The organism is Streptomyces wuyuanensis (assembly GCF_900103455.1).
GTDB lineage: Bacteria > Actinomycetota > Actinomycetes > Streptomycetales > Streptomycetaceae > Streptomyces > Streptomyces wuyuanensis.
On the sequence record NZ_FNHI01000031.1, the window covers coordinates 1 to 101,450 of the forward strand.

Consider the following 101,450-nt stretch of genomic DNA (forward strand, 5'->3'; position numbering starts at 1 on the left):
CCCACAAGCTCCTCAGCCAACAACAAATCGATCTCCTGGAACGGGACCGGATTCTCACTACGGGTGAACACCACCACGCCCAGCAGGGCACGCCGGGTGCGGATGGGGACGACCATCAGCGAGTGCATCCCGCTCTCGTGGATCATTCTCGCCCGCAGCGGTTCCTCGTCGAGCCAGGTGCCTGCAGCGGTGTCCATGATCGGCTCGAGATGGGACCTGCCGGTGCTCAGGACTTCCGTCACGGGTGACCCGGGCGGCAGGGGGACCGCGTCACCGCGCGCCCACGGGGAGTCCTGGACCCCTTCGCGCACCGAGGCCAGACCCGCTCGCCGGAGCACGGGGAGGCGCTCCCCCACCGGGCCGATGCGGACCGGTGCTCCCTCGCTGAACGGGATCGACTTCTCCAGGTCCACGGCGGCGAAGTCGGCGAACAGGGGCACCGCGAAGTCGGCCAGTGCCTGGCCGATCTCCCAGACGTCCAGGGTCCTGCCGAGGCGGGTGCCGGCGTGACCGAGGACGGTGAGACGCTCGCGCGCCAGCCGGCACTCGGTGACGTCGGCGCTGATGACGCACATCCCCAGCGCCTGGCCGTCGGCGCCCTGGAGACAGGAGAACGACACCGCGAACGGGCGCTCCGGGCCGAGAACCGTCGGAAGCCAGGTCCGGTACTCGTGGACCTTGGTCGTGCCGCTCTGCAGCACCTGCCGCATCACCGCCTCGAGCGCCTCGGCCTTGGCACCAGGCATCGCGTCGGTGAACCGGCGCCCGAGCCGCCGTTCGCGGGGAATCCCGTCGTGCATCTCGATCGTCTCGTTCACGCCGAAGCAGCGCAGCTGCAGGTCGCGCACGGAGATTCCCACCGGCGCGCTGGTGAGGAGCGCACCCCGCACCGCACCGTTCACCGCTTCACCGGACAGCACCCCCACGTCGCTGACGGACGTGAGCCACTGCACCGTTCCACCCCGCCCGCGAAGCATCGAGATCCGCAGGGTGACGTCGACCGTGTGGCCGTCCCGGTGCCGCACCGCCGTCACACCCGACCAGCCGTTCCGTGCCCGGCACTGCTCGACGAACGCCGACATCGCCCCGGCCTCGGCGAACGGAGGCAGCACGAGAGCCGCGGACCGTCCCACCACCTCCCCGGCGGAATACCCCACGAGCCGCTCGGCAGCCTGCGTCCACGCCACCGTCGCCCCCCGCTCGTCGAACAGAGCGAACGCCGTCTCGGAAACCCCGGACGCGTTCATCCGGTCACCGATCGTCATGAAACCAGTGCTGATTGTGGTCATCGAAGTGCTGTCCTTGTGCGGCCGGGGGTGTTCACGAGCGAGGCAGGGCTCGAAATGCACCATTTGGGGTGGTTGACCGGATGGGCCTTCGCTCTGTGACAACGCCGCGGCCCGGCGGGATCCGGTTCGAGCGCCACCGCATCGCGCCGGGGAGCCGCGTTGCGCCCGGGGCGGGTCTGCGTTGGGCCCCGGCGCTGGGACCGGATTTGGGTCCAGGGGCCCAGGTGGTACTCGCCCCGGCGGCCTACTCTCGGCCGTCCGGGGGGTGGGCGAGCATGTCCTTCTACATCGATGTCACCGGAGCGGGCAGAGTCCCGCGACGCGCCATGCCGCAGCAGTTGACGGCCGCGCGCCGGCTTGTGTACGTCCTGTTCGCAGCGACGATCACGGGCGGGATCGGTCTGCTGCTCACCGCAGCGCAAGCGGACGCGCTGGACGGGCCGGTGCTCGGCGCCCTGCTGTACGCGGCGGCGCCCGGCGTCGCCGGATGGCTGCTCGCACGCCGGGCGTGGACGGGCGGCAACGGAGTCCGCCGGGGGCTGATCGCCGTACAGGCGTGGCTGGTGTGCGGCGGCCTGGCCAACGTACGGGACGGTTCGCTCCAGGGCCTGGCCCAGCTCCTGCTGCCGGTCGTGGTCCTGGTCTTCCTGTTCGGGAAGGAGTCCCGGGAGTGGTTCCGTTCGGCTCCGTCCGAACGGCAGGAGCGGCCCCGGTTCTCGCTGCCGCACCTGATGACCTGGCGCCGGGACCGCGGTCAGACGGCGGTCGAGTACACCGGTCTGATCCTGTTGGTCGCCGCGATAGTGGCGGCACTGGTGATGAGCAGCGTCGGCGAGAGGATCGCCGGCCGGCTGCAGGAGGCCGTGTGTTCCCTGGTGGGTCGGTCCTGCCCGGCCGAGGCCGGGGACGGCGGCACGCCCCAGGCGGCCGACGGCACGGACGGCACCACCGGCGAGGGTACGGACGGCGGAAACACCGAAGGCGACGGTGACGGTGCCGGTGGGGACGCGACCGGCGGGAGCTCCGGCGACGAGGACGGCGACGAGGGCGGCGACCCCACCGATCCGTACGAGCCGATCGGCGACGCCGGGACGACGGCGGACGGCAGCCGCGGGGACGGCGAAGGCGGGCAGGAGGACTGCTCCGGCTTCTGGGGCTGCACCCTCGACTACGGCGGCCAGGTCCTGGAAGGCCTGTTCGTAGACGGCGTCTGGGGCGATGTGACCGACACCTGGAACACGATCATCCACCCGATCGACAGCATCGCGGGGCTCGGCGACTACTTCGGCAGCCTCGGCGACGTCTGGACCGAGGGCACGGCCGGCGCCGGTGACAAGTGGGACCGGGGCGAGTACTGGGACGCGCTCACCGACTGGGGCGGGACGGGCGTCGACGTGGTCCTGAAGCCCCTGGACGACATGTTCGTCGGCGACGAGGTGCGCGACACCTGGAACCGGGGCGAGGAGACCCAGGCCGTCACCAACGTGATCTGGAACGTCGGCTCGCTCTTCATCCCCGGCTACGGCGAGGTCAAGGCGGCCGCCAAGCTGGGCAAGCTCGGCCGCCTGGGCAGGATCGCCGGGGCCGTCACCGAGATCGTCGACAAGGCCAAGGACGCGGCCGGGCGTGCCCGCAAGGCCGCGGACGCGGGCGACGCCAAGGGTGCCCGGGACGCGGCCGAGGAGGCCCAGGAGGTCGCCGACGAGGCGAAGGAGAAGGTGGAGGAAGCGGGCGGGTGCAAGCTCGTCGCCCTCGGCGGCGCGTTCGTCGTCCCGTACGGCGCAGGCGCCCCGCGCCCCCTCGGCGGGCCCGGCAGCGGCACCGTCGTACTCGCGGCCGCGCCCGCCTCGGTGCCGGTCGGCTTCGTCGGGCAGGAGACCCCCAGGCGGTGCGAGGGCGCGGAGGCGGACGACGCCCGTGAGGCGCAGGAGCAGGCCGACGAGGCGGACGGGGCGGCGGACGCGGCCGAGCTCGGCGATGTGGCCGCACGGGTCAAGCGGACGATCGCCGACGGACGCGACAAGCAGAAGACGCCCAAGGAGGACCGCTTCAACCTCACCGAGGGCGGCATCGACGGTCTGGTGGCGAAGGCGAAGGACGATCCCGATCCCAGGAAGGGCGAGTACGGCAAGGAGGAACTGGCCGCGGCGCTGAACGACCTCGACGAGATGCTCAAGAACAGGGGCATCGACAACCAGACCCGCGGATCGCTCGCCGCCACGGTCCTGAAGGCCGGAGACCGGCACCAGCTGGCCGAGGCGATGGCCGAGGTCCGCGCTGCCCGGCGGGCGGCCTCCGAGGCGGCCGGGGGCACCAAGGTCTACGGAGCGGTCGGCGGCAAGAAGGGCCGCCAGTCCGTCGACATGGGAGACGGCACCACCGTCGACGTCTCGGACGTCGACGACGTCGACGTCCTGTACAGGGGGAAGGACGGCAACGTCCACGCCGTCGAGGTGAAGAACACCGCCAACGCCGCCACCAAGTACACCGTCCCGGCGCAGGCGAAGCGGCTGGCCGACTGGGCCGGGCAGGACGGTGCCGTTCCGCCGCGGGTCGCCCGCTACGAGATCGAGCAGAGGAAGGACTGGCACAAGATCTTCGACGGCTACCAGACCGACCGGAGGAGCAACGTCACCCCCGAGGGCACTCCGGCCCGCACCTTCGCCGAGAACGGCCTCGGTGTACGCATCGCCGGGCAGGACTTCACCCCGACGCAGATCAGGGCGATGGACGACGCGTGGAACGCCAAGAGCGACGCCGAGAAGCGGGCGGCGCTGGACTCCGGCAAGATGAACGACCCCAAGAGCGCCATGGAATACCTGGGAGTGACGTGACCGCCGCCGACGAGACCCCGCTGCTGCCGGAGGCGCTGCGGAACTACCCGTATCCGTGGGACAACGCCTTCATCTGGACGACGGAGAAGGAGGACGGGGAGACCCTCGCCTACGCGCGGGCCGTGCTGGAAGCCTGCCTCCCACCCGAGCCGCTCGCGGCGCCCGAGCCGCCGGAGGAGGTGGTGGTCCACGACTCCTCCGACGAGGGCTACCCCGAGTGGACCGCGATCCGTGCCGTGCTGCGCGAGCGCATGCCCTACGCCCGGTACGTGACGGCCGAGCGGATGGCCGCGGCCGAGGCCGAGTGCGACCGCATGGGCTTCGCCACGAGCGGCTTCCGGGAGGTCTGGACCCGCCGCATCACCGCCTGGATCGCCGAGCAGACGCTGTACTGGTGCGGCTTGATGGTCGACGACGAGGCCGCCCTCACGCCCTGGCTGATGGACCTCGCCGAGCTCTACGCCCAGCGCGGCATGGCCGCCGCGAAGGCCGTGGGCGCGCTCGGCTGCACCCGGTCCGTAGCCGAGAGCCGGGCCGCCCTCGCGCGGCTCGCCGCGTACGACGGCCTCCCGGACGAGGTCCGGGAGGCCGTCGAGTACGAGCTCCGGCGACCGTGATGATCACGAGCAGGAGCATGCCGTGACGGGACCGCCGGCCGCCTCCGCGGACGCCCTCGTCGACCCGGTGCGCAGTGTGCCGCGGTCGCGCGTCGACGTCACGGCCGCCCGCCCTGTCCCGTCGGTGCCGCGCGGCTGACCCGGATCTTCGACTGGCCGTGGGGGCGCTCCTCCCAGTCCTCCATGAAGCGTGCATGCAGGCCGTGCTTGCGCGCCAGGGCCAGGAGGGTCTCGGTGCGGTAGTAGAAGTCCTCGCGGAGCACCTGGTGTTCGGCGCCCTCGGTGCGGTCGAAGGTGAAGTCGAAGAACCCGGTGTCCGTCAGCACGCGGCCGACGTTGGCGAGGCATTCCTCGATGACGTCGAGCGGCGAGTGGGAGAAGACGCTGTGCGCGTGGATGACGTCGAAGTGGTCGGCGGGCAGGAAGTCCAGGGTGAGGTCGCCGACGATCGTCAGATGCGGCAGCTTGTCCTGGAGCCCGCGTTCGGTGAGGGTCTGCTTGGCGGCGATCAGGATGTCGGGAGAGATGTCGATGCCGTAGTAGTTCCCGGCGTCGAGGTGGTCGATGAAGCGCCAGCCGCCGCGGAGGTTGCCGCAGCCGATGTCGAGCATCCGGTGCTCCGGGCTCAGTCCGTGCTCGATCAGGTAGTCGAACTGCATCTGCCCGAGGGCCAGCCAGCGTTGGTGGGTCTGGCTGCCGACCGCGGCCTCGGGGTTGCGGCGGGTGTCCGAGGCCATCACGGCCCGGTAGTAGCCGACGTGGTCGGGGTGCTTGAGGCGCAGCCAGGCGTCCCGGCCGGCCCGGCGGAGGTACGGGGTGACGCGGCCGGGGTGGCGCAGGGCGTAGCCGACCTTGTGGGTGAGGGCGGCCCGGTTGTTGCGCAGTTTCTTCGGTGACTTGGCGTCGGCGGGCATGGTGAAGCGACCTCCGTGCGAAGGGCCCCGGGTCGGGGGGTACGGGGATGGCGGGTGCGGGATGCGGGGTGGGGCGGTCAGATGCGGCGGCGCAGGAGCAGCATGGTGACGGCCGTGAGCAGGAGTGCGAGGCCACCGAGGACGGCGGTGTCGGTCCACTGGAAGGCCCAGTAGTCGCCGGCCGGGTTGGCCTCGTAGAAGCGGGCGACGTAGCCGTGCCGGTCCATGCAGTCGCTGAGCCGGGAGCCCGAGGGAAAGGGGCAGTTCATGACGTCCTCGCGGTGACCGGAGGCGGTGGTCAGGCCGTAGTGTCCGGTCGACCACTTGTCGCCCATGGGCGCCTTGGGCGTGCTGCCGGGGCTGGTGTACGTGAGCGGCGGGACGAGCAGGCGCACGTGGTGCGCCCACTCCAGCAGGAGCGCCGTCGCCCCGGTCGCCAGGAGGGCCAGGCCCATCGCGGACAGGACCCTGCGGACGAGCAGCCCGAGCAGCGTTCCGGCCGCGAGGCCGAACAGCGCGGCGGCCACGACGCGCGGGCCCGAGCCGTTCAGGACCGTGCTCTCGTACCAGAACAGACCGTAGCTACGGTCGGCGGCGGGTCGCCACCACCACGCGAACACTCCCGCGAGCAGGCCGGAGATGACGGTCGTGCTCGCCGCGGCGAGGCCGAACCGGGAGGCGAACCACTGGCCACGGCTGACCCCCTGGGCGAGGATCATGCGGTGCGTGCCCAGTTCCCGGTCGCGGCCCAGCAGCGGGGCGCCCCAGAAGACGCCGATCAGGACGGGCAGGGCGATGTTCAGCGCCCCCAGGACCTTCAGCGGTGCGGTGTCCAGCAGCAGGGGCAGGCCGGTGCCGGTCTGTGCGCAGTGGAGCGGCCCGGTGCCGCAGTGGTCGAACAGCCCGCTGCGCAGGGCGTCGAGCATGCCCGAGCGGGAGTACGCGGCGATCACCGCGGCTGTTGCCAGTACGGCGAGGCCGACGCCGACCAGCATCCGCTGCTGACGCCAGGCGAGCCAGAGGGAGCCTTTCACGCCGCCGCCTCCGTCCGCCCGGCGCCGGCCGTCCGCTGCGTTTCGCCGGCCTGCAGGTAGCCGACCAGGACGTCTTCCAGCCGGGGCCGCTCGACGTGCCAGTCGCCCCGCAGCGGTCCGTGCTGCCTTATCAGGGCGGTCGTCTGTCTGCCGCTGTCCCGGCGCCGTACGACGGTGTGCGGTTCCGCCAGGTTGCCGGCCTGGTCGCGATGTCCGGTCAGCAGGGCGTGGCTGTCGCGCAACTCGCCTGCCTCCTCGCTCAGTTCGATACGGCCGTCCCGCAGCAGGAGCACCCAGTCGCAGGTCTGCTCCAGTTCGGGCAGGACGTGCGAGGACAGCACGATGGTCGTGCCCCGCTCGGCCGCCTCGGCCATGAGCGTCGCCATGATCTCGCCTCGGGCCACGGGGTCGAGGTCGGCCATCGGCTCGTCCAGGAGCAGCAGTTCGGGCCGTTTGCCGAGCGCCAGGGCGAGCGCGACGCGGGTGCGCTGGCCGGGCGACAGCTCGCCGACGCGTGCGGACGGAGCGATGCCGCCCTCGCGGACGGTCCGCTCGGCGCCCGTCCGGTCCCATGTGGTGTTCAGCTTCTCGCCCATCGTCAAGGTGTCCGCCACGGTGAAGCGGGGGTAGAGCGGCTTGTCCTGGGTGAGCAGCGCGACCCGGGCGCGGGCCTCCGGTGTGCCCGGTACGGCATCGAGTACGCGCAGTTCCCCGGCGCCGGCGCGCAGCAGTCCGCCGGCCAGCTGCAGCAGGGTGCTCTTGCCAGCGCCGTTGCGCCCGACGAGGGCGGTGATGCAGCCGGTGGGCACGGCGAACTCGCAGTCGCGCAGGATCCAGCCGCCCTTCGCGCGGTACCGGAACCCGAGTCCCGTGGCGCGCAGCGCGTCAGGCACGGTCATGCGTCCTCCTCTTCGTGCTTCCGGTCGCCCGGGTCGTGCTGCTGCACCCGGTCGCCGGGGTTGTGGCCGCGCCGATCGTCGTCATGGGCGTCCAGAGCGGCTGAGACCAGGGCCAGGATGTCGGCCCGTTCCAGGCCCGCCGCTCGCGCGCGTGCCGTCCAGTCGGCGAGTTCCGCGCGCAGGGGCGAGTCGTCCTCCGCGCCGGGCCGGGCGAGCGACCGGGTAATGAAGGTGCCGAGCCCGCGGCGCAGTTCGACCAGGCCGGCCTGCTCCAGGTCGCGGTAGGCGCGGAGCACGGTGTTGGGGTTGATGGCGGTCGCCGCCACCACTTCCTTGGCCGTGGGCAATTTGTCCCCGACCTTCAGCATGCCCATCCGCAGCGCCCGTTCGGTCTGCTCGACGATCTGGACGTAGGCCGGTACGCCGCTGCCACGGTCGATCCGGTACTCAACCACGTCACCTTCCACGATTCTCAGTGTGCTTCCATTAATGAATTAGCACAAGCATGATGGAGGCACGGCAGGCATGTCAAACACGGCCGGGATGTCACGCAGGAGATCCACCCGAACGGCCCTCGCCGTCGCCGTCGCGCTGACCTTCGCCGCGGTGGCCCAGCAGTTGATGCTGGTCGCCGGTCTGGGCGGCGTGCTGCCGGGCCGGCAGCCCTGGCCCTTTCTGCTGGGCGCGGCACCCGCCTGGTGGCTCGCACGTCCCCGGTGGCGCAAGGCCGACCTGCCCGGGCCCCTCCGCCGGGTGATACGCGAGCTGCGCCGGATACCTGCCCCGGCGTACCTCGCGACCGTGCTGGCGGCTGCGGCCGGAGCATGGGCCGTACTCCAGGACCACGAGCCCCGGCTGGGGCACGAGGAGGCCGTCTACGCCAACAAGGCCCGCTCCTGGGCCGACGGCAGCCCCGACGCGGGCTGGGGCAGCTACCGGCCTCCCGGCGCTGGGACGCCTGGCGCTCGCCGTCCACGACGACGTGGGCAGCCTGCGGACGGTGGCTCTCCTGCTCACGCTCTTCACCATCGTCACGACCTACCTCGTCGCGGCGCGGTGGACGACACCGCACCGAGCCGTCGTGGTCGTCGCACTGCTGCTCTCCGGTCTCGGATTCCTGCGCCGCGTACCGGAGTTCCTCAACGACATCGGCACCACCGGCCTGCTGCTGATCGTCGTCTTCCTCCTCACCCGCGCCCAGGAAGTGCGGCACTCCCGCGCCCTGCCCGTCGCGGCGGCCGTGGCCGTGGGCGCGATCCACATGCGCTACGGCAGCGTCGGCAACCTCCTGGCGATAGCCCTGGCCGCGCTGTTCGCCTACGGTCCGCGCGCCTGGCTGGATCAGGGCCGCCGGCTGGCCGTCGCGCTGGCCGTCCTCCTCGTGGGCCTGCTGCCGCACTTCGTCCACGCCACGCGGCACACCGGATCGCCGCTGGGCCTGATCCTCTGGGCCGGCTCACAGGCCAACCGCGTGTACGTGGGCGACGGCCTCGTCTACTACCTCGCGATCTTCCCCTACCGCCTGGCCGGAGACCTGGGCGCCCTGGTGATGGCCGGCGGGCTGCTCCTGACGGCACGTGCCCTGCGCGCCCGGCACGACGGAGCGCCCGTCACCCGCCGCCCGGTGTTCCTCGGTTCCTCGTCCGTCCTCGTGTTCGTCGTCCTCGGGCTGGTGACGGACGGCGAACCGCGGTTCGTCTACCTCCCGGTCGTCCTGCTCACCGTGCTGGGGGTCGAGGCGGTGGCCGAGCGGACCGGCCGCTGGGGAAGGGGCCTGCTCGCCGCCCTCGCCGGACTGGCCGGTCTCACCACCGCCGGTACGGCCCAGGTCGTGGCCCACGGGGCGATGCCCGGGCCCGACCGTCTCAGCCGCTCCGTCGCACCGGTCGCCGAGCGCCTCGCGACCGAGGGCCCCTGCCTCCTGGTCACCGGCTACGAACCCGAGATGGGCTGGTACTCGGGCTGCGACGCGGTCACCTACGCGCAGTACCGCCGCATGGCGCCGCCCCCGGGAACCCGCGTGACCCTCGTTCTGTTCGAGCACGGCCGTCTGCAACCGGACCAGGCGGCGCTTGCCCGCCTCGTCGCCGGCCGCGACACCACCGTGCGCACGATCCCCACCGACGGCACGCTCGGCACGGCGACCGCGATCACACTGGATCCCGTCTGACCGCGTCCGCCCGCGGGGCGGGGGAGCGCGGCACCTGGCCCGGTGCCGCGCTCCCCCCGCCGAGGCCGTCAGGGCAACGGGCCGTCCGCGGCCGCGGGTTCGCCGCAGTCGGCACGGATCAGGGCGGTCACGGTGTCGGCGGTGCGGTCGAGATGGCTGCGGCCGTCGGGCACCCGGGCGGACGGGCTGATGTAGCTCCGGGGCCCGACGTGCGTGGCCGGGTCGAGCCGGTGCACGGTGATCTTCCCGGCGCGGCGGGCCCGGTTCCATCCGCTGCCGTGGAACACCCGCCAGCGCTGGGGGAAGATCCAGGTGCCGAGGCGTTCGATCCGGTCGCTCGCGCTGGTCAGCCGATGCAGGTGCTCGGCGCGGGTGAGATCGTTGGCACCGTTGTGGAATCCGCCCAGGGTGATCAGCAGGAGCGGGGCGCCCAGTTGGGTGCGGAGTCCGTCGACCGCGCCGGTGGCGACCTGCGCGCCGCCGCTGTAGCTGAGCAGCACCACGGGGACACCGCTGCCGGGACGGTAGCCGGCGAGCCGGAGCTGAACGGCGATCTGTGAGCCGATGGCCCGGTTGTACAGGGGCCGGTAGCGGTGGTCGGCGGCGACGAAGATCTGCATGACGTTGTGCAGGAAAAGGAGGACGCCGATACGGCGGCGAAGCCAGGCCCACACCGGCCGCTCGGCCAGTGGGTCGGCCAGCGGCGAGTAGGGCTGCACCTGGCCCAGCACCCGCAACCCCGGGGCCCTGGCTATCAGGGCCTTGACCAGCTGGCCGCCGTCCCGGCTGTCCCGGACGCGGCGTTTGCCGATGCCGTCCAGGTAGACCAGGTAGGCGTCGGGGGGGCTGTCGGGGTCCGCGCCGCGGGCGTACGGCACGCCCCGGGGAAGCTCGGTGACGGGGGCCCGCCAGCGCGCGCCGTAGGCCATCACCTCGTAGCGCGCAAGCAGGGCTTCGGCGAGCAGGACGGGTCCGATCGCGAAGACCCAGAGCAGGAAGGCGTTCATGCGATCGACTCCCGCGCCTCGGTCGCGCTGATCCTCACGACCAGACGTCGGACCGCCTCCACCGCGACACCGAGCCCGGTCCCGGCGGCGGCCACGCAACCGGCTGCGCTCCACCAGCCCAGCCCGGTCCCCATGGCGAGCTGGCTCGCCAGTTGGGCCCCGACCCCTACGAAGAGCAGCAGATGGAGGAACGGGCCGAGCAGGGGGAACGCGAGGACGGCGGCGAGCACGAGCGGGGCGACCAGGTCGGGTGTCCACACCAGTCGCGCGCCCGGCGGCGGAGCGGACAGCAACAGCTCGGCCAGGGTCCACGCGGCCGACGGCCACAACGCGAGCACGGCACCCTCGACAAGGCCACCGGCCACCAGCGACCCGGCGACCAGGGTCCGCGACATGCCGGGCCGGCGCACCGCCAGGGGCAGGATGCGCCCGGCGGCCTCCGACACCCCGGCGAACAGCAGCAGGACGACGACGAGTGACATTGCTCAGCCTCGCGGTGACGGATCGACGGAAGTGACGACGGGCCCGGCCGGGCGGCCGATGGGGCCGGCCGCGCGCAGGTACCGCTCGAGTTCGTCGGCGGCTCGCCGGTATCCGCCCGCCTCACGCTGGGCGACCCGCAGGCCGGCCGCGGCCGCCCGGAACCGGGGGCGGTGCAGCAGTCGCCCGGCGAGTGCACGCACGGACTCCACGGAGACGTCCTGGGTACGGACCGACAGGCCGGCGCCGAGTTCCTCGACGCGGCGGGCCACCATCGGCTGGTCGGCGCCCTGCGGGACCACCAGCATCGGAACCCCTGCGTACATGGCCTCGTTGACGCTGTTCATTCCGCCGTGGGTGACGAACAGCGCCGCGCGGGCCAGTACCTCCGGTTGCGGTACGAAGCGGCGGGCGATGACGTTGGCGGGCAGCGGCCCCAGTGCCGCGGGATCGGTCTGCCCGGTGGACACGATCACGGTGCCGCCCAGCGGGGCCAGCGCCGTGGCGAAAGTGCGCAGCAACCGCGGGTCGGCGTTGAACACCGTGCCCAGCGAGGCGTACAGCACCGGGCCGCGCAGCCCGTCTGCCGGGAAGGAGGGGTCGGCCGGGCGGGCGCCGATGCTCGGGCCGACGAACTGGTAGGACCGGTCGAAGCCCTCGACGCCGGGCTGGAACAGCCGTGAGGTGTACACCAGATTGAGCGGCTGGCGGATGCTTCCCATGTCGAACGCGGGCAGCCCCCCGGTGTCGTAGCGGCGGCGCAGCGCGCAGCGCGAGCGCGTGTAGCCCCGGAGGCTGCCCGGCCGGGCGGCCGCGGCGGCGAACAGGTCCCATGAACCGCGGGTGGGGCTCGGCACGTGCCGGTTGAAGGCGAAGGTGGTGAACGACGCCGCCGCCGGGACCCCGAGTTCGCGTGCGGCGACCGCGCCCCACGGACAGGCGCTGTCGTGCACGATCAGCTGGGGCCGGATGCGGCGCAGGTCGTCGAGCACCGTGGGCAGCAGGCGGACGGCGGTGCCGGCCAGCCCCTCGATCAGCGTGAGCGGCGTCGGCGGATCGGGCAGCGGCTGGTCGCCCCCGGGGTAGAGGCACACGGTGGCACCGGCGGCCTCGATCTCCTCGTGGAACGCGGGCGAGGTGTGGTACGTGACCGAGTGGCCGCGCCGGACGAGTTCGGCCACCACCGGCAGCGTCGGGTTGACGCGGCCGTGCATGGCGATGTTGAGGAACGCGACGGTACTCACAGTCCGGCCCCCGATACGGTGCAGGTGGTCGTCCCGCCCGGGCCGGCCGTCGCCGGTGTCGAGACGGCGGCCGTCGACGTCACGGTCGCCGCCGGGGAACCGTCGACCCGGTACAGGCCCGGACCGCTGACCCTGAGCTCGTCCAGGAAGCGACCCGCCGAACGGGACGCGGTGCTGATCAGACGCTGGGAATGGCCGAAGTCCCACGGGGCGGGCCAGCTCTCGATGCCGGTCGGCAGCACGACGGTCGGCACGTGCCGGGACACCTCGTGCAGATCACGCTCGATCTGATGGCGCATCAGCAGCAGTCCGGCCCTCGCGGCGATCGCCCCGGCCCGCCGGCGCGGGACGGCCGGACGCAACGGCATGCTCTCCGGACCGGTGGACAGCACCACCACACTGGCCGCACCGGCCTGCAGGGCCGCCAGGACCGGAACGTAGGCGATCAGACCGCCGTCGACGAGGGTCCTGCCCTCGCGATCCACCGGTGGCAGGATCCCGGGAACGGCCGCGCTGGCGAGCAGCGCGGACTCGAGGTCCCCGTGGTCGAGCAGCACCGGGGCACCGGTGTCGAGGTCCACCGCCACCGCGGTGAACGGGACGGGCAGTTCCTCGATCCGGCGCGGGAGTCCGGACCGCGCGATCAGCCGGCGCAGGCCGCGATCGGTGAAGATGCTGGCCCGTGAGGACGGGCAGCCCAGCGGATAGACCTGGCGGCGGCGCAGCTGGGTCCACACGGTGTCCAGCCACGGTGCGGAGCCGTCGGGGTGGGCCGCCGCGATGGCCCCGACGAGGGCGCCCACCGAGGTTCCGATGATCATGTCCGGTACGAAGCCGCGCTCCTCCAGCGCGTACCCGAGGCCGACATGCGCCGCTCCGAGCACGCCGCCGGCGCCCACCACCACCGCCACGGGGCGGGGAAGCGCACTCAGGCCGGCCGAGGCGGGGCCATCGGGCGGCCTGCTCGCCGGCAGGAGGCCCGCGCCGTCGCCACGGGTGGTCGTTCGGCGCTCGTCGCGCCACGACCACTCGTCGAGCCGCGCTCCCCTGAAGCGCAGGCGTCCCCATGAGGCCGGAACCCGGCCACAAGCAATCCTCATGATTCACCTTTCTCACCACGGCACCGAAGCGGATCGGTCCCGCAGCCGGGTCCCGACCGCCTGCCGGCCGGGGCGCCACCGGTCGGTCGTGTCCGGTGAGGCCGTCACGGAGTCGTGTGACAACGCGTTGCGTCCGTGGGTCGCGAGGCGCATGGCGCCCCGCCGGATCTGTGGTGTTGGGTCCGGGCCCGAGAGGCTTCGGGCCCGAGCAGGTAGCTGCCGTCCTGTCCGGGGAGCGGGCCGTACGGCGCATTCTGTCGCCACCGGCGCGAAGACCCCGCAAGGCCGGAAGAAGTAGGAGGGAGAAGGGCAGTTGGCGCGCGGGCCGACGGTTCCGCCGTCTCCGCGGGCGGTCGGCGGCGTCGATCGGCTCCGTCCGGCCCGGCTCCGCGGGACGCACGGACCGTGCGTGGACCGGGAGCCGCACTGCCCGGCGGGCTGCCCGCCGCCGGTGTCACCCGGTGGCAGCGGTCGCACCAGGGCATCTGTGACCTCGTGCGTACGGGCGTACCGTCGCGGTCACGTACCGCACAACGCCGCGCCGAGTACGGCATCGACGCGGGAAGGCGCATCCGTTGTGCCGGGCCTGTACGGCCGTTGCCCTCGACCGGCCCTGGACGCGCGTTGCGCCGTCGACGCGGTTGCGCGGAGACGCGGCTGACCACGTGCGCACGGCCCGGGACACGTGCACAAGCGGCGCCCCGGGTATCGCGTCCGCCGGACGGACGTGAGGCATCCGGGGGTGAGCAGGGCCTCCAGTGAGGCCACGTCCCCTGTTCGAGCCGCTGCGACGAACGTGTCGACGAGGCGTCGGTGCTCCGTCGTGTCCACGGTTCTGCGCTGCCCGGCCGACAGACGCCTGCGGGCGCGGCTCACGATCTTCCGCACGTTGGCGAGACTGACCTGAAGGATCTCGGCTATCTCGGAGTAGGCGTATTCGAACGCCTCGCGCAGGACGTACGCGGCGCGTTCCATGGGGGTCAGCCTCTCCAGCACCAGCCGCAGGGCCAGTTCCACTGCCTCCGCGCGCTGCGCGCCCGCCTCCGGCTCCACGCTCGTGTCGATGGGTTCGGGCGACCGGGGCCCGAGGCAGACTTCCCGGCGCGTATGCGCGGACTTCGCGACGTTGATGGCCAGGCGGGTCGTCGTGACCGAGAGGAAGGCCGCCGGGCTCACCACCGCGGAGCGGTCGGTCTTCTGCCATCGCAGCCACACTTCCTGGACCACGTCTTCGGCATCGGCCGTACTGCCGAGCACGCGATAGGCGATTCCGAAAAGGCGCGGCCGGTGTTGCACGAAGACGGAGAGGGCCTCGTGGAGGGTACTTGTCGTGGGGGGTGTTTGAAGATGCATGGTTCCGTGGTTCCGTTCTTCCGATTGCGGCCGTCCGCGCAGGGATCACCCTGCTGCGGGGCTGCGGCAGGCAGCCCCGGCAAGCGGTCCGCGGCCGGCTCCCCGACGAACGTGACCGTCTCGTCGAGCGGCGCCCGGCCCGTACGGGTGTGACGCACCGTGACGTCCTCGAACCCGATCGACATGCCGCAGAAGAGGATGAGCCCGCCCGGGGGCGAGAGGACCTCCGCGACGGTCCGGTGGTACTTCGCCCACGCCATCTGCGCGCAGCTGTGCAGCCCTTCGGCGCGGAGCAGCAGCATGACGGTCTGCAGATACATCCCGACGTCGGACCACTGGGGCGGGCCCAGGTCGCGGTCGATGTAGCAGAACAGGGCGGCGGGCGCACCGAAGCAGTCCCAGTTCGCGGCGGCGGCCCGCTGGCGCGCATCCAGGTCCTCGCGCGCGATGCCGAGGTCCCCGTAGCGCTGCTCGCCGAAGGCCGAACGGCGTTCACGGTAGGGCGACTTCAGCGCCGGCGGGTACATCTCGTACTCCGGCTCGTCCCACGGTTCACATCCGGCCACGCGTTCACCCGCGCGCTTCTTCAGCTCGGCCAGCGGCGCGCCGGTCAGCACGTAGACGCGCCACGGCTGGAGGTTCGATGCGGACGGCGACCAGGCGGCCGCGCGCAGTACACGTTCCAGCAGCTCTCTTGGGACCTGCCGGCCGATGTATCCGCGCACGGCCCGTCGGCTCGTGACCGCCTCGTAGATGTCCAAGATCGCCGACCTCCTTCATCCGTTCGCCGTCCCAGTTTTCGTTACACCCGAGATGGTATCACTCAATACCATCTCGTGCTTAACTATATTTGGGCAGAAAACCCGCAAGCCCGTGGTTGCACGCCGCGGGCATCACCTTTTGGAGAGAGATCCATGGCCACGCTGCTGCACATCGACTCGTCCGTGTTCCCCGGCGAGACGTCCTCGTCACGCTCGGTGACGGACGCCTTCCGGAAGGCCTGGGGGGAGCAGCACCCGGAGGGCAGGGTGATCTACCGCGACCTCGCCGCCGACCCCGTCCCGCACATCACCGCCACAGCCCACTTGGCGGGGCTCGCCCCGGCGTCTGAGCGCACCCCGGAGCAGTCCGCCGCGCTCGCCGCGCGCGTGGAGCTGATAGAGGAGCTCGAGCAGGCGGACGCGGTCCTGATCGGCGCCCCGATGTACAACTACTCGATCCCGTCGACCCTCAAGACATGGCTGGACAACGTGATCCTGGCGGGCCGCACCTCGGGCGAGACCCCGTCCGCCCAGGGCACACCGGTCGTCGTCGTCGCCAGTCGCGGCGGCTCCTACGCGCCGGGCACACCGCGCGAGGGCTTCGAGTTCGTACAGAACTACCTGGAGGCCGTCCTCAAGGGCAGCCTCGGCCTGGAACCCGAATTCATCGTCCCGGAACTGACCATGGCCCCCCGCGTCCCGGCCATGTCCGAGCTGGTCCCCCTCTACCACGCCTCTCGCGAGCGCGCCTTCGTCGAAGCGGCCACCAAGGCCAAGGATCTCGCCGAGCGCCTCGCCGTGTGAACTCACGCGCAAGGGAAGCCGTGTGGCGCCTCACCGCAGGACGCCACACGGCACCCCGTCGTCCGCACCTCTCCGGACACGGCGACTGAGGGCCCGCATCTGCGGCCGGACGCCTCGCCCGCCCGAACGTCCGGCCGCAGGCGGGATGCGCGAAGGGGCCGCCATGGCCGCCAGAACGGGAAGACACCGCCGTTCGGATGTGCCGCTCGTGGTACCGGACCGTCAGCTCGGGCCCGCCTCGAGCACTCGGGCGCGGCCCCCGCGGAGCAGCCGGCTCCGGCGGGTGGCAACGATGCGGCTCCGGGCCGGGGCCGCCGCGGAGGTCCGTGCGGGAACGGCCGCCCCGAACGCCTTGTGACCGGCGGCGGCAACCGGTGGCGAGGCGCGCCTACGCCTCGGCGCCGGCGGGATAGGCGAACCGGGTCAGCAGATCCATCAACATCTCGGGCTCGCCCGGCCCCAGTTCGGCAACCAGACTCTCGGCAAGCGGCACCGCCGCCACATGAGCCGCGTCGAAGAGCTCGACGCCCTGCGGCGTGATCTCCACCGCCCGCGCCCTCCGGTCGCCCGGAACAGCCTTGCGTACGGCCAGACCTCGACGCTCCAGGTCGTCGACGACCCGCATGATCCCCGCCTTGTCCGACCCCGTCGCCGCCGCCAAGTCCCGCTGCACCGTGGCGCCGCGGTCGACCAGCACGATCAGCACGGCGAAGTGCCGTAGCTCGATGCCGAGCGGGCGAAGTGCCTCCGCCATCACCGCCGCCGCCCGCCAGTGGGCCTGGCGCAGCAGCAGACCGAGGGCGAATGGCGAGGCCTCCCCGCGGCGGTCGGTCGCACGCGAGGCGGTGGGCGAGAGAGGAACGTCGGCCGTCATAGGCGCACACTACCAGCTATTCATTCATTCAATACGGTATCGAATGAAATTAAGTACGGGGCCGTCCGCACCCGGACCTCCGACCGCGGCCGGCCGGCGCCGGGGCTCCGCCGCCCCCAAGTCAGGCCGACCGCCCGCCTTCCAGGTCGACCGTGGTCGTGAGCCGCACGACGGCCGGCGCCCGGGGGACGGAGCCGAACCCGAAGCGCACGGGCGGCTCGACGGGGGCGAGCGGCCCCAGATCCACCCCCTCGAAGACGGCATCGGCGGTCACGACGGGCAGAAGGTCCTGCACCCCGTACCACTCACGACGGCCGAACCCGCTTGCGCCGCGGGTCCGCACACCCGGCATCAGCCGCGCCGGGAGGTCGACCAGCGCGCTCCACGCCGGCCGGGCGGCGAGCGAGCGGGGCACGGCCCGCAGCAGCCATCCCAGCCCTCCGCGCCGCCCGGTGCCGAAGCGCAGCCGCAGCGACGGCGCCGCAACAGCCCAGTCCTTCTCCCCGGCGTTCACGTCCACCGGCACGATCCGTACCTCGTCGAACGCATAGGTCGCGGCGACGAAGTCGCCGATTTCACGGGACGGGGCCAGCAGCAGACGCTCCCCACTCGCCCGCTCGATCATGACGTCACTGAACGCCCCGAACGGCGATCGCACCCAGCGCCCCAGCACCAGACGAACACCCGACCGGGTGCCGATCCCCGCGATCCACCCCTCGAACCGAAGCCGCACGCCCCTCCTCGCCTCCCTTCCGAACAGGACTTCCGCCGAGCACCGCACGCCACCCAACCCCGCCCGAAAGGACAGGGATTTCCTTATTTGCCCATTTGTAAACGTTTGCGCTGCATGTTAGCTTTCTGTCGCGGAGCCAACGCCGCTCCCTTGTGCCGCGCGGCATCACCGATGCTCTCGCGGTTCTGCTCGTGCCGGGGGCCGTCGCCGAGGGGCGCGGCCGATACGGCATCTACCGCGCCAACGACAGCGCGATGTCCCGGAGTTCAGCCACGGGACCAATTCCATTCTCGCCCCACGCGCGGCGCGCGGGTGGCGCACGCGCGGGCCACTCCACCAGGGAGAGGCACATGTCCGATACATCCGACCCTACGGCGGTCCGGCCGTTCACGTTCGACATCCCCGATTCGGAGCTCGACGGACTGCGAGATCGGATCCTGGCCACACGCTGGCCCGAGGAGGAGACCGTCAAGGACCAGTCGCAGGGCACGCCGTTCGCGACGCTCCGGGCACTCGCGCAGTACTGGGCCTCGGAGTACGACTGGCGCAAGGTCGAGGCAAAGCTCAAGGCGCTGCCGCACTTCGTCACCGAGATCGACGGGCTGGACATCCACTTCATCCATGTGCGTTCGAAGCACGAGGACGCCCTGCCGCTGCTCGTGACGCACGGATGGCCCGGCTCGGTCATCGAGCAGTTGAAGATCATCGAGCCGCTCGCCGATCCCACCGCCCACGGCGGCGACGCGTCCGACGCCTTCCACTTGGTGGTGCCGTCGATGCCCGGTTACGGCTTCTCCGGCAAGCCGTCGGAGCCCGGCTGGAACCCCGAGCGGATGGCCAGGGCCTGGGGCGAGCTCATGAAGCGCCTGGGATACACCAGGTATGCGGCACAAGGGGGCGACTGGGGCGCGATCGTCACCGACATCATGGGGGTCCAGGAGCCCGAAGGGCTGATCGGGATCCACACCAACATGGCCAACGCGGTGCCGCCCGCCGTCATGGCCGCCATCGAGGGCGGCGACCCGGTGCCCGACGACGTTTCCCTCAGCCCGGAGGAGAACGAGGCCGTCGAGCAACTCAGGTCCGCCTACGCGGATGTGCCCTACGCCTACCAGATGGGCACGGCCCCCCAGACGCTCGCCGGACTGGTCGACTCGCCGGTCGGCCTCGCCGCGTTCATGCTCGACCACGACTGGCAGAGCCTGGAGATGATCTCCCGGTCCTTCGCCGGCGAACCCGAGGGGCTGACGCGCGACGACGTCCTGGACAACATCACGCTGTTCTGGCTGACGAAGTCGGCGGTCTCCGCGGCACGTCTGTACTGGGAGACGGCCCAGGCCGGGATCTCCTTCTTCGGCGCCAAGGGCGTCAGGCTCCCCGTCGCCGCCAGCGTCTTCCCCACGGAGATGTACCGGCCCCCGAAGAGCTGGGCGGAGAAGGCGTATCCGAACCTCATCCACTACAACAGGGTCCCCGAGGGAGGGCACTTCGCCGCCTGGGAGCAACCCGGGTACTTCGTCGACGAGGTTCGCACAGGGCTGCGGCCGCTCCGCGGGTGACGGCGCGGCTCCGGTGAGGGACCGATCACGGTGCCCGGCAGCGGAGTTCGCCGGGCACCGTGACCAGTCGGGCGCGCCGTGGAGCGTGCGGCCCCGCCCACCCCCGGTCCTTCACGGCGGAAGGGACAGCCGGCGGGGCCCTTCATGGGGAAGGGCACCGCCGGCAGGCCGTTCGTCAGCAGCCGCCGCCGCAGCCGCCTCCCCCGCCCCCGCAGCTGCTGCTGCTGCTCGACGACGAGGCGTCGCAGCTCCCACCGGCCGCCCACGAGCCCGACGTGACCAGCCAGGTCGACGCCCCCGCGTCCCCCGCACGGACGCCGCCGCCGGCCCGGCCCTTCCGCGCGCCTGCGGTACGCGTGCCGGCGAAAGCGCGACTCACCCATACGATCGCGCCGATCAGCACGATGGCGGCGGCCACCACGGCAACAGTGACTCCCATGACCTCACCTTTCCGTCCCCCGAAGCGAGGATGTTCCCCGTGCGAGCGGGATGCCCGAACACCGGCTGGTTCAAAGCAGAGTTGAGGTAATCCAGAGGTTCGGCGCCAGAGGACCGCCGGTCGGTGCGCGGAGCGTGAGCGCGTGGAGGCGTCCGGGCGCAGTGTGGTCGCACCGCCGACTCGGCGAACGGGCCGGCTGCCCCGCCGAGCGACCCGTGGACCCGCCGAGGGATCACGATGCGGACAGCGGCCATCCCACTGCGGAGGCAGGCGCGAGGGCGCCGGGCCCCGGCCGGTACGGCATGCGCGGCGCGTACGCCTCTCGGCCCGTCCGACGGCACTTGCGCCCCCGCCGCGCGACGGCGGGCAGCAGGGGCTCTGCAGGCGACCCGGGTCGCGGCGAGGCCGGTCTCGGAGAGCCGGTGACCTGCCTCGCTTCGGCGGCGGGCCGTCGCCGGGCGCCTCCCACCGCCCCGGCACGTCCGGCGCCTCCGCCAGGACCCCTTGGACGCCCGCAGGCAACCCGTCTTACCGGGAGGAGCAGAAGGCGCGCCGCACACCTTTTTTAAGCACTTTGCCCATTTTGTGTGTTCTTATCTTGTCGCCCCTCCAGCGCAGCCGGGGCATCGGACGTGGCGATGAGGAGACAACACGTGTCTGAACTGCAGAGCTCGACCAGGCGCGCGCCCGAAAGGGTCACAGCACTCGGCCGAACGTGGAGGCTGGCGGCGGTCGCGGCCGCGGGACTCACGGTCTTCGCCCCGCATGTGGCAGCGGCTCAGACCGTGGACGCACCCGCCCGGCCGAAGACGGAGCGCGCGGTCCCGCTCCCGGCCGCCGGGCAGGACCGGCGGACGACCGCTCACTGCCGCGACGGCGAATGCCGCGATGACGAGCCGGGCCGCGGGGACCGCCCCGGTGACGGTCGCGGGGATCGCCGCACCGTCAGGGTGCCCTGCGACACCGACGCACTGATCGCCGCGATCACGGAAGCCAACACCAGGACCGACCGGAAGCTCAGCCTCGCCGGCAGGTGCACGTACACGCTGACAGTGAATCTGGGGGGCAGCGGCAACGGGCTGCCGCGCATCGTCCAGCCGATCACCATCGACGGCAACGGTGCGACCATCACCCGCGACGCGGGTGCTCCCGACTTCCGCATCCTGCAGATCGCCGACGGCGGCGACCTCGACCTCAGCGACGTCACGATCTCCGGCGGCAGGAACCCCAACTCCGAGGACGGTGGGGGCATCCTCGTCGAGGAGGCGGGGCGACTCCTCCTCGAGAAGGTCACCCTCTCCGGGAACACCGCGACGGACGCGGACGGCGCCGGACTCTACAACCAGGGAATCACCGCCATCCGCGACAGCAGCGTCACCGCGAACTCGACGAACCGGGACGGCGGCGGCATCTACAACTACTACGCCAAGCTGACCGTCACCAAGACCAGGATCGCGGAGAACACCGCCGAGGACGGTGGCGGCCTCTACACGGATTCGGGTGCCGTGACGGTCACCGGGACCCGGTTCGAGCGCAACTCCGCCACCGTCGACGGCGGAGCCATCCACCAGTCCGACGGTTCCGTCGACATCAACGACTCCGTCATCTCCTGGAACACCGCCGGAGGACGGGGTGGGGCCATCCTGCACAACAACGAGGGCCTGCACGTACGTACCAGCCGCATCACCGACAACACGGCGGGAGGGAACGGCGGCGCACTCAGCCTGAACGCACCCGCGGTGATCGAGGACACCCTGATCCAGAGGAACACCGCCACCCAGGGCAACGGCGGTGGTATCCACGTCGCCACCTCCGGCACGGAGGAGGTGTCCATCCGCCGAAGCAAGATCACTCTCAACCAGACCCCGGGCGTCGGCTTCAGCGGCGGCGGGATCTACATCTCCGCCAACAGCCTCGTCACCCTGACCGACGCCGTGATCACCCGCAACACGTCCCACACGGCTCCCGGAGGTATCAACAACCAGGGCGTGGTCACCGCCTACGGCACCAACGAGATCACCGACAACTCGCCGACCAACTGCGCCGGCAGCGCCAACCCCGTGCCCGGCTGCGCAGGCTGACCGCCCTCCACGGCAATCCCGCGCGGCCCGCCGGAGCTCCCGCTCCGGCGGGCCGCCGAGCCACCCCACGCCGGCCGGGGACCGCGCCGTACATCCGACCTCCCTCGTGGAGGAACGGCACGGTCCTCGGGCCGCATTCGCCAGGTTCCGATGCGGAAGTACGAACCGTCACCGCCCGCATCCGCGGGGACGGCACCGCCGGAACCCGGCCGAATGACGTGTCCCGGGCCTGCTCCCCGCACCCGCGCGGACGGTCCGGGCACACGACCCGGACGGCGCCGTCATTCCCTCTCCGGATCGCGGTCCGATGCCGAGGCCCCGCGGGACCGGTTCAGCAACGGCAGGGCCATCGGAGGGAACAGGATCACCGACAGCAGACCCGCCGCCACCAGCGCGGCGGCATTGGCCGGCCGGATCGCGTCCAGCATCACACCGATCGTCGTGGCGGCCACGATGAACGGGAGGGAGGTCGCCTGCAGGAGACCGCTCGCCAGGACCTCGGCGCGCGAGAGGCCGGCCCTGCGGTAGACCAGGGCGGGCAGCCCCCGTACGAGCAGGAGCGCGGCCAGGAACATCGGCACCCTCAGTGCCGTCCCCACGTCCGCGAACAGGGCTCCGAGGTCGAACTCGATTCCGCTGGTCACGAAGAACACGGGGACGAGGAACCCGTATCCGAGACCTTCCAGCTTGACGTGGAACTGCGGATGCGTGCGTTCGGCGTCGGGATCGACGAACCGCAGTACGACCCCTGCGACAAAGGCGCCGAGGATGGCCTCGAACCCGAGGTGCAGGGCGATCGCGGACAGGCCGACGATCAGCACCATCGTCAGGCGGATCCGGACCTGGGCACTCGTGTCCGCCATCGTCATCACCGTCCGGGACACCGCCATGGAGCGTCCCGCACCCACGGCGACCACCACGACGAGCACCGCCAGGCACGCGAGCCCCAGCAGGAGGAGCAGTCGGGCGGCCGGCGTCGAGGAGTGCTCCGAGAAGAACAGCGACAGCAGCAGTACCGCGCATATGTCGCCTGCCGAGGCACCGCCGATGGTCAGCCGTCCGACCGGCCGGTCGACCGCGTCGGCGTCCTTGAGGATCGGGACCAGGAGTCCCAGGGACGTGGCCACCAGCGCGGTGCCGATCAGCAGCGGGCTCTCGACCAGTCCGGCGGTGTGGAGCAGCCAGCCGACAGCCGAGGCCAGCACGAGCGAGGCCAGCAGACCGAGGCCGACGAGCTTCGCCGGCGGCCCCTGCAGGTGCCTGGTGTCGATCTCGAGCCCGGCGAGGAACAGCAGGAAGCTCAGCCCGATGATGGACAGGGCCTTGACGGTGGAGTCCGCGTGCACCACGTTCAGCACCGCCGGGCCGAGCACGATCCCGGCCACGATCTCCAGGACGGGGCCCGGGAGCGGAACGCGGGGCACCAGGGCCAGGAGGAACGGGACGCCCGCGGCCACCGCGAGAACGATGACCAGGTTGTCGTACGCCATGGCGACTCCGGTGTCCTCGCACCGGGCGAGGAGGGGTCCGCCGCCGTCAGACGGCAGTCCCGCGGCGTGGTTCAGTGCACGAGCTCCGCCACGGCCGCGGCCTCGAGGCGGGCTTCCTCGCAGCTGGTGCAGTCGTCGAGGGCCGCCAGGTAGCGCTCGGCGTCCAGAGCCGCCGCGCAGCCCGTCCCGGCGGCGGTGACTGCCTGCCTGTACTCGTGGTCGACGACGTCACCGCAGGCGAACACGCCGTCCAGGTTGGTACGGGTGGTCTGGCCCTCGACGGCGATGTAGCCGGCGTGGTCGAGGGAGACCTGGCCTTTGATCAGCTCGACCCGGGGATCGAGCCCGATGGCGACGAAGACGCCGGTCACCGGAAGGTCGGTCTCCTCACCACTCTCCACGTCCCGCACGCGGACACCCTTGACGCTCTCCTCCCCCAGGACGTCGACCACCTCCCGCTGCCACAGGAAGCGGATCTTGTCGTTGCGGTGCGCCCGCTCCTGCATGATCTTCGAGGCCCGCAGGCTGTCCCGACGGTGCACCACGGTGACCGAGCGCGCGAACTTCGTCAGGAACGTGGCCTCTTCGATGGCGGAGTCCCCACCGCCCACGACCACCACGTCCTGGTCCCGGAAGAAGAAGCCGTCGCAGGTGGCGCACCAGCTGACGCCGCGACCGGACAGCCGCTTCTCGTTGGCCAGCCCCAACTCGCGGTAGTGGGAACCGGTGGCGAGGATGACGGACCTGGCCCGGTGGGTCGTGCCGGCACCGTCGGCGACCTCCTTCACCCGGCCCCCGAGACGGGCCTCCACCACGTCGTCGGGGATCAACTCCGCCCCGAAACGCTCGGCCTGGGCTCTCATCCTGCCCATCAGATCCGGGCCCAGCACCGGATCGGGGAACCCCGGATAGTTCTCCACGTCGGTGGTGTTCATCAAGGCACCGCCGGCGGCGACCGACCCCTCGAACACGACCGGGCGCAGCAGCGCACGAGCCGCGTAGAGCGCGGCCGTGTAGCCGGCCGGGCCGGAGCCGATGATGATCACTTCCCGTACCGCGTCGTCAGTCACGTCGATCACCTGCTGAGTTCGGGAAACGGACGCGCCCGGCCCGGCAGGCACCTTCCACGCCGCCTGTTGCACGGCGCCACGGCAGCCAACGGCAGTCGGAGTCCGTTGTGACGGAGCCTTCGCCGCCACCGGACGAACGCCGGCCGCGGCGCGCCACAGGCACGGTTCCCGCGTCGGACGCCTCCACCATGCACACGCGAGGAGCCGCGGCGCATCCCGATCGCCTCGCGGACTGCGCGCACGCGGGATCCGACGCCGCTGTCCCCGCACCGGGGACGGTACGGAGCTGTGCGGCTCCGTTGCGTGGCGGAACGGCCTCAGGGCAGGCAGCGGCCACATCGGCATCGGCATCGGCATCGGCATCGGCATCGGCAACACCCGACCGCTCCCGCGACGTCGCCGCGCACCTCGTACCGGCGCGGGCGTCTGCCGGGCCGGTCCGTCGCGAGAGGCCTCACGTCGTGGGCCGAAGGGCGCGCGGGCCGGCTTGCGCACGGGGGCGGGGCCGGGCGGATTCCGGCTCCCCGCCCGGCCCCGCGCCGGGCATGCGCTCCGGTGTCGCTTCGATGACCATCACGGCAAGGTCGTCGTCGATCGGACTGGTGTCGAAGTCGTGCGCGGCCTGCCGTACCCGCTCCGCCACGGCCTTCGCGCCCATCCCCACGCATCCCCGCAGCACCTCGGCCAGCCCGTCCGCATCGTCCAACTGGCGGTTCCCGCGGCGGCGTTCGGTCACGCCGTCGGTCACGCACAGCAGCGTCTCGCCCGGGGCGAGGCGGAAGGAGTTGGCACGGAACTCCGCGCTGTCGGAGATGCCCAGCAGCAACTGCGGGTCGGCGGCCGGCACCACCTCCCCGTCGGCCGACAGCAGCAGCGGCAGGGGGTGTCCGGCGCTGGCGATCGTGCAGCGCGCGCCGCCGTGCACCGGGTCCGGTTCCAGCTCCCCGTAGAGGAGGCTCAGGAAGCGCGGGCCCGCCTGCTCGCCGCCGACCGCGACCGCCTCCGCGCCCTCCTCCGCCAGTGCGAGGTTCAGCCTGGCGAGGAGTGATTCGACACCGTGCCCCTCGCGGGCGAGCAGCCGCACCAGATGGCGGGCGAGGCCGGTGACGGACATCGCCTCGACGTCGTGGCCCATGACATCGCCGAGCAGGAAGCACCAGCGGCGGTCCTCGACGTCCCCCATCGGGAACAGGTCGTAGAAGTCGCCGCCGACCGTCTGGCCCTCGCCTCTCGGCTCGTAGACGATCGCCGTGTCGAAGCCCGGGATCTCGGCGAGGGATTCGGGCAGTTGCCGGCGCTGGAGGGCCCGGCTGATGGTGGCCTGCTTGGTGTAGTGCCGGGCCGTGGCGAGGGCGTGGGCCACGCGCCGCGCCACGTCCTCCGCGAGCCGTACGAGCCCGTCGGTCAGCTGCGAGACCCCCTTGCGCCCGATCAGCACCGCACCGTGGCAACTGCCGCTCGCGACAAGGGGGAAGAGCAGCGCGGCGCCGCCCTCGCCCGCGGCGTCGGCGTTATGCGGCCAGGGCCAGGGAATGCCGGTGGTGGGGAGCCGGGCGGGGGGCGGGTCGTTCTCGAGGGCAAGGCGCAGTTCCCCGATGCACCGCTCGTCCGTGTGCCAGACGCGGGAGAGCCGCATGGCACCGGATTCGGTGGTCAGCCACACTCCGCACCAGTCGGCCAGCCTGGGCACCAGCAGCTGTCCGGCGATCGCGGCGACCATGTCCTCGTCCAGTTGCCCGGCGAGGAGTTCGCCGGCCTCGGCGAGGAACGTGGGCCCGCTGCGGTCGACCCACTCCGCGGTGCGGCCCCGGCGGGGGCGCGGCCGGGAGGGCGGGAGGATCCCGGGGGTCCGCGGCCCGCGCTGTCGCGCGTCCTCGGCGGTGTCGCCGGCGGCGGCCGTGTCGGTGGAGCCGCCGGGCCCCGGTGCGGCGGGAGCGGTCTCGAGCCGGAACCACACGGACTTCTCGCTGTGGCGGTAGATCACCCCCCACGATTCGGCGAGTGCGCGTACGAGCTGGAGGCCGCGACCGCGGCCCTCGCGCCATGCGTCCTTGCCTCCGCGTACCGCGCGGGAGGGATTGCGGTCCACGACCTCGACCACGACGCCCGAGGGCCCGGGCGCGTACGCCACGGAGGGGGCGAGGGGGCCGGGGCCGGAGTCGAGGTGGCAACCGACCTCGACGTCGGTGCCGGCGTACATGATCGCGTTGGTGACGAGTTCGCTGACGAGGAGCACGGCGTCGTCGGCGAGCTGGTCGGTGATCACCGCCTGCGGGGACTCGGAGGCCGGCCCGGAGGGCCGCGCCGAGCCGCATTCGGCCAGTGCGGTGCGCACGAATCTTCGCGCAGCGGAAGGCGCGAGCTCGTTCGCGGGGAGCCTCATCCGCGCAACGGACTCTCGTGGATGGAGGGTGGACGGACCCACGTGCTGCACCTGGATCACTTCGACATTCCGAGCACCCAATGTAACCTAATAACGCGGTCAAGATGACCATATGTACTGATTTCTGAGAATGGTGTGCCCATGGCGCTCGACCCGGCCACACCTGATTCCTCCTCCCCCGCATCCCCTTCCGGGGGACTCGACGAATCATCTGAACGCACAGGTCAACCGACCTCTGCCCCGGATGGGCAGTGGGTGCGCGCGGCCGAGTTGCGTCCCTTGCTCGCCGCGATGGACTCCCTGAGTGACGGTGACTTCACCGTACGTGTGGACGGTTCGCACGAGGGCCTGCTCGCCGAGATGGCGGGAGCCTTCAACCAGATCGTCGCGCGGAACGCGCATCTGGCCTCCGAGCTCCAGCGGGTGCGCCGCGAGGTGGTGCGGCAGGGGCGGCTCGACGAGCGGATCGCGGCCAGTCCCGGACGCGGCGCCTGGACCACGTGCGTGGACGCCACCAATTCACTGCTCGAAGCTCTGGTCACCCCGGTCGCGAACGCCACACGGGTGCTGGACGCGGTCGCGGACGGCGATCTGACCCAGCGGGTCGAACTCCACCACGAGACCCGGGAGCTCCGCGGCGACCTGCGGCGCCTGGGGCGGGGTGTGAACCGGATGGTGGACCAGCTGTCGTTGTTCACCGGCGAGCTGACCCGGGTGTCCCGCGAGGTCGGCACCGAGGGCCGGCTCGGCGGGCGCGCCAAGGTGCAGGGCCTGTCCGGCGACTGGCGATATGTGACGGAGGCCGTCAACACGATGGCATCGCGGCTGACCGCGCAGGTCCGCGACATCGCGGTCGTGACCACAGCGGTGGCACGCGGCGATCTGACCCAGCAGGTGACGGTCGAGGCGACCGGCGAACTGCTGGAACTGAAGCTCACCGTGAACACGATGGTCGACCAGCTGCGGGCGTTCGCCGACGAGGTGACCCGGGTGTCCCGCGAGGTCGGCACCGAAGGACAGCTGGGCGGCCGCGCCCAGGTACCGGGCGTCTCCGGCGTCTGGAAGGACCTCACCGACAACGTCAACTTCATGGCCTCGAACCTGACCTCCCAGGTGCGCAACATCGCCCAGGTGACCACCGCGGTCGCCAACGGCGATCTGAGCCAGAAGATCACGGTCGACGCGCGCGGCGAGATCCTTCAGCTCAAGAGCACCGTGAACACGATGGTCGACCAGCTGTCCGCGTTCGCCGACGAGGTCACCCGCGTCGCCCGCGAGGTCGGCACCGAGGGCCGGCTCGGCGGCCGCGCCCAGGTGCGCGGAGTCTCCGGCGTCTGGAAGGACCTCACCGACAACGTCAACTTCATGGCCGACAACCTCACCTCACAGGTCCGCAACATCGCCCAGGTCGCCACCGCCGTGGCCGAGGGCGACCTGGGCAAGACGATCACCGTGGAGGCCAAGGGCGAGATCCTGGAGCTGAAGTCGACGATCAACACGATGGTCGACCAGCTGTCCGCGTTCGCCGACGAGGTCACCCGCGTCGCCCGCGAGGTCGGCACCGAGGGGAACCTGGGCGGTCAGGCGCAGGTACGCGGAGTCTCGGGCGTCTGGAAGGAGTTGACGGACAACGTCAACTTCATGGCGCTGAATCTGACCTCCCAGGTGCGCAACATCGCGCAGGTGACCACGGCGGTCGCCGACGGCGACCTGTCGAAGAAGATCACCGTCGACGCGCGCGGCGAGATCCTGGAACTCAAGGACACCATCAACACGATGGTCGACCAGCTGCGGGCGTTCGCCGACGAGGTCACCCGCGTCGCCCGCGAGGTCGGCACCGAGGGCCGGCTCGGCGGCCGCGCCCAGGTGCGCGGAGTCTCCGGCGTCTGGAAGGACCTCACCGACAACGTCAACTTCATGGCCGACAACCTCACCTCACAGGTCCGCAACATCGCCCAGGTCGCCACCGCGGTCGCCCAGGGCGACCTGTCGAAGAAGATCGACGTCGACGCGCGCGGCGAGATCCTGGAGCTGAAGACGACCATCAACACGATGGTGGACACGCTCTCCTCGTTCGCCTCCGAGGTCACCCGCGTCGCCCGCGAGGTCGGCAGCGAGGGCCAGCTCGGCGGCCAGGCCCGCGTCGAGGGCGTCTACGGGACGTGGAAGCGGCTGACCACCAACGTCAACGAGCTGGCCCTGAACCTGACCACCCAGGTGCGGGCCATCGCCGAGGTGGCCAGTGCGGTCACCCAGGGCGACATGTCGCGCTCCATCGCGGTCGAGGCGCAGGGCGAGGTCGCCGAGCTGAAGAACAACGTCAACCTCATGGTGGCCAACCTCCGTGAGACCACCCGCGCCAAGGACTGGCTGGAGTCCAACCTGACCCGGATGGCCGCCCTGATGCAGGGTCACCGCGACCTGGTGGAGGTCGCCGACCTCATCCTGCGCGAGCTGACACCGCTGGTGAACGCCCAGTTCGGCGCGTTCTTCCTGTCCGAGGCCGGCGCGCCGCCCGGCGCGGCTCTGGAATTCATCGCCGGGTACGGGACCGACCAGGCCGGCGGCAGCGGACCGCTGCCGGGGACGGGCACTCCGGGCCGCGGCCTGATCGCCCAGGCGGCCCAGGAGAAGCAGCGCATCATCATCGCGGACGTCCCACCGGACTACATCACCATCAACTCCGGCCTCGGCTCGGCGATCCCGCACAGCGTGGTCATCCTGCCGATCCTCTTCGAGGACCAGGTGCTCGGAGTGATCGAGCTGGCCTCGCTCAGCAGGTTCAGCGACGTGCACCTGGCCTTCATCGACCAGTTCGCCAACACCATCGGCGTCTCCATCAACACCATCATCGCCAACTCCCGTACGGAGTCGCTGCTCTCGGAGTCGCAACGCCTCACCGCCGAGCTGCGGATGCGCTCCGACGAGCTGCAGCGCTCCAACGCCGAGCTGGAGGAGAAGGCGGCGCTGCTCGCGACGGCCTCGCAGTACAAGTCGGAGTTCCTCGCGAACATGTCGCACGAGCTGCGTACTCCGCTCAACTCGCTGCTCATCCTCGCGCGGCTCCTCGCCGACAATCCCGATGCCCATCTGTCCGAGCAGGAGGTGCAGTTCGCCGCCACGATCCACCGCGCCGGCTCCGACCTGCTCCAGCTCATCAGCGACATCCTCGACCTCTCGAAGATCGAGGCCGGCCGGATGGACGTGCACCCGAAGCAGCTCCCGCTGGACAAGCTGCTCGACTACGTGCACGCCACGTTCCACCCGCTGACCGTGGACCGCGGGCTGAGCTTCGAGATCGAGGTCGCCGACGACGTGCCCCGGGAACTGTTCTCCGACGAGCAGCGGCTCCAGCAGATCCTGCGCAACCTGCTGTCCAACGCGGTGAAGTTCACGACCTCCGGCGGCGTGCAGCTGCGCGTCGAGCGGGTGACCGGGGAGCGCTTCGACGAGGAGACGCTGAAGAGGGCGGAGGCCGTCGTCGCCTTCTCTGTCAAGGACACCGGCATCGGCATTCCCCCCGAGAAGCTTCCCGTCGTCTTCGAGGCGTTCCAGCAGTCCGACGGCACCACCAGCCGCAAGTACGGCGGCACGGGTCTGGGGCTGTCCATCAGCCGGGAGATCGCCGGGATGCTCGGCGGCCGGATCGTCGCCGAGAGCGAACTGGGCGTCGGGTCCCGCTTCACCCTCTACGTCCCGGCGCGCTACCCGGGCGCCGCGGCCACGCCGGAGGCGGCGGCACTGCGCGTCACGGGCCCTCCCGCCACGCCCACCGAACCCGAATCCGGTCCGGCTCCCGCGGCCTCCCCGGTTCCTCCTCCCCCGGCCGCGCTCCCCGTACAGCCGGCCCCGGTGCCCGCCGCCACCGACTACGCGCCGAACACCGTGATCGGCAATCCGGACGGTCTGGCCGGCTGGGGCGCGGTGTCGCCCGCGGAGGTCCGGGAGGACGCCTGGCCGGAGACGACCCGGCTCAAGGAGTGGCTGAGCGGCCGCCCCGGCCGGGTGCTGGCCGGGCGTCTCCTTCTCATCGTCGACGACGACATCCGCAACGTCTTCGCACTCACGCACGTGCTCGGCCGCGTCGGCATCACGGTGAAGTACGCGGAGAACGGCCGCGAGGGCCTGGAGGTCCTGCAGCGCTTCCCCGACGTGTCGCTGGTCCTGATGGACATCATGATGCCGGAGATGGACGGCTACGAGACGATACGGGCCATCCGGTGCACCCCGCGGCTCGCACATCTGCCGATCATCGCGCTGACCGCCAAGGCGATGCCGGGAGACCGCGCCAAGGCGATCGACAGCGGCGCCTCCGACTACGTGCCCAAACCGGTGGACGTCGACCATCTGCTGTCCGTGATCTGCGACCTCCTCGACCCGCGGGGAGCGCCCTCGGCGCCGAGGCCGGAGCGGGAAGCCGAGCAGGCGCAGGGGCCCCCTCCCCATCCGCAGTCCGCCGAGGCGCAGGCCGCGGTCGCCGAAGGCGACGACGAACACCGTCGGGGCAAAGGCACATGACCCCCGTCGTCCCGGACAAGTGCAGCATCCTCCTCGTCGACGACATGGAGGAGAACCTCGTTGCGCTGGAAGCCGTGCTCGGCCCCCTCCACCAGCAAATCGTCCGCGCATCGTCCGGGGAGGAGGCACTGAAGGCGATGCTGCGCCAGGACTTCGCCGTCGTACTGCTGGACGTCCTGATGCCCGGCATGGACGGCTTCGAGACCGCGGCCAACATCAAGCGCCTCGACCAGACCAAGGACGTGCCCATCATCCTGCTGACCGGCACCGACGCCGACACGGACTACGCCTACCGGGGCTACGCGATCGGCGCGGCCGACTTCCTCACCAAGCCGTTCGACCCCTGGGTGCTGCGGACGAAGGTGAGCGTCTTTCTCGACCTGGACCGTAAGAACCGCCAACTCGCCGTCCAGGCGGAGCAGTTGCGGAGGCTTCTGGCGTCCGACCGGAAACCGGTGGAGGCGGCGGAACCGGAGGAGCGGCTGGTGGAGATCGCCGAGGAGCTCGCCGCGATCGAACTGCAACTGCGCGGCACGGAGGGCCCCGGCGCGGCGGCGCTCGCCGACCGCACGGCGAAGGTGCGGCGCACGGTGAACGGCCTGCGGGTGCGGCACGCGGCGTAGGTGTATCGCCCCGGAGGTGTCTGCCGGGAGAGTGTGACGGCGGTGCGGGGCGAGCCTGGGCGACGGACGGCCGTCGGGGCCCGGCGCCGTCGAAGGCCGCGTCGCTCCCCGGGGCGGGCTGCCCCGGGGAGCGACGGTTCCCCCTGTCCACCGGCCGGGTTGTGTGCCCCGCGCACGTGCGCGGGGCGCCGGTTCACTTCTGGTTCAGGGGCAGGGCGATGTCGGTGACCTGCCGCCCGGCCGGGAAGGTGCCGATGCGCTTCGCCGCACCGTTCTGCAGGTTGATGCGGTAGAAGCGGTAGCTGTTGGCGACCCGGAGCGCGGCGTAGCCCGTGTTGACGCCCTCCTTGGGTGCGTAGTAGATGTCGAAGCCCGCGTTGGGACCCGCGTCCACGCCGATGTTTCCGGTGGGAACGAGGGTGCCGGCGTTGGCAGGCGACTGCAGCGACACGAGGTCGTTCACCGTGTCGATGTTGTAAAGGGTGGTGGCGGTCGCGACGTTGAGGTCGTTGTTGGTGTAGGCCGTGCCCGTCACACCGAGCGCGGGGTTGGGCGAGGGGACGTTGGTGAGCACGGTGTCGACGACCGTCCCGCCGACGGCTGCCGTCACGTCATGGCGCAGGTTCTGACCGGTGTCGCTGATGATCCGCAGCCGGTCGACGGCGGGATTGAAGTCCACGCCGAAGTTGGCCCCGGAGAGCGGGACGCTGAGCTGGGAGACCTTGGTGGCCACGGCCGTGCGCGTCCTGACGGTGTAGACGCCGCCGGCGTTGCCGACCGCGTACAGGAGGTTGTCCTGGACGCGGAAGTCGAAGCCGACCAGGGTGGTGTCGCCCTGCAGACCGGTGACGGCGCGCGACGAGGAGATGGAGTCGGGCCGGTCGGACCGGAACTCCACCAGCCGCTGATCGGTGGTCAGCCCGATCACCCGCAGGCCCTTGCCGCCACCGGACCCACCCGATGGGCTGGTCGCGGCGAGGGCCGAGGACGTGGTGGACAGGACCGCAGCGGCCAGCGCTGCACCCAGGACTGCTCTACGCATGGTGTTCTCCACAGGCGTCTGCGCCCGCACTTTCGGGCGACACACCTGCGAGCCAAGCATCAACGGTGGCACGGGGCTCGGCGGAACCGCCCCTGGGCGGGCGCGCGGGTGGCGCCCGCCCGAGGACCCGGCATCGGACCGTGCGCCGGTGTCCGGGCCCAGTCACGGCCGGACGCCGGGCCGGCGTGTACGGCACTCGGGTGAAGCGCGGGCCGGCGACCGCGTGTAGGCCGTGCAGGTGCCGAGCGCACCGGCGCAACCGTGTTCGCGGGTGCAGGTGATCATGGCGTGTCCGGGCCGGCGGGAGCCCGCGGCCGTGCCACGGTGACGGCATCGGCGACGCGAGGCTCGCTCGCCCTGCGCCCATCGGAGGATTCATCGTGAAGACCCTGGTCCCGGCTGTGTCTGCCGCCCTGTCGGCCGCCCTCGTGTGGGGATCCGCCGCCCCCGTGCATGCGGCTGACGCCCCGTCGCCCTCGGCAGCGGAGGCGGAGGCTCCGCGGCAGGCGTACTACCCGAACGTCGACTGGATCGTGTGCGAGATCAACCGGGAACGCGCCGCCCGGGGCCTGCCCGGTCTGCGCGTCTCCGACCGGGCGAGTGAGGTCGGACGCTCGCACGCCAAGGACATGGCGGCCATGGGGCGGCTCACCTCCGTGGGCAGCGACGGCCGCGACCTGCGGTCCCGGATGTCCGACGCGGGGCTGTACTCCGGCCTCATCTCCGAGTCCATGGCGTACGGCTACACCCACGACGGGTACTTCGCGGACAGGGCAACGGACCCGGACCCCGGGAACGGGGTCTACAAGGTCCTGATGAACCGCGGCATCGTGGCCATCGGAATCGGATACGACCGCCGCTACTGGGACGTGAACCTTCTCGGTGCCCACCGCAAGCTGGTGACCAGGGCGCCCGCCGGATGCGGCGTCAAGGCCACGGCCGCGAGGACGCTGCCGGCGCAGGAGGCCCCCGCTTCACCGGCGTCGTGGAGCGGTCCGGTAGTGGCGCGAGGCAGTCGGTAAGGCCGCGGCGAAAGGGGGACGCCCCCGCCCGCCTCGTACCGGGCGTCCCGGTCCCGGCGTGGTCATCCGGGCTTCTCCCGTCCCGCGCCCTGGGCGGCCGTGTGCAGGGCCCGGAGCGCGAGCATCAGCAAACCGATGTCGTCGAGGTACACCGGGTCCGGCAGCAGGTCGACGGGCGACACGGTGTAGAGCACGGCCGCCCAGAACAGGGCCTTGTCCCTGACCGGCACTCCGGCGTCCAGGAGCGCTCTGCGGGCCTTGACCACACGCAGCAGCATCCAGGCGGCGCCGAAGGCCGTGGCGAGGGTGATCGCGCCGAGGATCCACCAGAATGCGCTGCCGTCCATGACGTTCCTTCTACCCCGGCCGGGTCCGGTGAGTCGACCCGACCGCACCGCCCCCGGAGGACGTCACCCCGGCAACGGGAGCGAGCGGGTGCCGACGCGGCCCGGGGCGGTGGCACGTGCGACGAACGGCCGGTGCCGGGGGTGTGCCCCGGCACCGGCCGTGGAGGTGCGGCGGGCGCCTCCGCGGGGACTCCCGTGGAGGCGCTCGCTCACCCGCCCAGCAGGTAGGCCCGTTCCACGGTCTGCCGGACCGTGTTGCCCGCCTTGTCGGAGGCCGTGACCCGCAGGGTCACATACGCGCCCTGCCCCCGGTCGCCCGGCCGCTCGACGGTGGCGGTGAACCGGTTGTGGCCGCGGTCCTTGACGCCGACGCGTCCCTTCCAGGTCCTGCCGTCGTCGAAGGACGCCTCGACCTTGATCTCGACCCCGGCGGGGGCGGCGAGCCCGTCCTGGTTCCTGACGGTCAGGTCGAGGGTGTGCCGCTTCCCGCCGCCGACCGTGTTCGCCAGGCCGGCCGGGACCCCGTAGTCGATCTGGAGGAGAGGCAGCAGCGTGTCCTCGGCCGTGGTGCCCGAGCGGAACGTCCAGGACGTGGAGGTCCTCGTACCGGTCTGCCAGTACTCGGTCTCGCGCTCGGTCGTCAGGTCGAGGCGGTAGCCGGCCTTGCCCGCGGGGACCGGGAAGTTGCCCCAGGCGCCGTCGGACCGTCCCACCTCCTTGCCGTCGCGGAGGAGGACCGCCGACACGGTGTCACCCGCGGGGTAGGTGGGATCGTCCAACGTCCCCGGCGCTCCGGCGCCGCCGATGCCTCCCGGCGCGGCGGGAACCTGCTTGCGGGCCCAGTGGCCGGCCGTCGCGTCGGTGTACTCCGGGATCGCCAGACTGAGCACGTCGCCGTTGCGGACCGAGGGACGGCCCCAGCCGCGCGGGATGGACGGCCGGAGCACCGCCTTGTACCACTCCTCCTTGGCCTTCTCGCCCGCCCCGAAGGCACGGGGGGCGTCACGAAGGCCCGACGTCATCGCCAGGTCCGGGTTCGAGGCGGTGATGAAGTCGACGTAGTGCATCCACTGCGTGTCGCCGGAGGTGACGTACTCGGTGCGGGTCAGCCCCGTCGGCACCCAGCGAGAGGTCTCCCAGCTGTACTTCGCGTAGGGGCGCCAGCTGAAGCGCTGCTCGGCTGTCCACTCCAGGGTGCCGTTGTCCGTGTAGGACGCCTTCACCTGCGCCGTGTTGCGGTCGGAGACGGTGTACGTCACGTCCTGCGGGATCCGGTCCTGCCAGATCGCCCTGATGTCGTACAGGTAGGGGCTCTCGACCGTGCCGGAGATGTCGACGACCGTCCGGTGCTTCTTCATGTACTGCAGCAGTGCCGCGCCGTCGGTCGCGTCCATCCGCATGACGGGGACTGCGGAGCGCGTGTCCGTCGGCTTCCAGCGGGTCCAGGCCAGCATCCCCTCGGGAAGGACGATCACCATGCCCTTGGCGCCCGCCTTCGCAGCCGCCTGCGCGAGGTCGTCGCCGTCCTGCGCGGTGTCGTCGCGGATCACGGCGAGCTTGCCCCGCACTGTGCCGGCCCGCAGGTCCGGCTTCTCCCTGGTCCCCGCGTCCACGGCGACGAGCCGCTCCCCCCGGGGGTCGAACGGTGCGGACCGGGGGACGTAGTGAGGCTCCAGGTCGAGGTCCGTGCCGCGGACCTCGGTCCTGAGCTGGGGAGCGGTCATCTCCCAGCGGGAGTTGAACTCGAACTCGCCCTCGGTCACCTTGGAGGTGGGGTTCACGTACAGGTCGACCGCCCCGCCGCCGTCCTCGTAGTAGGTGGTCAGGGCCTGCACCGCGCCGTCGATCTTCCGGTACATCTGGTACGTCACGTTGTTGCGCCGCTCGGCGGGCTCGGGAGTGCGCACGCGCACCTGCTTGGCCCGGCGGGCGTCCAGGGTCACGGTCGTGTCCCCGGCGACCTTCACCTCGGGCTCCACCACCTGCACCAGCCGCGGGCCGCCGCCGCTCTCGTCCAGCCGCGCTCCGCCGACCTGGTAGGTGCCCTCCTCGACCTCGGCGACCAGGGGGTCCCAGCTGGTGAACCGGACGTCCGTGTCACCTCCGAATACGTTCAGGATGTTCCACCCCCAGGGCTCCCCGTCCGGGCCGTGGGACTTGATGGTGACCTTGTGCATCGGTGCACGCACCACCAGGCTGAGGGTCGTGTGGACCGAAGCACCGCCGGAGGACGTGGCGGTGGCGTAGCCGTAGTAGGAGCCGCGGCCCGCCTTCGAGGGAGCGACGCCGACCGGCACCTCCGCGGTCGCACCCGCGGCGACCCTGACCGTGTCCGCGCCCAGGGACAGCGCCTCTGCGGGGAGCGCCCTGCCGCCGTTGGTGGCCAGCGCGGCGCGCAGGCTCAGCGTGACCTCGTCGTCGGAGTGGTTCGTGTAGCGGATGACGCCGGCCCGCTCCACCGGGGAGCCGTCCCTGCCGAAGGGGCCCAGGGCGACCGTGCCGGTGGCGGTGACGGGGGCGGTGAAGGCCGCCTTGACGTCGACGCGGCCGCCGCCCTGATGGGTCGGCACCTGGCCGGACACCGTACGGGATGTGCTGATCAGCGCGTCCTTGAGCTGCTCGGCGCTCCAGTCGGCGTGCTGCCCGGCGAGCAGTGCCGCCGCACCGGCCACATGAGGCGTGGCCATCGAAGTGCCGTTCGCCGCGACGTAGTAGTCGTCGATCGGAGCACCCATGGTCGTGCCGGCGGCGCGCGCCGCGACGATCCCGACGCCCGGAGCCGTGATGTCCGGCTTGACGGCCTTGTCGCCGAAGCGCGGGCCGCGGCTGGAGAAGGAAGCCAGGGAGTCGTCGCGGTCGACGGCGCCGACGGTGAGCGCGGTGTCCGCCGCACCGGGCGAGCCGACCGTCATGTCGCCCAGCGAGCCGCTGTTGCCGGCGGCGACGACGAAGAGGGCGCCGCTGCTGCGGGTGAGCTCGTCGACGGCGAGACTCATGGGGTCGGTGCCGTCGGTCTCCATGTCGGCGCCCAGGCTCATGTTGACGACCCTGGCGCCCTGGGCCGCGGCCCACTCCATGCCGGCGATGACCTGGGACTGGCTGCCGTAGCCGCTGTCCCCGAGCACCTTGCCGATCAGCAGGTCGGCGTCGGGCGCGACGCCCTTGCGGAGGCCGTTCGACGCGGCGCCGCTGCCGGCGGCGGTGGCGGCGACGTGCGTGCCGTGGCCGAAGCGGTCCTCGGTCGAGCCGCTGTCGGAGAAGTCCTTCGCCTCGGTCACGCGCCCCGCGAGGTCGGGATGCTTCTGGTCCGCACCGGTGTCGAGGACCGCGACCTTGACGCCCTTGCCCCGGTGGCCGGCCGCCCAGGCGGCCGGCGCGTTGATCTGCGCGGTGCTGCGGTCCAGCGTGGGACGCACCTTGTGGTCCAGCCAGACCTTCGGAGTCTCCGCCGCCGTCTTCGCCGCGGACGTGCCGGCCGGAGGTACGAGCCGCTTCCAGAAGGCGACCAGGTCCTCGTCGGCGACACGCAGCGCCCGGGCGTCGATGCTCGGCAGCGTCCGCGGACCTGCGGGCGCCTCGTGGAACTCCGCGAGCGCGTCAGCCCGCTTGGCCGCCGCGCGCGCCGAGCCGTCAGGCGCGGACACGATCAGGGGCAGGGCGTCGGCGTGCGCCTCGTCGTACCCCTGGGCGACGAGTCCCGCGACGTCGAAGAGCCCCGCGTCCAGCCGCCCCGTGCGGACCAACTCCGCAGCGTCGGAGGGCATGACGGTGAGGCCGCCCCCTTCCTCCGTGATCTGGAAGAAGACCTTCCCACGGCCCGGTGCACGCTGCACCGAGGCCGTCTTCCTGCCGTTCGGCGCGTCACTGACGGTGACCCGGTCGCCGGTGATCAATCGCACCGTGCTCGTGCGGTCGTTCGACGCGGGCGTGTGCGCCTCGGTCCCCTGCGGGGACCGCGCGGCAACGGGCGTCATCACGCCCGCCACCACCATCGCCGACATCGAAATCACCGCCCCAAGGCGGATCCGTCTCATTGGTGATTCAGCCTTTCTGTCAATTCCCGATGATCGTCAGGGCACGGCGTCAGTGAGCGGCCGTCAGGGCGGCACGGAACCGGGGGACACAACGTGGGACATGCGAGACGGACGGCGCCCGGCCCCGGCGTGAACCGCGACCGGCCGCCGGCCCTCGAACCCGCCTGTCCGTCCGTCGGAGCACAACTCGAGCCGGTGTGACCCGGCCTCGAGCCGGTGTGAGGGGAGAGGTGGTGGCGCCGCCGGAGGCAGCGGACGAGCCGGCCCCGGGCAGAGCGCCGCCATGAGCAATTACCCCCCGTCCACCTGCGGTTCACGACCCGAGCGAAATCATCAGGCGCACCAACCGGCGTGTCATCCCCTCCCCGGTGGCACAAACGCGTCATGTCAGAACTGCGACACGCACCGCCGTCCGGTCGTTGCGCCCGGGTCGCCGCGGGGGCTTCGCCGGCACGTGTCTCGCCGCTTACAGCCGCGCCCGCCTGAACCCGGATCTGGAGTGGGCGGACGTCCTCGCGCTCGCCGTACTGGCCGGCATCGGCTTCACCGTCGCCCTCCTGATCCGAGGGGACCTGAAGTGCCGCTTCCCGCCACTGCGGTCGACCGGTCCTGCTCCGCCGGGCTGACCGCACAGGGGAACCCCTCGGGGCGCCTGCTCAAAGGCACCGGGCTCGAACGACGACAAGGCCACCACGCCCGATGATATGTTCGATTAATGAGCGCAGCAGGAAGCAGCAGGACGGCGGGACACGGCGCCCCCCGGGAAGTCGATGCCCGTGACGCCGGGGCCTGGTCGGACGTGGCCGGGATTCCAGCGGACCTGCTGGCGGCGAAGGAACTCGTGTACGACCCGAGCGGGTTCACGTGCTCCCTCCCCGTACTCGAAGCGGAGAGCGCCGACTACGGGGCGTGCGCGTTCACACTCGACGGCCTCTCGGTCAGATTCCGCACGGCCAAGACGACGCCGGCGAAGGCCGGTCAGTTCGTGACGGTGTGGAAGAGGCACGCAGGCGGGCCGATCCAGCCCTTCGACTCCGAGGACGACGTGGACCTCCTCGTCGTCGGCGTGCGTGAGGGCCGGAGCCACGGACAGTTCGTGTTCCCGCGGGACGTGCTCTGCGAGCGGGGCGTGTTCGCCCGCGAGGGCTCCGGAGGCAAGCGGGCTTTCCGCGTGTATCCGCCCTGGGTGACGACGACCAGCCGGCAGGCCGGCAGTTCGCAGAGGTGGCAGACGAACCACTTCCTCCCCCTGCCTGCCACCGGGACCGCCGACGCCGACCGGGCCCGCTCGCTGTACCACGCGCCCCGCACATGACCCACCGGATCCCGGCCCCGTCGAGGAACGCCCCCAGGGTCCCCCTTACCGCGCTGTCGGCGTGAGCCGCTTTTCGAACCAGTGGTGGGCATAGGGCTCGTCGTTGAAGGCCGGGACCTCGGTGTACCCGCTGTCGCGGTAGAGGCGAGTGGCCGCTTCCAGCGCCCTGTTGGTGTCGAGCCGCACCAGATCGCAGCCGTGCCGGGCGGCTCGCTCCTCGAGTTCGGCCAGGAGGCGCCGGGCCAGGCCGAGCCCTCGGGCGCGGGGGCAGACCCACAACCGCTTGATCTCGGCGGGCGCTCCGGACGGCAGCTTGAGCCCGGCGCAGCCCACCGGCTCGCCGTGCAGCCGCGCCACGAGGAACAGTCCGTGTGGCGCGCGCAGTTCGCCCGGGTCGGGCAGCAGGCTGTTCGCGGGGTCGAAGCCGCCGTCGAAGAGCTCCCCCAGTTCGGCGGCGTAGGACCGCAGGCAGTGCGCGGCGTCGGGGTGGTCCGGGTCGAGCACCGCCAGGGAGACCGTCGAAGCGGTCAGCAGCCGCCCGACCTCGGCCATGGCCGAGGTGAGCCGCTCCCGCTGCCGGGCGTTGAGCGGGGCGAGGAGCGATGCGGCGAGTGCGTCGCTGCGGTCGTCGAGAAGAGCGCGTTCCTGCCGCCCGGCCTCGGTCAGCCGGACGGTGCGTACCCGCCGGTCGCGGGGGTGGGGCTCGACGGCTACGAGGCCGTCGCGTTCGAGCGCCCTCAGCAGCCTGCTCACGTACCCGGAGTCGAGGCCGAGCCGGTCTCGCACGCCGCGGACGTCGTGCGTGCCCCCGTCGCCGATCTGCCAGAGCAGCCTGGCCTGCCCATAGGGCCGCGCGCCGCCCAGATAGTGGTCGTGCAGCACTCCCACACGCTCGGCGACGGTCCGGTTGAAACGCCGTACCTGCTCCACCTGCCCCTCGTCCATCCTCTGACCTTAGTCAGAGGATCTCCGCCGGGCAAACCGGACCGCGAGGAGCCCGCGTGACGGTCTCCGGCGGAGATGCACGGCCCCTGTGCGAAGGAGCCGCCCGCGCGGGCTGCCGGCTGCGCGGGCGGCGGCTCCACCAGAACCTGAATCGCGGTGCGCAGGCATGTGCGAGACGCTGGGACGCAGGAGTGCCCCGCAACGGCGACGGCCGCGGGGAAGCGCGCCGACTGCGGCGACGCATGTCCTGGCCCGACACCCGCACCGAGCAAGGAAGGCGGGCTGTGATGAGCGATCCCGATACGGGCCCCGCCGGGCGGAGCCACGGCGAGACGGCCCCGCTTTCGGCGATACGGCTGAACGTCAACGACCAGGTGCGGCGGCTCGAGGTGGATCCGCGGACCTCCCTCCTCGACGCACTGCGCGAACACCTGCGGCTGAGCGGGACGAAGAAGGGATGCGACCACGGTCAGTGCGGTGCCTGCACCGTGCTGGTCAACGGCCGTCGCGTCAACTCCTGCCTGTCGCTGGCGGTCATGCACGAGGACGACGAGATCGTCACGATCGAGGGCCTGGGCGATCCCGACCACCTGCACCCCATGCAGCGCGCCTTCGTCGAGAACGACGGATTCCAGTGCGGCTACTGCACCCCGGGCCAGATCTGCTCGGCGGTCGGGATGCTCGCCGAAGTGGCGGCGGGCTGGCCCAGCCACGCCACCACCGACGTGGCCTCGCCGCAGATGGCTCTGACCGACGAGGAGATCCGCGAGCGGATGAGCGGCAACATCTGCCGGTGCGCCGCCTATCCGAACATCGTCGCGGCCATCCGCGGCACGGCGGAAGGCGGCACGCAATGAGGTCTTTCACCTACGAACGGGCCACGGACGCACGGGCCGCCGTCGCCGCGGTGTCCCGGGACGGCGCGAAGTTCATCAGCGGCGGCACCAATCTGCTCGACCTGATGAAGCTGGACATCGAGAAGCCGAGCCATCTCGTCGACATCAGCCGGCTCCCGCTGCGGGACATCGAGGAACTCCCGGACGGCGGGCTGTACATCGGCGCCCAGGCGGCCAACTCGGAGGTCGCCGCCGACGCCCGGGTGCGCACCCGCTATCCGGTGCTGTCGGAGGCGCTGGTGTCCGGTGCGTCGGGCCAGTTGCGCAACAAGGCGTCCACCGGGGGAAACCTGCTGCAGCGCACTCGCTGTCCCTACTTCTACGACACTGCCGCGGGCTGCAACAAGCGCGATCCCGGATCCGGATGCTCGGCGATCGGCGGGTTCAACCGGATTCACGCGATCCTCGGCGCCAGTGAGTCCTGTATCGCCACGCACCCCTCGGACATGGCCGTCGCCCTGGCCGTGCTGGATGCGGAGATCGAACTGCTCGACGCCGATGGGGCGGTGCGCCGAGTCGCCATCGCCGACTTCCACCGGCTGCCGGGCGACACGCCGCACATCGAGACCGTGCTGCGGCCCGGCGAGATGATCACGGGCGTCCTCCTGCCCGCGCCCCCGCCGGGACGGCAGCGGTACCGCAAGGTGCGCGACCGGGCGTCCTACGAGTTCGCGCTGGTCTCCGTGGCGGCCGTGGTGTCGACGACCGACCGGGGGACGATCGACGAGGCGCGGGTGGCGTTCGGCGGTGTGGCGCACAAGCCCTGGCGGTCCGCCGAGGCGGAGGCCGCGCTGACCGGCCGTCCCGCCACGATGGACACCTATCGCGCCGCCGCCGAGGCCGCGATGCGCGACGCGGTCGGACAGGGGCACAACGACTTCAAGATCGAACTGGCCAGGCGCACGTTGTGCCGCACGCTGGCGCAGGTGGCTGGGGCGGCCGAGCCCGGGGCGGGCTGAATGCGGGGCGGGCTGAATGCGGGGCCAACCGAGTTCCGGGGGAACCGAGGAGGCGAGATGATCGGGCACGCTGTGGACCGCGTCGACGGCCCGCTCAAGGCCACCGGCCGTGCCGCCTACGCCTACGAGCACTGGGAGGCCGGCCGGCCGCTGTACGGCTTCATCGTCGGCGCGACGATCGGCAAGGGCCGCATCACCCGGATCGACACCGAGGACGCCGAGGGCGCACCCGGCGTGCACCTGGTGATGACCCATCTCAACGCCCCCGTGCAGGGCCCGCGGGACGAGTCCGTTTCCTTCGAGTACTGGCGCGCCCAGCCGGAGCTCACCGGCCCGGACGTCCACCACTACGGCGAACCGGTGGCCCTCGTCGTCGCCGGGACCCTCGAGCAGGCCCGGGCGGCGGCCGACCTCGTCGAGGTCGAGTACAGCACCGGGCGGGGACGTTTCGACTTCGGCGAGTACGAGGACGACGTCTACATCCCGAAGGTGGTCAACGCCGGTCTCCCGACCGACACCGAGGTGGGCGACTTTCAGGCCGGGTTCGACAACGCCGAGGTCAAGGTCGACCAGCACTACACGACGCCGTACGAGTTCTCGTTGCCCATCGAACCCAACGCGTGTCTCGCGGAACCGCGCGGCGAGGACCTGGTCGTCTACGTCAGCTCCCAGATCGTCAACGCGGCCCGGGCCTCGGTCGCCGCCACGCTCCGGATGAACCCCGAACGCGTCCACGTCGTCGCCCCCTTCGTCGGCGGGGGGTTCGGCTCGAAGCTGGGCATCCACTCCGAGACGATCCTGGCGGCGCTCGCCGCTCGCACGCTGAACCGCCCGGTCAAGGTCGCGATGACCCGCCAGCAGGTCTTCCAGCTCGTCGGCATGCGCCCCATTTCGAGCCAGCGGGTCCGGCTGGGCGCGGAACGCGACGGGCGGCTGACGGCGATCGCCCACGACGTCACCATGCACACCAACCCCGACATCGAGTACGCCGAGCAGACCGCCGCCACCACCCGCAGCCTCTACGCCGCGCCCCACCGGTTGACCAGCCACCGGCTGGCGGCGCTCGACCTGCCACGCGGAACGGACGTCCGCGCACCGGGCGAGGCTCCGGGCATGCTGGCGGTCGAGTCGGCGATGGACGAGCTGGCCGACGCGCTCGGGATGGACCCGGTCGAACTGCGGATCCGCAACGAGCCCACCGTCGATCCCGAGCGAAACGTGCCGTACAGCGACCGCCACCTGGTCGACTGCCTTCGCGAAGGCGCGCGCCGGTTCGGATGGGAGAACCGCCCGGCCACCCCTGCGAGCGTGCGCGAGGGCCGGTGGCTGATCGGCTACGGCATGTCGGCGGCCATCCGCGGGCATTTCCAGGGGCCGACGGCGGTGCGGGTGCGGCTGGAAGCGGACGGCACCGCCGTCGTCCGGACGGACATGACCGACATCGGGACCGGCACGTACACGATCCTGACGCAGGTCGCGGCCGAGGGGCTCGGACTGCCGCTCGACCGGGTCCGGATCGAGCTCGGGCTCTCCGATCTCCCCGCCAGCTGGGGGTCCGGCGGCTCGTGGGGCGCCACCAACTCGTGCACCGCGACACATCGGGCGTGCATGGCCCTGCGCGAGAAGCTGCTGGAGGCGGCCCGCGGCGACGCACGCTCCCCGCTGCACGGACTGAGCCCGGCCGAGGCGGTGTTCTCCGACGGCGACGTCGGCATCGGCGGCGCGACCGAGACGCTCGGCGAGATCGTCGCGCGCAGCCATCCCGAGGGCTTGGAGGCGGAGGGCCAGGTCCGCTACATGGGCGACGAGCCGAACTACTCCGACTACTCGATCAACACCTACGGGGCCCATTTCGCCGAAGTGGGCGTCGACGCCGACACCGCCGAGATACGTCTGCGGCGGATGCTCGGCGTGTTCTCGGTGGGCCGCGTGTTCAACCCGAAGACGACCCGCTCGCAGCTGATCGGCGGCATGGTCTGGGGCGTCGGCGCGGCCCTCGAGGAAGAGGCCGTCGTCGACCCGCGTTCCGGCGCCTTCGTCAACCGGGATCTCGCGGGATACCTGGTGCCGGTCCACGCCGACATCACCGACGTCGACGCCGTGGTCCTGGACGGCTATGACGACAAGGCCAACGTGCTGGGCGCGAAGGGCGTGGGCGAGGTGGGCATCTGCGGGGCCGGTGCGTCCGTGGTGAACGCGGTGTTCAACGCCACCGGCGTGCGTGTGCGCGACTTCCCCGTCACCATCGAGAAGGTGCTGCCCGGCCTGCCGCCGCTGGACGCCTGAATCGAGGGACGCCGGTGCCGGTGCGCTCGCAGGGGCGGGGGCGCCGGGGGGTACCCCGACCGTGGCCCCCGGGCCGTCGCCCGGGACCGGCACGAGGGCGAGGCGAGGGGCCCCCGGTCGTGGCGCGGCGTTGTGCGCCGGCCGCGCCGCCGGGCCCCGGTGGCGGTCGGGGACGCGAACGGGTGATCTCCCTCGGCGCCCGGTCTGCCTCACCGGGGCAGCGGTTACGCGTGCCGACATGAACGAAACGATTCATCCTCTCCGTGTGCGTACCGCTCTGCCCGCTTGTCTCCTCGTCTGCTCCGCCCTGCTGGTCACGGGCTGCGGCAGCGACGGGGGCACCAAGGGGCCGGCGTCGGTCGCGACCCCGGCTGCTCCGACCGGCATGAGCCCCACCGCCTCTCCGAACCCCACCGGCACCGGGACGCGCCTCACCGACGACCAGGCCCAGCGCATGGCGCTGGTGCAGGCGGCCAAGGTCCCCTGGGACAAGGCCGCCGGCACGGCGACCGGCGCCGTCGCCGGGAGCGAGTTGGTCGCGATCGAACTGCGGCGCTACGAGGGCGGTGCCACCGCCTCTCCTGCGCCGAGCCCGGGCAGCCCCGAGTGGGCCGCCGAAGTGGCCGGCCAGAACGGCACGGTGCACAGGGTCCTCGTGGACGCGGTGTCGGGCAGCGTGCTCCGGTCCCAGGCCGAGACCGATCAGGACGCCGACGACATGCGCGAGCTCACCGACCGTCTGACCAAGGCCCAGGTGACGCCGGAGCAGGCGGTGAAGACGGCGACGGGGAGGAAGCAGGGAACCGTCACCGACGTCCACCTCGACAGCGAGGACAACACGCTCGTGTGGTCGGTCGACCTCGTCAACGAGCAGGACTGGAGCAAGACGGCCTTCGACATCGACGCGGCCAGCGGCGAGGTCCTGCGGGAGCAGGTGGACAAGGACTGACCCTCCGCCCGGTCCGTGGACCGGGGGCCTCCCGGTGCACGGGCGGGGCGCTCGCCGAAGCGGGCCGAGACGGAAGCGGGCCGCGGAGGCGCCTTCGGCAGGCACCTCCGCAGCCCCTTGCCGGCCCGCGCGGACGGCGCCGGCCCTGGTCCCGCCGGGCGGACGCGGACCGACGGCGGTCCTTCGGCCCGCCGGTCCGCCGGCGTGTCACAACGTCGTCACCGGCGGGTGCTGCGCTCGCCCGGTACCGGAACCCCTTCCTCGGTCACGTACTTGGTGCCGTCGTCGTACTTGGTGACGGTGAAGGCGTCGAGCACCTCGCCGACGCCCTTGTCGGTGGTCGACCTGTCGTCCCACTTCGCCGCCACCAGGGCCTCGTAGCGGAGCTGGTTCTTCGAGACCCGGATGCCCTGGAACGTCGAGGTGTGTCCGGCGCGCACGACCTCGGTGGCGCCGTTGCGCCTCCAGACGCTCTCGCCCTCGGGAGCCAACTCGTAGTACTTCGGTCCGGACACTGCGACGGTGTAGACCGGCCCGGTGGTCACGCCCGGGGTGCCGGTGGCGTCCGAGTCGACGTACCCGCGGGAGTACACGTGGTCGTGGCCCATCAGCACCAGGTCGATGTCGTTGCGCTGGAAGACCGGCAGCCAGGCGTCCCGGACCGGCTTCTCGTCCCGCCCGGCGGCGGAGGAGAACACCGGCTGGTGGAAGACCGTCACCGCCCACTTGTTGGGGTTGTTCCCGAGGACACCGTCCAGCCAGCGGCTCTGGAGGTCGAGCCACAGCTTCTCCGGATCGGGGCAGTCCTGGCTGCACGCGGGCAGCCACGGCGGCGTCATCAGAGAACGGGCGTCACCGGTGCTGGCGTTGAGGGTGATGAACCGCACGCCCTGGTAGTCGGTGTAGTACGCCGTCTCCGCGATCACCTTGGCCATGTGCGCCTCGTAGACCGCACGCTGCCGTGCCGCAGGGGTGGTACCGGCGGCCTTGCCGGGGCGCGGACCGTCGGACGGGAACTCGAAGGTCGACTTCCAGGTGCGCAGGAAGGAGTCCCCCGAGTACTCGTGGTTGCCCGGGGCCGCGATGACGTTGGTGGTCTGGCTGTAGCCGTCCATGGCGGCGAACCAGTCGCGCCACTCGCTGTCGTTTCCGCTGGAGTTGATCAGATCGCCGGCGTTGACGCTGCCGACGGCGTCCGGGTAGCGGTCGTACGCCTGCTTCACCACCGGCGCCCACTTCGAGGCCAGCTCGTTCTGCGCGTCGCCGAAGTAGAGGAAGGTGAAGTCCTCGCCGGGCCGGCGGGCGGTGGTGAAGGTGTGGACCGGGCCGACCCACGAGCCGGTGCCGACCTGGTACTCGTACTTCGTGCCCGGGCGCAGCCCCGTCATCACCGCGGAGTGGGTGCGGCTCGGGACCCCGGCGGCGACCAGCTCCTCGTTGGCCCGCGCCGGGACGGTGCGCCACGTGCGGTCGCCGGGCCGGCGCACCCGCACCTCGCCCGCGGTCACCGCGGCGCCGGTGCGCCAGGTGACGGCCTGCGAGGCGTGCGGCGTACCGGTCGGAGTGAGCACGATCCGCTCGGGAGTCGTGCCGGGGACCTCCAGATCCCGCTTGGTGGTGAGCGCGACGTCGAAGATGTGCATGATGCCGCGGTCGGTGCCCTGGGGAAGGACGACCGAGGCGACGCGCTTCGACGGGTCGAGGAGCCGGGGCACGGTGCCGAAGACCTTGGTCTCGACCGTGTCGCTGCCGCCCGCCGCCCGGTTGCGGCCGACGGTGGTCACCAGTGGGGTGTTGCCGAACTGGTAGGTGGTGCCCGGGGTCCAGTCGGTCAGCTGGACGCCGACGTCCTGGGTGGACCCGTCGGTGTACTCGACGACCGCTGTTCCCTGGGAGGGTCCGTTGGTGGCCAGGCCCAGGAACGAGATCCCGGTCGCCCGGACGTTGCCCATGGGGACGCGCTGGCCGTGCGGAATCCAGTTGTCCGGCTGCCCGGGCTCCGTGTCCGGCCAGGTGAAGGTGACGCCGGTGTCGCCGTGCCGGACGGGCGCACCCGGGGCTGCGCCCGCCCCCGCCAGGCGGTTGCGGGACAGGGAGTTGTCGCTCAGGTCCAGCGAACCGGTGTTCCCGGCGCCGTCCGGCGTCGTGCCGGTGTTGTTGCGGGCGTCGCTTCCATCGGTGTACGACGGCGGCACGTCCGCCTCCCGTGCGCCCCAGGTGCCCCGGCGCGCCGACATGGTCAGGCGCAGCTCACCGCCCTCGCGGGCGAAGCCCTCGCCGAGCCAGGAGCGTGTGACGGTCTTGCCGTCGACCTTCATGCCGGTGATGTACGGCATGGTGGCGCCACCGGGCGACCGGACGTCGATGCGCCGCCGGCTGCCGGCGCTGTCGACCACGACCCGGTCGAACCTGGGCCCGGTCACGAGCAGGTCGGCGGTGCCGTGAACGGCCGGGTACAGGCCGATGTTGGCCCACACGTACCAGGCACTGAGCGAACCGAGGTCGTCGTTGCCCGGCAGACCGGACGGGGTCGTGCCGTACATCTCCGCGGAGGCGCGGCGCAGTGCGTCCCTCGCCAGGTCGGGCCGGCGCAGCCAGTGGTGGACGTACGGGGCCCCGAAGCTCGGCTGGTTGCTGAGGTAGGCGCCGCGGGTGTTGTACACACCGGCGTCGAGGGCGCCGAGGTGCTCGTCCAGTGCGAGTGCGGCCGCTTCCGTACCGCCGCGCTTCTCGATCAGTGTGCCGATGTTGTGCGGGACCATCCAGCCGTACTGCCAGCCGGTGGCCTGCTCGAACTGGTCGCCCCGCTCACCGAGGTTGAAGCCGCGGTCGAAGCCGTTGCGGTCCCTGGGGCGAATGTGGCGGCTCTGGTCGTCGAAGACGTTCTGCCAGTTCTGCGCCCGTTGCATGAAGCGGTCGTACGTCTTCTTGTCGCCGAGGCGTTTCGCGAGCTGGGCGATGCCGAAGTCGTCGATCGCGTACTCGAGCGTCTTGGAGGTCGCGGCGTCCTGCTTGCGGTTCTCGACGAACCCGACGCTCGTGTACTGGTAGCCGTGGCGGCGCAGGGTGCGGTCGGCCGGCAGGCTCTGCGTGTCCTTCATGGACTGCAGCGCGGCCCGCCGGTCGTAGTCGGTGCTGCCGAAGGCGTCGATCGAGGACAGCAGCGACTGCAGCGAGTCGCCGCTCATCTTCTGCTGGGGCTGGTTCAGGTGGGGCCAGTTGGGCCACTTCCCGGTCTGGCCCACCATCTCGACGATGGACTGGTTGATGTCGCTGCCGACCTTCGGGAAGAGCAGCGCGACGAGCTGGGCCTGGCTGCGGTAGGCGTCCCAGCCCGCGTAGGTGACGTAGTGGTGGCGTCCCCCGGCGACCTTGTGGACCTTGCCGTCGTAGCCCTGGTACTCGCCGTTGACGTCGTCGAAGGTGTTGGGGTGCAGCAGTGCGTGGTAGAGGGCGGTGTAGAACTTGGTCCGCTCCTCCTTCGTGCCGCCCTCGGTCCGGACGGTGTCCAGGGCGTCGCGCCAGGTCCGCTCGGCCGCCGTGCGCACCTGGCCGAAGGTGCGCGTGCCCACCTCGTGGGCGGCGTTCATCGCCGCGTTGGCGGTGCTGACGTAGCTCAGACCCACCGTCGCGGTGACCTTGGCGCCCTTGTCGAAGACGAGGTACGTGCCGGCGTCGTGCCGGGCCTCGCCGCCGCGTGCGGTGGCGGAGCCGGGTGTGACCGTGCCGCCCTTCCACGTGCCGTAGGACCTGACGGGCTTGTCGAAGGAGGCGGAGAAGTAGGCGCGGTAGCGGCCGCCCTCGTCGCAGACCGACGCTGCCTCCACCCATCCCTCGACGGTGCCGCCCTTGACGGTCACCTCGCTGCCGAAGACCCGGTTGTTGGAGCCGGCCACGTCGAGGATGAGGGTGGAACCGTCCTTGTCGGGGAAGTCGAAGCTGCTGACCGCTGTACGGGTGGCGGCCGTCAGTTCCGCTGTGACATCGTTGTCGAGCCCGACGGAGTAGTACCCGGGATCCGCCTTCTCGCGGGCGTGGTCGAAGCCGAGGTAGTAGTCGGTGACGCCGCTCGCCGGGCTGGTCGGCAGCGCACCGTCCGGCAGGGCGCCGGTGTACGGTGTTCTGGGTGGTGTCGAGCCGGGTGCCGATGAACGGGTCGACCGCGTCGAACGCGCCGATCGCGGAGGGCTTCTCGGCCACGGCCGCGGAGGGCGGCACGACGGCGAGAGCGCTGAGGGCGAGCACGACCGCGGTGAACCGGCGGCGGCCCGGCGGGAAGGAGCGCGGACGCTTCGGCAGCGTCCGCGCGAATGAAGTCCACATCGGGGATGCGGCGCCTTTCGGGATGAGTAGGCGTCACCGGGGGTGACGTTCACAACGGAGTCACACTCGGAGCGCCGTCGTTCGCCCGGGAGGCGCCGGGGGGACGGTTTCGTGAACAGCGCGCGAAGGGTGGGGTGGATGCCCGCACCTGCAGCCTGACCAACCCGTTGCGCGGCAGGTGCAGCACAGTGTCGCTCAGCCTTACCGAGGTTTGGACGGCCGGGTCGTCCGAGCGCCTGAATCCTTGCGTTCCGCAAGCAGGAACAGGACCGCAGCGGCGGCGATGCACCCGAAGCCGACGCTCATGCATGCCATGACCGTCTCGACGGAGGCGTCAGCGATCCGAGGGCCGCTGTTTACCAGCATGAGGGCGTAGATGCACAGCACGCCGTAGGCGCGAAGCCGCATGCCTGCCTGTCGCTCGCGCATCCACGACGGTGTCCACCCGGCCAGGATCGCCACCGGCACCGGCAGCACGACCACCGTGGACACTGCCAGCGCGATCCAGTGGTACAGCGGATTGCCGTTCACCCCGGCCCCCTTGTCGTAAGCGGTCACCAGCCTACGGAGGATCGGCGAGGCACGTCCATGCCGAGCACCGCGAGCTTCCGGCGAACCTGCTCCGGTCGGAGTACGGGACGATCGATGGCGTTGCGGATGCGCCGACCACCGGGACGGCACCCGTCGATCAGCCGTCCCCGGAGCCCGCTCCATAAGCCGCGGCGATGTCCTCGGACGTCGCCCAACGGCTGTACGTGGGCGACTGGGGCCAGCCGTCGGGCGAGTCCTGCCATTCCTCCTGCCGCCCGTACGGCAGTACGTCGATCAGCGCGAAGGTGTGGCTGAGCTGCTCGGTGCCCCGGCCGTTGGTGTGCCAGGTGCGGTAGACCGTGTCGCCGTCGCGCAGGAAGACGTTGACCGCGAATCCCGCGTCGGGGGGCGCACCGACGTCCGCTCCGAACGAGCTGTCGGCGGTCGAGTACCACGTCATCCGGTTGCCGACCCGCTTCTTGTAGGCGAGTGCCTCTTCGATCGGCCCCTGGGTGACGATGACGAATCGCGCGTCGTAGTTGTCCAGGAACTCCAGACGGGTGTACTGCGAGGTGAACCCCGTGCAGCCTGAGCACTGCCATTCCTCGCCCGCGAACCACATGTGGTTGTAGACGACGAGTTGCCTCTTGCCTTCGAAGACGTCCGCGAGCCGAACGGGGCCGTCCTCGCCCTCCAGGATGTAGTCGGGCATCTCGACCATCGGCAGCCGGCGACGCTCGGCGGCGATGGCGTCGAGCTCCCGGGTAGCGGCCTTCTCGCGGACCCGCAGCGCCTCGAGCCGGCGCTCCCAGGTCGCGGCGTCGACGACGGGTGGCAGTGCGTGGGTGGTCATGGTCCCCTCACAGAGCTCGTGCGCGGTTTCGCTGGTACATGAGGTGGACCGCACCCGGCCCCGGAACTCATCGGTCGCGGTGGAACGAATTCGCCGGACCCGGCGGCATCCTCCGGCGCACTCCGTCCCGAGGGCGTCAGCGGGGGCGCGGCTGCGGCCGGACGATCGGACCTCGCAGTCGTCCGTGGGCAGTGTGCGACGAGGGTGCGCGGTCGCTGCGCGGAAGCGGCCGGACGCCGCACGGGGCTCCGGGCGCGCCGTGCGGCCGGCGGCCGTGCGGCCGGCGCTGTCGCCGATGCGGCTGGGATCGCAGGCCCGGCCAATGGGAGAGGTCCGCTTCGCCCGGGCTACGGGTTTCGTGCGTCGGCGAGTTTGTCGAGTTCGCGCATCGCTTCGGCGTGGGCGCTCATCCGGCGACTCACACTGCCGCTCGTGAAGAGCGCCACGCCGACGACCGAAACCGGCACGGACAGCCCGAGGACGGCGACGGCTTCGGGCCAGTCGCGTTCGTTCTGGCACCAATCACTGCGCTGCAGGCCCTCGTTGGCCGTACCGTAATCGGTCAGCAGCCGTGACTCGCATTCTGCGGGATTCCGGTCGTCGGGCTCCTCGTCGACCTGGTACGGCGTGAGGAGCAGCAGGGCGCACCATGCCCACTGGAGCGTCGCCACGGCCAACAGACCGATTCCCCAGGCCCGTATCCGGCCGGCCCGGTCGCGGAAGTCGAGGTCGTACTCACGTGATCGCATGGCGGACGAATCTACCAACGGCCCTTCGCCGCGTGACGCGCGCACCGTGCTCGCTCGAAGTGACCGAGGACGGCTCACCGGGGGCTGCCCCCGTAGCGCGTGCAGAGTGCGGCCGTCAGTGCCGGCGACGCCCCGCCCGCCGTCCGAGGCGGCGGCAGGCGGGGACAGCGGCGAGGACGTAGGCGCAGTTCCAGGAGAGCTGAAACCCTTCGCGGCCCACAGTGGGGTCTTCCGGGACGATGCGGCCCTGGCCGTCCTCGTAGGCGTTGGCGACGTGCAGCATGTTGCCGGGTTCGCCCGTTGTGACGATGGCGTCCACCCGGTGCCGGACTCGAAGGTCGCCTTCCTGCTCGCCACTGAGGACCGCACCTTCTTCTCGAACGGCTCGACCACCGCCGGTGCCCCGGGTGGCATCGTCCGCCGGGAGCCGAGCCCGCCATGCCGCAGCGGTCGGCTTCGCCGCTCCCCTGCGGGCACACTCCGCTGCGGCCGCCACTCCCCTGCGGTCAGCTTCGCCCGACGCTGCCGTCAGGGCCTGGCGTGCTGGGCAGGACACGCGCGATGAGCAGCGCGACGTCGTCGTGATCGCCGGGATGGCGCAGGCTTCGCAGGAGCAGGTCGCAGGTGTCGTCCAGGGCGCGTCCGGGCTCGTCCAGGAGGGCGAGCAGGTTCGTCAGGCACGCGTCGATGGGCTGGTCCCGTCTCTCCACCAGTCCGTCGGTGTACAGGACGAGCTGGTCGCCCGGGCCCAGGGCGAGGGTGACGGATTCGAAGGTGCCGCTGCCGACTCCCAGGGGGGTGCCGGTGGGCAGGTCGAGCAGCTTCCGTGTCCCGTCGGCGCGAAGGACGGCGGCGGGCAGGTGGCCCGCGAGCGCGATCCGCGACTGGGCGGTGTGCGGGTCGTAGACCACATAGGCGCAGGTGGCGATGGTTTCCTGTTCGAGCTCCTCGGTGATGCGGTCGAGGTGCTGGAGGACCTGCGCGGGGTCGAGGTCCAGGCCGGCGAGCGTGCGGGTGGCGGTGCGGAGCTGTCCCATCGTCGCGGCGGCACCGACGCCGCTGCCCATGACATCGCCGACGACGAGGGCCGTCTTGTCGCCGCCGAGCGCGATGACGTCGAACCAGTCGCCGCCGATCTCCACGGCGGCCCGGGCGGGCCGGTAGCGGGATGCGACCGCCAGACCCGGGCCCGGCTGCGGCGAGGGCGGCAGCAGGCTGCGCTGGAGGGTGAGCACCGTGCGTCGTTGTTCCTGCACGGCGCGGTGCCGCTCGGTGACGTCGACACTGGAGGTGACCACGCCCAGGACCGATCCGTTTGGCGCTTCGAGCCGGTGGAAGGAGATCGACCAGGCATGCTCGTTCTCGGGGTCCGCCGGGGTCCGGCCGACCGTGTACTGGTCCAGGACCGGGGTTCCGGTCTCGAGGACGTCGCGCATCGTGGCTTCGAAGGAGGGGTCCAGGAAGGGCAGCACCTCGTGCACGTGCCGGCCCACGTGCTCGGCGGCGGGCACGCCGTTCATGCGTTCCTCCGCCGGGTTCACCGAGATGTAGCGGAGGTCGGTGTCCAGTACTCCCAGGCCGATCGGCGACTGCGACACCAGGCGGGCGGACAGCGCCAGGTCGCGCTCGAGCTGCCGTAGCGTCGTCTGGTCCGCAGCCAGTCCCAGGGCGTAGTAGTCGCCCTGGTCGTCCATGAGCCGCATGTTGCGGAACTCCACGAGCCGGGTGCCGCCGTCCTTGTGCCGTACGGGAAAGACCCCGGCCCAACTGTCGCCGCGCTCCATGACCTGCGCGAACAGTTCGATGACGAACTCCAGGTTCTCCTCGTGGACCAGCAGGCGGGCCGCGAACTCGCCCAGCGCCTCCTCCGCGCTGTATCCGAACAGGCTCTCTGCCTGTGGGCTCCAGAGATCGATCCTTCCCTCGGCGTCGAGGAGGACGGCCGCCACGCTCAGCAGGTCGAGCAGGCCACCGGAGGCGGTCGTGCCGGCGTCCCCCAGCGTGGGATCGGTCCAGGACCTGGCCACACCCATACCAGTCCTCCTCACAGCCCACACCGCGACCTGCGCAGTAGCGTGCGGCCCGGGCCCGGCCGGGGCACTCGGCCGCAGCCCCATCGTCCCCCCGAATGGGTCCCCCGTGCAGCCTCGCGGCCGCGAGCCCGTCGGTGCGGCATCCGCGCCCGGACGCCTCGCCCTGATCGGCGACGGGCGTGAAGCCAGGCGGAGGGGCGTTGGCGTCCGGCGCCGCATGCCGGGAATCCGGCGGTGCGTGTTGGACGGGCAGGGCCCGCCGCCGGCACTCGCGACCCCGCGTTCCCTACGGTCCACGGACGGTGACTCGGGCTGCGTGGCCGGCCGGGCCTGTGCCGGTCGGCAGCCCCTGGTGGGAACGCATGCCCGTCCGACGCCGTTGCCCTGGGCCGCTCTCCCGCCCCTGAGCACGGCACGGACACAGTATCGGGCAGAGCGCTGGAGGGGTCTCTCGGGCAAGGTCCCCGAGAGACCCCTCCAGCGCGAGGGTGCTGCCCGCCTCGACGCCCGCGGATCCATGCACCCGTCGCAGGACGACCGACGGAGGCGATCAACTGGCGGAGGCGTTCCAGAGCGCCTCCGCGAACCCGACCGGGACCGTCAGGGGCAGGGATGCTCCTTGCCCTTCGGGCCCCACCTGGTGCGTTCGTCGCCACGGGCGACCGTGCCGCACAGCAGCTCCGTCACGGGCTCGCCGTCCCGGCCCCGCAGCACCGCGAGGAGCTTGCCCTCCGTCAGCCGTCCGCCGCTCGCCACGCCGTGTGCGTCGATGTGGCCCGTGGCGCCGTCGAAACCGCCGCCGCCCAGGCCCTGGTAGAGCACGCCCTGCACCAGCCCGCGGTCCAGGCGGTCGTCATGGCCGCCGGTGGTGCGCCAGGCCTGATCTATGCCCTCGGCGAGGTAGCGCAACGCGTCCCAGGCGAGCGCGACATGGCCGTCCTCGCGCATGGCCCTGTTCCTGGCGCTGCGGTCGCCGCCGTACGCACGGTCGTACGCGGCGAGGAAGGCCGCCGCCTCCGGGCTCTCCGCCGCCAGCGTGGGTGCGTAGCCGTGCGAGACGTAGAAGAGGGACAGTCCCTTGAAATGGTCCCAGGGACGCTGGTCGTCCGTGAGGGCGTTGGTGACGTCGTCTCCCGCGAGCACGCTGATCTTCGGGCAGCCGCCGGACATGTGGGAGATCTCGGCCAGGAACAGCTGGAACTGGCTGGCCCGTGCGGACCACACCACCGCCGTCCGCGGTTCCTCACTCACCGCACGGCACACCTCACGGGCCAGGTCCTCGACGGTCGGGATCGGCCGGCCGCCGAGTGCGCCCGGTATCGGGTCCGGCTCCGGCGCGTCGGTGGGTGTGTAGAGCAGGACGTCCGTGCGCCCCGCTCCGTATGCCGCGCGGAAGGAGGCGGCCAGGCTGTTGCTGTAGGCGTCGGTGGCGTCGGCGACCAGACTCACCCGGCGCACCGGCCGGCCGCCCTCGGTGATCCCGGCGCCGGAGGCGAACGCGGCCATCAGCTCGGCGGCCCGCGCGTCCGTCGCTGCCGTCTGGTAGTAGTGCGTGCCCTGCCGCAGGAGTTCGTCGGCGGTGCCCGAAGTGCCGACCATCGGGATGCCTGCCTTGTCGAGGATGCGCATGGCCTCGTACGTCTTGCGGCGGCTCTGGCCGAAACCGACGACACCCGCGATGGTCGGGTCGCTCGCGGCGAGCTCCGCGATCCGCTCGGCGACGGCGGGCGCGTCCTTGAAACGGTCACCGGCATTGGCGGCGAGCACCCGCAGCGGGACGCGTTCGCCGGAGCGCAGTGCCTGCGCGTTGATGTGCCGCTGAGCCACCGCGATGCCCCTCAACTCGGCCAGCGTGCCCCCGCGCACGGGGTCCTCGGCGTCCTTTCCTCCCGTGAGCGGGCCGAAGTAGACGACGGTGCGGCGTCCGGGGCGCGGGTCGTCGGCGGGCCGGCCGGCGAGTTCCTCGTCGACCTCCTCGTTCTGTCGCTCGATCTGCTCCAGCACGGCCTGTACGGCCTGCTCGCTCGGCCCCTTGCCGAAGCCCGCGGAGCCTTCGCCGACCCCGACGCACTGCCCGTCGGTGCCGAGGAAGGTGGAGCCCTGGCAGGGGTCGTCCTCCTCGCCGTTCCACGTGCCGGGCACGAGGACGAAGCCGGCGGCGACCACGACGGCGAGCGCCGCCGCGCCGAGCGCCCCGGCCACCTCGGCACCGGGACCCCAGCGCGGCGACGGCGTCACCAGCGTCGGCCAGCGGCCCAGCCAGTACACCGCGGCCTGATCCTCCTCGGGCCCCTCGGCGACCGGCACGACGATGCCGGTCGGCTGGTCCGGCAGCATCCCGCGACGCTCGATGTTGATCAACTCGGCGCCGGCCTGGGCGAGGCCCGTGGCGTGGATGTCGGGGATGCGCGCGGCCAGCGAACGTACGCCGCCCGCCACCGCGAACACCGACGTGCAGCGCAGGTCGTCCACGGCGGACCGCAGCTCGCGCAGGAAACGCTGGACGCGCGAGTCCTCGTGGCCCGCCTCGTCGAAGAGCAGCACGAAGCGGGTGGTGCGCCGGCGGCGCCACGGGTTGAGGAAGCGGGTCCGGCATGCCCGGTCGAGGTCTGAGAGCACGGCCTGCATGAGCACCCGGTCCATGCGCTCGGGCTCGTCGACGAGCTCGCCCTGGACGAGGTCGAGAGCGGAGCGGAAGAAGTCGGTGGGCGGGCTGCCCTGCTGCTGGCGCACCCAGCGTGCGTACCAGCGGGGGTTGCGGGGCTTCCCGAGCATGCGGCGGTTCGCCCGGCGTCCGTAGAGGGCCCGCGGCAGGCGCTGGAAGAGCGGGCCCGCGACGAAGTTCCACAGCAGTTCCAGGAGCGTGCCGCCGTTGGCCTGGTCACGGCCGCCGAGCCACCACAGGACCTGGGCCAGGGGCGACCATTGGCGATGCTGTGCGTAGCAGTGGTTGCGCAGTTCCGTGTGGCGGCGCTCCATGAGCCCGTCGAGGGCGGGGGCGGTGACGACGGAGCGCAGTAACCGGTAGCTGTGTAGGTGCAGTTCGCCCGTGCCCGGCGGCATGGTCTCCCTGAGCTGGTTCGTGAGCAGCTCGAAGAGGTGCAGCGGCGGCGGGTCGGCGCCGTCCGGGATCTGCGGGATGTGCGCATGCGGGGCGAGCACCTCGCTGCGGCCGCGCATCCGCGAGCGGAGCCCTGCGACTATCCGGCGACCCGCGTCGCCGCCGTCCGGCTCATGGAGCAGGACGACCGGCACTCTGCTGCGGCTGCGCCGTGACTGCACCACCAGCTTGTCGAACGCGTCGACGAAACGATCGACGCCGGGATAGGCCGGAATGCGGCTCTGAGGATCCCCCGTGCTCATGTGCAGCCCCCTTCGTCTCCCCCGGGATACAGCTCTGCCATCGGTCAACCGGTCCACATGTGGGCAGAGTTAATCATCCGTCACTGACAGTCGGGCCGGGATCCGTCCGGCAAATGATCTTCATGTGGTTCGCGGAGCCGGAGGAAGAGTGACACGGCCCCAAAGACCTGCCCGGCGGCAGCGGCCGGCCGGCGCGTTGGTCGCCCCCGACAGCGAAGCTCCGAGTGGAGGCGTGACCGTGCCCGGGATGACGGTGCCTGCGCCGGCGGTCTGGAGCGTGTTGCGACAGCGGCTCCGTCCGCCCGCATGGCGGGGGCTCGGCGTCTGGTGCGTGCGAGCAAGGCGGGGGATCATCCTCGTCCTGGACGCACTCGGATGACTCCGACGACTTCACACACCGATGATCACCGGTGGCCGCGGCCCTTCCCGGACCAGCCCCAGAGCCTCGGCAAAGTCGCGTGATGTCTGGTTCTGAGAGGATCGCAGCGTGTTCAACTTCGGGATCGAAAGCTACCGGCCTCAATGGCTGAACGGTCGCTCCGCGGTCGTGGCAGGCCATGGTTGGCAACTGCGTGCGTTCGTCGGCCGTCCGTTGACCCATGTCTGGCTGGTCTGGGACGTTCAGGACGACGAGTGGTTCTCCGACTGCCCGGTCCTGCTCGACTTCAGGGGAGAACAGGTTGAGATCAACCACCAAAGGCTCGACGACCTCTCGATCACCTGGAACACGGTGGTCCCCCACCAGCCGGTCCTGTGGGCCGACTTCGATCTCCAGTGGCGCCACGACATGCGCGCCGAACTGCACGCCCTCCAGGGCCAGACCCTTCAGGACGTAGAGCTCCTCGAGTGGACCGGGAGCGACATGGCCCAGGGCGCAGTCGCCGTCAGCTTCCGCTTCCCGCACAGCCAACTGACGATCGCCAACGCCCTCGACGAGAATGGGCTGGCCTTCGGGCCACCAGAGTCGCACTACCGGCGTCACTCACTGCGCTGAAGTACCCGGCCCTAAACCGGGCACCCTCACGCATGTCGAGGCCGTGGGCCCGGCCTCGATCGGCAGACACGATCTACGGCTGGAGTGTCAAGCCCTGCCTCCCTGGTGAAGAAGCCGCCCAACTGAAACGGAAGGTTCGGCGAACGGAGGGGAGTGCTCGCCTACTGTCGGCGTGGAGGCAAACACGTGTCCTGGCCGTCTGTGATCATCCTTGTGCCCGCGGAGCGACGACCGTCGCTCGAAGAGCGAATCCGTGGCTTTGAGCTCGTGCCGGATTCCGTGATGGGTGACGAAAGGCTGCACTGGCACGGGTACTCGTACTCCCTGGACCTCTCGGGCGGGATCCTGGCGGACTACGAGCCGGACGAGCTCGGGCAAGTGACGGCCTCGATCGGCGAACCGTACGCGTTCTACGTGTCGTGCCAGTCCATGGACGCAGCCCGGGCGTTCCTCCGCGACGTCCTTCCTGGTGTCGACGGGCTCGTCGACACCAACCACTTCGAGATCCTGCAGGCGAGCAGGTTCCTCACACTGCTGGACAGTCATCCCAGTTGGGACTGGCGCCGCCAACCGAGCACGGACCCTCAGTAGGCAGGATCACCTCAGCATCCGTCGCCTGCGGGACCGGATCAGGATGGCAGCGAGGTGCAACGCGGCCCGATACCCACGGTCGCCCGAGAGGACCGGTTCGGCCGGCATCAAGGCTCGATCCGGTTTCACTTCGCATCAGTGTCACTGACCGAACAGACACATCCGATCGACTGACCCACCGATCAAAGAGACACGCTCTCAGCCTGGCTGTTGGGCTGTGCGCCTGAGTGCAGCCGGCTCGCAGCCTGGTCCCATGGCCGGGGCTCTACCAGGTCGTCCCTGTCGATGGCGTCCTCCTCGAACCAGCCCGTCCCCGCGAGCCATGTCCCCAGCCACGCTGCGAGGCCGGCAGAGTCGAGGAACCAGCACTGCTCCCAGGATCCGCCGTTGTACGGGTTCGGCTCGAAGAGCAGGACCTGACCGTCCGCACTGAGACAGTCGACGCCTGCATACATGGCGCAGCCCCAGGTCAGGATCGGAACGACACCTTCGGGCCACTCGGGGTACTCCGCTCCGAGGGACGCCTCACGTCGCGTCATGTATTCGCCCACGACGCTGGAGCCCGGACCGTGAAGTGGCAGCAGTCGGTAGTCAGGCCCGAAGCCACCGTCGGCCACCTCGCGATACAGGCGAACAAGCAGGGGATGCAGCGCGAAACCCAGTAGCCCCTCGGCCTCCGAGATCTGGGCATCGTCGACGGGCTCGGGAAGGTCCTTGCTGTCCGACGCGGCCCGGAGGGCAACGCGTTTCACGAGGTCATCAATGTCGGTCACGACCATTATGCTGTCAGAGGGCACTGACATGTCGACGGCGCCAAGCGACCTCGTCGCCCGCTCGCCGGAGCCGAGCGTGTGGATGGGTCGGCGAGATCGACGTACTCAAGGTCGGCCTCGCCCGCGCCGGGGTCAACCTCGCCCGGATCGACCGGCGTTCCCAGCGACGAACCGTCGCAGGAATTCATGCTGCGAGTGTGGGTGATCGAACGCCTCGGTCCCCGAAGACGGGAATGCCAACGGGAGTCCGGAGGCATTGGGCACCGACACGCTCGCAGCCCTGGCGATGTCGCCATCAGAAGCTGCGGCCCTCGCCACCGACTGGCCTGAGCTTCCCTTCGAACAGACCCGTGAGCTGTGGCGGCACAAGAACCCGACAGCCCACCTGGAGCGGCTCATCGGCCACCTGCAGCCCGGCCCGACGCGCGGCCGGCTTCTTCCCTGGATCGAGACGCGCCGACACCGGCACTGATCGGCATCGGCTGAACTTCACCACCCTGGGTCGAAGTTCAGAGAATGCGGCCTGCACGTCTACTGCTGCCGGCCCGGGCTGAAGGAACCGGCAGGGCTGCCGGATCACCGGACCGAGCGCGCACCGACGCGGACCAGCACGTCGTCGGCCAGTTCCTGAGGTCTCAGCTCACCGTCCAGGAACACGGTGTCACCGGGCAGCGAGTCCTCTGCGGCAATACACGACTCGATCTTGGACTTACACCACCTGCGGACCCGCTCATCCTGCTCGGGGTCATCCGGAGTGAAGCTCCGCCCGTCGATCCGCTCCACAAGCACATCCTCGGGGACCTTGAGGAAGAAGTGCTGCGTAGTGATTCCCACGTCCTTCAGCGCACCGAAGATCTCCTCGACATAGCCGGGGTCGACCAGCGTCATGGGCACCAGGACGGGCCGCTGATACTCCTCGACAAGCCCCACGGCCAGGTTCGCGACCTGTCGCCTCCACAGCCGCAGATCCTGAAAATCGCCGGTCGGGACCTCCACGATCTCGCGCAGCACATACCCGACCATCTCCGGGTCGTAGACCAGCGCCTCGGGCCAGCGCGAACGTACTTCGTCCACCAGAGTGCTCTTCCCGCTGCCGAACGCGCCGTTCACCCAGACGATCACAGACATCTCCCCGTCGATGGATACCCCGCTGGGCACACCCGCCCCTGAACGACATGCGACACGAGGGTAGGGCCAAATCCTCCTGGTCGGGTTCCGGCCGGAGGAGCGCAAGCCGGCCGAGTCGCGCGCGACCGACCGGCTCGGGTGTGTTGTCGGTGATCACGACCGTACCCGGCCCCCGTGGTCCCCCCGCCATCCGGCCGGGGCGTGCACCGCGCGAGTTTCCACGCCCTCTCCGCCACCCCGTTCCTCGTCCCCCGCCCGCCGCCGTCCCCGCCACCGGCCGCACCGTCAGGTCGGCGAATCCGAGGCGCGCCCGTGCCCCGCCGGGCGGGTGGCGTCCGCGACGTCCGCGAGCAGGCCGTAGTACTCCGCCGGCCGCCGGTCGAAGTCGGCTGCGGCGGCCAGTGCGGTGGGCTCGCCGTCCGGCCCGCGCAGCAGGTCGACCGATGCCTGCGCGAACCGCTCCGCGGCACGGTCCTTCACGGACTCGTCGAGCAGAAGCCGCAGTTCGGCGACTGCGGCCGACGCACGACGGCGCTGCTCCGGACCTGCGCGCAACATCCTCAGGTGCCCGCCCGCAGGTGCCGCCTCGGCCAGCAGGGGCTCCAGCCGCACGGCCAGGTCCATGCCCGCCGCCGCCGCGGCGCCTGCGCCCGGGCCCGCCTCCACCAGCACCCGCAGAGCGCCGAGCAGCGCCGCCGGCTCCGGCGCGTCCGCGTCCAGACGGACCGCCACGTCCTCGCCCACCTCGTCGGCGATCAGCCGCGCGGCGGCCACGGCCACCGCGGCCGTGCGGCGGCCCACACCGAGGGGCACCAGGCCACCCTCGCGGGCGTCGAGCACGGTCCGCACGCCGCCCTTCGCCAGCCGCCCCGCGCGAAGCGGTCCGGCCTCGGTGCGCTCCAGCCGGGCGAGCGGAATCCGGCCCAGCTCCGCGTCCACCGACGCTCTGTGCAACGGGGCCCATGCCGTGCGCACCGCGTCGACGGCCCGCTCGTGGTCGTGCGCCACGGACACGACGGCCTCCCTGAGCAGCGTCGCCCGGCGGAACACATCCGGCCGGGCGCCGCCGACCCGGTACAGCGCGCGCACGTTCCCACCGACGAAGTCGACGAAGCCGACGACCGTCAGGAGCAGCCCGCCGGCGAGGGTTGCCTCGGAGAGCCGGGTCTGCCGGTCTCACGCCGGGACGTCGTCCTCCAGGGAGTACAGCTCGCCCCTGCCGGGCCCGTCGGCGATCACGAACCCGGTGTCCCAGCCCAGGCGGGAATCCGGGTCGTAGTTGGGTGCTTTCAGGATCGGGTCCCGTCCGGCATCGCATCGGTACGGTGCCTCACGCTCGCCGCTGCCGTAGGGATCCGTCCACCGGCCGGTGCACGTGCCGTCGGGCGCCTCCTCGAGCACGGTCAGGTCCACCTGCCTGAGTTCGGGAAAGCCCGGCGCGATCATGAAAAGGCCCAGCGAGCACCCGATCAGCACCAGGACGAGCGCCAACAACCACCGGAAAAGGGGCACGTGCCTCAACCGGGACCTCCCTGACCCATCGCCGGCAGGACGTCGTACACGGTCAGCGTCGTGGACCCCGCGCCGTGCATCAAGAGCCGACCCGGGCAGTCGCGCGGCCCTTCGCCTCCCGGCCCCGGCAGTCGCCGGGCACGAGGCGCACGGCGCCCAGGCCGGTGCAGCAGGCGTCCGGCACGGCGGTGGGCGGACCGGGCGGGAGCGCCCGGCCGGCCCCCACGACCGCCTTCCGCACCGATGCGGTCCGGGGGCGCGCCGGACATCCCCGAGGCGTGCCGCGTCCCCACCCTCGAACACACTTAGTGACCTGTGTCACATCTCGCGGGGAGGGTCTGCCCTGAGCGGGGGCCCACCGGGTTGTGGAGGTCGACGGGGGTGATTCACCCCACGGCCATGTCCGATCGACACATTGGAATGATGTGACCTCCCTTCCCACAATGCGCGGTGCCCTGCCGGTCGCCGCCGCGGCCGGTGTGCTGCTGCTCGCCGGGTGCTCCCAGAGCGATGGGCAATCCGCCGTACCCGGGGCCTCCGCCGGTGGCTCGTCGGCAACGGCAGCCGCCCCGAACGGCCTGCTGACGGTCCCTCATGACGCCGACGAGGAGACGAGGAAGCAGTACCTGTACCAGAACGCCATCGCCGGATGCATGCGCGCGCAGGGCTTCGCCTACACCCCGCACGTGGAGGACGCCGGCGACGTCACACCGCTCCCGATCGACGGGCAGGACTACAAGCTGTCGAAGGAGTACCGGGGGAAGTACGGGTACGGCTTCTCGTACGCCCGGGTCGTCTATCCCCACGACCCCAACGTCATCGGCTCGGAGACCACCACGGACGACGAGCATCCCAATGCGGCGTATCGGGAGGCGCTCGCCCCGGCCCAGCAGCGGGCCTACGACAAGGCGATGGGCGAGTGGCGGGTGGAGGACGGCAAGAAGCTGGAGTCCCCGGGCTGCCGGAGGGCCGCGGACGTGAAGGCGTACGGCCCGGAGAAGCCCAAGGCTGAACGCGACCGCGAGCAGGAGGCCGCCAAGGCCGCGGACCGCGCGGCGCAGCAGGCCCTCGACGGGGACCCGCAGTTGGTCTCGCTGGCGCAGGACTACGCCTCCTGCCTCCGCGCCGAGGGGATCACCGTCACCACCACGCAGCCGACCTCGATCTCGGACATGGTGAAGTTCCAGGTCAACAACCAGGCACCGGCGGACGGCTGGGAAAACCTGGACAAGGAGACCGCCAGGACCAAGCTCGCCCAGGAGATCGGTACTGCCCTCAAGGACCTGGAGTGCGGCAAGAAGTTCCGGGCCGCGTACTTCCCGAAGCTGGCCGAGAACCCGTTCGTCGGAGCCGGCGGATGACCCCCCGCTTCCCCGGCGGTCCGGCGCGCCGCGGCAGGCAGGTCGCGATCGTCGTCGGCGTGGTGGCCGCGGTCGGCGCGGGCGGCTGGTTCACCGGTACGCAGATGCAGTCGCCCGCCGACGCCGCCGCCGCGCACCAGCCGCCGAAGGCCGGCCCGGTAACGGTCGCCGTGGCACGGCAGAAGCTGACCGCGACGGTGGTGGCCCAGGGTACGGTGGAGTTCGGCGCACCGCAGGGGATCTCGCTGTCGGGTCCCGTGGGCTCCGCCGGCGAGGACGAGAGCACTCAACGGGTCACCAAACTGCCGGCCGAGGGACAGACCCTGACCGAGGGCAGCGTCCTGATGCAGGTCAGCGGCCGTCCGGTGTTCGTGCTGCGGGGTTCGGTGCCGATGTACCGCTCACTCGGCCCGGACAGTTCGGGCGAGGACGTCCGCCAGTTGCAGAGCGCCCTGCGCAGGCTGGGTCACGACCCGGGTGCCGTCAGCGGGAACTACCGAGAGGGCACTGCGGCCGCGGTGGGCCGCTGGTACGAGAGCAAGGGCCACGAACCGCAGAGCCCCGGCATCGCCGACCGGCAGCAGCGCGGCGATCTGGAGGCGGCGGTGTCGTCGGCCCGGCTCGCCCTACTCGAGCTGCAGACGGGCGGGGGCGACGGCGGCGACACTTCGCCAGGGGCGGGCTCGGGCGAGGCCGCGGACCTCCGGCTGCGCGCCGCGCGCCAGGAGCTGGACCGGGCCAATGCGGCGCTCAACGCGTTCATGGCCACGTACGGCACCAAGGTGCCGGCGGGCGAGGTGGTCTTCCTGCCCGAACTGCCGGTCCGTGTCGACAAGGTCAAGGTGAAGCTCGGCGGCTCCCTGGAGGGCGAGGTGGCCACCGTGACGAGTTCCGACGTGGTGGTGCAGGCCACGGTGCCCGCGACGGACGGCGCCGCACTGCGCGAGGGCATGGAGGCGCGGATCGAGGCAGCGGACGGCCGTCAGGTCCGCGGTGTCGTGTCGCGGGTCGGCGGCGTGGACGCCGGCCGGGCCGGGGACGAGACCGGTGCCGCTCCGGGTGACGCCGGGAAGTCCGGCACGGACGGCGAGGCCGCTGGGGGCGAGGGGGCCGCCGCCGACCCGGCGGCGCCGGTGCCGTTGGAGATCTCCGTGCCCGACCCCGGACCGCTGAGGAACCAGTCGGGCGGCGTCGCCAAGGTCACCATCGAGGTGGGCGCCTCCGAGGAATCCGTCCTGGTGGTGCCCGTGGCGGCGGTCCGCACCTCCACCGACGGGAAGGCCAGGGTGCAGGTGCGGCGCGACGGCAGGACCGTCACCGTGCCCGTCACCGTCGGGCTCGCCGCCGCCGGGCTCGTCGAGGTGACCCCGGGCGGTGGTGCGCTGGACGAGGGCGACCGCGTGGTGGTCGGCCGGTGAGGGGGCACTCCACGGCGGCGGCCCCGTTCGGAAAGCCGCCGGACACGGAGACCGTGATCGAACTGCGCGCGGTGTGCCGGACCTTCGACTCGGACCCGCCCGTGCACGCCCTGCGCGACGTGGACCTGACGGTCCGCCGGGGGGAGCACCTGTCGATCGTCGGGCCGTCGGGGTCGGGGAAGTCCACGCTCCTCAACATCCTGGGCCTGCTGGACCGGCCGACGTCGGGGAGCTACCGGATCGACGGCGTGCCGACCGGCGCCCTCAGCGACCTGGAGCGCACCGCCCTGCGCGGAAGCCGCATCGGTTTCGTCTTCCAGTCCTTCCATCTGCTGCCGTACCGGACCGTCGACGAGAACGTCATGCTCGCCGAGGTCTACCGGGTTCCCCGGCCGGGCCGCGGGCGCCGCACCCGGGCCGAGCGTGCCCGGGAGGCCCTGGCACGGGTCGGCCTCGGGCACCGCATCGGCTTCCAGCCCGGCCGGCTGTCCGGCGGCGAACGGCAGCGGGTGGCCATCGCCCGTGCCCTGATGGGCGAGCCGGCCCTGCTGCTGTGCGACGAGCCGACCGGCAACCTCGACAGCGAGAACACCGATTCGGTTCTGGCGCTCTTCGACGAACTGCAGTCGCAGGGCATGACATTGCTGGTGATCACCCACGACGACACCGTCAGCCGACGTGCGACCCGGCGGGTACGGATACGCGACGGCCGGCTCGGTCAGGAGAGCGCATGAGGCGTACCCGTTCCGTGGCGGGCCGGGGAAGGCAGACGTCCGAGCCGGGCACCGGGCAGCACACCCGGCCGGGGAATCCCGTGGAAGTGGTGGACGCGGGACGGCAGCCGCGAGCCCGGGCCGGCCGACGCCTGCGCCCGGACCGGCGGCGGCGCGAGCGGCCGGGGCGCCCGCGGATGGACCCTCGCGACATGTGGTCGGAGGCCCTGGCCGGAGTACTCGCCCGTCCGGTGCGCTCGGCACTGACGACGTTGGGCACGGTGCTCGGCATAGGCACACTGGTCATCACGATCGGTGTGGCGTCGACGGCGGCGAACCAGATCGTCGGCCGGTTCGACGCCCTCACCGCCACCTCGGTGGCCGTCACGGTGCCGCCCCCGCGGCCCGGCTCGGACGGCCCCCCGCTGGTGGACTGGTCGGGCGTCCAAGCGGTCGAGCGCCTCGCCGGAGTCGTGTCGGCCGCGGCGCTCGCCGAATCCGACGGCACCAGGAACGTGCAGGTGCGGGCGAACGACGTGGTGGCGCCCGGGGAGCTGACCGCGCAGACCCTGGCGGTCGTGGCGGCCGGCCCGACGCTGCCGGCGGCGGTGCGCGGCACGATGGTCACCGGCCGCTTCTACGACGCCGGCGACATCGCCCGCCATGAGCGGGTGGCGGTCCTCGGGGACCAGGCGGCCCGACTGCTCGGCATCGACGACGTGCGCGACGCGCCGGCCGTCTTCTTCCGGGGCCAGTCGTTCACCGTGATCGGCGTGCTCGGCGGCTTCCGGCGCGAGCAGCGCCTGTCCACGTCGGTGATCCTGCCGCCGACCACGGCGGCGGACCGGATGGGCCTGGCGCACGTGACCCAGGTGCTGGTCAACACCTCCCTCGGCGCAGCGCGGCAGGTCGCCCGGCAGGCGCCCATCGCCCTCTCGCCCGGGAAGGAGGACGCTCTCACCGTGGTCGCCCCGCCGGACCTGTCCAAGGCCAGGAAGGGCGTCCAGGGCGACGTCAACGGACTGTTCCTGGTGCTCGGGTTCGTCTCCCTGGTCGTCGGAGCCATCGGCATCGCCAACGTCACCCTCGTCACGGTGATGGAACGGGTCGGCGAGATCGGGCTGCGGCGCGCCCTCGGCGCGTCCAGACGCCAGGTGGCCGGCCAGTTCCTCGCGGAGTCGACCACGATCGGACTCCTCGGCGGGGTCATCGGCGCGGCGCTCGGCATCGTCGTCGTGGTCTGCGTGGCCGGCGTCAAAGACTGGACCCCGGTACTGGACCTGCGCCTCGCCCTCGGTGCTCCGCCGGTCGGCGCCTTCGTCGGCCTCCTCGCGGGCCTCTACCCCTCGCTGCGCGCGGCCCGCATGGAACCCGTGGACGCGCTGCGGGCACCGTCGTGAGCCGCCGTGCGGCTCCCGGCCCCGGGGCCGCCGCCACGCCTCGTACCGGGGCACGCGGCGGACCTCCGGGCACTCGCGATCCCGAGGCAGCCGACAGAGCCGAGGAACCGGAGGCTGGCGGCCCCGCTCAGGGGCCGGCTGCCGCCGGGCTTCGCAGGTCTGTGATGTGCGCCACCTCGGGCAACGATCCGGGGGCGCGAACGGGTTCAGGATGCGTGAGAGCACCCGGCGCACATCAACGGACGGTACGAGGACGCCATGCGGAGCGGTTGGACGGAGTTCGAGGAGTTCGTGGCCCAGTGCGGACCGCGGCTGCTCCGCTCGGCCTGGCTGCTGACCGGCGACCCCCACCTCGCCGAGGACCTGCTGCAGACGGCCCTGGCCCGGAGCTGGCCCAAGTGGCGGCGCATCCGCCACGAGCAACCCGAGGCGTACGTGCGGCGGGTGATGATGAACGTGCACGCCTCCTGGTGGCGGCGGCGCTGGCGTGGGGAGCTGCCGCACGCGTCGCTTCCCGAGTCCGCGGTGCCGGAGGACCGGTACGGGGAGGTGGATCTGGAACGTACCGTGCAGCAGGCGCTGCGGCGCCTGCCTGCCCGGCAACGGGCCGTGGTGGTGCTGCGGTACCTGGAGGACCGCAGCGTGGAGGAGACCGCGGCGATGCTGAACTGCTCCGCCGGGACGGTCAAGAGCCAGGCCGCCAAAGCCTTGCGTACGCTCCGCGGCACTCTCCCGAATCCCGTCGATCTGCCGAGGTGACCGATGAGCACCGGTGAGGAAAAGCACGGGCCGGAGGTCGAACTGCTGCGGTCGCTGCTGCTGGACCGGCCGGCGGACCTCCCGGCACCACCCGACCGGATGGCAGGGGTGCGCAACCGGTTCCGCCGCACCCGGCGGCTGCGCGCCGCGGCGACGGCCGTGCCCCTGGCGCTGCTGGCTGCCGTCTTCCTGCCGCAGCACCTGGGCCCTGACGGGACTGCCGACGTGGCCGGCCCACCGGCCGCACCGACATCGTCACGGGGGGCCACGAGCCTCGAGAACCTCTACGGCCTGGAGTTTCCCGTTCCGCCCCACTGGAGCCTGCTCACGGTCCCGTCGCAGCGCGAGGGGGCCTCACCGGTGCAGTTCGTCTCCGTCGACCCGCTCGCCGCGCCGCGGAAGTCCTGTCCCGGCCTGCGGGCCGACGAGTGGACCGACCCGGCCTGCCTGCCCGTGCCCGGCTCCGGTCTCCGTGCACTCGTGGCCTTCCAGATCGAGGTCAACCCCTCGGTGGCGGCCGAGGTCGAGCGCGATTCCGACGTGAAGACGGTCGAAGGCGAGGTCTCCCCCGTCTGCCGCTCCCTGTCCGGGACGAACGGGACCAAGATGTACACGGTGCAGCGGTCGGCGGGCCCCGGGCACCCGGACGCGGTGCTCACCGGGACGGCATGCGTGGGCGAGATCACCCCGGAGACCCGCACCGAGCTGATGGCCGTACTCGACAAGGCCGTCGTCCCGCTGCCCTGACCCGGCCGCCGCCGGGCCCTGCGGTCCGCCGGCGAACGCACGGACCCGCGGCGCCGTGGGGCGCCTCCGGTGCGGAGGGGAGGATCGTGGGTAGGGTGCCCGAGCCGTGCGCCGGGTCCCGTCACCTCTCACCAGCCGTTCCCGGCGGGCGCGCGTGTGAGCAGCCGCTCGCACGGCGCGGATCCGATGCCCGGACGATCGCCGATTCCACGGCCGCCACCCGGTCCGCGAGCAGGCCGAGGGCGGCGACCGCACGAGTGGAGGTGTCCTCGTCCGGGCCGCCCGTCTCCTGGCGGCGCCGGTACCCGGCGGTGATCGCGGCCCAGCGGACGCCTTGCTCCTCGGTGAGGGTGCCGCGGAGCTCCGCGAGCTTGAGGAGATTCGCCTCCGCGGCGGTGGCGAGGGCCTGCGCCTCGCCCGCGTAGTGGTCGTCGACGACCGAGGCGAGTTCGGCGTCGTTCATGACGGGCACGATCCGCTGGGCGATCTTGTTCATGTCGCGGTACGAGCCCTGGAGCAGGAACGGCGGCTCGGTGCGGGTCGTGTCGTCCTGGGCGGCGGAGGCGATGTACGCGTCGTTGACGGCGAGTACGGTCCCCCGGGCGGTCAGCACATGGCGCAGTACCGCGAGGACGCGGCCGAGCTCGGCGGCGGTGTACGGATGGGCGAGCCGGTCGCGGTGGGCCGTGGGGTCGTCCGCGGCGAGGCGCAGCAGCAGGTCGAGGTCCGCGCGGTCGCGCGCGGCCAGCGGTGCCAGGACCGGGTTCGAGGTCAGGGCGTTCTCGACGAAGCTGAGGGCGAAGGCGTGCTCCTTGCCGGTCAGGACGTCGCCGAGGTTCCAGACGTCGGCGCGGTTGGCGAGCATGTCGGGGATGTGGAAGCGCTGCCCGGACCCGGTGTGGGGGTTGCCGGCCATGCACACGGCGAACCGCTTCCCCCGCAGGTCACGACCGTTCAGGGTGCGGGTCGCGTCGCACAGCGGGATGAACTTCTGCAGCAGTTCGGGAGAGGTGTGCTGGACGTCGTCCAGGTACAGCAGGACGTTGTTGCCCGCCGCGAGCGCGAAGTCGATCTTCTCGATCTCCCGGCGGGCGGTGGCGTTCGGGGCCTCGGCCGGATCGAGTGACGTCGTCGCGTGGCCGAGGGCCGGACCGTCCACCTTGACCAGGAGCAGGCCGAGGCGGTCCGCGACGTACTCCATGAGGGTCGTCTTGCCGTAGCCGGGCGGTGAGAGGAGCAGCAGGAGGCCGCTGTTGTCGGTCCGCCTGCCGTCTCCCGCGGCACCGAGCTGTTTGGCGAGGTTGTCCCCGACGAGGGGCAGGTAGACCTCGTCGACGAGCCGGTTGCGCACGAACGAGGCCATGACCCGGGGGCGGTACTCGTCCAGGCGGAGCCTGGTGCGCTCGGCTTCCGCGAGCGTGCCGCGCAGCCGCTGGTACGCACGGAAGCCGGGCACCACCCGGTCGGCGAAGTCCGCGGTCCGGACGAGGAATTCGTCGAGGCGGACCGTGAGGCTGCTCCGGACGATCCTCCGGTGCGTACCGAGCAGGCCACCGACGGTACGGGTCAGCGGGGCGTCGACATCGTGGCGCGGGAGGCGGGGACAGAGTTCGATCGCAACGGCCTCGGCGAGGTCGCCGCCGTCGACGTCCTCGCCGCAGGCGCCGGCGTACGACGTGAGCCAGCCTTCGACGAGCCGGTGCGCAGCGGCCGGTTCGCCGTCCTCGATGTGCCTGCGGACGTCGTCCTCGTACGGGGAGGAGGAGCCGACGGCCCGGCGGAACTTGTCGAGCAGGGTGCGGGCCGCGGCGCCGGTGGTGAACGACCCACCGGAACCCAGTTCCTCGACGAGGTACTCGGCGGCGACCGCGTGGCGCCGTGACGGCAGGCCGGGCAGTGCGGACGCGAAGTCCGCCATGGCGTCGGCGAGTTCGGTGCGCAGCGCGTCGAGGGCGGGTGCCTCCCCGAAGGTCTCGCGTGCGCGTACCAGCGACCCGGCGTGGCGGGCCCATGTCTCGCGTGCCGACGGCGTCGTTCCGTAGGTCCAGAAGAGCTGGGCCGCGGCGCGGGCGGTGGCCGGGTGGCGCAGCAGCCCGGCTTCCTCGCGCAGCCGCAGCACGGCTTCGAGGATGGCTGCCGTGTCGTGGTCGTGGATGCCGCGTTCGTACCCCTCGTCGTATGCCGATTCGGCGGCCGCACGGGCGAGGGCGCGGAGGTCCGTTCCGGCGAGCCCTTCGGCTCCGTGCTCGGCGAGGAGGCGGGCGGCGAGGTGTTCGGCCCGGTAGACCTCGTCGTTCTCCGAGGGGAGGAGCTGGGCCCAGTACGGGTGGGTGTCCCGGAACTCCGGCGTTGTGACGGGCGAGCTGTAGTCGGTACCGGTCAGTGTGAAGGCCATGCCGTCCCCGCGCGGGACGAGGGTCAGTTCCGCGGCCCGTGTCGTGACGGCGAAGCGGTGACGGCCGAGTCGGATCGTGCCGCCGCCGTCCGTGTACAGCTCGGTTCGGTCGCGCAGCGCCCGGCCGGCCTCCTGGCGCGCTGCCTTCAGTCTGCCCTCGACCTCCTCGGCGCGTGCCCGGTCGCCGAGCGCGCGGAGCTCTTCGGCGGTGCGGCGGACCTTGGTGGTCATCGGGTCGGAGGCGAAGAACGTGCTGACCTCGTCGGCGCTGGCCAGGGAGGAGGCCCGTCGGGCGATCGCCTCCAGAACGCGTGCCGCCGACACCGCCAGCCGTTCGGCCCGGCGGGCGCGGGAGTCCTGAAGCGTCTGCCTGCGGGCGGAGAACGCCTCGTGGACCTCGATGCGCTTGTCCGCGAGATCGGTGACGAATTCGTCGTGGTCGGCGAAGCGCGACTCCAGGTTCTCCAACTGGAGCATCAGCCGGGCGAGTTGCGTGTCGCAGCTCTCCGGTGAGTCGGCGGCTGCCAGCGCCCCCGTGACCGACTGGCCCAGCAGCGCGAACTCGGCGGCGAACTCGGCCCGGCCCTCCTGCTCGAGCAGGGCCCGGCGCCGGCCGGCCAGGGTGGCACGTGCCCGGTTGAGACCGCCGAGGACCTCGGCGACGCGTTCCAGGATGGCGGTGCGCACGGTGGCGTCGCCGGTCTCCAGGCCCGCGACGACCTCGGTGAGCGACCGCAGCCCGAGGGCCTGCTCCTCCAGCCGCCGGCCGACCTGCCCGGCCTCCGCAACGGAGGGAGCCGCATCCGCGTCGGCGGTCAGCCTCTCGATCTCCGCGTCGTAGTCGCTGAAGGCGTCCTCGCGCCGGAGGAACGCGAGGGCGCGCTGCGCCGCGGAGGCGACTTCCTTCTCCGCCTCCGCCGCGAGCTCGTCGATGCGGCCGCCGTCGCTGTACCGCATCTGCTTCAGCGTCAGCAGATGCCCGTGTGCCCGGCGCAGTTCGGTGATGCGCGCGACCCACTCCCCGGCGCTCGCGGGGGCCTCACCGCGGATGCGCCGGACCAGACGGGTGATGTGCCCGGCGGACTCGGCGAGCGCCTCGGCCGCCTTGCCCGTCAGCTCCTGCACGGCCCGGTACTCGTCCAGCGCCTGCTCGGCGGTGGCGCGTACCTCGTCCAGCGGCGTCCGCAGATCCCCGGTCTCCGGGTCACCCAGCCAGTGGTGGGCGTCGGCGGTTCGGACGCACGCGGCGACAAGTGCCTCGTACGTCCCGGTCGTCGCGGGCGCCTCGGCGACCTGGCGGGCGACGGCAAGGCAGTCGGACAGGCCGCGGACCAGGTCGGCGTTGCCGATGCGGGCGAGCGGCCCGGAGCCGGCCGGAACGGCCGCATACGTGTCCGACGCGTACGGGCTCCGCCACACCTGCACGAGGTGCACGCGGGCCGGGCCCTCGGACGACGGTGTGCGCAGGACGAAGAGTGTGCCGTCGTCGAGCAGGGCGTACCCCTGGCAGACGAGGGGGCTGGCGATCTCCTTGCGGATGCGGTTGTAGGAGAGCAGCAGGCTGCGGCCGTCGAGGCGGGACCGGAAGGCGTACAGCACGTCCTCGCCGTTCGGGGAGTGCAGTGCGCGCTCGAACTCCAGGCCCTCCGCGGTATCGATGTCGAAGGTCTTCACGGCTCCGGCGGACAGGCAGTATCCGCCGGGGAAGACGATGCCCTGGTCGTCGGGCAGCCGGAGGCAGGACCGGCCGATGCCGTCGAGTCTGACGACGGACCCGGTGAGGGTGTTGAACACCAGATGGCGCTCGGTGTCCTCCTTGTACGGGCGGACTCGCAGGACGATCAGCGCGCCCACGCGTGCGTAGGCGACGTCGGCGTCGGCGAGCGACTGCAGCGGCTCGTCGACGGGCTCGCTGTGGACGCCCTCGCCGGTCTCGGTGTCGTCCTCCGTCTTCACGGTGAGCGTGCCGCCGACCGTCGAGACGAACAGCGTGCCGTCGGCGACGGAGATGTGCGGACACCGGCCCGGGACGTGGTCGTCGCGTGTCGTCTCCACCCATGCGAGGTCGTGCGAGACGGGGAGGGCGTGGTCGCGTTCACCGCGGGCGTCGAGGAAGCGGGTCTCCCCGGACGGGGAGGCAGACCAGCGCAGGACGCGGATGTCGTCGCTCTGCTCCCCGGTCCGGAACACGGCCAGCAGCCTGCCTTCCACGTGACGCAGCCCGAGAAGGCGCGCTCCCTGGAAGTAGCGGTGCAGGGCGGCGAACTCCCGGACGAAGCCCGGGTCGTCGAGGAGCCCGGGCACGGCGTCCTCCGGGAGCCGGTTCAGCTCGCGGTCGTGCAGCGAGAAGACACCGGCGACCGTGGTCCGGCTGGTCCGTTCGGCGGAGGAGTCGTGGCCGATGAGGAGCCGGTCGCCGACGGCGACGATGTCGCGTGCCACGCAGGCGATGTCGGTGCCGATGCGCTCGGTGCGGGCCAGGGCGAGTTCGCCGGCCCCGAACTCCGCGACACGGGCCGAGTTGAGCGCCTCGGCACGCCGGGCGAGCTCGGCGGCCTGCCCGCCGAGCCGGTCGCGCAGCACCTCGTGCGTTCCGGCGTCGATGCCGTCCCTGCCGTTGTCCATCCCGTTCGCCCTCCCTCGTACGTGTGTTGGGGCCGCGGAGCCGCCGACCCCCGTCCGGCGGCCCCGCGGCCTCCGACCGCTCCTCCCGGGGGCGGTCAGCCCTGCGCGGTGCCGTTCGGCGCCGTGCCGTTCGGCGCCGTGCCGTTCGGCGCCGTGCCGTTCGGCGCGGTGAGCGCGGTGTCGGCGAGGCCGAGTTCGCCCGCTCTGTCGAGCAGCCGGCCCAGCTGGGCCGCGGGTGCTCCGTCCGCCCGCATGAGCTGCGTCAGCAGCGCGGACACGGTGAGGTTCCGGACGTCCGACGTCGAGACCGCGCCCAGCATCTTCGTGACGTCGTCGGCGAAGGACGAGGAGCCGTCCAGCCATGGCCCGGCGAGGGCCTGAGCGGTCTCGGAGTGCCGGACGAATCCGTCGACGCCCTTGCCGAGCGCGATCGACGACATCAGGCGGTCGAAGAAGACCGACTCGCCGCCGACGATGTCGATGTCGGCGTTCTCCAGGCCGGTGGCGAGCACCGTGGCCTGGGCCTCGGCGACCTGCCGCTGCACGTCGAGCCCGGCGAGACGGATGTCCTTCTCCGCCTCCAGGCGCAGTCGGAACTCCTCGTGCGTACGGGACGCCTCGTCCAGCGCCGCCATCGCGGCGGCCTTCTCGGTCAGACCCGCGGCCTCCGCCTTGAGCTTCTCGCCGATGGCGGCGGCCTCGGCCAGAGCCTTCTCGCGGGCGCCCTCCGCCTCGGCCCGCAGCCTGGCGGCGGTGGCCCCGGCCTCGGCGCGGCCGGCCTTCTCGATGGCGTCGGCCTCCTTCTCCCGTACCTGTACGGCCGCCAGACCCTCGGCTGCCCTCTCGGCCTGGATGCCCTCGGCGAGGCGGATCTTGGCGCGCGCGTCCATGTCGGCGGTCTTGTTGCGGGCCTCGGCGAGGGTGAGCTCCTCGGCCGCCCGGTGGACCGCGGCCTGCTCGGCCGCCTCCGCCGCCTTGATGTCCTTGACCAGTTTCTCCTGCGCCTCGGCCTCGGCCGCGATGACCACGGCCTGCCGGGTGCGCTCGGCCTCCTCCACCGCCCGCAGCCGCTTGATGGACTCCTCCTGTTCGGCGACCGTACGGTCCACCGCGACGCGCTCGCGGATCACCTCGGCGATCTCACGGCGCTCCGCCTCCACCTCCTTCTCCGCGGAGATCCGCGTCAGTTCGGTCTCCCGGTCCCGGGCGATGACCTCCAGCAGCCGGTCCTTCTCGATGCGCTCGTTCTCGACGGCCACGACGCGCTCGCGGTTCATCTGGGCAACGGCGACCTCACGGGCCTGGTTCTCCCGCTGGACGCCCAGCTGCTCCTCGGTCTTCAGGAAGGCGCTCTGCGCCCGCAGCCGCTCCTCCTCCACGACCCGGGCGGTCTCGGCCTCCTCACGGGCCCGCACGGTCTCGATCTCGCGCCTCTGCTTGATCTCCGCGTCGGCGCGGCGGCGCTCGAGTTCCAGGATGGCCTCACGGGCATCGACGTCCTGCCGCGTGATCTCCTTCTCCTCGTGCCGCCGGAATTCGTTGGTGCGGACGTGCTCGACCGCCGTCAGCTCCGTGATCTTGCGGATGCCCTGGGCGTCGAGGATGTTGGACGCGTCCAGCTGGGCCAGCGGTGTCTGCTCCAGATAGTCGATCGCCGCGTCCTCGAGGCTGTACCCGTTCAGATCCGTCCCGATGACCTGGATGATGCGGTCCCGGAACTCGTCGCGCTTGGTGTAGAGGTCGGTGAAGTCGAGCTGCTTCCCGACCGTCTTGAGCGCCTCGGAGAACTTGGCGTTGAACAGGTCCTGCAGGGTCTCCTTGTCGCTGGCCCGCGCCGTGCCGATGGCCTGGGCGACCTTGACGACGTCCTCGACGGTCTTGTTGACCCTGACGAAGAACGAGATCCGGATGTCGGCGCGGATGTTGTCCTTGCAGATCAGCCCGTCGCGGCCGGTCCGGGTGATGTCGATGGTCTTCACCGAGATGTCCATGACCTCGGCCTTGTGCAGCACCGGCAGGACGACCTGCCCGGTGAACGTGACGTCCACCTTCCGCATCTTCGACACGATCAGCGCCTTGCCCTGCTCCACCTTGCGGAACAGCCTGCTGATCACGAAGAGCACGGCGACGACGACGAGCAGGACAACGGCAACGAGCACGCCGATGCCCACGGTTATGGCATCCATGGGTGATCCCCCGGGTGAGAGACGTGTGCTGGGAAGGAAGAGGTTGCGGCGTCAGCCGCGGAGGTCCAGCTCGCTGCCGTACGGCGCGACCCAGAAGAACTCGCCGGCGTCGTCGTAGGCGTAGAGCAGTCCTGTACTGCCGGACGCCAGGACGTCGCTGCCGCTCTGGCGGACCTGGACGATCGCCGCGGAGCCGTCCCGCGCGACGACCTCCGCCTGGCCGAAGACCCCGTCCACCCGCCCGGTGCGGATGGTGCAGGTCATGCCGACGAAGTCCTGCCGGGACGGCCCGGGTTCGTCGGGGAAGAGCTTGGCCAGCGGCCGTACGAGCGCGCGGGTCACCCACCACGAGAGGACCGGCGAGGCCACGAGTACGGCGACGCGCAGGAGGTGGAAGGGGAGGCCGGACAGGTCGGCACGGACGAGCAGGACCGAGCCGGTCAGACTGCCGAACCAGCCGAAGGCGATCAGGAGCGAGACGGCCACCGAGACGGGCACGCCGCCCAGGCTCAGCGCGTCGGTGTCGACATCCCCGTCGAAGCTGTCGTGGCCGGCGGCGCCCACCAGAACCAGCAGCCAGAAGCCGATGACGACCAGCAGGGCCGAGGTGAACAGCACCGTGGGGAACCCGACGGCGCCCTTCAGGAACTCAACCACCGGTCCACCCCCTCCCGACTGACGAACTCCCGTTCCCGAGGAGCTCCGCGACCAGGTGCCGACGGCCGGGTGCACCACGCACCTGCCTGCTTCCGGCAACCGGCCCATCGTTCCGGGCCGCTCCCCACGGCCTGTGCGTATCCTGACAGTCCGGCTCACAAGTGTGCATTGCCGGGTTCCGGCAATCTTTACGCGCTCTTAATGCCGTTCTCCCGCGCGCCGGAGCACCGCTCTCCCGTTGACCCGGTCCGGCGCCGACCAGGGCCCGCCACGAGTAAGGCGAGCCGGCCGCCTGGAGATCACCGAGATCCTCCCCCGGTCGCGTGGCGGGCGGTTGGCGGTGCTGCCAGGTCGGCACGGTGGGTCTCCCACTTCGGCAAGCGTGTCGGCTCGCCCGCCGCCGAGCCACGAGGATTCCCGCGTGCCCTCGGCGCCCAACGGGAGTCCGGGGAGCGGTGGTTGACCCCGGAGCGGCTGCTGCCGGTGGCGGCTGGGACACGGCCTTCATGGACGCCGCATCCGAGCGGATGAGTTCCCGGACGGCGTTGGGACGGACGTCGCGCTCACGGTTCTCGGCGGGTTCACCGGTCTCGCCCGGGACGGGCCGTTCATCGCCGTCGCCTGCGCCCTGTCATGGGGGGGCGCCGCCCTGGGCACGCTCCTGTCCCGGCGTCACATGACCGCGACCCTTCGGGAAGGCCGGGGAAGGCCGCGGCGCTCGGGTACGCCGACGGAATCGCGGACATGATGGTGCTGGGGATCTCCACCTACCGGGCTGCCGTCTTCCCGCTGTCCGGTCCCGACGCGGTGGACGCCGCCGAACGCATGGCGCGCCGTCAGGCCGCCTACCGCCTCACGGCCGCCGACGGGCTTCCCCACCATGCGCGCGGCCGCGGCCACCGCTCTCGAAGCGATCGACGACGGGCGTGACCGCGACACCGACTCCGCCGTGGAGGACCTGGTGAGGGCCGTCCAGGAGCAGCGCCGCAGCACGTGACCACGAACGGAGCCGTCACGGTGGTCCCCGGGGAGATGCCCGTGCAACGGCCGGCGGACGGCGACCGCTCCGGCCACGAGGGCACTTCCGGCGCCGCGGGAGGATCCGGGCGCGGTCCGTCAGCCGCCTCGGCGGGCGTTGAGCCGGGCGGCCTGGCGGGTCAGGTGGTCGCGCTCGGCGAGGTTGGGTGCCTCCCGGGCCGCCTCGGCGTACAGCCGTGCCGCCGTCGCCAGGTCTCCGTCGCGCTCGTGGAGGTACGCCGCCACCGCGGCGCGGCGGGGAAGGGCCCCGCTCGAAGCGCCCGGGGAAGAGGCGTCCAGCGCCGCGAGCGCCGCCAGTCCGGCGCGCGGCCCGTCGGCCTCCCCGACGGCCACCGCGCGGTTGAGCCGGACGACCGGGCTGTCGGTCAGGCGCGTGAGTTCGTCGTACCACTCGACGATCTGGACCCAGTCGGTCTCCTCGGCGGTGGGCGCGTCGGCGTGGAGTGCGGCGATGGCGGCCTGGGCCTGGAACTCCCCCAGCCGGTCGCGGGCGAGTGCCGCCTGGAGGATCCCGACGCCCTCGGCGATCAACGCGGTGTCCCAGCGGCCGCGGTCCTGCTCGGCGAGCGGCACCAGGCTGCCGTCGGACGCGGTCCGGGTGGCACGCCGGGCGTGGTGGAGCAGCATGAGGGACAGCAGCCCTGCCACCTCGGGGTGATCGATCGCGGCGGCGAGCTGCCGGGTGAGCCGGATGGCCTCGGCGGCGAGGTCCATGTCGCCGGAGTAGCCCTCGTTGAAGACCAGATAGAGCACGCGCAGCACGGTGGCGACGTCGCCGGGCCGGTCGAACCTTCCCCGAGCTCTTCGAGCAGGGGAGACCCCATGGCCGGAGACGGTGCGCTTGGCCCGGCTGATGCGCTGCGCCATGGTCGCCTCGGGCACCAGGTACGCCTGGGCGATCTGACGGGTGGTCAGCCCGCCGACGGCACGGAGCGTGAGCGCGACGGCGGACGACGGCGTCAGCGACGGGTGGGCGCACAGGAAGTAGAGCTGGAGCGTGTCGTCCACCCCGGGCACGGGGCCGGGCGCCGGCTCCGCGTCGAGACGGTCCTCGCGCCGGCGGCGGGCGGCGTCCGCGCAGGCGGCGTCGAGGAACCGGCGCCAGGCCACGGTGACCAGCCAGCCCTTCGGGTCCCGCGGAGGGTCGGCCGGCCAGGTCCGGAGGGCCTCGACGAGGGCGTCCTGCACGGCGTCCTCGGCCGCCGCGAAGTCGGATCCGCGGCGGACGAGGACGGTGAGCACGCTGGGCGCAAGGCTCCGAAGCAGAGCATCATCCATGGAAGGCGCAGTCCGCGGTGGTGGGCGGCGCGCCCAGGAAGGGGCGCAGCTCGAGCCATTCGTGAATCGCCTTCCCGCCCGCTCCGGGGGCGGCGGACAGTTCCCCGGCCAGCTCGACGGCGCGCTCGTAGCTGTCGACGTCGATCACCATCCAGCCGGCGATGAGGTCCTTGGTCTCGGCGAACGGGCCGTCGGTGACCGGAGGGCGGCCCTCACCGTCGTAGCGGACCCAGGCCCCCTCGGGAGCGAGCGCCTGGCCGTCGACGAACTCGCCGGTCTTCTCCAACCGGGCCGCGAAGTCGTTCATGTACTGCACATGCGCCGAGATCTCCTCCGGGCTCCACTGGTCCATCGGCACGTCGTTGACCGAAGCCGGGGCGCCGCGGTAGTGCTTCAGCAGCAGGTACTTGGCCATCGTGGTTCTCCTCGGGGCTCGTCGTGCGACCCATTGTGGTCGCGTTCACCCCGGGGACGGAGCCGGACGCGGGTTCTCGACATCGCCGTCCGAACCTTTCGGGACCTTCCACGGAACCTTCTACGGGCTCGCGCCGACGAGCCCGCGTGAGCCGTCTCGCGGCGCCGGCAGCGCCCGGGATCCGGAACGCGCGGCCGGCAGACGGCCGCACGCAGCCGCGGGTCCGCCACCGGCGGGGACGCGGACCGCCGAGCGGGTTCTCCGTCGATCCGGGGATCCGGGCCCTTCCAGGGTGATCCGGGATCCGGGCCGCTCCCGGGGCACCGCGCGACTTCTCAGTGGCATCGCGCGTCGCATCCACCTGCAGTGTTCAGCCATCACCCTGGGTGATCGGCGGTGGAGATCGCGCGTGCGGTTGTCGTCCGTCTTGCGGCACGGGATGCTGGGGAGCACGAAGGGAAGCGGTGCCATGGGTCGTTTTCCGCATGCGGCGAACGTCGACTTCCACAGTCCTCTGGACCCCTCCAAGGCGGCCACCGCGGTGCTGGACGACCAAGGCCGCATTGTCGGGTGGGGACCCTCCGCGCAGCGCCTGCTCGGGCATTCCGCCGAGGAGGCCCTCGGCCAGTCGGCCACCCGGCTGCTGGAGACGTCCTCCGGCCTGCGCCTGTCCGCCCTCTGCAAGGCGCACCAGTCCCGCAGCGTCGTCATGGACCTCCGCCACCGGGACGGACGTACGGTGCGCGCGGCCGTGACGATCAGCCCGCTGTCGCACCGGAGCGGAGCCGCGGCCGTCGTGATGGCCGCCGAACTGGATACGCTCCGCAGCTGGGAGGCGCAGCTGGCGATGCTCCAGGGCCTGGCGACCGAGTCCCCCGTGGGCCTGACGATCTTCGACACCGAAAGGCGCGTCGTCTGGGGGAACGTCTCCACCGATCTGGAGCTCGGAGGGATCGCCCAGTACACCGGCCGGTCGGCCGCCGATCTCTTTCCGGAAGGCGAGTTCATCTCCCGCCACCACCCCCCGGACGAGGACCAGGTGATGGATCACGTGCTGTCGACCGGGGAACCGATCATCGGCATGCACTACCGCGGGCGCGCCCCCGCCGACCCGGTGCGCGAGCACGTCTGGTCCTGCTCGTACCACCGGCTGGTGGACGCCCGGGGCGAGCCGCTGGGGCTGTTCGAGGAGTCCCTGGACATCACCGACCAGTACCGCGCCCAGGAACGGCTGTCGCTGCTGGTGCGGGCGGGAAAGCGGGTCGGCGCCTCGCTGGACGTGCGTCGCACCGCCGCGGAGCTCGCCGACGTGGCGGTACCGCAGCTGGCCGACGAAGTGCTGGTGGACCTGCCTCCCGCGGTCATCGAGGGACGGCAGCCGCCGACGCGCTCGGCGCCGGGACACGGACTGCTGCGGATGCACGGGCGGACTCCGGAGGAGTTCCGGACCAGCCCCGTCTCCTACGCGCCCTCGTCACCGCAGGCCATGAGCCTCGCCACGGGCCGCTGCGTCGTCGGCGACACCCCTCCCGAGCCGGCGGACGAGGCGGGGACGGCGGCCGCCTCGCGCTCCTGCCTGTTCGTCCCGCTGCTCACCCGCGAGGCCGTCCTGGGCCTTGCCACCTTCCGGCGCACCAGCAACCCCGACCCCTTCGGCCCCGAGGAGCAGACACTCGCCATGGAGCTGGCCGAGCGGGCCGCCGTCGGCATCGACAACGCCCGCCAGTACACCAGCCAGCATGCGGCGGCCCTGGTGCTGCAGCGAAGCCTGCTGCCGCGGCACCTGCCGCAACAGAGCGCGGTCGACGTCGCGTACCGCTATCTGCCCGCCGACAGCCGTGTGGGCGTGGGCGGCGACTGGTTCGACGTGATCCCGCTGTCCGGGGCCAGAGTGGGACTGACCGTGGGCGACGTGGTGGGCCACGGTATGCACGCCGCGGCGACCATGGGCCGGCTGCGCGCCACCGTACGCACTCTCGCGCTGCTGGACTTGGACCCGGCCGAGCTGCTCACACGGCTCGACGACCTGGTCGCTCAGGAGTCCGAGCCCGACGGGGACGACGGGTTGAGCGGTGGCGCGATGGTGGTGACCTGTCTGTACGCGATCTACGACCCGGTCAGCGGCCGGTGCGTCTGGGCCAGCGCGGGCCATCCCCCGCCGATGGTCGCCGATGCCAGCGGTTCGGTGGCCGCGTCCCCGCTGACCCCGGGACCGCCACTCGGGCTGGGCGTCCTGCCGTACGAGAACGTCGAGCTGGACCTGTCCGACGGAAGCGTGGTGGCCTTCTTCACCGACGGCGTCGTGGAGGACCGGGGCCAGGACATCGACAGCGGAATCGACCGGCTGGCCGAGGTGCTCACCTGGCAGCGATGCCCGCTGGAGGAACTGTGCGACCGGGCGCTGTCGGCCCTGCCGCCCGGGCCGCAGGTGGACGACGCCACCCTGCTGCTCGTCCGCACCCGGCGGCTCGACGCCCGGCAGGTGGCGGACCTGGAACTGCCGTCCGATCCGGCCATGGTGGCCCGCGCCCGTACGCTCACCGAACGCCAACTCGGGACCTGGGGCCTGTCCGAGCTCTCGTTCACCGCCGAACTCGTGGTGAGCGAACTCGTCACCAACGGCATCCGGCACGCCACCGGACCGGTCGTGCTGAGGCTCATCAGGGACCGCTGCCTGCTGTGCGAGGTCTCCGACAGCGCACACACCGCACCACACCTGCGGCGAGCGCGCCGGGACGACGAGGGCGGCCGCGGACTGTTCCTCGTCGCCCAGATGTCCCAGCGCTGGGGCACGCGGTACACCTCCTCCGGGAAGACGATCTGGGCCGAACTGGCCATCCCCAAGGGCCTCGAACGGGACCACGAGCAGGAGCAGGACGCATCGTCGAACGCGGCCCGCGGCAGTCAGCGCCTCGCCGGTCACGCATGATCCCGCCGGCCGAGGGGCCATCGCGCCCGCAGACGACCGGACCGTGTCAGGGCGACCTCGCCGGGCCGGCCCCCCTCGATCCTGGGACTGATGCGGAGCTGATCCTTGAACCGGTGCGGAGCTGATCCTTGAACCGGTGCGGAGCTGATCGCTGAACCGGTGCGGACCGGTGCGGACCGAACGCCGAAGTGCAGGTGCGGGGTGACCGAGGGTGCTTCACCTGACAGCCACCTCTCCGGCGTCACGACGTGATCACCGTGGCAGTTCGGGCACGCCCGGGGAGACGTACCGGGATCAGCCGTCGACCTGTCCGCCTCGCGGGGCCTCGCGCGGCACGCGGTAGTGGAGGTACACGACTCTCGAGTTGAAGGTGCGGGTCTCGACGAGTTCGAGATCCACCCGGCGCTCCTGCGGGGGAAAGAACGGGATGCCGCCGCCGACCAGCACCGGGTAGACCATGGCCCGGTACTCGTCGATCAGGCCCGACGCGGCCGCCTCGGCAGCGAGAGTCGCGCCGCCGATCGCGATTTCGCCCTCCCCTGGCTCGGCTCGCAACCGCTCGATCTCCTCCGCCACGCCGCCGGAGGCCAGGCGGGCAGTTCCCTGCACCGCCGTCAGCGTTGTGGAGAACACCACCTTCGGGAGCGGCTTCCAGAGCGCGGCCCACTCCAGCATCGCGTCGTCGAGCGATGGATCCTGGTCGGCGGTCTCCCAGTACAGCATCGTCTCGTACAGCCGTCGTCCCATCAGGTGGACGCCGACCTGCCGGATGTCGTCGATCCAGAAGCGAAAGACGTCGTCCCCGGGCGCCGTCCAGTCGAAGTCGCCGTCCGGCCCGACGATGTAGCCGTCAAGTGAGACGCTCATCGAGTAGGTCACGCTGCGCATGGCAAATCCTCCTCGGTTCCGGGTACGACACTACGACCGCCGGACGCCGCAGGACTCATCGCCGGGCCCGCCATCCCCCTCCGGCCGTCCCGGGCCGGGCGCGCCGCGGTGATCTTCGTGTGCGAGGATGCCGCGTCGCCGTGGCGCCGCGTCCCTGTGCCGCCCACCCCCGCGACGGCAGACGGTACGAGGACGGTCGGCACCCGGGCGGTCGGCACACGGGAACGACGGAAGTGAGGCGCGATGATCGGGACGGTGTTCCGCAGCGAGGACCTGCCGGTCGAGGACAGGTTCGAATGCTGGCGGGACCTGCTGGGCCGGACGCGCTCCAGCGAGATGGACAGCGCGCACGCCGACGCCTTCTGGGCGGAGTGCCGGCTGATGGAGCTCGGCCCGGTGACCGTGTGGCCGATGGCGGCCCTGCCGGCGCGCTACCGGCGCGGGCCCGCGATGGTGCGCCGGTCCGACCCCGAGCTGTACCACCTCTCCCTGCTCCTCGACGGAGGACTGGGACTCGAACACGCCGGCCGGGTGGACACCTTCGGCCCGGGAGATCTGCACCTGGCCGACAGCTCCCACCCGTACGACCTCGGCCCGGACCGGGAAGGGGACAGCCGCCCCGTCAGAGGAGTGGGCGTGGACTTCCCCAAGGCACTGCTGCCACTCCCGGCACACCGCGTGAACGCCCTGCTGGGCCGGGCCCTGCCGGGAACGGACGGCATCGGCGCCCTGCTCCGGGACTGCCTGACCGGCCTGGACCGCCAAGCGGACTTCCTCCGGCCGTCCGACGCGCCGCGCCTGGGCACGGTCGTGCTCGACCTGGTCGCGGCGCTCGTCGCGCACGTCCTGGAGGCCGAGGAGGCGCTGCCGCCGGAGACCCGCCGGCAGGTCTTGTTCCGGCAGATCACCGCCTTCATCCGCCGCCACCTGCAGGATCCGCGGCTCACTCCGCCCGCAGTCGCGACCGCCCACCACGTCTCCCTCAGCCAACTGCACCGGATCTTCCAGCACGAGGCACACGGCGAGACGGTCGCGGCCTTCATCCGCGCCCGGCGGCTCGAAAGCGCCGGGCACGACCTGGCCAACCCCCGGACGAGCGCCGAGCCAGTCCATGTCGTCGCCGCCCGCTGGGGCTTTCCCCGCGCGCCCGAGTTCACCCGCGCCTTCCGCACCGCGTACGGGTGCTCCCCGACGGAGTACCGGATGCGGGCGCTGTCCGAGCGGCGTGGGCCCACCCCCGTGGAGCCCACCTCGGCCGTCGAGCCGCCCCGCGGTCCGGTGTCCTGAACATACGTGCTGTGCACGGGCTTCGGGGTCCGTTCCCTGGCGGCTGCGACGCAGGGCCAACGAATCGTGCACGCCACGCCAACGACAACCGGCCCTCCCCCGGGCACAGTCGGTCCCTCGATGACCCGTTCAGGGGCTGCGCTCGTACACCGGCGTTGCCCGGCCCATCAGCGCGAGGACGTCGAGCGTCCAGTCCTCGTGGCAACGAGGGCCGGTGGCGATGTACGCGTACGCGTCCCGATACCATGGCGCACCGCGGTTCCTCGGCGGCGCCGGTCCGACGCCACATGATCGGTGATGCGTCGCGTCGCCATGAACTGTCCCATGTGGAGCGGGCCTTGGTACGGCCGCTGCCGACCCGGTCCGGATCGCTTCATGGCCGGTCTGGACAGTCGACTCCGTTGGGCTGTCGGCCCGGTGGTGGATCGGCCTCATCGCCCACCTCGTCGACCGCGCCCTGCATTGGCGACCAGGGATGGCCCTTCCGTCTGAACGAGGAGGAGGACTCCTACGCCGCGATCACACCGGACACGACAGGATCATCCCACCTGTGACCGCAGCTACGAGGCAGCCCTAGCAGTGGTATCCGTCCGGGCACTCGGGGAACAGCACCCCGAAGAACAAGAAGAAGAGAATCGTCGGCAAACAGGAGAAGAGGCGCGGACGCCCACCACCACGACACTGCCCTGATGATCCGATCCGCTGGTGCAGGCGCCGGGCCGGTCGGCCCCGTTCCCCCGCGGAGGCTTTCCGGAGCGACCCCAGACGATGACATGCCCGCATCGTAGGCACCCGAGGAGTCATGTGGCCGTCCCTGCCCTCGGCCTTCCTGTGAAGAGGGCTGTCCGGGCCGGCGCCGAAGCCGTGATCACGCCGGACGTCCCGCGGCCATCCCATCTGCGATCAGCGGTGATGACACCTCTCAGTCCCCGATGAAAAGCAGGTAGCCGGAGCGGCGGATCGCCTCATGGGACTCCTCGATCACACGCCTCACCACGGCGTCCTTCTCGTCCTCTCGCAGCTCTTCGAGTTCGACGACGAGTCGCTCCAGCTGGGGCGTGTTGAACATCGTGAGGTCGTACGGCGAGATGCCTCGCCGCAGGCTGTCCTCCGGCGCTCGCGCGCACAGCGCCAGGAACGAATCCTCGGCATCGTCACCGAACTCCGCGACGACATCCTGCGCGCGGTTCAGTCTCCTCATACCCAGGCCCATGGCGGCTCTCCTGTCTCGTGTCGGTGTGGCGGGCGGCATCATCCCTTCGCTCATCGTGGCCGAAGCCTTCCCAGGGTGCCGGCTCCCTCGTGAGTCGCACGTCACGGACAGGGAGCCGTCAACCGAGGTGGGGCCGAGCCTGTCGCTGCGAGAGGCTCACCGTCCGGCGCTCTCGGTCGAGCCGAAGCACCACTACGGTGATGTCGTCGCCAACCTGGATCTCACCCCTGTGTGCGGTGGCCGGTTCCCCGGCGAGTTCTGACCGATGGATCACCGCTTCGACCTCATCGAAGATTTCGACGACTACGCCGAACGGTAGGACCTTCGTTACGCGTGTCCTCAACTCCTGACCCACGTCAGTAGCGTCGGCGAACGCCTGGAAAGGGTCTGGCCGATTCGCTCTCAGAGAGAGACGGGCCTCCACATTCCACGTGTCGAATTGGAGGAACATGCACGACACGGACTGTCCGATGTGGACGATCTCCGAGGCGTCTTCGAATGATCGCCAGGACAGGTCAGGGAGGGCAATGAACCCGACGCCAGGGAAAACCGGGTGGTCCGGTACGTCGTCCAAATCGACGAAGACGCCGAACCTTTCGATCGCCGCGACTTTCCCGGAAAGCAAATCACCGTATTGCAGCGAGTCAAGAAGGTCCCAGAGCTCCGGGTTCTTCGAACGCTCGATCATGCTGCCATCCTTTCAGCGCCTGCCTGCGCCGTCAGCTCGCCCGCAACGGACTCCATCACGCCGGAGGTATCCCGACCAGCGAGGCTGCCGAATCCGGGCCGCTCCCTTGGGCTCTCCGGCTTCCATGACCGCGGTACTGAGCGAAGGACGCCGCCGAGACCGAGAAGGCGCCGCGCCAGCACCGCCGCCCAGGCCACCGGCATTGGCGTCGCGGCACCCCTCAGCCAGGGCGCGGTACCGCTACTGACCGCCCCGAAAGCACGTCGGTTGGGCTGACCCTTCCGGGTGCGCACCGGCCTCGTCGTCCCTCACCGCCGCGAACGCGGCCAGACCGAACTCCCGGACCGGATAGAGGAACACGACAAGTCCCACAAACAGGTCCGCGCCCGCGCCGAGCACGTCCTCGCCCGCATGAAGACCTGGAAGATCCTCCGCGCGCCGAGACAGGCAGCCACCCGCAAGCATTCAATACGCTCCCCCACGCGGACCGACAGAAGGCCCCGCTCGACGCCCAGCGCATTCGAGGGATCACGGAGGGCCTCGGAGACATCGCACAACACATTCACGCAGCCGGCGCCGATCCGCGCCAGTGACGCAGCGTGGCTCCAAGCGCCCATTCGGAGGCGGATACCGGGAGACCCCGAACGCTGTCGGAGCCAGAACCAGGTTTGCCTCGGCGAAAGGCGGGGAGCCGGAAGAAGAGAGGGCGCCCGCCGAGGACGTTCCATCACCGGAGGTTTCCATGATCATCCTCGGAGTCATTCTGCTCGTCATCGGCCTCTTGGCCGGGATAGGCATTCTCTGGACCATCGGCATCGTCCTCGTCGCCATCGGCGTTCTGCTGTGGATTCTGGGAGCGGTGGGACACGCTGTGGGCGGCCGACGGCACTACTGGTAGTGCCGGTCCCTCAAGGCAGACCGGCCTGATCCGCCGGTCTCGCCCCCGCGCAGCGGGGAGTCGAGGCTGGTCGAGTTCCGCCACGCTGTACACGGTCCCACCGATCCGCATCCGCAGCTGACGGAAAGCTGGTCACCATGACACCTCACGCACCCGTTCGTCCCCCGCCCTCAAAAGTGTCCGGCAGTGACTTCGCCGGGCTGGCGCGGGAGATCGCCGAAGCCGGGCTGATGCGTCGCCGTCCTGGCTATTACACGGCCCGCATCACGACGGTCGCAGCGCTCTACGCAGGCGGCTGGACCGCGTTCGTGCTCATCGGCTCCAGCTGGTGGTCACTGGCCGTCGCCGCCTTCCTCGCCATGGTCTTCGGCCAGGTCGCCCTCCTCGCCCACGACGTTGCCCACCGGCAGGTGTTCCGGCTCCGCAAGGCCAGCGAACGATTCGGCCGGATCGCGGGGAACGCCGGCATCGGAATGGGCTACGGCTGGTGGCAGGACAAGCACACACGTCACCATGCCAACCCCAACCACGAAACGCTCGACCCCGACCTCATTCCCGACCTGCTGGTCTGGTCCAAGCATCAGGCTCGCGCCGCGAAGGGCCTTCCACGGCTCATCGGGCGGGCGCAGGCGTATCTCTTCTTCCCCCTGCTCACGCTGGAGGGGTTCAACCTGCATGTGATGGGTGTGAGGGCCCTGGCCAACCGATCGATGAAACACCGCGTCCAGGAAGGCGCCCTGCTCTTCGCCCACTTTGGGTTCTACCTCGGTGCACTGTTCCTGGTGCTGCCGCCCGGTATGGCGATCGCCTTCCTCGCCGTTCACCAGTGCCTCTTCGGGCTCTACCTCGGTTCCATCTTCGCCCCGAACCACAAGGGCATGCCGATTCTGACCGGAAAGGACCGCCCCGACTTCCTCCGGCGGCAGGTTCTCACCTCGCGCAACGTACGTGGCGGCCGGATCGCCGACCTCGCCCTCGGTGGCCTCAACCACCAGATCGAGCACCACTTGTTCCCCAGCATGCCCACCCCTCAACTACGCCGCGCATGCCCCATAGTCCGCCGCTACTGCAAGGAACTGGACATCCCCTACATCGAGACCGGCCTCATCGCGTCTTACCGGCAAGCCCTCACGAGCCTTCACGAAGCAGGGGCCCCGATCCGCGACGCCCGCCGCAGCCCGATCGTCGTGTAGCCCACCGGCCCCGGCGCACGGACCACTCCCTTGCCGGTCGTCATCGGCCTCGTCCTTCCTCGTCCTCGTCCTCTTCCTCGCCCTCGTCCTCCGATTCGGCGTCCTCGGCGTCCTCCTCCTCGTCTTCGTCCTCGGTGGCGCCGTCCTCGTCGTCCACGGATTCGTACGCGCCGTCGTCCTCCGAGTCCTCGGCCTGTGTCGCCTCTTCCTCTTCCAGGGCTTCCTCGTGTGACATCACGACTTCACCGTCCTGGATTTCGCCACGCCAGCCTTCCGGTTCCTTGTCGGCGAGCGTGACGTACCGCTGGAAGTGCTTGAAGTCCAGGCGGACACGGCGGCCCTGGGCGCGCCACAGATTTCCGGTCTTCTCGAAGAACCCGGACGGGAAGTACTCCATGACCAGGACGATGCGGGTCAGTTCCGGCGCGAGTTCGTGAAAACTCACCGCCCCCTTGGTCGAACCCTTGGCACCTTCGGAGGTCCAGACGATCCGGTCATCGGGGATCTGTTCCTGAACGGTCGCCTTGAAACTGCGCGAGGAAGGGCCGACTTTGACCTTCCAGTCACTGGTCGTCTCGTCACTCTTGGAGACCGAGCGAACACCCTTGGTGAAGCTGCTGAACTCCTCGTACTGCGTCCAGTAGTCGTAGGCCGTGCGAAGAGACACGCCGACGTCGAGGACCTCGATGATGTTCATGCTCTTGCCGCCGCCCCCGGACTTGCCCTTGCCGCCGCCGAACGCTTCCTTGGCCTTGTCCACGACGCTGTCCTTCACGCCTTTGGCCTTCTCGGACAAGAACGCCTTGACGGGGGACTCACCACCGAGGATGCGTGAGCCGATCTTGAGCAGTGACCCGCCGTTGTCGGCGGCATCGGTGAGCTGATCGGTAACGTCCGTGAGCTTGTCACCGGCTTTCTCCGCAAGCCGTTCGACCTGTGAACCGACGAAGCCCGACAACGCCTCACGCACTCCGCCCACGGCCGACTTCACGTCCGGCTCTTTCGTCTCCTTGGCCATGGTGGACTACCTCCGGCGATCGGCGCGCTGGGACTTCTTCTCCGCCCGCCCTGAAGACGCCGCCTTCTTCGCGCGAGCCTGCCTGCCGGAGGCGGACTTCTTCGCCGGGGCAGCCTTCTTCGCTGCCGGCTTCGATGCGGAGCTCTTCTTTCCGGATCCCCGTTTCGCCGCTGCGCCGGAAGCGCTCCGGCCAGAGGGGGGCTCCTCACGCCTCGACGCGGCACGCCTTTGCGGTCGAGCCGGCCTCCGGGAGCTTCTGCTGCGCTGCGGGCGCTCGCGTTCGGGTTCCTCTTCCTGGTCTTCTTCCTGGTCTTCTTCCTGGTCTTCTTCCTGGTCTTCTTCCTCTTCGTCGTACTCCTCCTCAGGCTCCTCCTCGGGCTCCTCCTCGTACTCCTCCGCCGGCTCTTCCTCCTCCTCGTAGTCCTCCTCCGGCTCCTCTTCCTCCTTCGTCTTGCCGAGGCCGGCCGTGCGCTCGTGGAGCGTGGCAGCGAGAGTCCCCATGCTGCGGGTGGCGGCGGCTGTCACCGCCTTGCGGCCGGCCTCGAGGACCTCACCTTTCAGCTGGTCCTGCAGTTCGGCGACCTGCGGTATCTCCCCCAGCCTGCGCATTCCCTCGGCAGCGAGCTGGCGCGGTTCGAGACCGAACCGCCTGCCCGCCAGATAGGTCCCCACGCTCAGCGCCAGCTTGCCCTTCTTCGTCCGGCCCAGCACGTAGCCACCGGCGATGGCCGCGGCGAGAGCCATCTTGGTCTGATCGTCCATGAACACGTCACCTTCATCCCTGGGGCACTCGCCGTTCCGCAGCAGGCGGGCCCGCCGTCGGCCTCCACCGACAGCGCCACTACGACCGCGTTCGGGAGCGCAACGAAAGGGGACTGGATCCCCCCTCAGTTCGGACGGCAGGCCATCCACCACCCGGCGAACAGTGCCTCGATGGGCCGTCGCCTCGGCACCATGGCCCTGGCTCAAGACCAGTCCTGTACTCACCAGTCTCGCCCGAATCGTGTCGGTCGCATCTCGAGAAGCGCTGCCCACGACGGCGGAGGCAGTGCGCTGCGATCCAAGGCCGCGCTTCCTCGCAAACGTCGCGACGCGACGCATCGTCGGCCGTGCGCAGGGCAGATGCTCAATGAGCCGTGACGATGGCGCGGCCGTCGTGTCCTTCTACTGCCGCGGTGGTGCGGCCGGGAATCCAGTACGTGCGGAAGAAGGCGAGAGCATGCCTGGCGCAGGAAGGCTGTGCCGATGACATCGCCAACAGATGTCGGTCCCCGGCTCGCCGTCTCCGCACAGGAGGTGGCGTTGGACGATGCCACCCTGGTGGTCCGCGCGCGCGGCGGCGACTCACGGGCGTTCGAGGTGCTGGTGCGCCGTTACCAGGGACCGATGTACCGCTTGGCACTGCACATGCTGGCCGGCCGCGGCGATGCCGAGGACGTGGTGCAGGAGGTGTTTCTGACCGCATGGCGGCGGCTGCCGCAGTTGCGGGACGACACCGCGTTCCTGGGATGGCTCTACCGGGCAACCACCAATCGGTGCCTGAACCTCATCCGGGCCCGCAGACCTGTCGCGGAAGCCGACCTGGACAGTCGCGAATCCGCCGATGCCGCTGGGGCACCCGAGCGGGCGGCGCAGGTCAGCGAGCAGTTGACGGCGCTCGGGGAGGCCCTGAAACGGCTCACGCCCGAGCAGCGGGCGTGCTGGTTGCTGAGAGAGGTACACGGGCGCTCCTACATGGAGATCGCCGGTGCCACGGGCACCACCCAGACGGCAGTGCGTGGACGCATAGCACGCGCTCGAGCGCAGTTGGCGGAGGCGATGGCTCCATGGAGATGAGCGACGCTCAGGGCTGCATGCTGCCGTGCGGCCGCGACGTCGAGACGGTGTGGGCACGGCTCGATGCGACGGACACCGGATCGGCCGACGCCCATGAGGACACCTGCACGTACTGCTCAACGACGCGGAAGGGCCTGGTGGTGCTGCGGCACGTGGCCGGCGGGCTGGCCTCGGAGGAGGCAGCGCCTGTGTCGCTGGGCCTGGTCGCTCGGATCATGTCCGCGGTGCGCGCCGAGACCCGCCGTCATCACATGCTCACACTGCCCGGCCCGGAGCCGGGCGGGCTGCGGATCAGCGAACAAGCGGTCGCCGCGGTGCTGCGAAGCGCCGCCGACTCCGTCGACGGTGTGCGTGCGCGACGCTGCCGGATCGCCGCCACGGAGACGGTCGGGGAAGTGGAGGTGGAGATGAGCCTTGCCGTGGCGTACCGCAGGTTCTCCGCCGACGCCGTCCACGAGGTGCGCGAGCGTGTCGCTGCGGCCGCCGCAGCACGGGTCGGGGTGACCCCGGCGCGCCTGGACCTGACCGTGGAGGACCTCTACGACGCATGAGGCCCCCGGATCGGGCAGCACGGGCCGGGGTGACCCCGGTGCGCCCGCACCTGACCGTGGAGGACCTCTACGACGCATGAGGCCCCCCGGATCGGGCAGCAAACCGTTGAGAGCGACTGAGCACAAGGACACGGTGGCCGCCATGACAACGACCGTGCCGGACGACAAGGCCGGGGTTTCCCGCGCCCAGTGGGTCATCGCCGAGCCGGTGATCGCCGCCGTCGCCGCCCGGGCCGCTCTCGGCGTCCCTGGCGTCGTGCGCCTCGAACCCGGCCTCACCGGGCTCGTCTCCCAGTGGACGCGGCTGGCACGCCAGAAGATCAACGGCCTTGCTCCGGCCCCGACCGAGGGCGTCAGAGTCACGCTCGACCACACCGCCGTCCCCTCGAGACCGCGCGTCTCCCTCGACCTTGTCACCTCAGGGCAGGACCAGGCCGGCATCGTGGGACGGGCCGTCCAGCGCGAGGTCAGGCGCGCGATCGCCGCTGCCACCGGCCTCGTACCGCAGGCCGTCACGGTGTCGATCATGGACGTCCACATGAACGGGATGGATACGTGATGACCCCGAGATCAGAGCTGACACGCTCACTTCTGTCCGTCCTGGACGGGATCCCCGGTCTTCGTCCGGCTTCTCCCGCCCCCTCCCCCGTCGGGGGAGGAGTGCCGTGGAACCTCGACGCACTGGCCGTCGGCATCGACGACGACCTCGTGGAGATCCGCGTCGTCGCCCTCGCTCTCCCCCTCCCTCCGCTGCTGCGCGCGGCCGAGGCCGCGCTGTCCACGGCGCTCGAGGGGACCCGCTGGAATGACGCACGGCTGCGCCTGGTCGTCACCGACGTGGACGACGGCGCCCTCGCCCCGCGGTCACGCGAGTGACGGCAGCGGCCAGGAGGCCATGACGTTCTCCCCTGGTACGGGTCCTTCAGGTAGACGAGCGCGAACCCGCCCCGTCGAGAGCCACGAAACCGAGGAGCGCACCATGACGAACCCGGCCACCACGAATACCGCCGAACACTCGACCTTCGGCGCAGGCAGCACGGACAGGAGTGCCGGCGCACCGGATGCCTCCACTGCACAGGAATCCGGGCAGGGTTCCACCACCATCGCCGACGTCGTCGTCCAGAAGATCGCCGGTCTTGCCGCTCGCGAGGTACCCGGCGTACACGAGCTGGGAGGCGGAGCGGCACGCGCGTTCGGCGCGGTGAAGGGACGGATCCCCGGAGCCTCGGCCAGTGCCGGACAGGGCGTTTCCGTTGAGGTCGGTCAGAGGCAGGCGGCCGTGGACCTCCAGATGCTGGTCGAATACGGCGTGGCCATACCCGATCTGGCCAAGGACGTCCGCAACAACGTCATCGACTCCGTCGAGCAGATGACGGGCCTGGAAGTCGTCGAGGTCAACATCAATGTCAATGACGTGCACCTGCCCGCCGACGACGGTGACGGCGCCGACCAGGGCTCGGGCGACCGTGTCCAGTAGCGGCGCTCGGGGCTCCGCCACCCGCAGGAGCCTGTCCCACCGCGCGCGGGGCGTCATGGGTTCCGTCCGGCCTCCGAGCGGGCTCGCAGACCCCCGGTCCATCGCCGCACGGCCGGCATCGCACACTCGAGGTGAATCGACATGACATCCACTCAGACCGGCCTGTTGACCGGTCTCGTCCTCGGCCTCGCCGCCGCGTTCGGCGGTTTCGAAGCCTTCCTCGTGCTCCTCGTCCTCGGGACGGTCGGGCTGCTGGTGGGGCGCTACCTCGACGGCAAGCTCGACCTTGCGCAACTCACCGGCCGTGACAGGGACAACTTCCATGGACACCGCGACCGTCCCGTCCGCTGACGCCGACCCGGACACCTGTTCCGCCCAGCGTGGCAGGACAACGATCTCCGACCGTGCCGTAGGACGCATCGCCGCCCGGGTGTTGACGGAAGTCGAGCACATCGGTGGAACGGCCGGGCGGATACTCGGCACAGCGCCACGCGGAGAAGGGTCCGGGGCCTCGGCCCGGGTCACCGCGAAAGTCACCGGCGACTCGGTCGCGGCGCTGGACGTTCACCTCTCCGTCGCATATCCGGAATCCGTCGCCCGCGCCACCGAGGACGCCCGCACAAACCTGGTGCACCGCGTGGCGGAACTCACCGGACTGACCGTGAACCGCGTCGACATCGAGGTCACCGCCCTGCGCAGTCCCGACTCCCCATCCAGGAGAGTCCAATGAAACGCCGGCCCCGCCGCACCGTCCCCGCCACCCTCACCGCCCTGGTCCTGCTCGCCGCGTGCGTCCTGACCGCCATCGTCGCCATCCAGCTGATCGCCGGGCAGAGCCCGCTCATCAGCCACCGATCCGCCATCGACAGCCTGCACAGCAGTCACTGGAACGACAGCGCCGTTCTCGGCGCAGGTGTCGCGGCCGTCCTCCTCGGCCTCCTCCTTCTGCTCGCCTCGCTCCTGCCGGGGAAACCCACCGTCCTGCCGCTGACCGGTGAGGTGGACGCCGGCGTCACCAGGCGCAGCCTGCGCCATGCCCTGCGGAGCACGGCAGCGGGTGTCGACGGGGTGACCAGAGCACGAGTGAGGCTGGGCCGCCGCACGCTCGTCGCCCGCATCCGCACGGACCGGACCAACACCACGGGACTCACCGATGCCGTCCGCGGCGCGCTCGATCGGCGCCTGGACGATATCGCCCCCTCGAACAGGCCGGCATCGAGAATCCGGCTTCGTGCGCCCAGGAACACGCCATGACCAGCCTCAACCGCCCGGCCCGACTCAACCGCGCGCTGCTCGCCGTGTTCGGCGTTGCTTTGCTCGCCGCGGGGCTTTTCGCAGTGGCAGCCCACTTCAGCCGACTCGCCTTCCTCGATGCAGGCGCCCCACTCATCGGCGACGCCGCCGCCCCACCCACCTGGGCCCTGTGGGCCACGGCTGCCGCCGCCATCGTTCTCGGACTGCTCGCCCTGCGCTGGCTCGCCGCGCAGGTGGCCCGACGCCCCAAAGCCCACGCCTGGCACCTTGAACGGAACCCCGCGCAAGGGAGCACCCGACTCGCCGCGAACGCGGCCACCGTCCCCTTCCTGAGCGATGTCACCACGTACCCCGGCGTCCGCAACGCCCGCGCCACGCTCGCCGGATCGCACGAGAACCCCACGCTCGCATTGGTGATCACCACCGACCAGGACGGTGATCTGGCCGCCATCAACCATCGCCTCACCACCCACGGACTGCCCCGTCTTCGTCAGGCACTCGACCTCGGCAACCTCCCCCTCACCGTCGAGTACCGCCTCACCACCCACACCGGCACCCGCGCACACTGAGCTGAGTCCGGCGGTCGTCGCGGGTGCGGCGGGGGTCGTGCTGACCGAGGCCTCACCGCTCGGTGTCCGCCGACGCCCACGGATGCTCGAAGGGCGCGCCGGCGTACGACGTTCGGGTGCGGGCCCGGTCGTCGCGCCTGACACCGGTACGTGGATCTCACCGCCAAGGGCGGGCCGTGCTGCCGACCGGCAACCCGCAGCGGAACCGCCACCCGCCTGCCCCTGAGCGAGTTCCGCAGGGTTCTCGCGAGCCGTCCCTCCGAGGCCCCCGGCTCTCGAACGGGCGCAGCCCACACGCAGGTTGCTGCCCTCATGACCCATGTCCGGCCCGTCTTCGGCCCGTTCTCCATCGCCTCGGCCGGGTGATGAGGACGGTGTACCGCTCCGGTGCACCTCACGGTGGGCAGCGGGACCCCACGCTCGCTGCGGAGCGGGCACGGCCCCGGCTTGGTTGCCGGCCCTTCCTCGGCCCAGGACCGTGCCCACACGAGCCTGAGCAAGGCCCCACGTCGGTGCCCGGCACGGTCTGGCGGCGCCCCAGGGGACGTGGCCCGGTGGTGCGCGCCCCGTGGGATTCACCGAGCGGGAGGCGACGGAAGATGCCCGGTCGTCGCACCCCGGGCGGGAGCTGATGATGGAGGTACGGTCGAACGCGCGGAGCTGATCATGACGAGCTGGCTCATCAGGGACTACTCCCAGGACGATCTCGAGGCGGTGATCCGTGTCGACACGGAGAGCGGCACGACCGGAGAGCCGCCGCTCTTTCCGCTCTCCGACGCCGTGGCGGCCCTCCAAGCCGCTGATCCGGCCGTGGTGGCGGTGGCGGACGATGTGGTGGTCGGGGCTGCGGTGAGCAGACTGGAAGGCGACCGGGCGTGGATCCTGCGCATCTGCATGATGCCGACCTGGCGGCACATGGGCCTGGGCAGTGCCCTGATCACGGCTCTCGAGCACCGGTTGTACGCCGAGGGCGTACACACGGTGCACGCGGTTCTGCCCGAAGGAGAGACCGGCGCCGACGCCCTGCGGAACTGCGACTTCGAAGCCCGATCCGGCCTGGTCTTCTTCCAGCAGCGAGGGCCGGTCACCCCCCAGGCGATCAGCATGCTGTCCTCTCTCGGAGCGGAGCTGCCGCCTGGAGGACTGTGGCAGAGGGTCGCAGGCATGCGACACGAGAAGCAGCTCATCGAGCGCCGACTGGTCCTGCCGCTGGCCCACCCCGAAATGGCCGCCCAACACGGCGTCGAACTGCCCCGCGCGGTCATGCTGTTCGGACCCCCCGGAACAGGCAAGAGCACATTCGCCCGCGCGATCGCCAGCCGTCTGGCGTGGCCGTTCCTCGAACTGTTCCCAGCGCGCCTCGCCGCCGAGTACGGGCTGGCGGCCGGGCTGAGTCGGCGTTTCGACGAGATCGCCCAGCTCGACCATGTCCTTGTCTTCATCGACGAGGTCGAGGAGGTCGCCGGCACACGGAGCGGCGCGGACGCGACCGCGGTCGGCATCGTCAACGAACTGCTCAAGGCGATCGTCCGGTTCCGCAGCCAGGACGGCCGGCTGCTCGTCTGCGCCACCAACAACGTGACCACACTGGACCCGGCCTTCCTGCGCCACGGCCGCTTCGACTACGTGTTGCCCATCGGCCCTCCCGACCACACGGCCAGGACCGCGCTGTGGGAGAGCTACCTGGCACGAGCAGGCGCGGAGGCCGACTGCGCGGCACTCGCGTCCGCCAGTGAGGGGTTCACCCCCGCCGACATCGCCCACGTCGCCCGCACCGTCTCGCAGGCTCAGTTCGAGCGGACCTTCGACACCGGAACCCGGGTCCACCCCAGCACCGACACCTACCTGGACACGATCCGCGAAACCCGCCCCACCGTCAGCAGCGCCATGAGCCAGGAGTTCGCCGACCAGAGCCAGAAGTTCGCCCGCATCTAGCGTCCTGGTCTCGAAGCACCTTCGTGTCGCACACCGCCTCCGGGCGGCGAGCGGACCTGCCCGGCACCGGCGGTACCGCCTTCGGCACGGGACGGGCTGGATGATGTCGGTGCGGTTGCGGCGGCCTGGTCGCAGCCGCAGGTGGTTCGCCGCTCCGACGGCCGGCCGAACCCGGGGCGTACGCGTGTCAGCGACGGCGTGCGATGCGGCCCCGGGCTCGGCTGCCGGGAAGCGGCCGTCCGTCGTTACGGAGGGGTGGTGTCGCGGTCGTCGTTCCGTACGCGGTGGTGGCCGACGTCGCGCGGTGGCGCGACCGATGCGGTGCGGACGCGGACGGTGGGCCGTGCGTTGCGGCGGAGGTCGTCGGAGCCGTGGTGGTCGCCGTCACGTCGCAGTGACTGCTCACAACCGGACGACGACCAAGGCGGTGTCGTCGTCCGGGCTGTTGCCGCGCGGATGGACGTCGGCGAGCAGGGCGCTGGCGAGGGCTTCGGGGCCGAGGCCGCAGTGCTGGGTGAGGCTGTGGGTGAGGCGTGCCAGTCCGGTGTCGATGTCCTCGCCGCGGCGTTCGATCAGTCCGTCCGTGTACAGCACGAGCGTCGCTCCGGGTTCGTATGCGAGCGTTGCCTGGCTTCTGACCGCGTCGAGGTCCCAAACGCCGAGGGGAGGGTCCACGACGTCGTCCAGGACTTCGGCAGTGCAGCCGTCGGGGTGGAGGAGCAGGGGTGGCGGGTGTCCGGCGCGGCTGTAAGTGATGGTGTGAGCGGTCCGGTCGACGATCGTCTGGAGGGCGGTGGCTGCGACGGCGCCCTCGATCGTGGGTGCCTGCAGGGCGAGTGTCTTGAGGGCGGTGGCCGGCTCACCTGTCGCGCGGACGGCGGCGCTGAGAGCGCTGCGGAGCTGGCCCATCACCCCGGCGGCTTCCAGACCGTGACCGACGACGTCACCGACAGCCACAGCGAGGCGGTCCTGACCGAGGTCGAGGACGTCGTACCAGTCACCGCACACGTTGAGTGAACTGACGGCAGGGCGGTAGCGCACCGCCACCTCGCTGAAGCCCAAGGGGACACTCGGCAGCATGGCGCGCTGCAGGCTGACCGCGATCTCGCGTTCGCGCGCGTGGGCGAGGCGCAGCCGTTCATTGAGTTCCTGCAGATCCTGGGACTGCGAGAGCAGCCCGGCTGTCATGGCCTCTTCATCGCTGAGTGCCTTGCCCGCCTCGCGCAAGGCGGCGCGGATGCGGACCAGTTCGGTGACGTCCTCCACCCGGGAGATGATCAGTGCCACCCGCCCGTCCGGGCCGAGAACCGGCGCGTTCGCCGGAGTCCAGAATCGCCTCTCCCAGGCTTCCGCCCGTCCGGGCGACTCCAGATCGTACCGCCGCAGGGGCATGGTGTCCTGCCGTCCGGTGGTCAGCACCCGGTCCACCGACGCGCGCAGCCGGCTGCCCGGTGCGTCCGGATCAGCGGGGTCCACCGGGAACACCTCAAATGCAGAACGCCCCACAAGATCCCCGCGGTCGCGGCCGGACCGTTCGAGGAATGCGTCGTTCGCGTCCACCATGAACAGGTCAGGGGTGAGCAGCAGCGCAGGTCCGGGAAACGCGCGGAAGACCGCCTCGTAGTCGACGTCGAACGGCGCGGCCCCGCCGGTGTCCTGAGTGCTCATTTTCAGACCTCTACCTCGGACCGGCTGACATTCCAGGTGCGACACTCCCAAAGGGCTGTCCCGTCATCACCGGTGGATCGGTACGGCGTCAGATGCGGTGCACCGCAAGGCGGAGGGTCGCCCTCACACCTGGCGTATTCGGGCGATCCGACACGCAGCGAGGTGCCGTAGCTGTCGTCGCGCGTCCGCTGGGGATTGCGGGAGCCCTAAGGCAGCCAGTGAATCTGCCGCTGCCGGCAGCCCACCTCCAGGTGGTGATGAGGGTACGGGAGGCACCGTTTGCTGTCTCCACGGCCTTCGCAGGTCCCGCCGCGGGCGTCCTGCCCACCGGACACCCCGGGCCGTTCGCCGCCCGCTCCGGCGGCCGGCCCCATTTCCCGCCCGGGATCACCACTGGATGTCCCGCCCGGGATCACCACTGGCCAGTGCTCGCCGCAGCAAATGTGGGTGTCGGCCCCGATGGCCGCCGCAGTGTGTGCCGCGCGACGCTGGAGACCCGTCCCGCACTGCGGGGGACGCGGCTCTCGACGACGACCCGTACGGCGCGCCAGAGGGGAAGCGAGGATGAGCCTGACCGCCTGGCCGGCCGGTCGTCGCCGCTGTGTATGTCCTGATCGCGACCGAGTGGGTTCACCGGGTCGCGGCGGCGCTCGGCGGCGGCGTTGCGGCGGGCCCAGGAGGCGGTGGTGCGCCGGGCGGCGCGGCGTTCGCGGGTGGCCTGGACGCGTTGTTCGCCGGTGGTCCCGGCCGCGCAGGTAGCGGCGCTCGGCGGCCTGACGGCTGGCGACGCCGAGGGGGTGTGCGAGGTCTGCCCAGCTGGCTCCTGCTTTGCGGGCCGTTTCGATGAGGCCGGTTTCCCAGCCGGCGAGCTGCTCGCGCACCTGTCGCAGCGGCAGGAGGGAGGCCAGGGCCTGCTCCGGGCCAACGTCTGCGTCGGAAGAGCCCGCGAGTCCGTTCCTGGCGGCGTGCGGGGCTCCGTCGATGGTCTCCAGGGCGGCCGCGGCGGCGAGGAACGACCGCGGGCTCACGGCGTCGGTACCTGATGGGACCGGCTGCTGGCACGGGGTCATGGACGCCTCCGTCGAGGGATGTCATCGGTTGGACGACATGACGCTTGTCATCCGTTGGATGACATGTTACAACGGTGTCAGTGAGGCGCATTGGCAGCAACTGCCCGAACCTGCTGGAGGTGTTTTCACGATGTTGATGCGCACTGACCCCTTCCGTGAGCTGGACCGGCTGGCCCAGCAGCTGATGGGCCCGGGCACCTGGTCGAAGCCGTCGGCGATGCCGATGGACGCCTACCGCGAGGGCGACGAGTACGTGGTGGCCTTCGACCTCCCGGGCGTGGCCGCGGACGCGATCGACATCGACGTCGAGCGGAACATGCTGACCGTCAAGGCCGAGCGCCGACCGGTGGCGAAGGCCGACGACGTGCAGATGGAACTCTCCGAGCGGCCGCTGGGCGTGTTCTCCCGCCAGATCGTGCTCGCCGACACCCTCGACACCGAGCACATCAAGGCCGACTACGACGCGGGCGTGCTCACCCTGCGCATCCCGATCGCCGAGCGCGCCAAGCCCCGCAAGATCTCCATCGGCGTCGGATCCGGCCACAAGGAGATCTCCGGCTGAGCCGGACCGTCGAACGGCTCGAACAGCGGCGGAGGACGGGTACCTGGTCTCCCCTTCTCCCGTCCTCCGCGCGCCCCAATGAACGAGGAAAGGGGTGCGGCCGACGTGGCCCTGCGATGCGAAGCGTTCCTCGACCGGGTGAAGGAACGCGGCGAATACGGCTCCCTGCACGAGGCCGAGCGCGCGGCCCGCGTGGTGCTCGCCCTGCTGGGCGCACACCTGGTCGGCGAGGTACGCGCCCAGCTCGCCGCGCGTCTGCCGGAAGGCTTCGCCCTGATCCTTCTCAACCCGCTGCAGAGCGCCGAGCCGCTGTCACCGGAGCGGTTCGTCCGCGCGACCGCGGCCTGGATCGAAGGAGCCACCGAACAGACCGCGGCGTGGGACGCCAGCGCCGTCCTCAGCACCGTCGCCGACGCCGCCGGCGACGACCTGCTGAGCCAGATCCTGCTCCAGCTCCCCACGGGCTACGACCTCCTCTTCGGCCGCCCCCAGCCCACCTGA

General features: G+C 71.3%; 82 protein-coding genes and 4 pseudogenes. 42 read left to right on the forward strand and 44 right to left on the reverse strand.

Translation table 11 applies throughout. The features are described from left to right. Positions 1–1,289, reverse strand: a 1,289-nt coding sequence (locus tag BLT82_RS33265; protein ID WP_244529840.1) for a PAS domain S-box protein, incomplete at its 3' end; no start/stop codon positions are given. A gap of 275 nt (positions 1,290–1,564) precedes the next feature. On the opposite strand from BLT82_RS33265, the gene BLT82_RS37420 reads away from it, so the two are divergent. Together BLT82_RS37420 and BLT82_RS33275 are read left to right on the forward strand one after the other, a co-directional pair. Then, positions 1,565–4,123 (forward strand): Flp family type IVb pilin, encoded by a 2,559-nt coding sequence (locus BLT82_RS37420; protein ID WP_167746154.1) that lies wholly within the window; start codon positions 1,565–1,567, stop codon positions 4,121–4,123. Further along, a complete protein-coding gene (locus BLT82_RS33275; RefSeq protein ID WP_093661714.1) occupies positions 4,120–4,740 on the forward strand; it encodes a hypothetical protein in 621 nt (206 codons plus the stop codon). The genes BLT82_RS37420 and BLT82_RS33275 overlap by 4 nt, the downstream gene beginning before the upstream one ends. Positions 4,741–4,838: 98 nt before the next feature. On the opposite strand, the gene BLT82_RS33280 is transcribed toward BLT82_RS33275, so the two are convergent. The 4 genes from BLT82_RS33280 to BLT82_RS33295 all read right to left on the reverse strand — a co-directional run bounded on the left by BLT82_RS33280 (position 4,839) and on the right by BLT82_RS33295 (position 8,054). Then, entirely contained in the window at positions 4,839–5,654 is an 816-nt protein-coding gene (locus BLT82_RS33280; RefSeq protein ID WP_093661716.1) for a class I SAM-dependent DNA methyltransferase, read from the reverse strand. 77 nt (positions 5,655–5,731) lie between these two features. Beyond that, entirely contained in the window at positions 5,732–6,688 is a 957-nt protein-coding gene (locus tag BLT82_RS33285; RefSeq protein WP_093661718.1) for a transporter, read from the reverse strand. Beyond that, on the reverse strand, positions 6,685–7,587 hold the full coding sequence (locus BLT82_RS33290; protein ID WP_093661720.1) for an ABC transporter ATP-binding protein: 903 nt from the start codon (positions 7,585–7,587) through the stop codon (positions 6,685–6,687). The genes BLT82_RS33285 and BLT82_RS33290 overlap by 4 nt, the downstream gene beginning before the upstream one ends. Continuing rightward, positions 7,584–8,054 (reverse strand): GntR family transcriptional regulator, encoded by a 471-nt coding sequence (locus BLT82_RS33295; RefSeq protein WP_093661722.1) that lies wholly within the window; start codon positions 8,052–8,054, stop codon positions 7,584–7,586. Before BLT82_RS33295 ends, BLT82_RS33290 begins: the two co-directional genes overlap by 4 nt. A gap of 533 nt (positions 8,055–8,587) precedes the next feature. Between BLT82_RS33295 and BLT82_RS33300 the strand changes: the two genes are divergently transcribed. Beyond that, positions 8,588–9,757, forward strand: coding sequence for a hypothetical protein (locus tag BLT82_RS33300; protein ID WP_244529842.1), 1,170 nt, complete (start codon positions 8,588–8,590; stop codon positions 9,755–9,757). Between the two features lie 68 nt (positions 9,758–9,825). Here the strand turns inward: BLT82_RS33300 and BLT82_RS33305 are convergent, their stop codons facing one another. From BLT82_RS33305 to BLT82_RS33330, 6 genes and pseudogenes are all read right to left on the reverse strand, one after another. Next, positions 9,826–10,764, reverse strand: coding sequence for a hypothetical protein (locus BLT82_RS33305; protein ID WP_093661724.1), 939 nt, complete (start codon positions 10,762–10,764; stop codon positions 9,826–9,828). Next, a complete protein-coding gene (locus tag BLT82_RS33310; protein WP_093661726.1) occupies positions 10,761–11,246 on the reverse strand; it encodes a hypothetical protein in 486 nt (161 codons plus the stop codon). Before BLT82_RS33310 ends, BLT82_RS33305 begins: the two co-directional genes overlap by 4 nt. 3 nt (positions 11,247–11,249) lie before the next feature. Then, the gene (locus BLT82_RS33315; protein WP_093661728.1) at positions 11,250–12,488 is read right to left on the reverse strand and encodes a macrolide family glycosyltransferase; all 1,239 of its coding nucleotides are present in this window, start codon (positions 12,486–12,488) and stop codon (positions 11,250–11,252) included. Continuing rightward, positions 12,485–13,399 carry a patatin-like phospholipase family protein gene (locus BLT82_RS33320; RefSeq protein WP_208868114.1) on the reverse strand — a complete coding sequence of 305 codons (915 nt, stop codon included), beginning with the start codon at positions 13,397–13,399 and terminating at the stop codon, positions 12,485–12,487. Before BLT82_RS33320 ends, BLT82_RS33315 begins: the two co-directional genes overlap by 4 nt. A gap of 708 nt (positions 13,400–14,107) precedes the next feature. Next, complete coding sequence (locus tag BLT82_RS33325; protein WP_093661732.1) at positions 14,108–14,941, reverse strand: sigma-70 family RNA polymerase sigma factor; 834 nt, start codon at positions 14,939–14,941, stop codon at positions 14,108–14,110. A 104-nt stretch (positions 14,942–15,045) separates the two neighbouring features. Then, positions 15,046–15,702 (reverse strand): annotated as a pseudogene (locus BLT82_RS33330) (nitroreductase); the annotation flags it as partial. A 153-nt stretch (positions 15,703–15,855) separates the two neighbouring features. Between BLT82_RS33330 and BLT82_RS33335 the strand changes: the two are divergent. After that, a complete protein-coding gene (locus tag BLT82_RS33335) occupies positions 15,856–16,506 on the forward strand; it encodes an FMN-dependent NADH-azoreductase (RefSeq protein ID WP_093661734.1) in 651 nt (216 codons plus the stop codon). Positions 16,507–16,894: 388 nt separating this feature from the next. Here BLT82_RS33335 and BLT82_RS33340 read toward each other — a convergent pair whose 3' ends face one another. After that, positions 16,895–17,380: a MarR family winged helix-turn-helix transcriptional regulator gene (locus tag BLT82_RS33340; RefSeq protein ID WP_093661736.1), complete on the reverse strand. Its 486-nt coding sequence runs from the start codon at positions 17,378–17,380 to the stop codon at positions 16,895–16,897. A gap of 121 nt (positions 17,381–17,501) precedes the next feature. Further along, positions 17,502–18,113 carry a hypothetical protein gene (locus BLT82_RS33345; protein WP_208868115.1) on the reverse strand — a complete coding sequence of 204 codons (612 nt, stop codon included), beginning with the start codon at positions 18,111–18,113 and terminating at the stop codon, positions 17,502–17,504. Between the two features lie 350 nt (positions 18,114–18,463). On the opposite strand from BLT82_RS33345, the gene BLT82_RS33350 reads away from it, so the two are divergent. Beyond that, positions 18,464–19,672: an epoxide hydrolase family protein gene (locus BLT82_RS33350; RefSeq protein ID WP_093661738.1), complete on the forward strand. Its 1,209-nt coding sequence runs from the start codon at positions 18,464–18,466 to the stop codon at positions 19,670–19,672. Between the two features lie 175 nt (positions 19,673–19,847). Here BLT82_RS33350 and BLT82_RS33355 read toward each other — a convergent pair whose 3' ends face one another. Further along, positions 19,848–20,111 (reverse strand): hypothetical protein, encoded by a 264-nt coding sequence (locus tag BLT82_RS33355; protein WP_143041574.1) that lies wholly within the window; start codon positions 20,109–20,111, stop codon positions 19,848–19,850. Positions 20,112–20,764: 653 nt separating this feature from the next. On the opposite strand from BLT82_RS33355, the gene BLT82_RS33360 reads away from it, so the two are divergent. After that, complete coding sequence (locus tag BLT82_RS33360) at positions 20,765–22,192, forward strand: right-handed parallel beta-helix repeat-containing protein (protein ID WP_093661743.1); 1,428 nt, start codon at positions 20,765–20,767, stop codon at positions 22,190–22,192. Positions 22,193–22,473: 281 nt separating this feature from the next. Here BLT82_RS33360 and BLT82_RS33365 read toward each other — a convergent pair whose 3' ends face one another. From BLT82_RS33365 to BLT82_RS33375, 3 genes are all read right to left on the reverse strand, one after another. After that, on the reverse strand, positions 22,474–23,682 hold the full coding sequence (locus BLT82_RS33365; protein WP_093661745.1) for a cation:proton antiporter: 1,209 nt from the start codon (positions 23,680–23,682) through the stop codon (positions 22,474–22,476). A gap of 71 nt (positions 23,683–23,753) precedes the next feature. Beyond that, positions 23,754–24,752, reverse strand: coding sequence for a thioredoxin-disulfide reductase (trxB, locus tag BLT82_RS33370; RefSeq protein WP_093661853.1), 999 nt, complete (start codon positions 24,750–24,752; stop codon positions 23,754–23,756). A gap of 454 nt (positions 24,753–25,206) precedes the next feature. Further along, a complete protein-coding gene (locus BLT82_RS33375; protein WP_455431882.1) occupies positions 25,207–27,087 on the reverse strand; it encodes a SpoIIE family protein phosphatase in 1,881 nt (626 codons plus the stop codon). Positions 27,088–27,276: 189 nt separating this feature from the next. On the opposite strand from BLT82_RS33375, the gene BLT82_RS33380 reads away from it, so the two are divergent. Beyond that, on the forward strand, positions 27,277–31,653 hold the full coding sequence (locus BLT82_RS33380; protein WP_093661749.1) for a HAMP domain-containing protein: 4,377 nt from the start codon (positions 27,277–27,279) through the stop codon (positions 31,651–31,653). After that, on the forward strand, positions 31,650–32,276 hold the full coding sequence (locus BLT82_RS33385; RefSeq protein ID WP_093661751.1) for a response regulator: 627 nt from the start codon (positions 31,650–31,652) through the stop codon (positions 32,274–32,276). Before BLT82_RS33380 ends, BLT82_RS33385 begins: the two co-directional genes overlap by 4 nt. A gap of 193 nt (positions 32,277–32,469) precedes the next feature. On the opposite strand, the gene BLT82_RS33390 is transcribed toward BLT82_RS33385, so the two are convergent. Then, positions 32,470–33,318, reverse strand: a complete 849-nt coding sequence (locus BLT82_RS33390; protein WP_093661855.1) for a DUF4394 domain-containing protein — start codon at positions 33,316–33,318, stop codon at positions 32,470–32,472. Between the two features lie 380 nt (positions 33,319–33,698). Between BLT82_RS33390 and BLT82_RS33395 the strand changes: the two genes are divergently transcribed. Then, complete coding sequence (locus tag BLT82_RS33395; protein ID WP_093661753.1) at positions 33,699–34,340, forward strand: CAP domain-containing protein; 642 nt, start codon at positions 33,699–33,701, stop codon at positions 34,338–34,340. A 62-nt stretch (positions 34,341–34,402) separates the two neighbouring features. Here BLT82_RS33395 and BLT82_RS33400 read toward each other — a convergent pair whose 3' ends face one another. Both BLT82_RS33400 and BLT82_RS33405 read right to left on the reverse strand, forming a co-directional pair. Then, positions 34,403–34,687, reverse strand: a complete 285-nt coding sequence (locus BLT82_RS33400; RefSeq protein WP_093661755.1) for a YkvA family protein — start codon at positions 34,685–34,687, stop codon at positions 34,403–34,405. A gap of 209 nt (positions 34,688–34,896) precedes the next feature. After that, on the reverse strand, positions 34,897–38,451 hold the full coding sequence (locus BLT82_RS33405) for a S8 family serine peptidase (RefSeq protein WP_244529845.1): 3,555 nt from the start codon (positions 38,449–38,451) through the stop codon (positions 34,897–34,899). A gap of 25 nt (positions 38,452–38,476) precedes the next feature. On the opposite strand from BLT82_RS33405, the gene BLT82_RS38340 reads away from it, so the two are divergent. The 3 genes and pseudogenes from BLT82_RS38340 (at position 38,477) to BLT82_RS33415 (ending at position 40,036) form a co-directional block, all read left to right on the forward strand. Beyond that, a complete protein-coding gene (locus BLT82_RS38340; protein ID WP_244529847.1) occupies positions 38,477–38,854 on the forward strand; it encodes a hypothetical protein in 378 nt (125 codons plus the stop codon). 304 nt (positions 38,855–39,158) lie between these two features. Then, positions 39,159–39,284 (forward strand): annotated as a pseudogene (locus BLT82_RS33410) (Na+/H+ antiporter NhaA); the annotation flags it as partial. A 152-nt stretch (positions 39,285–39,436) separates the two neighbouring features. Then, on the forward strand, positions 39,437–40,036 hold the full coding sequence (locus tag BLT82_RS33415) for a MepB family protein (protein WP_093661759.1): 600 nt from the start codon (positions 39,437–39,439) through the stop codon (positions 40,034–40,036). Between the two features lie 45 nt (positions 40,037–40,081). Here the strand turns inward: BLT82_RS33415 and BLT82_RS33420 are convergent, their stop codons facing one another. Further along, entirely contained in the window at positions 40,082–40,981 is a 900-nt protein-coding gene (locus BLT82_RS33420; protein WP_093661761.1) for a bifunctional helix-turn-helix transcriptional regulator/GNAT family N-acetyltransferase, read from the reverse strand. Positions 40,982–41,268: 287 nt separating this feature from the next. Here BLT82_RS33420 and BLT82_RS33425 point away from each other — a divergent pair, with 287 nt between their 5' ends. From BLT82_RS33425 to BLT82_RS33440, 4 genes are all read left to right on the forward strand, one after another. Continuing rightward, positions 41,269–41,838: a 2Fe-2S iron-sulfur cluster-binding protein gene (locus tag BLT82_RS33425; RefSeq protein WP_093661763.1), complete on the forward strand. Its 570-nt coding sequence runs from the start codon at positions 41,269–41,271 to the stop codon at positions 41,836–41,838. Next, positions 41,835–42,836, forward strand: a complete 1,002-nt coding sequence (locus tag BLT82_RS33430; RefSeq protein ID WP_093661765.1) for an FAD binding domain-containing protein — start codon at positions 41,835–41,837, stop codon at positions 42,834–42,836. Before BLT82_RS33425 ends, BLT82_RS33430 begins: the two co-directional genes overlap by 4 nt. Positions 42,837–42,893: 57 nt before the next feature. Beyond that, a complete protein-coding gene (locus tag BLT82_RS33435) occupies positions 42,894–45,122 on the forward strand; it encodes a xanthine dehydrogenase family protein molybdopterin-binding subunit (RefSeq protein WP_093661767.1) in 2,229 nt (742 codons plus the stop codon). 265 nt (positions 45,123–45,387) lie between these two features. Continuing rightward, positions 45,388–46,071, forward strand: a complete 684-nt coding sequence (locus BLT82_RS33440; protein ID WP_244529848.1) for a PepSY domain-containing protein — start codon at positions 45,388–45,390, stop codon at positions 46,069–46,071. Between the two features lie 218 nt (positions 46,072–46,289). Here the strand turns inward: BLT82_RS33440 and BLT82_RS33445 are convergent, their stop codons facing one another. The 7 genes from BLT82_RS33445 to BLT82_RS33475 form a co-directional block, all read right to left on the reverse strand. Then, on the reverse strand, positions 46,290–50,447 hold the full coding sequence (locus tag BLT82_RS33445) for a GH92 family glycosyl hydrolase (protein WP_404205711.1): 4,158 nt from the start codon (positions 50,445–50,447) through the stop codon (positions 46,290–46,292). A 148-nt stretch (positions 50,448–50,595) separates the two neighbouring features. Next, positions 50,596–50,952: a hypothetical protein gene (locus BLT82_RS33450; protein ID WP_093661771.1), complete on the reverse strand. Its 357-nt coding sequence runs from the start codon at positions 50,950–50,952 to the stop codon at positions 50,596–50,598. Positions 50,953–51,082: 130 nt separating this feature from the next. Beyond that, positions 51,083–51,778, reverse strand: a complete 696-nt coding sequence (locus BLT82_RS33455) for a DUF899 domain-containing protein (protein WP_093661773.1) — start codon at positions 51,776–51,778, stop codon at positions 51,083–51,085. Positions 51,779–52,125: 347 nt separating this feature from the next. Continuing rightward, positions 52,126–52,527 (reverse strand): hypothetical protein, encoded by a 402-nt coding sequence (locus tag BLT82_RS33460; RefSeq protein ID WP_093661775.1) that lies wholly within the window; start codon positions 52,525–52,527, stop codon positions 52,126–52,128. A 115-nt stretch (positions 52,528–52,642) separates the two neighbouring features. Continuing rightward, complete coding sequence (locus BLT82_RS33465; RefSeq protein WP_093661776.1) at positions 52,643–52,846, reverse strand: hypothetical protein; 204 nt, start codon at positions 52,844–52,846, stop codon at positions 52,643–52,645. A 187-nt stretch (positions 52,847–53,033) separates the two neighbouring features. Further along, a complete protein-coding gene (locus BLT82_RS33470) occupies positions 53,034–54,560 on the reverse strand; it encodes a SpoIIE family protein phosphatase (protein WP_093661778.1) in 1,527 nt (508 codons plus the stop codon). Positions 54,561–55,160: 600 nt separating this feature from the next. Then, entirely contained in the window at positions 55,161–57,923 is a 2,763-nt protein-coding gene (locus tag BLT82_RS33475) for a type 1 periplasmic-binding domain-containing protein (RefSeq protein ID WP_244529849.1), read from the reverse strand. 547 nt (positions 57,924–58,470) lie between these two features. Here BLT82_RS33475 and BLT82_RS33480 point away from each other — a divergent pair. Together BLT82_RS33480 and BLT82_RS33485 are read left to right on the forward strand one after the other, a co-directional pair. Then, positions 58,471–58,917: a hypothetical protein gene (locus tag BLT82_RS33480; RefSeq protein ID WP_244529852.1), complete on the forward strand. Its 447-nt coding sequence runs from the start codon at positions 58,471–58,473 to the stop codon at positions 58,915–58,917. 282 nt (positions 58,918–59,199) lie between these two features. Beyond that, entirely contained in the window at positions 59,200–59,508 is a 309-nt protein-coding gene (locus BLT82_RS33485) for a hypothetical protein (RefSeq protein ID WP_244529854.1), read from the forward strand. 182 nt (positions 59,509–59,690) lie between these two features. Here the strand turns inward: BLT82_RS33485 and BLT82_RS33490 are convergent, their stop codons facing one another. Continuing rightward, positions 59,691–60,311 carry an SMI1/KNR4 family protein gene (locus BLT82_RS33490; RefSeq protein WP_093661784.1) on the reverse strand — a complete coding sequence of 207 codons (621 nt, stop codon included), beginning with the start codon at positions 60,309–60,311 and terminating at the stop codon, positions 59,691–59,693. A 226-nt stretch (positions 60,312–60,537) separates the two neighbouring features. Between BLT82_RS33490 and BLT82_RS33495 the strand changes: the two genes are divergently transcribed. Further along, positions 60,538–60,753: a hypothetical protein gene (locus BLT82_RS33495; RefSeq protein ID WP_093661786.1), complete on the forward strand. Its 216-nt coding sequence runs from the start codon at positions 60,538–60,540 to the stop codon at positions 60,751–60,753. 104 nt (positions 60,754–60,857) lie between these two features. Here the strand turns inward: BLT82_RS33495 and BLT82_RS33500 are convergent, their stop codons facing one another. From BLT82_RS33500 to BLT82_RS38345, 3 genes are all read right to left on the reverse strand, one after another. Then, entirely contained in the window at positions 60,858–61,403 is a 546-nt protein-coding gene (locus BLT82_RS33500) for an AAA family ATPase (RefSeq protein ID WP_093661788.1), read from the reverse strand. Between the two features lie 291 nt (positions 61,404–61,694). After that, positions 61,695–62,498 carry a hypothetical protein gene (locus BLT82_RS33505; protein ID WP_244529855.1) on the reverse strand — a complete coding sequence of 268 codons (804 nt, stop codon included), beginning with the start codon at positions 62,496–62,498 and terminating at the stop codon, positions 61,695–61,697. A gap of 87 nt (positions 62,499–62,585) precedes the next feature. Next, positions 62,586–62,930 (reverse strand): hypothetical protein, encoded by a 345-nt coding sequence (locus BLT82_RS38345; RefSeq protein ID WP_244529856.1) that lies wholly within the window; start codon positions 62,928–62,930, stop codon positions 62,586–62,588. Between the two features lie 434 nt (positions 62,931–63,364). On the opposite strand from BLT82_RS38345, the gene BLT82_RS33510 reads away from it, so the two are divergent. The 6 genes from BLT82_RS33510 (at position 63,365) to BLT82_RS33535 (ending at position 69,319) form a co-directional block, all read left to right on the forward strand. After that, on the forward strand, positions 63,365–64,282 hold the full coding sequence (locus BLT82_RS33510) for a hypothetical protein (RefSeq protein WP_093661790.1): 918 nt from the start codon (positions 63,365–63,367) through the stop codon (positions 64,280–64,282). Then, the gene (locus BLT82_RS33515) at positions 64,279–65,700 is read left to right on the forward strand and encodes a peptidoglycan-binding protein (RefSeq protein ID WP_093661792.1); all 1,422 of its coding nucleotides are present in this window, start codon (positions 64,279–64,281) and stop codon (positions 65,698–65,700) included. The genes BLT82_RS33510 and BLT82_RS33515 overlap by 4 nt, the downstream gene beginning before the upstream one ends. Continuing rightward, positions 65,697–66,434, forward strand: coding sequence for an ABC transporter ATP-binding protein (locus tag BLT82_RS33520; RefSeq protein WP_093661794.1), 738 nt, complete (start codon positions 65,697–65,699; stop codon positions 66,432–66,434). The genes BLT82_RS33515 and BLT82_RS33520 overlap by 4 nt, the downstream gene beginning before the upstream one ends. A gap of 191 nt (positions 66,435–66,625) precedes the next feature. Continuing rightward, complete coding sequence (locus BLT82_RS33525) at positions 66,626–67,813, forward strand: ABC transporter permease (RefSeq protein ID WP_244529857.1); 1,188 nt, start codon at positions 66,626–66,628, stop codon at positions 67,811–67,813. A 258-nt stretch (positions 67,814–68,071) separates the two neighbouring features. Further along, entirely contained in the window at positions 68,072–68,572 is a 501-nt protein-coding gene (locus BLT82_RS33530; RefSeq protein WP_093661796.1) for a SigE family RNA polymerase sigma factor, read from the forward strand. Positions 68,573–68,575: 3 nt separating this feature from the next. Further along, positions 68,576–69,319 (forward strand): hypothetical protein, encoded by a 744-nt coding sequence (locus BLT82_RS33535; RefSeq protein ID WP_093661798.1) that lies wholly within the window; start codon positions 68,576–68,578, stop codon positions 69,317–69,319. 121 nt (positions 69,320–69,440) lie between these two features. Here the strand turns inward: BLT82_RS33535 and BLT82_RS33540 are convergent, their stop codons facing one another. The 5 genes from BLT82_RS33540 to BLT82_RS33560 all read right to left on the reverse strand — a co-directional run bounded on the left by BLT82_RS33540 (position 69,441) and on the right by BLT82_RS33560 (position 79,913). After that, complete coding sequence (locus BLT82_RS33540; protein WP_093661800.1) at positions 69,441–74,339, reverse strand: DNA repair ATPase; 4,899 nt, start codon at positions 74,337–74,339, stop codon at positions 69,441–69,443. Between the two features lie 95 nt (positions 74,340–74,434). Then, positions 74,435–76,525, reverse strand: coding sequence for a flotillin family protein (locus tag BLT82_RS33545; protein WP_093661802.1), 2,091 nt, complete (start codon positions 76,523–76,525; stop codon positions 74,435–74,437). Between the two features lie 51 nt (positions 76,526–76,576). Next, positions 76,577–77,182: a hypothetical protein gene (locus tag BLT82_RS33550; RefSeq protein WP_093661804.1), complete on the reverse strand. Its 606-nt coding sequence runs from the start codon at positions 77,180–77,182 to the stop codon at positions 76,577–76,579. 1,116 nt (positions 77,183–78,298) lie between these two features. Next, the gene (locus BLT82_RS33555; protein ID WP_093661806.1) at positions 78,299–79,498 is read right to left on the reverse strand and encodes an RNA polymerase sigma factor; all 1,200 of its coding nucleotides are present in this window, start codon (positions 79,496–79,498) and stop codon (positions 78,299–78,301) included. Then, positions 79,491–79,913: a YciI family protein gene (locus tag BLT82_RS33560; protein WP_093661808.1), complete on the reverse strand. Its 423-nt coding sequence runs from the start codon at positions 79,911–79,913 to the stop codon at positions 79,491–79,493. Before BLT82_RS33560 ends, BLT82_RS33555 begins: the two co-directional genes overlap by 8 nt. Before the next feature lie 469 nt (positions 79,914–80,382). Between BLT82_RS33560 and BLT82_RS33565 the strand changes: the two genes are divergently transcribed. Then, positions 80,383–82,842 (forward strand): SpoIIE family protein phosphatase, encoded by a 2,460-nt coding sequence (locus BLT82_RS33565; RefSeq protein ID WP_093661810.1) that lies wholly within the window; start codon positions 80,383–80,385, stop codon positions 82,840–82,842. 294 nt (positions 82,843–83,136) lie between these two features. Here BLT82_RS33565 and BLT82_RS33570 read toward each other — a convergent pair whose 3' ends face one another. Continuing rightward, entirely contained in the window at positions 83,137–83,730 is a 594-nt protein-coding gene (locus BLT82_RS33570) for a dihydrofolate reductase family protein (RefSeq protein ID WP_093661812.1), read from the reverse strand. Positions 83,731–83,973: 243 nt separating this feature from the next. Between BLT82_RS33570 and BLT82_RS33575 the strand changes: the two genes are divergently transcribed. After that, the gene (locus tag BLT82_RS33575) at positions 83,974–85,017 is read left to right on the forward strand and encodes a helix-turn-helix domain-containing protein (protein WP_093661814.1); all 1,044 of its coding nucleotides are present in this window, start codon (positions 83,974–83,976) and stop codon (positions 85,015–85,017) included. 922 nt (positions 85,018–85,939) lie between these two features. On the opposite strand, the gene BLT82_RS33580 is transcribed toward BLT82_RS33575, so the two are convergent. Both BLT82_RS33580 and BLT82_RS33585 read right to left on the reverse strand, forming a co-directional pair. Beyond that, positions 85,940–86,230, reverse strand: a complete 291-nt coding sequence (locus BLT82_RS33580) for a hypothetical protein (RefSeq protein WP_093661816.1) — start codon at positions 86,228–86,230, stop codon at positions 85,940–85,942. Between the two features lie 118 nt (positions 86,231–86,348). After that, positions 86,349–86,918: a S1 RNA-binding domain-containing protein gene (locus BLT82_RS33585; RefSeq protein ID WP_093661818.1), complete on the reverse strand. Its 570-nt coding sequence runs from the start codon at positions 86,916–86,918 to the stop codon at positions 86,349–86,351. Positions 86,919–87,209: 291 nt separating this feature from the next. Between BLT82_RS33585 and BLT82_RS33590 the strand changes: the two are divergent. The 3 genes and pseudogenes from BLT82_RS33590 to BLT82_RS33600 form a co-directional block, all read left to right on the forward strand. Beyond that, positions 87,210–87,353, forward strand: a pseudogene (locus BLT82_RS33590) (IS5/IS1182 family transposase); the annotation flags it as partial. A 307-nt stretch (positions 87,354–87,660) separates the two neighbouring features. Next, positions 87,661–87,816, forward strand: coding sequence for a DUF6131 family protein (locus BLT82_RS37425; RefSeq protein ID WP_093661820.1), 156 nt, complete (start codon positions 87,661–87,663; stop codon positions 87,814–87,816). Between the two features lie 137 nt (positions 87,817–87,953). Then, on the forward strand, positions 87,954–89,009 hold the full coding sequence (locus BLT82_RS33600) for a fatty acid desaturase family protein (protein WP_093661822.1): 1,056 nt from the start codon (positions 87,954–87,956) through the stop codon (positions 89,007–89,009). 40 nt (positions 89,010–89,049) lie between these two features. Here BLT82_RS33600 and BLT82_RS33605 read toward each other — a convergent pair whose 3' ends face one another. Beyond that, positions 89,050–90,027, reverse strand: a complete 978-nt coding sequence (locus tag BLT82_RS33605; RefSeq protein WP_093661824.1) for an SRPBCC family protein — start codon at positions 90,025–90,027, stop codon at positions 89,050–89,052. 6 nt (positions 90,028–90,033) lie between these two features. After that, positions 90,034–90,789, reverse strand: coding sequence for a histone protein (locus tag BLT82_RS37650; RefSeq protein ID WP_208868116.1), 756 nt, complete (start codon positions 90,787–90,789; stop codon positions 90,034–90,036). A gap of 534 nt (positions 90,790–91,323) precedes the next feature. Between BLT82_RS37650 and BLT82_RS33615 the strand changes: the two genes are divergently transcribed. From BLT82_RS33615 to BLT82_RS33660, 10 genes are all read left to right on the forward strand, one after another. Beyond that, positions 91,324–91,863 (forward strand): RNA polymerase sigma factor, encoded by a 540-nt coding sequence (locus BLT82_RS33615; protein ID WP_342029436.1) that lies wholly within the window; start codon positions 91,324–91,326, stop codon positions 91,861–91,863. Next, positions 91,854–92,414: a hypothetical protein gene (locus BLT82_RS33620; protein WP_093661830.1), complete on the forward strand. Its 561-nt coding sequence runs from the start codon at positions 91,854–91,856 to the stop codon at positions 92,412–92,414. The genes BLT82_RS33615 and BLT82_RS33620 overlap by 10 nt, the downstream gene beginning before the upstream one ends. Positions 92,415–92,556: 142 nt before the next feature. Then, a complete protein-coding gene (locus tag BLT82_RS33625) occupies positions 92,557–92,973 on the forward strand; it encodes an Asp23/Gls24 family envelope stress response protein (RefSeq protein WP_093661832.1) in 417 nt (138 codons plus the stop codon). Beyond that, on the forward strand, positions 92,973–93,290 hold the full coding sequence (locus BLT82_RS33630) for a hypothetical protein (protein ID WP_093661834.1): 318 nt from the start codon (positions 92,973–92,975) through the stop codon (positions 93,288–93,290). The genes BLT82_RS33625 and BLT82_RS33630 overlap by 1 nt, the downstream gene beginning before the upstream one ends. A 103-nt stretch (positions 93,291–93,393) precedes the next feature. Next, on the forward strand, positions 93,394–93,891 hold the full coding sequence (locus tag BLT82_RS33635) for an Asp23/Gls24 family envelope stress response protein (RefSeq protein ID WP_093661836.1): 498 nt from the start codon (positions 93,394–93,396) through the stop codon (positions 93,889–93,891). 141 nt (positions 93,892–94,032) lie between these two features. Further along, positions 94,033–94,242 carry a hypothetical protein gene (locus BLT82_RS33640; RefSeq protein ID WP_093661838.1) on the forward strand — a complete coding sequence of 70 codons (210 nt, stop codon included), beginning with the start codon at positions 94,033–94,035 and terminating at the stop codon, positions 94,240–94,242. Further along, on the forward strand, positions 94,214–94,621 hold the full coding sequence (locus BLT82_RS33645) for an Asp23/Gls24 family envelope stress response protein (protein WP_093661841.1): 408 nt from the start codon (positions 94,214–94,216) through the stop codon (positions 94,619–94,621). The genes BLT82_RS33640 and BLT82_RS33645 overlap by 29 nt, the downstream gene beginning before the upstream one ends. After that, on the forward strand, positions 94,618–95,145 hold the full coding sequence (locus tag BLT82_RS33650; protein ID WP_093661843.1) for a DUF6286 domain-containing protein: 528 nt from the start codon (positions 94,618–94,620) through the stop codon (positions 95,143–95,145). Before BLT82_RS33645 ends, BLT82_RS33650 begins: the two co-directional genes overlap by 4 nt. Continuing rightward, on the forward strand, positions 95,142–95,714 hold the full coding sequence (locus BLT82_RS33655) for an Asp23/Gls24 family envelope stress response protein (protein ID WP_093661845.1): 573 nt from the start codon (positions 95,142–95,144) through the stop codon (positions 95,712–95,714). The genes BLT82_RS33650 and BLT82_RS33655 overlap by 4 nt, the downstream gene beginning before the upstream one ends. Positions 95,715–96,380: 666 nt before the next feature. Then, on the forward strand, positions 96,381–97,649 hold the full coding sequence (locus tag BLT82_RS33660) for an ATP-binding protein (RefSeq protein ID WP_093661847.1): 1,269 nt from the start codon (positions 96,381–96,383) through the stop codon (positions 97,647–97,649). A gap of 402 nt (positions 97,650–98,051) precedes the next feature. Here BLT82_RS33660 and BLT82_RS33665 read toward each other — a convergent pair whose 3' ends face one another. Then, positions 98,052–99,317, reverse strand: a complete 1,266-nt coding sequence (locus tag BLT82_RS33665) for a PP2C family protein-serine/threonine phosphatase (RefSeq protein ID WP_093661849.1) — start codon at positions 99,315–99,317, stop codon at positions 98,052–98,054. Between the two features lie 412 nt (positions 99,318–99,729). Further along, positions 99,730–100,387 (reverse strand): annotated as a pseudogene (locus tag BLT82_RS38350) (type III effector protein). 130 nt (positions 100,388–100,517) lie between these two features. Here BLT82_RS38350 and BLT82_RS33675 point away from each other — a divergent pair. Both BLT82_RS33675 and BLT82_RS33680 read left to right on the forward strand, forming a co-directional pair. Next, positions 100,518–100,949, forward strand: coding sequence for an Hsp20/alpha crystallin family protein (locus BLT82_RS33675; RefSeq protein ID WP_093659605.1), 432 nt, complete (start codon positions 100,518–100,520; stop codon positions 100,947–100,949). Positions 100,950–101,027: 78 nt separating this feature from the next. Next, a complete protein-coding gene (locus BLT82_RS33680) occupies positions 101,028–101,450 on the forward strand; it encodes a DUF2267 domain-containing protein (RefSeq protein ID WP_244529658.1) in 423 nt (140 codons plus the stop codon).

Coding starts and splice junctions, on each gene's coding strand:
- BLT82_RS33515 (WP_093661792.1), top strand. CDS start 64,279: ATGACCCCCCGCTTCCCCGGCGGTCCGGCGCGCCGCGGCAGGCAGGTC.
- BLT82_RS33430 (WP_093661765.1), top strand. CDS start 41,835: ATGAGGTCTTTCACCTACGAACGGGCCACGGACGCACGGGCCGCCGTC.
- BLT82_RS37650 (WP_208868116.1), bottom strand. CDS start 90,789: ATGGACGATCAGACCAAGATGGCTCTCGCCGCGGCCATCGCCGGTGGC.
- BLT82_RS33425 (WP_093661763.1), top strand. CDS start 41,269: ATGAGCGATCCCGATACGGGCCCCGCCGGGCGGAGCCACGGCGAGACG.
- BLT82_RS33385 (WP_093661751.1), top strand. CDS start 31,650: ATGACCCCCGTCGTCCCGGACAAGTGCAGCATCCTCCTCGTCGACGAC.
- BLT82_RS33565 (WP_093661810.1), top strand. CDS start 80,383: ATGGGTCGTTTTCCGCATGCGGCGAACGTCGACTTCCACAGTCCTCTG.
- BLT82_RS33585 (WP_093661818.1), bottom strand. CDS start 86,918: ATGATCGAGCGTTCGAAGAACCCGGAGCTCTGGGACCTTCTTGACTCG.
- BLT82_RS33575 (WP_093661814.1), top strand. CDS start 83,974: ATGATCGGGACGGTGTTCCGCAGCGAGGACCTGCCGGTCGAGGACAGG.
- BLT82_RS33560 (WP_093661808.1), bottom strand. CDS start 79,913: ATGGCCAAGTACCTGCTGCTGAAGCACTACCGCGGCGCCCCGGCTTCG.
- BLT82_RS33675 (WP_093659605.1), top strand. CDS start 100,518: ATGTTGATGCGCACTGACCCCTTCCGTGAGCTGGACCGGCTGGCCCAG.
- BLT82_RS33655 (WP_093661845.1), top strand. CDS start 95,142: ATGACCAGCCTCAACCGCCCGGCCCGACTCAACCGCGCGCTGCTCGCC.
- BLT82_RS33365 (WP_093661745.1), bottom strand. CDS start 23,682: ATGGCGTACGACAACCTGGTCATCGTTCTCGCGGTGGCCGCGGGCGTC.
- BLT82_RS33540 (WP_093661800.1), bottom strand. CDS start 74,339: ATGGACAACGGCAGGGACGGCATCGACGCCGGAACGCACGAGGTGCTG.
- BLT82_RS33650 (WP_093661843.1), top strand. CDS start 94,618: ATGAAACGCCGGCCCCGCCGCACCGTCCCCGCCACCCTCACCGCCCTG.
- BLT82_RS33310 (WP_093661726.1), bottom strand. CDS start 11,246: ATGTCACTCGTCGTCGTCCTGCTGCTGTTCGCCGGGGTGTCGGAGGCC.
- BLT82_RS33620 (WP_093661830.1), top strand. CDS start 91,854: ATGGAGATGAGCGACGCTCAGGGCTGCATGCTGCCGTGCGGCCGCGAC.
- BLT82_RS33335 (WP_093661734.1), top strand. CDS start 15,856: ATGGCCACGCTGCTGCACATCGACTCGTCCGTGTTCCCCGGCGAGACG.
- BLT82_RS33580 (WP_093661816.1), bottom strand. CDS start 86,230: ATGGGCCTGGGTATGAGGAGACTGAACCGCGCGCAGGATGTCGTCGCG.
- BLT82_RS33530 (WP_093661796.1), top strand. CDS start 68,072: ATGCGGAGCGGTTGGACGGAGTTCGAGGAGTTCGTGGCCCAGTGCGGA.
- BLT82_RS33535 (WP_093661798.1), top strand. CDS start 68,576: ATGAGCACCGGTGAGGAAAAGCACGGGCCGGAGGTCGAACTGCTGCGG.
- BLT82_RS33390 (WP_093661855.1), bottom strand. CDS start 33,318: ATGCGTAGAGCAGTCCTGGGTGCAGCGCTGGCCGCTGCGGTCCTGTCC.
- BLT82_RS33625 (WP_093661832.1), top strand. CDS start 92,557: ATGACAACGACCGTGCCGGACGACAAGGCCGGGGTTTCCCGCGCCCAG.
- BLT82_RS33350 (WP_093661738.1), top strand. CDS start 18,464: ATGTCCGATACATCCGACCCTACGGCGGTCCGGCCGTTCACGTTCGAC.
- BLT82_RS33435 (WP_093661767.1), top strand. CDS start 42,894: ATGATCGGGCACGCTGTGGACCGCGTCGACGGCCCGCTCAAGGCCACC.
- BLT82_RS33305 (WP_093661724.1), bottom strand. CDS start 10,764: ATGAACGCCTTCCTGCTCTGGGTCTTCGCGATCGGACCCGTCCTGCTC.
- BLT82_RS33475 (WP_244529849.1), bottom strand. CDS start 57,923: ATGAGCACGGGGGATCCTCAGAGCCGCATTCCGGCCTATCCCGGCGTC.
- BLT82_RS33485 (WP_244529854.1), top strand. CDS start 59,200: ATGGGTGACGAAAGGCTGCACTGGCACGGGTACTCGTACTCCCTGGAC.
- BLT82_RS33660 (WP_093661847.1), top strand. CDS start 96,381: ATGACGAGCTGGCTCATCAGGGACTACTCCCAGGACGATCTCGAGGCG.
- BLT82_RS33570 (WP_093661812.1), bottom strand. CDS start 83,730: ATGCGCAGCGTGACCTACTCGATGAGCGTCTCACTTGACGGCTACATC.
- BLT82_RS33630 (WP_093661834.1), top strand. CDS start 92,973: ATGACCCCGAGATCAGAGCTGACACGCTCACTTCTGTCCGTCCTGGAC.
- BLT82_RS33380 (WP_093661749.1), top strand. CDS start 27,277: ATGGCGCTCGACCCGGCCACACCTGATTCCTCCTCCCCCGCATCCCCT.
- BLT82_RS33455 (WP_093661773.1), bottom strand. CDS start 51,778: ATGACCACCCACGCACTGCCACCCGTCGTCGACGCCGCGACCTGGGAG.
- BLT82_RS33600 (WP_093661822.1), top strand. CDS start 87,954: ATGACACCTCACGCACCCGTTCGTCCCCCGCCCTCAAAAGTGTCCGGC.
- BLT82_RS33510 (WP_093661790.1), top strand. CDS start 63,365: ATGCGCGGTGCCCTGCCGGTCGCCGCCGCGGCCGGTGTGCTGCTGCTC.
- BLT82_RS33605 (WP_093661824.1), bottom strand. CDS start 90,027: ATGGCCAAGGAGACGAAAGAGCCGGACGTGAAGTCGGCCGTGGGCGGA.
- BLT82_RS33555 (WP_093661806.1), bottom strand. CDS start 79,498: ATGGATGATGCTCTGCTTCGGAGCCTTGCGCCCAGCGTGCTCACCGTC.
- BLT82_RS33405 (WP_244529845.1), bottom strand. CDS start 38,451: ATGCCCTCCGACGCTGCGGAGTTGGTCCGCACGGGGCGGCTGGACGCG.
- BLT82_RS33280 (WP_093661716.1), bottom strand. CDS start 5,654: ATGCCCGCCGACGCCAAGTCACCGAAGAAACTGCGCAACAACCGGGCC.
- BLT82_RS37420 (WP_167746154.1), top strand. CDS start 1,565: ATGTCCTTCTACATCGATGTCACCGGAGCGGGCAGAGTCCCGCGACGC.
- BLT82_RS33470 (WP_093661778.1), bottom strand. CDS start 54,560: ATGGGTGTGGCCAGGTCCTGGACCGATCCCACGCTGGGGGACGCCGGC.
- BLT82_RS33490 (WP_093661784.1), bottom strand. CDS start 60,311: ATGTCAGTGCCCTCTGACAGCATAATGGTCGTGACCGACATTGATGAC.
- BLT82_RS33340 (WP_093661736.1), bottom strand. CDS start 17,380: ATGACGGCCGACGTTCCTCTCTCGCCCACCGCCTCGCGTGCGACCGAC.
- BLT82_RS33420 (WP_093661761.1), bottom strand. CDS start 40,981: ATGGACGAGGGGCAGGTGGAGCAGGTACGGCGTTTCAACCGGACCGTC.
- BLT82_RS33460 (WP_093661775.1), bottom strand. CDS start 52,527: ATGCGATCACGTGAGTACGACCTCGACTTCCGCGACCGGGCCGGCCGG.
- BLT82_RS33645 (WP_093661841.1), top strand. CDS start 94,214: ATGGACACCGCGACCGTCCCGTCCGCTGACGCCGACCCGGACACCTGT.
- BLT82_RS33415 (WP_093661759.1), top strand. CDS start 39,437: ATGAGCGCAGCAGGAAGCAGCAGGACGGCGGGACACGGCGCCCCCCGG.
- BLT82_RS33665 (WP_093661849.1), bottom strand. CDS start 99,317: ATGAGCACTCAGGACACCGGCGGGGCCGCGCCGTTCGACGTCGACTAC.
- BLT82_RS33400 (WP_093661755.1), bottom strand. CDS start 34,687: ATGGACGGCAGCGCATTCTGGTGGATCCTCGGCGCGATCACCCTCGCC.
- BLT82_RS37425 (WP_093661820.1), top strand. CDS start 87,661: ATGATCATCCTCGGAGTCATTCTGCTCGTCATCGGCCTCTTGGCCGGG.
- BLT82_RS33635 (WP_093661836.1), top strand. CDS start 93,394: ATGACGAACCCGGCCACCACGAATACCGCCGAACACTCGACCTTCGGC.
- BLT82_RS33545 (WP_093661802.1), bottom strand. CDS start 76,525: ATGGATGCCATAACCGTGGGCATCGGCGTGCTCGTTGCCGTTGTCCTG.
- BLT82_RS33355 (WP_143041574.1), bottom strand. CDS start 20,111: ATGGGAGTCACTGTTGCCGTGGTGGCCGCCGCCATCGTGCTGATCGGC.
- BLT82_RS33525 (WP_244529857.1), top strand. CDS start 66,626: ATGTGGTCGGAGGCCCTGGCCGGAGTACTCGCCCGTCCGGTGCGCTCG.
- BLT82_RS33640 (WP_093661838.1), top strand. CDS start 94,033: ATGACATCCACTCAGACCGGCCTGTTGACCGGTCTCGTCCTCGGCCTC.
- BLT82_RS33325 (WP_093661732.1), bottom strand. CDS start 14,941: ATGCATCTTCAAACACCCCCCACGACAAGTACCCTCCACGAGGCCCTC.
- BLT82_RS33680 (WP_244529658.1), top strand. CDS start 101,028: ATGAACGAGGAAAGGGGTGCGGCCGACGTGGCCCTGCGATGCGAAGCG.
- BLT82_RS33290 (WP_093661720.1), bottom strand. CDS start 7,587: ATGACCGTGCCTGACGCGCTGCGCGCCACGGGACTCGGGTTCCGGTAC.